Here is a 115,343-nt window from a genome sequence, read left to right on the forward strand (position 1 = left end):
TATCGGAGGTTCTCCGAACGCAGGCTGGACGAGTTACATGCCGCTGGCAAGCAACGATATGAGTCCCGGGCCTGGTGAGAACTTCTACCTGCTCGGTCTTCAGATTGCCGGTATCGGTACGCTGATGACGGGTATCAACTTTATGGTGACGATCCTGAAAATGCGTACAAAAGGCATGACGCTGATGCGTATGCCGATGTTCACATGGACGACGCTGATTACAATGGTTATTATCGTATTCGCCTTCCCTGTTTTGACAGTGGCATTGGCGCTGTTATCATTTGACCGTTTGTTCGGCGCTCACTTTTTCACGCTGGAAGCCGGCGGTATGCCGATGCTTTGGGCTAACTTGTTCTGGATTTGGGGACACCCTGAAGTATATATCGTTATCTTACCGGCATTCGGTATTTTCTCTGAAATTATTTCAGCGTTTGCAAGAAAGCAGTTATTCGGTTACAAAGCGATGGTCGGCTCAATTATCGCCATTTCCGTCCTGAGTTTCCTTGTATGGACCCACCACTTCTTCACAATGGGGAACAGTGCGTCTGTTAACTCTTTCTTCTCGATTACAACGATGGCGATTTCGGTTCCGACCGGGGTTAAAATCTTTAACTGGCTCTTTACGATGTATAAAGGCCGGATCAGTTTTACAACACCGATGCTGTGGGCGCTCGCGTTTATCCCGAACTTCGTTGTCGGCGGGGTAACAGGGGTTATGCTTGCGATGGCTGCAGCGGATTATCAATACCATAATACGTACTTCCTCGTATCTCACTTCCACTATGTGCTGATCGCGGGTACGGTATTTGCATGTTTCGCAGGATTTATTTTCTGGTATCCGAAAATGTTCGGCCACAAGCTGAACGAAAGAATCGGAAAATGGTTCTTCTGGATCTTTATGATCGGATTTAATGTATGTTTCTTCCCTCAATACTTCTTGGGGCTGCAAGGTATGCCTCGCCGTATTTACACTTACGGACCGAATGACGGATGGACTGCATTAAACTTTATTTCAACTGTCGGAGCCTTCATGATGGGTGTCGGATTCTTAATCCTTTGCTACAACATCTACTACAGCTTCCGCTACTCTACTCGCGAGATCAGCGGAGATTCATGGGGCGTGGGACGTACGCTTGAGTGGGCGACTTCATCTGCGATTCCGCCGCATTACAACTTTGCGGTGCTTCCTGAAGTGAAATCTCAAGATGCGTACCTGCAATTGAAAGAAGACAAAACGGATATTCATCCGGAAAGCAAGTTCAAGAAAATCCATATGCCGCACAACTCCGGAAGACCGCTTATTATGTCAGTGGCGTTCGGTATTGCAGGCTTCGGACTTGTGTTTGAATGGTTCTGGATGGGCATTGTCGGCTTGATCGGCATTCTGCTTTGCATGGTGCTTCGTTCATTTGAATATGACAATGGCTACTATATACCTGTTGAAGAAATAAAAGAGACGGAAAGAAAGATTTCCGAATAAAGGAGGCGTGATTTATGGAACATGCAGAACACGGCAATTCTAACGCGCCTATGGAATATCAATCTGAAACCGGCAGACTCAATATTCTCGGGTTTTGGATCTTTTTAGGGGCAGAGATTGTGTTGTTCTCAACACTATTTGCAACCTTCTTCGTTCTTCAAAGAAGAACAGCAGGAGGAGTCTTACCGGCTGAATTATTTGAAGTGAAGCTTGTCATGATCATGACATTCCTGCTTCTGATCAGCAGTTTCACCTGCGGGATCGCTGTTCATGAAATGCGTCGCGGAAGTTTAAAAGGCGTCGTCATTTGGACGATCATTACGCTTCTTCTCGGTGCGGGCTTCGTCGGATGTGAGCTTAACGAGTTCATCCACTATGTACATGAAGGAGCATCTCTCGGTACAAGTGCTTTCTGGTCTGGATTCTTCGTCCTTCTGGGAACGCACGGAACGCACGTAACGATCGGTATCTTCTGGATTGCCGGCATCTTACTGCAATTGAAGAAACGCGGATTAACGCCGCAGACGTCTTCAAAAATCTTTATCTCAAGTTTATACTGGCACTTCTTAGACGTTGTTTGGATCTTCATCTTTACAGGCGTCTATCTCATCGGATTGGGGGGACTATAATATGGCAAACAAATCTGCTGAACACAGCCACTTTCCGTGGAAGCATATCGTAGGTTTTGCGTTGTCTATTATTCTGACCCTGCTGGCCCTTTGGGTTGCGGTATATACGGATTTAAGCTCATCAGCAAAACTGTGGATCATTTTCGGATTCGCATTTATCCAAGCCGGTCTTCAGCTTCTCATGTTCATGCACATGACAGAAAGCGAAAACGGCGGAATTCAAGTCGGAAACACGCTCTTCGGATTTTTCGGAGCGATTGTTATCATCCTTGGTTCCATCTGGATCTTTGCGGCGCACTACCATCACGGGGACCATATGGATGGAAACCCTCCTGGCGGTGCGAAGCATCATTCCGAACATCAGGAATAAAAAGAAACCCTCTTCGTTCAGGCGAAGAGGGTTTTTTGTGCCTTTATTGGCTTCTTCTCCGGCGCAGGCGCGGAAGGCCGTAAATGATAAAGGCGGCGATATGGGCAACGATGACGTTGACGGCAAACAGGATGATCATGAGTGTGTGGCCGAGAGGGGACAGGCTGCTGGTTGCGTAAAAGTAGAAGAAAACCCACATGAGAATAATTGGCGGTATGGCCGAAAGAGCGACTTTTTTGTTATCCAGCCAGATAAAGAGGGGTGTTGCGCTTGCGACCAGTAAATAAGCAAAAAACATGTCCATCTTACATGTCTCCTTTCATTTTATGGGAGCGTTTCCAAAATGAAATACAGAGAATAAAATGTGTCTGTTTTGTGGTCGTTTTTTGAACATTTTGTTACAATTATTATACCATGTTTTCCAATTTTTGATACCGCTTTTTCGAGAATTGTATTGCAACTATTGCCTCATTTTTGGATAGGTACAAGAAACCGGAAAGGTCAAATACCCTGTCACATTTCCGGACAAGGGAATGGCACAGGCTGTGAACCTTTGCTATGTTCAAAGAAAACATGCACAGCAAGGGTGGTTTTGAAGTGGACATAACAAAAGACGATGTCACAGCGCCGGACGTCATTGCGCTTTTGCAGGAGCATCTGAAGAGCATGACCATGCATTCTCCCCCGGAAAGTATACACGCGCTCAATGCGGACCGGCTGCGTCAGCCTGACGTTACGTTTTGGAGTGCGAGGGAAAACGGCGTCCTGCTCGGCTGCGGCGCCTTAATGGAGCTAAACAGCCGGCACGGTGAGATCAAATCAATGAAAACGGCTCCGCATCATGTCAGAAAAGGCGCAGCCAACCGGATCCTCCGCCATATGCTTGAAGAAGCAAGGCGGCGGGGCTATCAGCGGATCAGCTTAGAAACCGGTTCTATGGAGGCTTTTCTCCCCGCCAGACGCCTGTATGAAAAAGCAGGGTTTCAATATTGTGATCCGTTTGCACATTATAAAGAGGACCCGAACAGCTTGTTTATGACGTTAAACATAGACTGAAACCCCTTTTCTGACGAGAAGGGGTTTTTTATCGGAAAAGTTTCATCATGACCGAAACATTTCCTTTTCTGACACGTCATATGTCGTGTAGTCCCCAAACCGTAAAAAATAAAAAGGAAGCAACCTCATCATGTTTTCTTGAACGGTGTTCATGTATAATAAACAATAGTGACTTCCGATGAAAATGTAAGGCGGGATAGAATGAGTCGATATAAGAAACAGCAAAATCCCTATTATCAGGGGGATTTGATTTTTATATTTGGTGTGTTTTTAATAATTAGTGTTGCGGCGATTTATGCGGCCGGACAGTTCGGGCAGTATGGAGGCAGTGCCTGGATGAAGCAGATTGTCTTCTATGTTATAGGTGCGGGATTCATCGGATTATTGCTGTACTTTGATTTAGAGCAGCTTGAGAAACTGAGTCTGTATGTATTGATTGCCGGCGTGCTGTCGCTGCTCCTTCTGCGTGTGGCGCCGGAATCCATCGCGCCGATTAAAAACGGAGCGAAGAGCTGGTTTCAAATCGGAAACTTTACCCTCCAGCCCTCTGAGTTTACGAAAATAGGAATTATGATGATGGTCGCGTCCATTATATCGAAGGCGGGCCCGAAGGATCAAAGATCACTTCGGGAAGATGTGAATCTGCTTTTGAAAATTGCGGCATGGACGGTTATTCCGATCGGGATGATCGTTTTGCAGGATGCCGGAACGGGTGCGATCTGTCTGTTTATCGTTATGGTGATGGTGTTTATGTCAGGTGTAAACTGGAAGCTGATCACCATCATCGGCGGTTCGGCCGCGCTTGTGCTTGGCCTATTCTTAGTGCTTGTAATTGAATTTCCCCATGTGGCGAATTCGATCGGTATTGCGGATTATCAAATTAACCGGATTACATCGTGGATGTCTGACTCCAGTGCGGCAACGACTCAGGCCGAGAGCGATAAAAGCTGGCAGGTGGATCAGGCCGTTATGGCGATCGGATCGGGCGGCATTACCGGAAACGGTGTTCATAATCTGAAAGTGTACGTACCTGAGGGACAGACTGACTTTATCTTTGCGATTTTGGGTGAAAGTTTTGGGTTTTTAGGCTGCGCCATTGCGGTTGTCATGTTTTTCTTTTTAATTTACAGGCTTGTGGTGCTGATTGACCGCTTGCATGCGTTTAACCGATTTGGCGCGTTTTTTTGCGTCGGATTTACTGCACTTATCGTGATTCACACCTTCCAGAACATCGGGATGAATATCGGCATTATGCCGGTTACAGGTATTCCGCTGCTGTTTGTCAGCTATGGAGGGAGCTCGGTGCTTTCTACATTAATCAGCTTCGGGATCGTATATAACGCAAGTGTGCAGCTGACGAAATATAAAAGCTACTTGTTCAATTCTTAATGTGAGACGGCTCGTTTTTCGGGCTGTCTTTTTTTGTTTAGAGCATTTCACTTTTGGCATGATACTCTTTCGGATATGATATATAGAGAAGGAGGCTTTATATATGAACAATACCATCGAAACCATACTTAATCATCGGTCGATCCGATCATTTACTGACGAGCTTCTGACAGCAGAAGAGATAGATACATTAGTGAAAAGCGCCCAGGCGGCGTCAACGTCCAGTTACGTGCAGGCTTACTCCATCATCGGCGTAACCGATAAGGAGAAAAAGCGGAAGCTGGCGGCACTGGCCGGAAACCAGCCTTACGTCGAAAATAACGGGCACTTGTTTGTGTTTTGCGCTGATTTGTACCGTCATAAAAAACTTGCTGAGGAAAAAGGCGAAAACATTACCGAGCTTCTTGAGAATACGGAAATGTTTATGGTCAGCGTTATTGATGCCGCACTTGCCGCACAAAACGTAAGTGTTGCCGCGGAATCAATGGGACTTGGCATTTGTTATATCGGAGGCATTCGAAATGAACTTGATCAGGTGACGGAAGTGCTTGGTACACCTGACCATGTGCTGCCGCTGTTCGGCTTGGTAGTCGGTCATCCCGCTCATCCGTCCGGTCAAAAGCCGCGCCTGCCGAAACAAGCCGTATATCATGAAAACACGTACGATACGAATGAAGAAAACTTCCGCAGTTATATGAAGGAATATGATGAAACCATTTCCGATTATTATGATAAACGGACAAACGGCAAGCGGGTTGAAACGTGGTCTGATCAAATCCTGCAGTTCATGAAACAAAAACCGAGAACCTATTTAAATCAATATGTAAAAGATAAAGGTTTTCAAAAGAATTAAGAAAAAACCTCTCCTGACCGGGAGAGGTTTTTTATGTTTCACGTGTAACATATTTCGACAAAATGGAACAAGGTATATAAATGTTTATCATCAGGGATGCTTATAAGCATACAGAAAGAAAAAACGGCTTAGCAGTGGTACGATGTTGATGAGGTGACAGTGATGATTTCATTAAGTATATTGGATCAATCTCCTGTATCAGAAGGGTGTTCTGCGGAAAGTGCACTGCGGAATACAGTAAGACTGGCGCAGGAGGCGGAAAAGCTCGGATATAAGAGGTTTTGGGTGTCAGAGCATCATTTTTCAGAGCTGTTGGCGGGCTCAAGCCCTGAAGTGCTGATCAGCCATATTGCGGCGAAAACGAATGACATTCGGGTAGGATCAGGCGGTGTGATGCTTCCGCATTACAGCGCATATAAAGTGGCGGAGAATTTCCGCGTGCTCGAAGGGTTGACGCCGGGCAGAATCGATCTCGGATTAGGGAGAGCGCCGGGCGGAATGCCGATCGCATCATGGGCGCTGAATGACGGAGGGAAGCGTAATGCTGATCAATATCCGCAGCAGCTTCGTGAGCTGGCGATGTATTTGCATGATGCAGCTGATGACAATCACCGTTTTCCGAATCTGACCGCATCACCCCTTATTAAGACGGCGCCGGAAGTCTGGCTTCTCGGTTCTTCGGGGGAAAGCGCGCTTCTGAGCGCAGAAATGGGAGCAGGCTATATGTTTGCCCATTTTATTAATGGAGAAGGCGGAGAAAGCACGACAGCACAATATAAGCGCAGATTTAAACCTTCTGTATTAGGAAAAGAACCAAAAACAGCCGTGGCGGTGTTTGTACTGTGCGCGGATACGGAGGAGAAAGCGGAGGAACTCGCGGCTGTCATGGATTATACGCTGCTTGCAGGTGAACAGGGGATTCCGCTTCACGGCGTACCGTCTTACGAAACCGTCCGCGGCAATGCGTATACACCGTATGAACAAAGACGAATTGCCGATAATCGGAATCGGATGATCATCGGAACGAAGCAGCAAGTGAAAGAACAGATTCTGGCTCTCAGTAAAGCATACGGAACAGAAGAAGTGATGGCTGTAACCATTACTCATCATTTTGAAGATAAACTTCAGTCATACCGTCTGCTTCGAGAAGCTTTTGCCGATTAATCAGAAAGAAACCCTGCTGATGCTCCAGCAGGGTTGTTCGGTTATTCAATGATAAAAGGTTTTTCAGTCAGCACCTGGCTTGATTTCCCTTTGTTCGCGGCATAGGCCAGCATATAATATTCTCCTGCCGGCAGAGCGGTGTCACCATTGACTTTGCCGTTCCAGTCGAAATATTGATAGCCTTTATCCTGCTTTTTGTAGATGCCGGCTTGGCCGACAAAGTCAAGATTACTGTCATATACAAGGAAGGCAAGCTCTTCGGCTCCCGCCGGAAGATAGGTTTCAATTTGGTAGGTTCCCTGCGTTGTGCCGTCCTGTACGTCGATTGACGTTACGCGCGGATAGTCCGGCTCTTTTACAATCAGCAGCGTCGGCACTTTTGCGACTGTTTTTCCGCCTTCACGCACTGTGACGGTTCCCTCATAGGTGCCCGCCTTTACTTTTTTGGCATTGACCTTTACTTTCGCATTGACCTTTCCGGTTTGATGAGCGGGGATCACGACCCGGTCTGTGCCCGAAACGGTAATGCCCGTGCCGTTGAAAGAGTACTCGAGCTGATATGATTTTCTGATGGACGATTGGTTTTCAATCGTAAAGGTTTCTTTTTTCGTTTCATTGCCTTTGTCTTTCATAAACGTTCCGTAAGTATAACTTCCCGGGGCGACAAGGGAGTCTGCTTTGATCGCCTTCATGATTCTGATGCTTCCGGCGCCTTGCGCATTATGCGGGTATACGTCACCGTCCGCGTCCGTTAAGGTTTCCGCCGTGTTCATGAGAGCGGCTTTTATTTGTTCCGGGCTCCATTTCGGTTTGGCCTGCTTGATGACGGCAGCTGCGCCGGCTACATGCGGAGAAGCCATGCTCGTTCCCTGTTTCGATCCGTAGCCGTACGGGTCGGCCGGATCATGGGTCGGAATGGTGCTGACGATGTTTACGCCGGGAGCGGAGACGTCAGGTTTAATCATCCACGTGTCCATAACCGGGCCGCGTGACGAAAAGTCTGCCATTTGTTCAGTGAGCGATTTAGCGACGGATAAATGGAATGTCGCTTTTGTGCCGCCCGCTTTTAATTGGCTGACGAGTTTTTCGCCGTCTTCTGATGAAAGCTTAACCGTCGGCACGGACATGCCCGGTACGTTGGCTTCAATTTCTCCCGGGGCATTGTTATACACAACCATACCGATCGCGCCCGCTTTTTTGGCGTTGTCTGCTTTATCCACAAAGGCGATGCTGCCCCGTTTGACGACCGCGACTTTTCCTTTCAGATCTTTGCCTTCAAAATCCTTTTGCTCTCCGATACCCGCCTCTATGAGCTCTGTTTCTTTTTTATTCAGTGCTTTTATGTCATCTTCTTTGTTGTAGCCCATTACTTTCGCTGAGGAATAGGAACCGAAGGAGACGGCGTACTCGTTCAGCGGCAGCTGGGTCGCTCCGACGGAGATGGCTTCTCTGGACGTTCCCGGAGAGCCGACGGTCCAATTGTTCGGTCCGCTGTTTCCGTTTGATGTAACGGCCGTGACGCCTTCTGACATCGCCCAGTCAAGCGCCGTGCTTGTCGCCCAGTCTGGGTTATTCACAGAATTGCCGAGAGAAAGGTTCATGACATCCGCTCCGTCCTGTACGGCGCGTTCAATGCCGGCGATGACGTTCTCCGTTGTTCCGCTTCCGCCCGGACCGAGCACACGGTAGGCAAGGAGTGTAGCATCCGGCGCTACGCCTTTAATCGTTCCGTTTGCCGCTACCGTGCCCGCGACGTGAGTTCCGTGGTCAGTCGACGCGCCTCTCGGATCACCGGACGGCGTTTCTTCAGGATCGTAATCGTTATCCACAAAATCATATCCTTTATATTGTCCGAAATTTTTCTTTAAGTCAGGGTGTTTATATTCGACACCGGTGTCAATAATGGCAACCTTGACGCCTTTCCCCGTATAGCCGAGCTTCCACGCGTCATTTGCCCCTATATAAGGCGCGCTGTCATCCATCTGCGGAGACACGGCATCCTTAGATAGGGTGATGTCTTTATCTTTCAGCTGATCGGTATGATAGGTGACGTTCGGATAAACCGCTTTGACATCCTGATCACTCAGCAGTTTCGGGATTTCATTTGCCGGGAGTTTCATGGAGAAGCCGGAAAACACTTGCTCATATTCCCTGTTGATTTTTCCGTGTTTAATGGTTTTGAGCGCTTTCTTTTTCACCTTTGAGCGTTCGCTTTTCAGCTTGCTTTTTGTCTGTGCTTTGCCGAGTTCCTTTGCTTCCGCCAGTGACTTTTCCTTCAGCTCGACGATGACTGTCGTTTGTTTGCCGGTGGTCATATCAATGTCACCGAACACCTCAGCCTTCTCAAGATCAGGAGTTTGCGGTTTTGAAGCCGGCGCAGCCTGTGAACTTGTGGATAAGGTAAAGGATAAGACAAAAGCCGGAAGCAGATAACGGATGATTCCTTTTTTCAATCGTGTTTCCCCCTTTTTCTTTATCTAAATTAGAAATCTAGTATATATTTCTTGAAAATTCAAAATAATCCTTGTGACATATGACTCATTTATGGAAATTGGTCTGTGAATAAGGAGGGAGTTATACACAGAATCCTGTGTATAACTGAATAAAATTGTGTATATATATTGTTGGGAACGAGTGTTCCTATACAAAATATAGATCGAGTTTGTGGATATGTGGATATACCCTGTGTTTAAGCTGTGCTTAACCAAGGGATAAGGTGTGTATAACTTTTTTTATCGGCTTTTCCATTTTTCAGGTCATTTCCATCAGCTTTCAACAAAACTTCTGAAAACTAGTTTGTTTTTTCACTCATATTGTGACAAACAATTCGCCCGGCCGCGTCTATCATTGAGTCATAGGGTTGCTAGACCCGCTAGTTTTTAGCGGAGAAGGATCGGCCGCCTTTTCCGTTAAAGCGGAGAGAAAAACAGGCCTGCGAACAAGCTGTCTGTCAAAAAGAAGCGGAGGGATGATTTGCAATGAAACGTTTGCTAGTATCTTTACGGGTGTGGATGGTCTTTCTGATGAACTGGATGGCGCCGGGTAACGGAAGATATCCATTAGCCGCCGTGTACGGAAACCAAGCGGCTTATCATAAGAAAGCGAAGCGGACGGCTGGGGCTTTTTCGTTTGTGAGCCGTGTCCGATCGGCGGATTTGACCGATGAAACGAAATCGGCCCGCGGCAGGCTGGATAAAAATCGATGGATGCCTGTCCGCAAAGAATTGCCGAAACGGGAGCGCGCGGGTCCGGCACCTTTACATCATATGAAAAAGAGGGTACAATCCCACTAAACATATGAACGGGAGCGAACCTCTTGAGAATAGACAAAGTATTAAATAACAATGCGGCGTTAATAAAAGAAGACGGACGGGAAAAGATCGTAATGGGTCCCGGAATCGCTTTTCAAAAGAGAAAAAATGATGTGATTCAAAAACATAAAATTGAAAAAATATTTGTCGTGCACGACGAAAATGAAAAGTTCAAACAAGTGTTAGAAACGCTTCCCGAAGAGCATATAGAGGCGGCTGAAGATATCATCAGCCATGCGGAGGGAGAACTTGCGGCACCTTTGAACGATCACATCCACATTGCGCTGGCGGACCATTTATCCTTTGCGATCGAAAGGATTCAAAACGGCCTTCAGGTGCATAACCGATTGCTTCATGAAATTAAGGCGCTTTATAAAAAAGAATATGAAATCGGCCGCTGGGCGGTTGAACACGTGAAACAAACCCTCGGTATATCATTGCCTGATGATGAGGCGGGGTATATCGCGCTTCATATCCATACTGCCAAGGCGGATGCCAAAAGCATGTATTCGGCGATGAAGCATACAACCATGATCAAAGAAATGATCGAAAAGATCGAATCCTTTTTCGAACAGAAGGTGGATGAAGACAGTATTTCCTATCAGCGCCTCGTCACGCACTTACGGTATGCGGTCAGCCGGTTGGACTCAAATGAAGCACTCAATTCCATGGACGAGGAGATGCTTTATTTCATCCAAAAAAAGTATCCGTTTGCTTATCGGTGTGCGCTTGAACTGGCGGCGTTTTTAAAAAATGAATATGATTTGGAACTGCCGGAATCCGAGGCCGGCTATATTACGCTGCATGTCCAGCGTCTGCAAAAAAACCCGGAATAACGCGTCTGTTTCGAGAAACAGACTTTTTTTTTGAAAACATATTGACGAAAGCGCTATCATGAAATAAAATGAAAGCGCATTAAAAAACTGAATCGGCGGGATTGTGACTGGTAATGCAGGCAAGACCTAAAATTTGCGTACATGAAAAAGGGATCATGCTGACCTTTTTCGTTGGCGAATTTTAGGTCTTTTTTGATTTTAGAAAGGGGGATACATCATGAATTATCAAGAAACGGCAAAACAGCTTATCAAACATATCGGAGGGAAATCAAATATCATCAGCGCGACACATTGCGCCACACGGCTCAGGCTCGTCATTCAAGATGAACAGAAGATCAGCCAGGCCGATATTGAAGAGACAGAAGGAGTAAAAGGGGCTTTCAGCAGCTCGGGGCAATATCAGATTATATTCGGCACCGGCCTTGTGAATAAAGTGTATGACGCTTTTTCAAAAGAAGCCGATTTGGGGCGGGAGGATCGTGAGACACATCAGGACGCGGCGAAAAAAAAGCTGAATCCGGCCGCAAGATTTGCGAAAACACTGTCTAACATATTCGTTCCCATCATTCCGGCTATCGTGGCAAGCGGACTTTTAATGGGGCTGCTCGGCATGATGAAGGCTTTCCACTGGGTGTCTGAACAATCATCGCTGTTTAAGCTTTTAGACATGTTTTCAAGCGCGGCGTTTATCTTCCTGCCCGTATTCATCGGGTTCAGTGCGGCGAAGGAATTTGGCGGCAATGCCTATCTCGGTGCCGTGCTCGGGGGGATTATGATCCATCCGGCGCTATTGAATCCGTGGGGGCTTGCGGATGCATCGCCTGATTTTATGCAGCTCTTCGGCTTCGACATTGCGCTGCTCGGCTACCAAGGGACGGTCATCCCCGTACTGTTAGCCGTTTACATTATGAGCAAAGTGGAAAAGGGCACGAGAAAAATTGTGCCTCACGCATTCGACTTATTGGTCACCCCGTTTGTCACGGTGATTGTCACAGGATTTATCACCTTTATCGCAATAGGTCCTCTTGGCAGGGCAATCGGATCAGGCATTACCGTCTCGCTGACATATGTGTATGATCATGCGGGCATTGTTGCCGGACTTCTTTTCGGCGGTCTTTATCCGCTTATTGTGCTTACCGGTGTGCATCACAGCTTTCATGCGATTGAGGCCGGCCTCATCGCTGATTTGGGCAGAAACTATATCCTTCCTATCTGGTCGATGGCGAATGTCGCTCAGGGCGCGGCGGGACTGGCTGTATTTTTCCTGACGAAAAAAGCGAAAATGAAAGAAATCGCCCTGCCTGCCGCATTTTCCGCTTTTCTCGGCGTAACCGAACCAGTCATTTTCGGTGTGAACCTAAGGTACCGTAAGCCGTTTATCGCGGGAATGATCGGCGGAGCGCTGGGAGGGGCCTATGTCGTGGTGACCGGTGTCGCAGCCAATGCTTACGGTCTGACCGGAATTCCGATGATTGCCATCACGGCTCCGCTCGGTTTAGGAAATCTTATAAACTATCTGATCGGAATGGGCATCGCCTCTGTTTCGGCGTTTATTGCCGCTTACATTATGGGAGCTAAAGAAAAGGAGGCCGTCAAATGAGGACACCGGATCAAGAGCTGCGCCTGCAGGCTGAGGAAGCGAAAAAGAAGCGGCAAGAAACAGCCGCGTCAGATCCATACCGCCAGAACTATCATGTTATGCCGCCGGTCGGGCTTTTAAATGATCCTAACGGCGTGATCCAATGGAACGGCGTATATCACTTGTTTTTTCAATGGCAGCCATTTCATACGGGGCACGGCGCGAAATTTTGGGCGCATGTGACGACGAAGGATTTCGTTGAGTGGAAAGAGGAAGAAATCGCGCTTGCGCCGGGTGAGTGGTATGACAAAAACGGCTGTTATTCCGGAAGCGCCATCGAAAAAGACGGGCGGCTCTGCCTGATGTACACAGGCAATGTCCGTGACGGAGAAGGAAATCGGGAAACGTATCAATGCCTCGCCGTATCCGAAGACGGGATCGTATTTGATAAAAAAGGAGTCGTCGCGCGTCTCCCGGAAGGCTATACCGCTCATTTCCGTGATCCGAAGGTGTGGGAGAAGGACGGGGCGTATTACATGGTGCTCGGCGCGCAGACAGAAAAGCTCACCGGAAGCGCTGTATTGTTCACATCAGAGAACTTGACGGATTGGACGTTTCTCGGTTCGATTGCGGGGGCGGACTCGGGCGGTCTCGGGTCATTCGGCTATATGTGGGAATGTCCCGACCTGTTTTCCCTTGACGGAACCGACGTGCTGCTCGTATGTCCGCAGGGGCTTGAAGCCGACGGGATAAAATATCATAACAGCCACCAGGCGGGCTATTTCCTCGGTAGGCTGCATACAGAGCCGCCAGAATTTAAGCATGGTGAATTTACGGAGCTTGACAGAGGATTTGATTTTTATGCGGCGCAGACGCTGGAAGATGATAAGGGACGGAGGATTCTGTTCGCGTGGATGGGCGTTCCGGATCAGCATGAGGACAAACATCCGACACATGCGTATCACTGGATTCACTGCTTAACGATGCCGAGACAGCTGTCACTGTCCAACGGCAGAATCATACAGCGCCCGCTCCCGGAAATGAAATCCCGCCGCAGGGATGAACAAAAGCGCCGTCTTCAATTGAATTGCTCGTCTGTAAGCCTCCCGGTGAAAGATGCGTCCCGGGCTGAAGTGCTGCTGGAAGACATCACTTGCGAATCCGGTTTTGAAATCTCAATTCGGGGCGCGGCCCGGTTTATATTTCATCAGGAAGAGGGGCTGGCTGTGCTGGAGCGCACTGCTTTCAGCGGAGAAGAAAAAGAAAAGAGATGCTGCGCCATCAGCGAGCTGCATTCCGTGCAGCTCTTTCTGGATGCATCCTCCATTGAATTGTTTTTGAATGATGGAGAAGAGGTATTCAGCGCCAGATATTTTCCTTTCCCGGGAAATGATGACGTAACCGTCACTTCGGTTGGAAAAACGGAAATAAATGCCTCAATTTGGACACTTTTGTAGAAAATCGTTCTTTTTTCTTATGTGAAACCTATGCCATCTGTGCTATTCTTCAAACGAAAGCCTATGATTCCAGGAATAAAAGGAGTTGTTTTCTCAGTTTTGAAAAATCAGAAGATGACGCCGAAATGTTTACTTGTCAAAGCCGCAGAGCAAGTGGAAGATAAGCGGGAAGAATATAAAGAAGTATTGCTTCAGCTGAATCGCATGCTCAAGAGGGCTGAGCCGCACAATGAATGGAGTGATCGGCTGAGGCATACATATGAACAGATGAAGGAATATGCGCTGTTTGTGCAATCGATTGAGATGTTTTTGCGGTCATCCGCGAAAAAAATGAAATAATCCCCCTCGATCATGAGGGGGAATTTTATTTTATTTTCCGCTAAGACGCATCGCCGAATGTTTAGTCGGTCCGATGTATTGGTTCAGCGGGAAAGATTCTTTGATTGCCGCAGTGATAAATTCTTTTGCCGCATAGATGGCTTCCTTCACTTCAGCGCCTTTGGCCAGTTCGGCCGTCACGGCGGCGGAGAATGTGCATCCGGCTCCGTGCGTGTAAGGTGTATCAATCATTTCGCTTTCTAATACTTCCGCGGTTTCTCCGTCATACAGCACGTCGATCGCTTTTTCATGTTTCAATTTGCCTCCGCCTGTAATCAATACATATTTCGCGCCGAGTTCGTGAATTTTCTTGGCCGCTTCTTTCATGTCTTCCACCGTTTTTAATTCATCCATACCGCTCAGCTGGCTTGCTTCAAACAGGTTTGGCGTGATGACGGTTGCCAGCGGCGCCAATTGGGTGCGAAGCGCTTCGGCATGCTCCGGATACAGCACTTCGTTCGCTCCTTTGCAGACCATGACAGGATCGATAACGACATTCTTCAGCTGTTTTTCTTTAATCGTTTTCGCCGCAAGCTCTATGATCTCCACGGTAGGGAGCATTCCCGTTTTCATGGCGTCTACGCCGATTCCGTCAACAATCGTCGCCAGCTGTGCGCGAATCGTATCGGCATCAACCGGAAATACTTGATGATCCCAGCTGTTCTCCGGGTCCATCGCTACGATCACGGTCAAAGCCGTCATTCCGTATACGTTTTTTTCTTGAAATGTTTTTAAATCGGCCTGAATTCCCGCGCCGCCGCTGGAATCAGAACCGGCAATAGTAAGTGCTTTGTGCATTGACATATCAATGGCCTCCATCAGTGTTTTATATCTCATTATAGTTAGATTTTCTCCCGATCACAATACGGAAGGCTTGGAGGAATGATTTGACAGCCCCGGGGGATGTGCGTACAATACCTACATAAGATTACTAGGTAAGGGTGAGAAAATAAATGCTCAACAGGGAGCTTGTAAAGGGAAGCACGGTCATTCTGGTGCTGACGCTGCTGAATGAACGGCCCATGTACGGGTATGAACTTGTGAAAGAAATGGAGAAAAGAAGCGGGAATGAACTGCAAATGAAGGAAGGCACGCTGTACCCATCGCTTCATAAGCTTGAACGCCAAAGCTATATTTCTTCTTACTGGGAAAAGCAGACCAAAGGGCCCGACCGAAAATATTACCGGATCACCGATGAAGGAAAAAACATTCTAGCCGAACGGACGAAGGAATGGAATCTGTTCTCCGCTCTGATGGACCGGATGCTGAAGCGGGGCGGGCAGAATGGATAAGGACCTTTATGTGCGGGAAATCAGAAAAGGGCTGGAAGGCAAGGCCGGAAGCCGTGAATTATTAAAGGAAATCGAAAGCCATATTCATCATGCCATTTGTGATCATCTGGAAAAAGGCAAAACCGAAAGCGAAGCGATGGAGCTTATTCTGCGGGAAGTGGGGACTCCGTCTGAGATTATCTCTGCTTTTCAAAAAGCTTCGGCGGTTCCCGCGCGGACTTTTATGCTCTTTTATCTGTTCTGCAACTGCGGTCTTTTTGTGATGGGGGCGATGATTACGATGATGCACGCGTGGAGGGTTCATCCCGCAGTTGACGCGCTGTGGAAAGGGGTTTCCGTTTCAGTATGGCTGATTATGATCGGTTATGTGCTGTATTGGTTCCAAATCGGCTATCAAGCTGGCAAAGAGTTCGGGGCAGGCGGCAAAAAGCTTGCTGAGCGGACGGTATGGGCTTCAATGGTGCCGAATCTATGTTTTATGTTTGTCTTTTTGTTCAATCTGGTTCCGGCTGGGCTGTTTCCTTCGGCGGTCACACCGAGTTTTGCGGCAGTATGCGCCGTTGTGACGGTATGTTTTCCGTTTTGCGGCAAAATAGGTTTTTACGCAGGCAGGCAGAGACTTGCCTGATCTTTTTTACTATATACATAGGGAATCTATATAGGGGTGTTAAAATGAGATTAGGTTCGTGGATGTACGGTGCGTGCGCCCAAATAGCCGTTACCGTATTTACCGTCTGCGGCTTGGTTCTTGCATTGCCCGTTGTGAGTCTTTTTATTATGTTTCTGAATGGGATGCAAGACGCTATTTTTGTTGTTTTCAGTATTTTGCTTCTTCTATTGTTTTATGCGCTGGGATGGATTTGGGCTGTTTCGTTTGCGCGTGAGTGGAAGGTGAAACTTTTCGAGCTGCAGATCAGCTCGCTCATTCCGCTGGCGGGTATATTATACTTGTACATTGACAGCGGGGTGAGTATACCGGAACTGATTCATGATTGGCATGAGGATGGATGTGCGCTTGTCCCGCCGGCTTTTGTCTGCTTGTGCACATGCTATGCGATGGTGCTGGTGCCTGTTTATCAATCAAAACTTTGGAATGCCATGGAGGCGGGCAGACTTAATGCCAAGGCGGTATGCACTGTTTGGGGAGACCTTCTGATCATTCTGGTTTTGCTGGCGGGGATGACGTGGATTTGTTTCTGAATGGGCCGAAATCAAAAATCCCCCCTGATCTCTCCGCCGCTTTATGTTTTAATAGAACATGAGAAAAAGCAGAAGGAGCGGGTCATGAATATATCAATTGTCATAGTCACGTATAATCGGATTCCGGCTTTGTGTGAACTGCTGGAGTCGATTTCCAGGCAGACCATTAAGCCTTATGAAGTCATCATCGTAAATGATGCCGGGGAATCGGTCGAACAAGCGAAGCAGCTGTACAGCGATCTGCCGATTCAGATTATTGATTTAGAACAGAATGCCGGACATGTGGAAGCGCGGAACGCAGGTGTGAAAAAAGCGTCGGGTGATTACATCATGCTGTGCGATGATGATGATTTCATTACGCCGGGCCATTTGAAAAGAATGGCGGCTGCACTTGCTGATGCGGATTTTGTCCATTCTGACGCGGAAATTGTGTCATTTGAAGAACGGGGCGGCACGAGATACCCGGTGTCACGAAAGCCATTCGCCTATACGGCGGATTATGCGGATATGCGGGTATTTTCCACGTACGTTCCGTCAGGCAGCATGTACAGACGTTCTCTGCATGACACGTTAGGGTATTTTGATCCGGATGTCCATAATTATTGGGATTGGGACTTTTATTTGCGCGCCGCGAAACAGCACTGTGTGAAGCGTGTTCCTTGCGCAAGCGTCATATATGCGTTTTTTGAGGGAGGCGGCAATCAGTCCGCGGATCTCGGCGGCAAACGGAAGCGGTACTTAGACCGGTTAAGCGAAAAGCACGGGCTTGGGGAGCTCCCGACGAAAAACTTCGCGGTTCTTCTTGGAGAGCCGGACATGAAGAGGCGGGAGGCGCCGACTGACATTGTGTGGGACGGAAAGCCCGTCCATTCAAGACTGCACAGTTCATAAGGGGGACGGACAGTTTGAAACAGCTTTTAAAAGACAGCTGGTGGAATCAGCTGAAAGATGAATTTGACAAACCGTATTATCAAGAGCTGAGAGAGATGCTGAAACAAGAATACAGCAGCCAAACGATTTATCCTGACAGCCATGATATTTTTAACGCCTTGCATTATACGCCCTATGAGGATGTAAAAGCGGTCATTCTCGGACAGGACCCGTATCACGGGCCAGGACAGGCGCATGGGCTTAGTTTTTCCGTTCAGCCCGGGGTCAGACAGCCGCCGTCTTTGAAAAATATTTTCATAGAGCTTCAGGACGATATCGGCTGCTCCGTACCGAACCACGGATCGCTCGTCAGCTGGGCGAAGCAGGGAGTGCTTTTGTTAAACACAGTGCTTACGGTTCGCCGCGGTCAGGCCAATTCCCACAAAGGCAAGGGGTGGGAGCGGCTCACTGACCGCATCATTGATGTGGTGAATGAAAGAGAGAAGCCGATTGTCTTTATCCTGTGGGGGCGTCACGCGCAGATGAAAAAAGAGCGCATTGACACATCGAAACACATTATTATTGAATCGACTCATCCGAGCCCGTTTTCGGCAAGGAACGGTTTTTTCGGGAGCAGACCGTTTTCCCGTACAAACGCCGCCCTTGAAAAAATGGGGGAGCAGCCGATCGATTGGTGCATCCCCGACCTGCCGCAATAAACGGTTTTTTGAGGCGCTTCCGCCCGGCGGAAGCGTCTTTTTTGACGTTCCGGGCGGTATGCCGTCAGAAAAAATAACAAACTCCATTCTGCGATTCGCTCAGAAATTTGATAAAATGCAGGAAGAAGACAAATTACTGCTGGAGGATTTACTCATGAACATACATATCTCTGCTTTAATTCAGAAGATGGAAGAAGAACTGAGGCAGGCGAAAACGGCGACCCGCACCGAGGAGGTCAAAATGCACGCGGCCGCCATCCGCTCTCTGTGTGATGTCGTGCTCGGCACTCAGACGCACACCGCTCCGGCGCCTGTGCAGAATCCGATTCCGAAAGCGGCGCCGAAACCTTCCGCGTCTCCTTCGACAGACCCGCTGCTGCTTGAAAAAATGATGGGCAGCGCCGGGCTGAACCAATATCAGAAAAAAGCGAAAGACGAACGTGAGGAAGACGGAAACGGGGATTCCATTTTCGATTTTTAACAGGAGAGGTTGATTGACTTGAAACTGATACTCGGGGGTTTGCAATGGACGGCATTTATGATTGCGGCTGCGATTGTAGTTCCTGTCGCCATCGCACAATCATTTCACTTGAACCATGCCGATTCTGCCGCATTGATTCAGAGCACATTTTTTGTGCTTGGCGTCGCTGCGGTCATCCAATGTCTCCAGGGACATCGTCTGCCGATTAATGAAAGCCCGGCAGGCTTATGGTGGGGCGTATACACGATTTACGGCGGACTGACGGGCACGGTGTTTGCGACATTCGGCGAGACGCTGCGGGCGCTGCAGGGGGCGCTGTTATTAAGCGCTGTCTTTTTCTTTTTGTTCAGCCTTTTTAAAGTGATTGAACGGCTGGCCGTGCTGTTTACGCCGGTTGTGACCGGTGTGTATCTGCTGCTGTTGGTCATGCAGCTGAGTCAGCCGATTGTGAAAGGCCTTTTGGGCATCGGCTATTTAAAAAACAGCGTCGACGGCCTTGTATTCGGGCTCGCCATGGTTGTGACGGCGGCGATGTTCATCATGTCCCGATCGAATGTTACGTTCTTAAGACAGTATGCGATTCTCCTTTCGCTTGCCGGCGGATGGATCTTATTCGCCGTCTTCGGCGCTGCCAAACCGATTCAGATACCGGATCGCGTGATTCAGCTGCCGGTTCTTTTTCCGTTTGGAAAACCCGTGTTTGACAGCGGCTTGATCATTACGTCACTCTTCATTACCGTGCTTTTGATTGTCAACATGCTCGCGAGCATCCGGGTTGTAGAAGCGGCGGTGAAAAAATTCGGCGGCACCGTTGGGAAACGGCGTGAGCGTCCGGCAGGGTTTGCGGCTTCGATCAGCCACCTTTTGAGCGGGCTGTCAGGGGGCATTGCGCCTGTGCCGATTTCAGGGGCGGCCGGTTTTATTGAGACGACGAAGCTTCCTTCGAAAAAGCCGTTTCTTTTGGGAAGTGTATTTGTCATGATCATCAGTATGATCCCGCTATTTATGAATGCGTTTGCGAGTCTGCCCTCACCGGTCGGCTTTGCGGTAAACTTCGTCGTTTTCTCCACGATGGCGGGTCTTGCCTTTACAGAGTTTGACTCTTATGAGAAAGCGGAGCAAAAACGAATCCGCTCCATTATCGGTCTGGCGCTCCTCACGGGGGTCGGCGTAATGTTTGTGCCGGAGAGCGCGTTATCAGGGATGCATCCGATCCTGATTTCGCTCTTAAGCAACGGCCTTGTGCTCGGGACGCTGCTGGCGATAGCGATTGACCGAATCCAGCTTATCAAAAAGAAAAAATCCGACAATCTCGTGTCATCGGATGACGGACGTTGAATTTTGCCGATGTTGGGTTATGATTGAATTGGAAACTTTAACGAAAAGGCGGGAGAAAAATAGATGAAAGTGTTTATTATTCTTGGTGCGATTAACGCTTTATTGGCCGTGGCGCTGGGCGCTTTCGGCGCGCATGGGCTTGAAGGGAAAATCCCCGATAAATATTTGCAGGTGTGGCACACAGGCGTGCAATATCATATGTATCACGCGCTCGGTCTTCTGGCTGTCGCGTTTTTGGCCGAAAAGCTTTCTGGCGCAGGCAGTGTTTCTGTTGCGGGCTGGCTGATGTTTGCGGGAATCGTTCTGTTTTCAGGAAGCCTGTACGTATTGAGCGTGACGCAGATTTCCATTCTCGGCGCGATTACACCGCTCGGCGGCGTGGCGTTTATCATCTCTTGGATTATGATTATCGTCGCGGCCGTCAAATATTTATAAAGAAAAAAAGCCAATCCTCTGTCAAGTGAGCGATTGGCTTTTTGATTTATCTCGGAGAATAAGAAGACATGGAGTACGGATAAGTATAAGCGATTTCCTCATCAAACGTGATGTAATCAAGGTAAATGGTCAGAAGCAGATAGCGGGTGCCCGTTTTCGGATCGCTGATGATGATATGGTCACGTCCCGCCGCCTCAATCACACCGCGGAAAATCTTTGAATTCCATTCTTTGCTGTTTTCAAATGTCATATAAATCGTCGCCGTTTTGCCCCGGTTCAACCGCAGAATATTTTCAATGTATGACTCTTCAATCGGCAGCATGCCGGGAACGTTTTGTGACGATGATGGACCTGACGGGATTTGAAAGCTGCCGCCGCCCTGCTGCTGCGGCTGGCCGGGGAACCCCCCGCCGAAGCCCTGCTGGCCTTGCTGCATCGGCATTGTCATTTGCTGCTGCATCGGCATCATTTGTGATCCTTGGCCCTGAGGCTGCGGATAAGGATTAGGCCCGAGCTGCGGCTGGAATCCTTGCATATCCATTCCCATCCCCATCCCCTGCATTTGCTGATATTGATTCTTTTTCGGTTTCATATTGTTCCTCCTTTGATGAAAACCTCTTGATGCTGAAACCTCCTGACAAGTATCAGACAGCCGACAGAGCGGCTGCTGTTTTTATCTATTCCACCATATGAGCCCAAAGAAAGATTTATGCGAAAAAAGAAAATACGATCCAATGTTTCCGGATATCAGAGCCGGCTTTTTTTGTGCGCGCAATGCTGACTTTTCACATAATAGTCTGTATTCCTAGCGCATCTTCCGCATAAGGAACATATGATAGCGGTAGTTTCAGGTGCGAAAAGGGGGTGACGAGTTGCCTAAAGTGTCAGTGATCATGACGAGCTATAACAAAAGTGACTATGTGGCCCGCTCTATTAAAAGTATTCTGTCTCAGACGTTTACAGACTTTGAACTGTTCATTATGGATGACAACTCAAATGAAGAGACATTGGCGGAAATACGTCCTTTTCTCACGGATGACCGCGTCCGGTTTTATCAAAGCGATGTATCGGGCGTCAAAGAAAGAACGGAAAAAACACGCTACGCCGCTTTGATTAATCAGGCAATAGAAATGGCGGAGGGCGAGTACGTGACGTATGCGACCGACGACAACACGTATGTGCCGGAACGGCTTGAGAAAATGGTGAAAGAGCTTGATGAAGACCCGGAAAAAGCCGTCGTGTATTCAAGTTCCAAAACCTATCATCTGAATCAGCGGAAAGAGACGGTGAAGGAGACGGCCAGGCCCGCCGAACGGATCGTGTGGAACGCGCCGTGCGCCATTGACCATTGTTCGGTCATGCACCGGTTTTCCGTGCTGGAACAGGTCAAATCGGCATTCGGTTCCTATTGGGATGAAAGCCCCGCGTTTTACCGTATCGGTGACGCCCGTTTCTTTTGGAGAGTGAATCATTTTTATCCGTTTTACCCGATTTCTGAGGAGCTTGATATCAATTATATTACCGATCAATCCATCCATTATCAGCTTTTCGCGGCGGAGAAAAACGAGTTTGTGAACAGCCTTCCGCAGCAGACCACGTGCCGGGAGCTGAGGGAATCATTAAAAAAGCTTGGAAAGGGGTGAGGGCTTGTCGGCATACTTAGCGAATTATTGGGTGCTGTACCGGCAGTATATTGACCTTTTTCAGTCACTTCGCTACAAAGACATCCCGCTCGCATTGATCAGTAATTTTTATCAATATATCAGTCCGGCGCTTCGGGAGAGCATGGAGCAGAACCCAGAGCTTTTCGGTCCGGCGGATCAGCATATTCCTGAAGCCGGTATTCAGCCTTATTATGATCAAAAAAGGCAAAACATTAAGAAAACAGATGAGAAACCGGTAAACGGAAAAGTCATTCTGCATTTCGATCATCTTCGGTTCACCGAGGGAAATTACCGGCAGTTTGATCCGGCAAAAACAGCGGTACTGGCCAGGTGGAGTCTGCCTGACCATCATGGGCTGCCCGTTATCTGCAAATTGGAGCTGACGGAAATGGGACAAAAAGGGAACCCCGTCCCTTATATTGAAAAAGCCCATTCCATTTTGAAAGAGCTTCACAGCCATCCCGCTTTCGGAAACAGAGAATTTCAGGAACGTTTGTATAAAGACATCCCGTTATTTATTGAAGCGATTGACGCCGTTGATATTTTGTTTACGGCCGAGAAGATTTCCGCCGTTGTAGTCGGCACGACGGAGGATATTTACAGCCGTGTGCTGGCGCTGATGTCCGCGAAAAAAAACGCCGTCAGCATCTGTCTGCAGCACGGAGCGCTCATGGGAGATGAAGCGTTTCTGCCCGTATTTACGGACTATCAGGCCGTATTCGGGGCTTATGAAGCGGAGTGGTATAAAGCAAAAGGCTGCAGGGAGGAACAAATCATCATCACGGGGCATCCCCGTTTCGACGAGATTTTCTCAAGAGAGCCGATAGATCGGGACATGTTTTACCGCAAACTTTCTTTTCTCCCGTCACAGCGGACGGTGCTGATCGCCACGCAGCCGTTTTCTGATGAATTTTATACGGGAGTGCTTGAAGAGCTTGCCGGCCAAAAGAACATGCAGCTCATTATTAAACCTCATCCGTGGGAAATCGGCAAAAACAAGCTGGATGCTTACAATCAGGTGCTGCGGAAATATAAAGCAGGCAAAATCATCAAAAAAGAGATGGAGCTGTATGATATTCTCCCGTATGTTGACGCTGCGGTGACACAGACATCAACGGTCGGTCTTGAAGCGATGCTGTTTCAAAAGCCCGTGCTGATCGGAAAATCAGCGGGAACCCGCCGATACCCTTATTATCATTCACTTGGAGAATTTGTCTTTGAGGACCCGCAGGCACTCGCTCAGGAATTAATCCGGATATGCGAAAGCCCCGCAGCATATCAAAAAGCGGAACAGGCGCGCCGTGCTTTTGTCGCCGCGAACTACCCGGTTCAGGATTCGCTTGCCGCTTTATGTCAAGTGCTTCAGGAAAAAACCGGAGTCAGCTTCAGACGGGTTGACCCTTCATAAAAAAGATAGGAGCGCAAAAAAAATGGTGCAAAAAAGATCAGCTTTTCTTCCCTATTCATTGCCCATGATCGGGAAGGACGAAATTCAGGAGGTTATTGATACGCTTGAATCGGGCTGGCTTTCAAAGGGACCGAAAGTAGAGGCGTTTGAAAAAGCCTTTGCCGCCTGGACGGGGGCAAAGCACGCGATCGCGCTGAACTCATGTACCGCCGCTTTGTTTTTGGCCCTGAAAGCGAAAGGGATCGGTCCCGGTGACGAGGTCATCACGTCTGCCGTGACGTTCAGTTCAACAGCCAATACAATCGTGCACACAGGCGCCGTTCCGGTGTTTGTTGACATCGATCCGCTTACGCTGAATGCAGACCCTGAAAAAATTGAGGCGGCCGTCACCCCGCGGACAAAAGCGATTGTACCCGTTCATTTCGCCGGCCAGTCGTGTGATATGGATCAGATTCTGGCCATTGCCGAAAAGCATCAGTTATTTGTCTTAGAGGATGCCGCACATGCCGTGTATACCACTTATAAACAGAAAATGATCGGATCAATCGGTGATGCGACGGCATTCAGCTTCTACGCGACAAAAAACCTGGCAACCGGTGAAGGCGGCATGCTGACGACGGACGATGACGGGCTTGCCGATCAGATCAGGGTGCTCAGCCTTCACGGCATGAGCAAAGGCGCGTGGAACCGCTATTCTTCAAACGGAAGCTGGTACTACGAGGTCGAAACGCCCGGCTATAAAATGAATATGTTTGATCTTCAGGCAGCGCTTGGGCTTCATCAGCTGAAACGGATTGACAGCATGCAGCAAAGAAGGGCTGACATTGCAAGCCGCTACCAGGACGCTTTCAGAGACATGAAAGGGCTGACCGTCCCGTATGTCAGTGATGACGGGCGGCATGCATGGCATCTGTATGTTCTTCAAATAGAGGAGCAGGAGGCCGGGATCAGCCGGAACGATCTGATTTCCGCTTTGAAAGACCAATATAATATCGGCACAAGTGTGCATTTTATTCCGGTTCCGTTCCATCCGTATTATCAAAAAACGTACGGATATAAGGAAACTGATTTTCCGGCCGCGGCCGCGTATTATCACCGCACCGTATCACTCCCTCTTTATCCGTCAATGACAGATGATGACGTTGAATACGTCATTGCAGCCGTTACGGATATCGTCAAAGGGGCTGATTAGGTGTACAGACTGAGGGAAAATCTTGCGCAGGACATGATTCATGCCTTCCTGCATCAGAAGGGCATTCATCCGGAAGCCTATGAATCGTCGCTCTGTTTATTGGAAGAAAACAGCCTTCAAGGCGTGATTTTATATGAAAACTCTTCGTGGGAAAGTCAATTGTTCCGAAAAAATATCATCAATGTGAAGCTTGCAGCCGCAAACAGCACCGGACAGCTCAAAAGGCTGTTTCAGGAATTTTACGCGGCAAGGCGGGCGGACGGCACTGATTTTATATTTATTAAAATACCGGCTGAAGATATCGGCGCGATGCAGGTCGTGCAGCAGCTTCCGAACGCTTATTTTGTAGGGAGTCTTCTCAAGCTCGTCAGTCCGGTGCGTGTATATAACAGCACGCCGCCGTTTGAGATTACAGAAGCCGGACCCGGCGACACGGAAGCGATCAGCCGGCTGGCCCGCGACGCCTTTACAAAAAGCAGGTATTATCAGGACCCCCATCTCAGCTATGAAAGTGCAAACCGCCTGTTTGAAGAGTGGGCGCGGAATAACGCGGAAGGAAGAGCTTCGTTACAATTCCTCGCCAAATATAAGGGAGAGACCGCGGGCTTTGTTCAGGGGCTGTCTAAAGGCGATGAATTCGTCCTTGATCTGATGGCGGTAAAGCCGGGCTTTGAAGGAAAAGGAGCGGGATACCATTTAGCGGCGCACGTGATTGAACAATCATTGCGTTTTCAGCATAAGACTGTATCAGCGGGAACGCAGCTCCACAATGTAAGAGCCATCCGCCTGTATGAAAGAATGGGATTTAAAGCGGATGCGTCCTATTATTACTATCATGTGTGGCCCGGGAAGGAGGCGGACTGATGGCATCATGCAAAATCGGAACGAAGTCAATCGGCGAAGGTTCGCCCGTATTCATCATCGCCGAAGCCGGAATTAATCATGACGGAAAACTGAGCCAGGCGTTTGAATTGATAGATGCGGCCAGTGAGGCCGGCGCGGACGCGGTCAAGTTCCAAATGTTTCAGGCTGACAAAATGTATCAGAAAGACCCCGGCTTATACAAAACCGCTGCGGGAAAAAACGTCTCTATTTTTTCTTTGGTGCAATCAATGGAAATGCCCGCTGAGTGGATCGAACCGCTGCTTGAATATTGTAAGAAAAAAGGCGTGCTGTTTTTAAGCACGGTATGTGACGAAGGCTCTGCCGACTTACTGTATGCGACTTCCCCTTCAGCTTTTAAAATCGCCTCCTACGAGCTGAACCATCTGCCGTTATTGAAATATGTCGCGGGGCTGAAGACCCCGATTATCTTCTCCACCGCGGGCGCTGATATTTCAGATATTCAGGAGGCTTATCAAACCATTACCGGCGAGGGGAACAAAGAAATTGCGATCATGCATTGTGTGGCGAAATATCCCGCACCGCCTGAATACAGCAATCTGAGCGTCATTCCCATGCTTGCCGCCGCATTCCCGGATGCAGTGATCGGTTTCTCCGATCACAGCGCCCATCCGTATGATGTGCCGTGCGCGGCTGTCAGGCTCGGAGCGAAACTGATTGAAAAGCATTTTACGATCGATAAAAACCTGCCCGGTGCTGATCACTCCTTCGCCCTCAATCCGGATGAATTAAAAGAAATGGTTGCGGCGATCCGCTCAGTTGAAGCGGAGCTGCGGCAGGGGCATCACGCTCCGGTGCCGGAAGTGCTGTCGGGAAGTTCCCATAAAACGACGACACCGATTGAAGGGGATATCAGAAGGTTCGCTTACAGAGGCATTTTTTCAACAGCGCCGATTCAAAAAGGCGAATGTTTTACGGCGGAAAACCTTGCCGTCCTTCGTCCCGGCCAAAAACCGCAGGGGCTTCACCCGAGATATTTTGAGCTTTTAACTGACGGCGCGCGTGCGGTCAGGGATATCCCCGCCGACACGGGCATCACTTGGGATGACCTTTTGACGAAAGGCAGCCCATATGATGACTGACATTTTGTTTATCATTCAGGCGCGGATGGGAAGCGGGCGTCTTCCCGGCAAAGTGCTGAAACCGATCGGCGGGTATACGATCCTCGATATGATTGTCAAAAGGGTTCGGCAAAGCGCGTTTTACGATCAATCACGGGATAATCTGATCGTCGCCGTGTCTGACAGCAAGACCGACGACATTCTGTCTGCGTACTGCCTCAGCAACCGCTACCGTGTGCACCGCGGCAGCGAACAGCGTGTGCTTGACCGGTTTGCACAAGTCATCGAACAAGTAAAACCGGACATCGCAGTCAGACTGACGGGGGATAACCCGTTTGTCGACCCTTCGCTGCTTGATTTTCTGATTCAATCGCATTTAGATCAGCACGCAGACTACACGTATATCTGCGGTACACCGCTCGGGATCGGCGGCGAGGCGGTGAACGCGCGCCTTTTAACGGAGATCAATGCGGACAAAACGCTGGCGGACAAATATCAGGAGCATGTCACCCTTTTGATAAGAGAATCTCCTGAGAGGTACCGGCTTCTCTTTCCTGAGCCCCCGCAGGAACTCCGGGCTCCTCACTTGCGGATGACCGTCGATACAGAAGAGGACTACAGGCTGGCCCGCGAGCTGTACGTAAAAGCGGGCTCGCGTCCTGATATTCCGGCAAAAGAATTGATCCATCTGCTGAATCGTGATCCGGAGCTCAGGGCCATTAATCAAATGATCCGGCAAAAAGAGGCTGATTAGCGTGCGGGTTTTGATTTTCGCGGACGGGGGCCGTGACATCGGCATGGGGCACGCGGTTCGGATGAAGCTGCTTGCCGGTGCCATTAAGAACAATTGCTCAATAACGTTCTACACAAATAAAGAGGCTTCTTCTTATCTGTCATCTGATCAATGGGAAGTGATCATCAAGCCTGACAAGGGACAGAAGGAATTTATTGTCCGGGAAATAAACAGGCGGGCTCCCGACCTTCTCATATTCGATCTGCTCGATATGCCGTGTGACTGGCTGGAGGAAATCAAAAAGCATTCATCGGCTCGTATCGTCTTATTTGAAGAAAAGAGGGAACATGTCATTCATTTATGCGATGCCGTTATAAACGGCATTTACGGCGGGCTGAAAAGCCGGACGGTTCAAATGGGCAGCGCCGCGGTATATGAAGGCCCGGATTATATGATTCTTCATCCGGGTTTTGAAAAAGCCAAACAGCTTTATCAGCTGAATAAAGAATGCCGGACCATATTGGTCTCTTTAGGAGGAAGCGACCCGAAGAAGCTTGTCTTTAAAGTGATGGAAGCATGCCGCCGCATCCCCGGCATTCAGCGGAAACGAGTGATCATCGTCATGGGCGGCGCCGCGCCTCATGCTGATGACGTGCGCGCGCATCTCACACAAATGCCTTATGCCGAGATGGTAAGGCAGACAAATGACATGGCCGCGCTTCTCACGAGGGCTGATATGGCCATCGTGTCCGGCGGGATCACCTTATATGAGACCATTTGTACAGGTGTGCCCTGCATCGTTCTTTCTCAAGTGGAGCATCAAACTGAGACGGCGGAAAAATTCGCCGCACGAGAGGCCGCCGTTCATCTCGGCCTGGGAGAACACACCGCGGCGGACGTGCTCGCTCGGCATATGTCTGAGCTGGCTGCTGATTATCCGAGACGGCTCGGGCTTCATCAGAACGGAAAGCCGCTGGTTGACGGCAGGGGCATTAAACGGGCGGCGGCGATTCTTTATGATTTGTGATAAAACCACACGTAAGGAAGTGTTCATGTGAAAGGTGTTATCTTAGCCGGAGGCACCGGCTCACGCCTTATGCCGCTGACAAAAGCGGTCAATAAGCATTTACTCCCTGTCGGTCCATATCCGATGATTTACTGGTCGATCATGAAGCTGGAAGAAGCGGGGATTACGGATATCTTGCTGATTACGCAAAAAGAATATATTCCGCAATTTCATAAACTTCTCGAAACCGGAGAAGAGCTCGGCGTCTCAATCACATATCAGGTTCAGCCAGCCGCATCCGGCATTTCCGACGGTTTATCATACGCAAAGCGGTTTACCGGGCGCGATCCGTTCGTTCTGCTTTTGGGAGATAATATTTTTGAAGATTCATTAAAACCTTATACGGAGCGTTTCGCAAAGCAGGGAAAAGGAGCGAAAGTGCTGCTGAAAGAAGTTGACGATCCGGAGCGCTTCGGCATCGCCGAGATTGATGAGGAAAACAAACGGATCAAGTCGATCATTGAAAAGCCGGAGCAGCCGCCGACCAGACTATGCGTCACGGGGATCTACATGTACGACGCAGAAGTGTTTTCTTATATTGAACAAATTTCTCCTTCAAAACGCGGCGAACTGGAAATTACGGATGTCAATAATTTATACATTGAACACAGTGAGCTGACGTATGATGTGTTAACGGGCTGGTGGGTGGATGCGGGCACGCATGAATCGCTCTATCTCGCCGGAAGCCTGGCGCATCAGGCATTACAGAAAGGACAGGAGCATTAATCATGCCAAAATCATATTTAATTACAGGGGGCGCCGGATTTATCGGCCTTACCTTCACAAAGATGATGCTGAAAGAAACAGATGCGCAGATTACCGTCCTGGATAATCTCACGTATGCAAGCAGGCCGCTTGAAATAGAAGCCTTAAAAAAGAACGGCCGTTTCCGTTTTATCAAAGGTGACATTTCTGAAAAAGAGGACATTGACAAAGTCTTTTCCCAAATGTATGACGCTGTCATTCATTTTGCGGCTGAATCCCATGTGGACAGAAGCATAAATCAGGCAGAGCCGTTCATCACAACAAATGTGATGGGCACATACCGACTGGCGGACGCGGTGTTACAGGGAAAAGCCGGCAGGCTGATTCACATTTCCACAGATGAGGTGTACGGAGATTTGGCACCGGATGATCCCGCTTTTACAGAGACGACGCCGCTTTCTCCGAACAATCCGTATTCCGCCAGCAAGGCAAGCTCAGACCTGATTGTCATGTCTTATGTGAAAACCCATAAGCTTCCTGCCATCATTACGAGATGCAGCAACAATTACGGGCCGTACCAGCACCACGAGAAAATGATTCCGACCATTATCAGGCATGCCGTAAACGGCACGCCGGTTCCGCTGTACGGCGACGGGATGCAGATCAGAGACTGGCTGTTTGCGGAAGATCATTGCCGCGCCATTAAGCTCGTGCTGGAAAAAGGAACACTCGGCGAAATTTACAATATCGGCGGAGGAAATGAACGGACGAATAAAGAGCTTGCGTCATTTATCATGAAGGAGCTCGGTGTCGAGGAACGGTTTGCTCATGTCGAAGACAGAAAAGGGCATGACCGCCGTTACGCCATCAATGCTTCAAAGCTGAAAAATGAGCTGGGATGGCGGCAGGACGTCACATTTGAAGAAGGAATGAGAAGAACCATTCGCTGGTATACAGACAGCCAAGACTAATCGGAAAGAAGGGGATCCGATTGACGAAGGTATTAGTAACCGGAGCGGCCGGTCAGCTGGGGCGGGAGTTATGCCGCCAGCTGAAGCGGGAAGGGTATGAAGTGATCGCCTTGACAAAAGCGATGATGAACATATCCGACCAGCGTTCGGTGCGGCACTCGTTCAGCCATTACAAGCCGGATATCGTCGTCAATACGGCGGCATACACCTCCGTTGACAAATGTGAAACGGAGCTCGACAAAGCGTATTTAATAAACGGAATCGGCGCTTATTATGCCGCGCTTGAGGCTGAAAACACCGGCGCGAAATTCATTCACATCAGCACCGATTATGTCTTCAGCGGCAAAGGAACACGGCCATACCAGACCGATGATCCCGCAGATCCGGGCACGATTTACGGAAAAAGCAAAAAACTCGGCGAAGAACTGATCCGGTTAACGGGAAAAAACCACACCATTATCAGAACGTCGTGGGTGTACGGCAGCGGCGGGCACAACTTTGTCAATACGATGCTGAAACTTGCGGATACACATGATCAGGTTCGTGTCGTTAACGATCAAGTCGGCGCACCGACGTACACAAAGGATTTAGCCGAAACGGTGATCGGTCTGTTTGACAAGCCGCCGGGCTTGTACCACGCCGCAAACAGCGGAGTGTGCAGCTGGTATGAATTTGCCAAGGCTATTTTTGAAGAAAGCGGCAGAACCGCCGCCGTGCTGCCCGTCACGACGGAGGAATACGGAAATGAGACGCCGCGCCCCGCTTACTCGGTGTTGAGCCTTGAGTCGATTGAACGGCAGGGGCTCGGCATGAGGCATTGGCGGGAAGCGCTGCAGGATTATTTACAAAGGGAGGGACAGTGCAAGTGATCGAAGGCGTAAAAATTAAAAAGCTGATCAAACACAGCGATGACCGGGGTTTTTTCTCAGAACTCGTCCGTGACGATGAACATCTCTTAGAGCGTTTCGGGCAGGCTTCCTGGTCCAAAAGCTATCCCGGCGTCATTAAAGCGTTTCACTATCATGAGAAACAGGATGACCTGTGGTTTTTCCCGACGGGCCACGCCCAGGTCGTGCTGCATGACCTTCGCGAAGAGTCGGCAACCAAGGGAGAAACGGATGTCTACTACATGGGAGAAGACAATCCGATGCTCCTTCTCATTCCCAAAGGCGTCGCACACGGGTACAGAGTGCTGGGCGAAACCCCGCTGACCATTATTTATTTCACGACAATGTCCTACAATCCGGATCAGCCTGACGAAAAAAGAATCCCGTGGAATGATGACACCATCGGATTTGACTGGCAGACGGCTCACCGGTAGCGCACAAGACGAAGACAGCGGATGTCTTCGTTTTTTTGTGCTGATTCATCTCGCGAAAAATAAATGATTGAATATTCTAAAAAATAATTTACTTCCATGGATAAAGGTGGTAGATTATTCTCAGGAAAAGAGAAACCCAATTCGCGAATGGAATCATCAGACACGCTTTTCCGGCAGAGGACGCTCTGAATCCTATATGATCTGGAGGAATTCATGATGTTAAAAAGAAAATCATTTTCTGCCTTTCTCATCAGTGCTGCGGTATTTTCAGCTGTGTTCTTGCCATCTTTTCATGCGAACGCCCAATCTGCCGTTATTGAAGCGAAAACCGTCAATAGTACGAAAGAATACGCGACGTCTGATATTGAAGTCACATACAAGCCGAATGCGCTGCTTGCCGTCGGGGCCGTTGAATTTCAATTTCCTGACGGGTTCAACGCCACTGTGAGGGACTCTGTAAACGGAAGAACACTGAAAGAAACGCAAATTCTCAACTACGGAAAAACGGTCAGACTTCCGCTTACCCTTGACTTATTGGGCGCGTCTGAATACAATCTCGTCCTGGTGCGTAAAAACCTTCCGCGCGCGGGCACGTATACAATTAAAGGCGATTACGTAAACGGTTTGGGGGCCGGCAGTCTCTATGCCGAAACAAAGCTGGTTATTGACCCGCGTTAATCCGGGATGAAAGAGGCTGACAACAGCCTCTTTTTTGATGCGCAAAATCCTGGCATGAATCTTGCATATAAAAAGGGGTGTAACGACAATGTGAAAGGGATTGATGGGTTTTGGTGTAAAAGCGCTTACATTTCGTTCTGCCGGTAATTGAAGCTTACACGTAAAATACGATGAGGTGATAAAACATGTCAGCCAACCCGCTTTCTAAAAGCAATCAGAAAGATGAAGAAAAAGAAGTTCTTAATTTGTTCTTGTCCACACAATCGATCATAAAAGAAGCCCTGCGCAAACTGGGGTATCCTGACAATATGTATGAACTGATGAAAGAGCCGATGCGGCTTTTGACCGTCCGCATCCCCGTCAAAATGGACAATGGTTCAGTACAGGTTTTCACGGGCTACCGCTCACAGCATAATGACGCAGTCGGCCCGACAAAAGGGGGCGTGCGGTTTCATCCGGAAGTCAGTGAAGAAGAGGTTAAGGCGCTTTCCATCTGGATGACTTTAAAATGCGGCATCACAAATCTTCCTTACGGGGGCGGAAAAGGCGGCATCATCTGTGATCCGCGGACGATGTCATTCGGAGAGCTGGAACGGCTGAGCCGCGGATATGTGCGCGCGATCAGCCAGATCGTCGGCCCGACAAAGGATATTCCGGCTCCCGACGTATATACCAACTCGCAGATTATGGCATGGATGATGGACGAATACAGCCGCCTGAGAGAATTTGATTCACCGGGATTCATTACGGGCAAACCGATTGTTCTCGGCGGTTCACAGGGGCGGGAGACGGCGACCGCGCAAGGCGTCACGATTTGTATTGAGGAAGCCGTTAAGAAAAAAGGGATTCCATTGGAAAATGCGCGGATCATCATTCAGGGGTTCGGAAATGCGGGGAGCTTTCTCGCTAAATTTATGCATGACGCCGGCGCCAAGGTGATCGGCATCTCAGATGCCCACGGTGCTTTGTATGACCCTGACGGCCTTGACATTGATTACCTGCTGGATAAGCGGGACAGCTTCGGCACGGTGACGAATCTCTTCTCTGATGTCATAACGAACCGGGAGCTGCTGGAAAAGGACTGTGATATTCTCGTGCCTGCCGCAATCTCCAATCAGATAACGGCTGAAAACGCCCATCACATTAAAGCCTCAATCATTGTGGAGGCGGCGAACGGCCCGACAACGATAGACGCCACGAAAATCCTGAATGAAAGAGGCGTGCTTCTCGTGCCGGATATTTTGGCAAGCGCCGGCGGCGTGACGGTGTCTTATTTTGAATGGGTGCAAAATAATCAAGGCTTTTACTGGTCTGAGGAGGAAGTCGCCGGAAAACTGCGCAGCGTCATGGTGAATTCGTTTGAATCCATTTATCAGACAGCGCATACCCACAAAGTCGATATGCGTTTGGCCGCCTATATGACAGGCATCAGAAAGTCGGCTGAAGCGGCCCGGTTCCGCGGCTGGGTCTAAGTGTTATCCGCAAAGAGATTTTGCATCAGTTATATAGCGGATTGCAAAATTTCTTTGCGTTTTCAGATTGCAGCTGACAGATTCGGACAAGCTTTCGGCAAAGATTATCTTTTTTTATCACAAATTGCTATGCTGGTATGCTTCTTGCATCTTTATTAAGCGTGAGCACACATTACAAAATACGGGGAGGAATTCTAATGACAGTTTCATACGCACACGAACCATTTACAAATTTTCAGGAAGAGACAAATAAACAATCGTTTCAGGAAGCGCTGGCTTATGTGAATTCACAGCTCGGCAAGCATTATCCGCTTATCATCAACGGTGAAGCGATTGAAACGGATAAAAAGATCATTTCCGTCAATCCGGCAGATAAAAAAGAAGTGATCGGTTCTGTATCGGCAGCCGGAAAAGAACTTGCGGAAAAGGCCATGCAGGCTGCGCTGCAGGCATTTCAAACATGGAAAAAAGTACGGCCGGAACACCGCGCGAATGTGCTGTTTAAAGCGGCGGCGATCATCCGCAGAAGAAAGCACGAATTCTCCGCGTACCTGGTGAAAGAAGCGGGAAAACCGTGGAAGGAAGCGGATGCGGATACGGCGGAAGCGATCGACTTTTTAGAGTATTACGCCCGTCAGATGCTGAAACTGAAAGACGGTTCTCCTGTAAAGAGCCGTGACGGAGAATATAATCAGTATCATTATGAGCCGCTTGGGGTGGGAATCGTCATTTCTCCATTCAACTTCCCGCTTGCGATCATGGCGGGAACGGCGGCGGCAGCCATCGTAACAGGCAACACGATACTTCTGAAACCGGCGGATGCGGCGCCTGTCGTGGCGGCGAAATTCGTTGAAGTAATGAAAGAAGCGGGCCTGCCGGACGGCGTGCTCCAATTCATACCGGGCGACGGAGGAGAAATCGGCGACTATCTGGTTGAGCATCCGAAGACGAGATTTGTGTCGTTTACAGGCTCCCGCGCGGTCGGATGCCGCATCTATGAACGCGCCGCAAAAGTACAGCCGGGCCAAAAGTGGCTGAAACGGGTCATTGCCGAAATGGGAGGGAAAGATACGGTGCTTGTAGACAGAGATGCTGATCTTGATCTTGCCGCTTCCTCAATCGTGTATTCCGCCTTCGGATTCTCAGGACAAAAATGTTCAGCCGGTTCGCGTGCGGTCATTCATCAGGACGTCTATGATGAAGTTGTTGAAAAAGCCGTCGCTTTAACAAAATCACTCACCGTCGGAAGTCCGGAAGATTTTGATACATACATGGGGCCAGTCATCCACGAAGCATCTTATAATAAAGTCATGAGTTATATCGAAATCGGCAAAACAGAAGGAAAACTCCTGACGGGAGGCGAAGGTGATGATTCAAAAGGATACTTTATTCAGCCGACCATTTTTGCGGATGTTGATGAAAACGCCCGCCTGATGCAGGAGGAAATTTTCGGGCCTGTCGTCGCGATCTCAAAAGCCCGTGATTTCGACCATATGCTTGAGATTGCCAATAATACCGATTACGGACTGACGGGCGCTCTGTTATCGAAAACCCGCGCGCACATTGAACGCGCCCGCGAAGATTTTCACGTGGGAAATCTATACTTCAACCGCGGCTGTACGGGAGCGATTGTCGGATACCAGCCGTTCGGCGGCTTCAATATGTCAGGAACCGATTCGAAAGCCGGAGGACCTGACTATCTGATTCTTCATATGCAGGCAAAAACAACGTCTGAAGCCTATTAATCTTTCGGAAATAGCGCGATGAAAAAAGAGTCGCGCTATTTTCTCTATATGAGGGTAAGGAGGATGGAATATGTATCAGCAGCTCAGCAAAATGCTTCCGGAGGAGAAAATAGAAGCCATTACGAAATCACTGGTGGCCTTAAACAGCATCAACGGCACATTGGGAGAAGGAAAAAAAGCCGACTATATCAAAGATATGATCAAGAGCTTTCCCTACTTTCAGGAGAATCCGTCACATGTGTGGGAGCAGGCGATTCCTGAGGACCCTTACGGCCGCAAAAATATTTTCGCATTTATTGAGGGAAACGGCGAAAGCCTGAATACGGTCATTTATCACGCTCATCTTGATACGGTCGGCATCGAGGATTTCGGCCCTTTAAAAGATATCGCTTTTGATTCCGACCGTCTCGCGGAATATTTCTCAAACTATGAATTTGATCGGGATGTGCAGCGGGACGCCCGCTCAGGCGAGTGGATGTTCGGAAGGGGTTCGGTTGATATGCAGAGCGGTATTGCCGTTCATCTCGCCAATCTGCTTCACTTTTCTGAACGGCGCGATCAGCTGCCGGGCCATATTTTGTTCATGGCAAACCCGGATGAAGAAAGCCAGCATTCCGGCATTTTAACCAGCATTTCTGAATTAAAACGGCTGAAACAAGAAAAGCAGCTTCGTTATTTAGCAGCGATTAACAATGACTTCATCACGCCGCTGTATGAGGGTGACACGACAAGGTACATATACACGGGTGCGGCAGGGAAGCTTTTGCCTTGCTTTGCGATTTACGGGCGGGAGGTGCATGTCGGAGATACGCTGTCCGGCATCGATCCGAATTTGATCGCGTCAGAAATCACCAGAAGAATTCACAACAATATTCATATGGCGGAAAACATTGAAGGGGAGCTTGTGCTTCCGCCGACCTGCCTCTACCAGCGTGACAATAAGGAAGCGTATAACGTGCAGACCGCCGTCAGCAGCTATGTCTATTTTAATTATTTTATTTACGAGAAAACCGCCAAAGAAGTCATGGATCAGCTGACCGCCGTGGCTGACGAAGCCTGCAAAGAGACAGAACAAAAATTATCTGATTATTATGACGAATACTGCGAGAGAACGAGCCTGCCGAAAAAAGAGATGTCATGGAACGTTCAAGTGTACAGTCTGGAAGATTACCTGAAAAGGCTGAGAAGCCGCGGGATAGACCCTGCACAGTGTATCGGGCAGGCATTTAAAACATATGAACATCTTGAACTGCGGATGAGATGTTTTAAAGCCGTCGAAGAACTGCAAAAACTCGATCCTGAGCAGGGAGCCAAAGTCATTATTTTCTATGCGCCGCCTTATCTTCCGCACAATTATCTGAAGGAAGAAAGCACACGGGACCGGCTTTTGCAGCATGTCATTCAAGAAGCGGTCGATAAAACAGCGGCATCAACCGGAGAAACATTCGTCTTTAAAAAGTTTTTCCCTTATTTAGCGGACGGAAGCTTTTTATCGCTGCATGAAACAGACGAGGAGGTCTCCGCCTTTACCGATAATTTTCCGGGCTGGGATGTCATCGGGACGATTCCTTTTAAAGAAATCAGGGAATTGAATATTCCGTCGGTCAATATAGGGGTATACGGAAAGGACGGCCATAAATGGACGGAACGCGTGTACAAACCGTACACATTCCATGTGCTGCCGGAACTCATTCAGCAGACGACAATGCACCTTTTGCACAGCTGCCGATTAGACATACGCACAAATGGCTGACATAACGGAATAAGGGGGATGTATATGCAGGGAGATACCAATCAAAATGAATTGCAGCGCACGATGAAGGGCCGGCATTTGTTTATGATCGCCCTCGGCGGCGTGATCGGGACGGGGCTTTTTCTGGGCTCCGGTTTTACGATCAGTGAAGCGGGGCCGATCGGCGCGATATTGGCTTATGTGATCGGCGGATTTTTAATGTATCTGGTGATGCTTTGTTTGGGGGAGCTCGCGGTCGCTATGCCGGTCGCAGGATCATTTCAGGCGTATGCCGCAAAGTTTCTCGGGCCGTCGACGGGATTTACGATCGGATGGATGTACGCATTCAGCTGGGCCAATACAGTGGGGCTTGAGCTGACGTCGGCGGGGATTTTAATGCAGCGATGGTTTCCGGCCGTTCCGATTTGGGTGTGGTGCCTGGTATTCGGCGTCGTCATTTTTTCCATTAACGCGCTGTCTGCACGGAGTTTTGCGGAAATGGAATTTTGGTTTTCCAGCATTAAGGTCATGGCCATTGTATTGTTTATTATTCTCGGCTGCGCTGCGGTATTCGGCTTTGTCGGTTTTAACGGCGGGCAGACGGCTCCGTATCTGTCAAACTTTACGACGGACAAAGGGCTTTTCCCGAACGGTGCCCAAGCCGTGCTGTTTACCCTTGTCATGGTGAATTTTTCATTCCAGGGTACCGAACTGGTCGGAATCGCCTCGGGAGAAAGCGAAAATCCGGAAAAGACGCTTCCCCGCTCGATCCGAAACGTCATATGGCGGACGCTGTTTTTCTTCGTGCTGGCGATGTTTGTTCTCGTGTCCATTTTGCCGTATCAAACGGCAGGCGTCATCGAAAGCCCGTTTGTGGCTGTGCTGGATAAAATCGGCGTTCCTTATGCGGCTGATATCATGAACTTTGTCATTCTGACCGCCATGCTGTCGGTGGCGAATTCCGGGCTGTACGCTTCGTCCAGAATGATGTGGTCCCTATCAAAAACTAAGATGGGCCCCGCTTCCTTAACGAAACTGACGAAAAAAGGCGTGCCTCTGAAAGCTCTTTCCATCACCATCGCCATCTCCGGTTTATCCCTGCTGACAAGTGTAGTCGCGGCTGAAACGGTGTATGTGTGGCTCATTTCCATCTCCGGTATGATTACCGTCGTCGCGTGGATGTCAATCTGCGCTTCACAATTCGTTTTCCGGAGACGCTTTCTTGCTGAAGGAGGAAATCTGAAAGACCTGGCATTTAAAACGCCTCTTTATCCGATTGTGCCGATTCTCGGATTTTCGGTTTACGGTCTTATCTTAATCAGTCTCATCTTTATCCCCGACCAGCGTATCGGTCTGTACTGCGGCGTCCCGCTGATGATCATCTGTTACGCGTATTATCACTTCGGTATCAAAAAACGCCTGAAGCGTGAGCCGGCTTCTTCGGGAAAAGGCGCTGCCGGATAAGAAAAAAAGCCCTTCGCTTAAAGCGGCGGGCTTTACTTTGTGTTTCGTTTGGCCGACAGAACATAGGATAGAACGGCACAGAACTGAAAACCGAAAATGCTGACGGCCATCGGCCAGGCATTTTCTTCTCCGGCAATACCGACAAGGGGAGCGGCTGCCGCACCGCCGATAAAGGGCAGGAGTCCGAGAAGAGCCGCAGCGCTTCCCGCGCCTTTCTCCTGTTTCTGCATAGCCAAAGAAAATCCCGTCGTCGTGACGATCCCGACAGAAGAAACAATGATGAATAAAGAAATGCAGACTGCCGCCAGGCCTAAACCAAACGCAAGTGATAAAAGCAAAGCGATGCTCCCGATGACGGCAATCATCAGACCGGAGACAAACAGCTTCCGTTCATCATGTGTTTTGGCCATCCGTCCGGTGATTTGGGTGGCGCATATGATTCCCGCACCGTTTACGGCGAACAGCAGGCTGAACATTTGGGCCGATACGCCGTAGATGTTTTGCAGTACAAACGGCGACCCGGCAATATATGCGAACATGCCGGTCATCACAAATGCCTGGCTGAGCGCAAATCCCATAAACATCCGGTCGCCAAGCAGGCCGCGAAACGTCATCAGCGTCTCCCGGAGTCCGCCGCTTGTCCGCTTTTCCGGCGGGAGTGATTCAGGCAACGCCGTAAGCACGGCGGCAGAAATGATACAGCCGATTACCGCCAGCACGATAAATACGATTTTCCAGCCGGCGAACTGAAGGATAAATCCCCCTGTAATCGGCGCTAAAATCGGCGCCGCCCCATTGACGAGCATCAGTAATGAGAAAAAAGCCGTCAATTCTTTTCCGGAATACATATCGCGTGCGGAAGCCCGTGCGATGACGATTCCGGCCGCCCCGGTGAATCCTTGAATAAACCTCATGACAATTAAAAACGAAACAGAAGGGCTGAAGGCGCATAATAAAGAAGACAGCGTATAAAGCAGCAATGACAGAATCAGCGGCTTCCGGCGCCCGATCATATCACTGAGCGGCCCGACAACGATCTGCCCGACCGCCAGCCCCAAAAGACAAAACGTCAGGCTCAGCTGCGCAAGTGACGCTGTCGTATGAAGATCGGCCGCCACTTCAGGCAAAGCGGGCAGATACATATCGAGCGAAAGCGGCCCGAATGAAGCGAGCGTCCCGAGAATCAGTACCATGCCGAGGCCTGCGCGGGCGGCCTTTGAATCAGCGTTATTCATTTCATGACCCCCACCTTAACAAATGATTCTATCACTATAGCATAACCAGACGGTGTATTTTATATCATTTATTGAATATAAACTAAATATTTTATTTAAAATCTGAATGTAAATAAAAAATCAGAATTAGTTTTCATGTGAAATGTAAAATGAAATATAAGGATGCTAAACTATAAAACAACAAAAGGTAGAAAAGTTTTACGGAAGAGGTGTTCAAAGAGCATGAACAGCAAACAAACCGATCACATCGAAACGAAACGCCGATTTCCGGTCTGTCTCGCGCTTGCTTTGACATTAGGCGTATTTGCCGCGGGTTCTGAAGAGCTGGTGATTTCTCCGCTGCTTCCGGATTTAGCGCAGGCTTTCAGTTCGGATGTCAGTGTGCTGGCGCTTTCCATCAGTATTTACGGAGTGATGATTTTTATCGGGGCGCCGCTTCTCGTTCCGCTGGGAGATAAATATTCCCGGGAACTCAGTCTGCTGGCGGGACTGCTTATATTTACGGCCGGCACGGTGATCTGCGCGCTGGCGCACAATCTCTTTTTCTTCTTTCTGGGCAGGGCGCTTTCCGGGCTTGCGGCGGGTGCGTTTGTGCCGACAGCATATGCGGTGGTCGGCGACCGTGTGCCTTACGCGTACCGCGGCAAGGTGATGGGTCTGATCGTGTCAAGCTGGTCGCTCGCTTTGATTTTCGGTGTTCCGATCGGCTCTTTTATCGGCGGCGTTTTGAATTGGCGGTGGACGTTTTGGATTTTCGCCCTGATGTCTGTCCTCGTTGCTTCGCTCATTTTCATTGAGGCGCGCCGCAGCACGGCGGATGGGAATAAAACAGAAGAGGAAAACGGACGGCAGGCAGGCACTTTCCGGGATGCGCTGAAGGTGCCCCGTGTCCCTGTATACCTCACGATCACTTTTTGCAACATGATCGGTTTTTACGGCATGTATTCCTTTCTCGGTACATATCTTCACCGCGTGATGCCGGGTGGGAATACAGCTTCAGGGCTGCTGATCATGGTGTACGGAATCGGTTTTTCCATGAGCGTGTTCACCGGAAAAATCGCAGATAAGGCGGGAAAAATGCGCTCTTTGATCGCGGCATTGGCCGTGATCAGCATATGGCTTTCCTGTCTCGCCTATGCGCCGTCATCAATGCCGTTTTTGGTCATCGGGTTATTCGTCTGGGGATTGATGCAAAGCCTGACGGTGACCTTGCTCAGCACTATTTTAAGTGATTGCTCACAGAGCCGTCGGGGCAAAATCATGGCATTTTACAGTCTGGCGTCCAATTTGGCCGTCACCTTGGGTTCTGCTGTCATGGGTCCGGTCTATGTCGGATACGGATATGCAGCTGTCGGATTTATCTGTGCGGCCGTCACCCTCATCGGCTTTGTCCTCAGCGTTTTCGCATACAGAAGGTATGGAAAATATGAGCATAAGACCGACCAATCATTGTATCGGTAAAATAAAGTTTCTATAATTTTGTAAATGTTAATTTTTAACACCTTATATCATAAGGTGTTTTCTAATATATAGGAATAATTATCAATATTTTCAAATAATATTGACAGCTTGAACGTCTATGGATAATATTTACTTAAAATTTAACAGATTGGTTGGTGCTCATGATTATATTGGATAATAGCATTCAAACAAAAAGCAAGGCTTATTCAATATCTAAACTGATTACGATCAACACGCTCGGTCCTGAAGGGACAAGCAGTGAGTACGCAGCAAAAAACTTCATCACCAATTTCACCCTTCTCCAAGGGGTGAACAGCAAATTATCACTGCATGATACATTTGAATCGTGCATTGAAAAAACGCTTCAAAGTCCGCTGGAATACACAATTGTGCCTCACGCGTATGACGGCATTAAGCACTTCTACATGAGACCGGATCTGCAGCTTCTGCAAATTTTCAGGTGCGACACCCCGATGTACGGCCTGGCTGTCCGGCCCGGTTTTGAATATACGGATGACATGCTTGATAAGACTGTCATCGTATCCCACCCGTCTCCTATCAATTTGATTAAGTATTTTACCCGTAAAGATGTCACGTTTGATCTGGTGAACTCAACGAGCGCAGCCGCGAAAAGAGTGAAGGACGGTTTGTCCGACATCGCGCTGACAAATGAGCTGGCCAGACAAAAGTACGGCCTTCACTTTGTCAAAACATTTAAAAGCATTCCCATGAGCTGGTCATTATTCGGAAAAGGAGAGATTCATGATGAAAACTGAACAAGATTTGCAGGAACTTTATTTCCCGACGCCTAAATTAATAGAATGGGATAACGGAGTAAGACAATATTCGTCCGTCAGAGGCGATACGGAAGTTCTGCTTTCTTACGTTCCGCCGCATACAAACGTGGAACCGCATCAGCATAAGGAAGTCCAAATCGGCCTTGTCGTTTCCGGCGAGCTGTCCATGACTGTCGGAGATGTCACAAGAAAGATGACAGCGCTGGAATCAGCCTATATCGCGCCTCCTAACGTGCCTCACGGCGCAAGAAACGAGACGGATCAAGAAGTGATCGCCATTGATATTAAACGCCTGAAAGCCGGTGAAACCTATACAAGCCCTGAGGATTATTTTTTGAATATTTTTAAAACAAGAGACTTATTGCCTGGGATGGAAGTCACGTTCTTCGTGGAAGACTGGGTGGAAATCATGCTTGCCAACATTCCGGGAAACGGAGGAGAAATGCCGTTCCATAAACACCGCAATGAACAGATCGGCATCTGCATCGGCGGCGGCTATGATATGACCATTGAAGGCTGCAAAGTGGATATGACATTCGGCACAACTTATTTCTGCGATCCGAGAGAAGATCACGGCGCCATCAACAGATTTGAAAAAGATTCAAAATCAGTCAATATCTTTTTCCCTCCGCGCTATAACAGAGCAAAAGCGAAAAAATTAGAGGCGAAAGAGTCATGAACCTGACGGATAAAACCGTCCTCATCACAGGGGGCGCATCAGGCATCGGTTATGCCGCGGTTCAGGCGTTTCTGAATCAAGAGGCAAATGTGGTCGTCGCGGATATTGATGAGACGCAGGGAGAAGCGATGATCCGGAAAGAAAACAATGACAGGCTGCATTTTGTCCGGACGGATATTACAGATGAACCGGCATGTCAAAATGCCATCCGGTCAGCGGTTGATAAGTTCGGCGGATTGGATGTGTTAATCAATAACGCCGGCATCGAAATTGTCGCCCCGATTCATGAGATGGAGCTGAGCGATTGGGACAAAGTGCTCAACGTCAATTTGACGGGCATGTTTCTTATGAGCAAGCACGCGCTCAAGTATATGCTCAAAAGCGGCAAGGGCAATATCATTAACACGTGCTCCGTCGGAGGAGTCGTCGCATGGCCCGACATTCCCGCGTATAACGCCTCTAAAGGCGGCGTACTGCAGCTGACGCGTTCGATGGCCGTCGATTACGCCAAACACAACATCCGCGTCAATTGCGTGTGCCCGGGAATCATTGACACACCTTTGAATGAAAAGTCGTTCCTTGAAAACAACGAAGGCACGCTTGAAGAAATCAAAAAAGAAAAAGCGAAAGTCAATCCGCTGCTGAGACTCGGCAAGCCTGAAGAAATAGCGAACGTCATGCTGTTTCTCGCTTCGGATTTATCAAGCTATATGACCGGAAGCGCGATCACCGCAGACGGTGGATACACCGCACAATAGAGAAGGAGTGTTTACATATGGAGAGAAAAACAGTATTGGTTATCGCTGACCTTGGGGGATGCCCGCCGCATATGTTTTACAAAAGCGCAGCTGAAAAATACAACCTCGTCAGCTTTATTCCGAGACCTTTTGCAATTACAGCCTCTCATGCGGCATTAATTGAAAAATACTCGATTGCGGTCATTAAAGATAAAGACTATTTTAAGAGTCTGGCTGATTTTGAGCATCCCGATTCGATTTACTGGGCTCATGAAGATCATGACAAACCTGAGGAAGAAGTCGTCGAAGAAATCGTCAAGGTGGCTGACATGTTCGCGGTTGACGCCATTACGACCAACAATGAACTGTTTATCGCTCCGATGGCAAAAGCGTGTGAACGTCTCGGCCTGCGGGGAGCGGGCGTACAGGCCGCTGAAAATGCCAGAGATAAAAACAAAATGAGAGCCGCCTTCAACCGGGCCGGCGTCAAGTCTATCAAAAACAAACGGGTGACGACGCTGGAAGATTTCCGCGCCGCGCTTCAGGAAATCGGAACGCCGCTTATTCTGAAGCCTACATATCTGGCGAGCTCCATCGGCGTGACGCTCATCAAAGAGAGGGAAACGGCAGAAGCAGAATTTAACAGAGTCAATGAATACCTGAAGTCGATTAACGTACCGAAAGCGGTCACGTTTGAAGCGCCTTTTATCGCGGAAGAATTTTTGCAGGGCGAGTATGACGACTGGTACGAAACAAGCGGTTATTCCGACTATATCAGCATAGAAGGCATCATGGCCGACGGGGAATACTTCCCTGTCGCGATTCATGATAAAACACCGCAAATCGGATTCACGGAGACATCGCATATTACGCCGTCCATCCTGGATGATGACGCGAAGCGGAAAATCGTCGAAGCTGCCAAAAAGGCGAATGAAGGACTCGGCCTCGAAAACTGCGCGACACATACAGAAATAAAATTAATGAAAAACCGGGAAGCCGGATTGATTGAATCAGCGGCACGATTTGCGGGCTGGAACATGATTCCGAATATTAAAAAGGTCTTCGGCGTCGATATGGCGCAGCTGTTATTGGATGTTCTCTGTTTCGGAAAAGAAGCCGATCTGCCGAAAGGATTATTGGAGCAGGAGCCGTGCTATGTCGCCGACTGCCACTTGTATCCTCAGCATTTCAAAGAGAACGGCCAGCTGCCTGAGACGGCTGTCGATTTCGTCATTGAAAGCATTGACATTCCCGACGGCGTCTTAAAGGGAGATACCGAAATCGTTTCTTTCTCGGCGGCCGAGGCGGGTACGTCCGTGGATCTGCGGCTGTTCGAAGCGTTCAACAGCATTGCGGCGTTCGAGCTGAAAGGAAGCAATTCGGGTGACGTGGCCGAATCAATCAAACAAATTCAGCAGCAGGCGAAGCTGACTGCAAAGTATGCGTTACCGGTATGAAACAGCTGAAACCGAACTCTAAGTATTTGCTTTTCGGGCAGGCGCTTTCGTTTATGGGAGACTATTGCGTTCTCCCGGCCCTGCTCATTTTGTCTACATACTATCACGACTACTGGGTGACGTCCGGCGTCATCGCGGTCCGCAGTATTCCGATGGTGTTTCAGCCGTTTTTAGGCGTGCTCGTGGACAGGCTCGACAGGGTGAAAATCATGCTGTGGACGGATGTGATCAGAGGTGTCATCTTTTTGGGGCTGACATTTCTCCCGAAAGGCGAATATCCGCTGCTTTTTCTGGCGCTGCTGTTTATTTCTTACGGAAGCGGCGTGTTCTTTAACCCGGCACGTCTCGCGGTCATGTCGTCTTTAGAAGCGGATATTAAAAATATCAACACTTTGTTTGCAAAAGCCACGACGATTTCGATTATTGTCGGCGCTGCAGCCGGCGGACTTTTTCTGTTAGGCGGTTCTGTGGAGCTTGCCGTCGCGTTTAACGGGGTGACCTATCTTGTCTCCGCGTTTTTCATCAGCCGCATTAAGCTTCAATACGTGCCGATTCAGTCAGAAAACGTAAGAGAAGCTTTTCAGTCGTTTAAAGAAGGCCTGAAGGAAATCAAAACAAATGCTTTTGTGTTAAACGCCATGTTCACGATGATTACGATGGCGCTTTTGTGGGGTGTCGTCTACAGCTATTTCCCGATTGTCAGCCGCTTTTTAGGCGACGGGGAAATCGGCAATTTCATCCTGACGTTCTGTATCGGCTTCGGCGGCTTTATCGGCGCCGCTCTTGTCAGCAAATGGGGCTTTAACAACAATAAAGGGCTGATGTATTTTACAGTGTTATCGATCGTCTCGCTTGCGCTGTTTTTGTTTACCCCGATTTTCGCCGTGTCAGTCATTGCCGCCATTCTTTTCTTTATCGCAATGGAATACGGTGAGGTGCTGGCGAAGGTCAAAGTTCAGGAGAACGCGGCGAACCAGATTCAGGGCCGGATCTTTTCGGTGGCGGAGGCGTCCATCGGATTGTGCATCGCCGTCGGTTCCATGCTGATCAACATTGTAGACGCGGCAGTCATCATGGCATTTATCGTCCTTTTGGTCAGCGGGCTGTTTCTGCATACAAAACTGGTCAATAAATCCTTTTCAGAACGGAATAACGAATCAGAGCAAATTCATTTATAAGGAGCCTTTCAGATGGAAATCATACCGTCCGACGTCATCAAGACACTTCCGAAACAGGAATTTTCGCTCGTTTTTCAAAAGGTAAAAGAGATGGAGAAAACGGGAGCCCAGATCATTAATCTCGGGCAGGGGAATCCCGATCTCCCCACTCCGCCGCATATCGTTGAAACATTGCGGGAGGCTGCGCTGAATCCTTCGTATCACGGATACGGCCCGTTCAGAGGCTATCCGTTTCTGAAAGAAGCCATCGCGGAATTTTATGAGAGAGAGTACGGGGTATCGGTCAATCCGGAGACAGAAATCGCGCTGTTCGGCGGAGGGAAAGCTGGTTTGTACGTTTTGACGCAATGCCTGCTGAACCCCGGCGATATCGCCTTAGTCCCGAACCCCGGCTACCCTGAGTATTTATCGGGAATCACAATGGCCAGAGCGGAGCTGCATGAGATGCCGCTTCATCCGGAAAACGGCTATCTGCCGGATTTTGAGCGGATTGATCCCGCCGTCCTGAAAAAAGCGAAGCTGATGTTTTTGAATTACCCGAATAACCCGACGGGCGCGACTGCGGATCAGGCGTTTTATGAAAAAGCGGCTGCGTTTGCAAAAAAACATGACATCCATCTTATTCACGATTTTGCATACGGCGCGTTCGAATTTGATCAGAACCCGGCCAGCTTTCTTCAGGCGAAGGAAGCAAAAACGGTCGGCGCGGAGCTATATTCATTTTCGAAAACCTTCAATATGGCAGGCTGGAGAATGGCATTTGCCGTGGGGAATGAGAAAATTATTCAGGCGGTCAATGAGTTTCAGGATCACGTCTTCGTCGGCATGTTCGGCGGCCTTCAGCAGGCGGCAGCGGCGGCGCTGTCAGGAAATCCTGAGCATACGGAGCGTCTGAAGCGCACATATAAAGAACGGATTGATTTTTTCACGGCGTTATGTGAAAAGGAATTAGGCTGGAGCATTGAAAAACCGAAAGGGACTTTTTATGTCTGGGCTGAAATTCCGAATGAATTCGAGTCTTCACACCAGTTTTCGGACTATCTGCTGGAGCATGCCCATGTTGTCGTGACGCCCGGCGAGATTTTCGGCAGCGGCGGAAAGCGTTATGTCAGAATATCAATGGTGGCAAAACAGGGCGATTTAAGGGAAGTCGTGCTGCGGATTCAAAAGCTAGGTTTGTCCTTTCCTTCATTACAAGAAACATCCCGCTGAGAGCGGGATGTTTTTATTATATGCTTTTCATGCTGCCGCCGTCGGCTGACACTTGCTGTCCGGTAATATAGGAGGCTTCTTCAGAGGCAAGAAAGGCAGCCAGCGCCGCGGTTTCTTCCGCAGTTCCGACACGCTTCATCGGGACGCCTGAGGCAATCCGTTCCTCCGCTTCCGCTTTAGAAATGCCGTTTTGCTTCATGACATTCTTCACGAATTGGTGATAACGGTCTGTGGCGATAAATCCGGGATTCAGACAGTTGACAGTAATGTGAAAAGGCGCAAGCTGAATGGCGATGTTTTTGCTGGCATTAATTAAAGCGGCGTTCATCATGCTGTTGGTAAACATATTGGCGCCGGGTTCTTTCCATAGGTTTCCGACGATATTAATGATTCTGCCGAATTCGTGCTGTTTCATGATCGCTGCGGCCGTTTTCATAGAGTCGATATAGGCGATCGTTTTATTCGTAAAGGTATTTGTCATATCCTCTATATCGCAGTTTTCAAAGGTATCCGGCGAGCCGCCCGGAATGTTGTTGATCAATACATCAAGCCGTCCGCATTGTGATCTGATTTCTTCAAAAATGCCGGCTCTCGCCTTCTGGTCCGACATATCGCCGGCCAGAACGGTGACGCCCGCATCCGGATGTTTGGCGAGGATCTCTTCATTTACCGATTCGATATTTTCGGGAACTCGTGAATTAATGACGGTATGAAAGCCATTGTCAGCCAGTTTCAGAGCGATCGCTCTGCCGATCCCCTGACTGGCTCCCATAATAAATGCGGTTCGTTTTGACAACTGTCTGCACCCCTTTACCAAAATGGAATCTCCTTTACATCGTAAAAAAAAATGATAAAAATAGCAAATTTTATTTAAATTCTGACAAAGAAAAAATAATAAGCGAACTTAACCTTAGTTGAAATAAAAGTTTCATTAATCAGCATAGCATCAATTTTGAAATAATTTATTAAATGTTAAAAAATACCCTTTTATTAAAAGAGTCCTTACGTTAGCATATAAAATATTCAAAAAACAAACCGGGAAAGAGAATAAAGAATTAAAAAGGAGGTTAGTTTTAATGAAAAAAAAGGAGCGCATAATTATTGTAATATCAATCCTCATAATATTTTGTTCATTGATAGCAGTTGCATCAAATATCTATCAAAAAAATGATAATTTATATGCTGGACAGGCTACTACAAATGAAGTGAGAAATGCAATAAAAGATCAAAATCACGTATTTGTATACTATTATCAAATAAATTGTCTTCATTGTAAAAGGGTTTCACCATATCTTATTCCGATGGGAGAGAAAATGAACGGAAAATTCCTTATATTAAACATCGAAGGTGATCAAAAATCTTGGGAAAGTTATAAGATAAATCAAACACCGACATTAGTCGTTTATAAAAATGGAAGGGAAACTAATAGAATTGAAGGGGAACAGACTAAGAATAAATATAAAAACTTTTTTAATTCGGAAAGTTGAGCATGTATCCATAGCAATCATATCAATAATAATGCTGTATTCTGGTTTTATGAAATTATTTGACGTATATAGTTTTATATTTTCACTACAATATTATCAATACATACCCGAGTCAATGTATCTAATAGTAGGGTTTGCAGTCCCCATTATTGAAATAGTGATTGCGTTTTTGATCTGGGTGAAACGATTTCGATATTTTTTCGTAATATTTTATAAACTGTTAATCACAATATTTCTTATTCTGTTAATGGCTAATTTCGGTAGATATTTTCCGTATGGTTGTGGTTGTTTTGGTAATGGAAACGCAGAAACTATTGGTTATTCAACGATTTTCAGAGAGGTTTTGTTTTTAATTCCAAGTTCTTTGTACTTAATCTTAAGGAAATATTGAATATATAAATATTTTCGGTTAACCGCAATTTTTTTATATTATGATTACAAAAAAAGGAAAGGGAGAGATCATATGATTAAAAAATTTGGGATGCAAAGCACTACCTACTGTTGACTTTATCAATTTTATTGGCAATTTCGTGTATATTACCTAATTTTGCATCAGCGGATTATGAGCCAGGAGATGAAAAATTAAGTAGAGCATCCAGATCTGAAACATTAAAAATTGATGACTGGATTAAAGATTGGGGAAAAAAAGATGAAAAACTGGCGTTGATGAAGAAGTACAGCAAAAACATAGAGTTTGATAACAACAAAAGACATATGATGAAAGTTGAGAATTATGGAACTAAAACGCTTTATTATGCTTATTATCCTTTAAAAGGAGAAAACGTCGAAAAAGATAGCAATTTTATCGTTATACTAGATGAAAATGGTAAAATTATAGAGGACTACTCTTTAGTTGGTGTAAGGGAGAAATCAGGGAAAGTTGCTTCAAAGGTGATTAAAAATAAAAAACTCATTTATAATGCTGAAATTAATAAATCTGGAGAAGTTGAATCAGGTTTTGTTATTAAAGACAATGGTGAAAAAGTTGATTTAACAAAAAGCATGTCTTCTCAGGGGTTTAAGCAATGGTGGAACTGCTTTAATTCTTGTTTATCGGGACAAGGAGTTGCTTCGTGGGCAATCGCTGCATTAGCCACACTATGTGGTGTTGCTTGTGCTAGCACTGCTGGTGCTGGTTGCTATGCTTGTCTGTTGGCAGCTGATGTTGCAACTGGTTCTGTAATAGGAGTTTGTTATGGACGATGTAAAAGTAAATTTTAAATTTATAAAATTAGCAGGGCAATCCCCTGCTAATTTTTTATAAAGATCAAGTAAATATTGGGCTCAGTCAATCGTTTTTAAATTATAAATATAAGGAGCCTAATGTATGGTAGTGTGGTTCCAAAGATTTTGTTTTAAAGGGGTTTTCAAAGGTGAACAATATAACGAAAACAGAGAGTGAAATCTTTGATCTAATAGCTAAAGAAAAATCCAATATAGAAATAGCTGAACAATTAGGTTATTCTCAAAGAGCTATTGAATATCATATAGCAAAAATACGTAAAAAGTTAAATGTACGTTCTCGAGTTGGAATAATAGTAAAAGCTTTCAAAAAAGAATTAATTTAACTAACTTTCAGTATTAATTGTTAGTATTTCTTATTTAGAATGAGGATCGATATAAATGCTGTACTTATAACTAACGAGGAAAATAAGAGTAAAATCTGTTCTTTGTCTAGGTTGATTAAATTAAAATAAAATATTGTCAAGAAAATGAAAAGATAAATTAAGGTCAGCATAAAAGTATAGGCTAAGCTCTTCTGTATTATAAACTTTCCTCGTTCATCTCTTTTTAATGGTAATGATGGGAAGGTAGCCCATAGAACAAAGCTTATTATTGAAAGAGTTAAGATGGGAAAAGTTATTGAAGGTAATTTTGTTTGCGTAAATATTGATAGTGCTATAAAAGCTCCTGAGACGATAATGAAAAAAACAAAAGATATTAAAAAAAAGTTCTTCTTCATTTTTATTCCTCCTCTAACAAAAATATATTCTCTACACTTTCCTTGAAAATCTTTGCTATTTTCAAAGCTAAGGGCAGAGAGGGATTATATTTCCCATTCTCAATTGAAATGATGGTTTGTCTGGACACTTTTAATTTCAAGGCTAGCGTTTCCTGTGAATAAGAATGCCTCTGTCTAATTTCTTTTAACCGATTTTTCACTCATATTTCACCTCATTTCGATACAACAATTGCTCGGTGAGTAAAGTGTACTTTACGTAAAGTAAACTTTACATCAAGTTCAATATTTTGTCAATAGTTTTTTGGAAAAAGCCTGATTTTTAAAATCAGGCTTTAACAACTTATTACACATGCAAAAACTTCGGAAGCGTGTCGAGAGACAAGCGGTTTCCGACAAAAAATGAACCGAATTCGCCGTAGCGCGCGCTGACTTCATCAAAGCGCATTTCATAAACAAGCTTTTTGAACTGAAGCACATCATCGCTGAAGAGCGTGACGCCCCATTCGTAATCGTCAAAACCGACAGATCCCGTGATAATCTGTTTGACTTTGCCGGCATAGCTCCGTCCGATCAAGCCGTGGCTTCTCATCAGGTTTCTGCGTTCATCCATAGAAAGCATGTACCAGTTGTCATTGCCGCTTCTTCTTTTATCCATCGGATAGAAGCAGACGTATTTCGCTTCGGGCAGCTCAGGATACAGGCGGGCGCGGACATGCGGATTTTCATACGGATCGCCTTCTCCGCTTGCCAGGTAGTTGCTCAGCTCAACCACGGACACGTAAGAATAAGCCGGGATTGTAAATTCAGCAAGCTTTGATTTGTTAAATTCAAGCTCGATTTCGTTCAGCTCTTCCATTGTCGGGCGAAGAATCATCAGCATGAAATCAGCTTTCTGTCCGACGATGCTGTAGATCGTTTGCGAGCCTTTTCCTTCTTTTTCGGCGACACCCCATTTTTCAAGCAGTCCCGTAAATTCGTGAATAATCGACAGGCGCTCATCGCTGGATAACATCTTCCATGACGTCCAGTCCATTGTGCGGAAATCGTGAAGCGCGTACCAGCCGTCAAGCGTTTGGGCGGCTTCGTTCGTTTTTTGCTGCTCACTCATGTATCTTCACTCCTATATCTTTTCATTACATTGATGCCTTCACTATATCACAGTTTAACCGTTTCGGCTGTGGAGAAACCTTGAATAATCCGAAGCCTTGTGTCAGAAACTAAGCCGTGAAACAAACCGTCAATTAAATTAGTTAGAAAAATAAGATTTCTTTTTGAAAGCGCTATAATAGAAGTTGGTTATTTGAATTTAGCTGGAAGAAGAGTATGCTGTAAAAGTAAGCGTTTTTTGTCAACATAGAGGAGGGAATATCGTGGCAGATTTATTTACAAAAGTACAAGAAAAAGTCGCAGGAAAAGATGTGAAAATCGTATTTCCTGAAGGGTTGGACGAACGTATCCTGGTTGCGGTCAACAACTTGGCGGGCAACAAGGTATTAAAGCCGATCGTGGTCGGCAATAAAGAAGACATTCAAGCAAAAGCGAAAGAATTAAATCTTACGCTTGACGGCGTGGACATTTTTGACCCGCATACATATGAAGGCATGGAAGAACTCGTTCAGGCTTTCGTAGAACGCCGCAAAGGCAAAGCGACGGAAGAACAGGCCCGCAAAGCTTTGCTGGACGAAAACTATTTCGGCACGATGCTTGTGTACAAAGGTCTCGCAGACGGACTTGTCAGCGGAGCTGCACATTCTACAGCCGATACGGTGCGCCCTGCACTGCAAATCATTAAAACAAAAGAAGGCGTGAAAAAAACATCAGGCGTCTTCATCATGGCCCGCGGTGACGAGCAGTATGTGTTCGCTGATTGTGCGATCAACATTGCTCCTGACAGCCAGGACCTTGCCGAAATCGCCATTGAAAGCGCCAATACGGCTCAAATGTTTGACATTGACCCGCGCGTTGCCATGCTCAGTTTCTCTACAAAAGGATCGGCGAAATCAGACGAGACGGACAAAGTGGCTGAAGCCGTGAAAATTGCGAAGGAAAAAGCGCCTGAGCTTACGCTTGACGGCGAATTCCAATTCGACGCTGCATTTGTGCCGTCTGTCGCGGAGAAAAAAGCGCCGGACTCCGACATTAAAGGAGACGCGAATGTATTTGTATTCCCAAGCCTTGAAGCAGGAAACATCGGCTACAAAATCGCTCAGCGCTTAGGCGGCTTTGAAGCGGTCGGACCGATTCTGCAAGGATTGAATATGCCTGTAAACGATCTTTCCAGAGGATGTAATGCGGAAGACGTCTACAATCTTGCGTTAATTACGGCTGTTCAAGCGCTGTAATCCGCAAAAGCCGGCCTTTACGAGGTCCGGCTTTTTTTATAGAAAGAACGTCACTGCGGCCCAGCCGAACAGGGACAAACAGAGAGAACCGATCAAGCCTGCTGCGAGCGCCCGCCAGCCGCTATGACGAAACGCCGATATATGGACTTTCAAACCGAGACCCGCCATCGCCATGCCGATTAAAACATAAGACACTTGAACAAGAAACGCGGAAAACGAAGCTGAAATAACGCCTGATGTATGGATGGCGCTCATTCCGAGAAATCCGAAGATAAACCAAGGGATGGGGAGCGAAGCGGCAGAAGCCGTCTTTGACTTTCCGCTGCGGCGCGCCCGCATTCCGAGCATGAATGCGGCCGGGACGAGCAGCGCGACCCGGGTCAGTTTGACGATCACCGCCATCTCGACGGCTGCTTTTCCTCCGGCGCTGCCGGCCGCCGCCGCATGCGCCACTTCGTGAAGCGTTGCCCCGCAAAAGGCCCCGTAAGCCGCAGGAGAAAACCCCAATCCATGATAAGCAAGAGAATATACAACAGTAAAAACGGTTCCTAATAACGAAACGGCGGCCGCGCTGATGGCGGCTGCATTTTCATTTGATCTGATCTGCGGCGCGATCGCGGCAATGGCTGCCGCCCCGCAGATCGCTGTGCCGCAGGCTGTCAGCGTGCTGAGTGTCTGATCTATACGGAACAGCCGGGACAGTCCGTATACAACGGCACCCGCAAACATCATACAGCAGACGGCAATTGCAAATACGTGCCAGCCCGCATGATAGATATCCGCCAGATTCAGTCTCATGCCAAGCAGGATGATGCCTGCTTTCAGCAAGTATTTGCTTGAGAACGCGATCCCCGGCTCTAATGCCTCCCGCTGTCCGAATACGGCGCGCCAGAGCATGCCGATCAGCATGGCAAGGACAAGCATTCCGAGCATATGCAAAAACGGCAGGCGGCTGACATAGAAAGCCGCAAACGCAATTCCTGCGGTAACTGAAATACCTTTTACCATCATCATCTCAGTCACTTCCCATTATCTTGATAACTCCACTTTACTGCGGTCTTAATCATTAGTAAAATATATTTATATGATATAAACGATTAGGAAAAATAATGATTAGGGGCGATGCTTTTTGTATTATGGGGAACTGAAAACATTCATTGCCGTCGTGGAAGAAAAAAACTTTACAAAGGCGGCGCAGAAGCTGATGATTTCTCAGCCGAGCGTGAGCCTTCACATTAAAAACCTGGAGAAAGAATTTCAAACTGCCTTGCTGAACCGCTCTCCGAAGCATTTTACGACGACGCCGACGGGGGACATTCTCTATCAGCGCGCCAAGCAGATGGTCTTTTTGTACGAACAGGCGAAATCCGAAATTTACGCCCACCATCATTATGTCAAAGGGAAGCTCAAAATCGCCGCGAGCTTTACCATCGGCGAATATATTCTGCCGCCGCTTCTCGCAAAGCTTCATAACGAGTATCCCGAACTGAACCTGGACGTCATGATCGGAAACACGGAGGAGGTCAGCGAAGCGGTTCGGATGCTTCAAGCCGATATCGGATTAATTGAAGGGCATACGGGGAAAAACGAGCTCGACATTCAGCCGTTTATGGAGGATGAATTGTGCATTGCCGCACCGAACGGACACCCGCTCGCCGGCAGAAAAAACATCCCGGCTGCCGAATTGCAAAATCAAGCGTGGGTGACAAGGGAGAAGGGTTCGGGAACGAGGGAATATTTAGACCATGTCCTTCAATCAAACGGACTGCGGCCGAAATCCATGATGACGATCAGCAGCAACCAGGGCGTCAAGGAAGCCGTGATCAGCGGAATGGGTCTTTCCGTTCTGTCAAAAAGCGTGCTGCAAAAGGATCTGCTTCACGGCAGCATTTCCGTGCTTGAGATAAAAGGATTCTCCTTAAAACGGAAACTGTCTATCATCCAATCTTCCATTATGGAGAACACAAAAAACAAAGAAATCTTCATCGCTCTTTTGAAAAGCCAATTTCAATCATCTCAAGCGGAGTGATATAATAAACGCATGGAAAGCCTATGACGAAAGGGATTTAATATAGATGGGAAAGCAACCGATTGATTTACTGATGCAGCCGAGCTGGAGAATCATTGACCAATCCAGCCTCGGCCCTTATTTTGATGCGAAGCAGTCATTCGCAATGGATGATACGCTGTGCGCCTCCGTAGGCAAAGGGGAATCGCCTGCGACGGCACGCTCTTGGGTGCACCACCGGACGATCGTGCTCGGTATTCAGGACACACGCCTGCCGTTTTTAGAGGACGGCGTGAAATTGCTGGAGGACGAAGGCTACCGTGTCATTGTCCGCAATTCAGGAGGCCTAGCGGTCGTTCTCGATGAAGGCGTATTGAATATCTCGCTTATTTTTGAAGATGAGAAAAAAGGCATCGACATTGACAGAGGCTACGAGGCGATGACAGAGCTGGTGCGGCGGATGCTGCGTCCGCACAATGCCGAAATTGAAGCATATGAAATTAAAGGATCGTACTGTCCGGGCAGCTATGATCTCAGCATCGGCGGCCGAAAATTCGCGGGAATCTCACAAAGACGCCTGCGGGGCGGAACCGCGGTTCAGATTTACCTCTGCGCCGATAAAAGCGGAAGCGAACGCGCCGATCTGATCAGACGTTTCTATCAAGCCGCTTTAAAAGACAAAAGCAACGATACAAAAGGCGTATATCCCGATATCCGGCCCGAAACGATGGCTTCATTAAGCGAATTGCTGCAAACGGACATTACCGTGCAGGACTTAATGCTGGCGCTTTTGACTGAACTGAAGGAACTCAGCGGACGCCTGTATGCAGCCGGATTATCGCCGGAAGAGGAAATGGTATTTGAAAAAAATCTGACCCGAATGCTGGAACGGAATGAGAAGGTGTTCGGCACGCAGGAAAGCTTGGACTGAGTCCGGGCTTTTTTTGTTTTTGGTAATTATATACTATTTAGTTATAGTGAAAAAGAATCGTTATATCAAAACTAGTTTACATTATATACCTTATTTGATTAATATATTTATGTAGGTTCCAAATAATTCTATAAACTGAAGGAGATGGAGATATGAACTTTAAAAAAATAAAAGAAGAAAAAAGAATCACGATCCCGACACATTTGTTAGCCGGAGATGCGGAACAATCAGGCAATTCTTTCGCTTGGAGCGGCTGGGTGCTTGTAGTGCCGAGCCAAGAAGACAATCAAAACCCGAATTTGAATTTCTCTGATTTAGCCGCTCAAAAGTAAGGTAATCACTGTTTGGAGCCTACGCATCTGAGACGAGGCGGTGAGAGTGTGACACAAGAGTATATAAGAGAAATTAAGCGGGGAGCACTGTCATGGATTGTTGAAAATATCCATTATTTTGATATGAATCATAAAGTAGCGAATGATTTCAGATGGCGTCTTAAAACATTTATAGAACTCATTTTTCTTACCAATTACCTGATCAGAAATCAGGCAGATGATAAGGAGGTTGCTGTTTTAACGGAGTTTATTACAGAAAGGCTCCGTAATGATCAGCTTGAAGAATTTATTCATTTTGATCCGGACGGTCTCGCCGGATTGGCTATTGCGGGTGAATTTCTTACCTTGACTGATCATCCGTCACAGGCTTCAGTGATATGGGAGCTGGAAAAATTCACGGCAGCGCGTTTTGATTGCAGCCTTGCTAAAATTCCCTTTCGGAAAATGGATCTGAAGTACAGTCTGCAAAGAGCGGGCGTAACCTCGGAAATAACGGATTTTTCTGACTTATATCACTATACAGCAGCTGGTCAGGATATCCCAAATACATATATGACGGATCATGATGCATACAGCATCACTCATACGATTTTTTATATAACAGACATGGGATGTTCTTCGCTTACGGATAAAGAATATCATCTGCCGTCCTTAAAAGAAAAGGTCCTGAAATTTCTCGGGATCTATATCTGTCTTGAGAATTTAGATATTACCAGTGAATTATTGATGTGCAGCTCTTTTTTACATATCGACATGGATAAGGACAACCATAAACCGCTCTATGAAGCAGCCTGGAATAAAATCTATCGGGGCCGAATGAAAGAGGGGAATGTCCCGAGCATCACCTATCAACATAAACCCGGTTTGAAAGGTGAACAGCGAAGAGAAGATGTGTTTAAACATTGCTATCATACAACACTTGTCGCCGCGGGTGCCGCACATGCCTGTCTTAGAACAGAAAGGAACGATTAACTTGAACAGATTAGCTGAAGAGACGGATCAATTTTTATTATCTTTTGCTGAACAATCGCTTCCGGATCAAAAGAGCATTCAGCTGTTTGCCGGCTTCTGCAAATACTACAGAAAGACGAGCCATTCTTCTACTGTAAAAGAACATACTGAAAGGATTGCCTCCGCTTTCGTTGATAAGTCATGCTGGGAAGATCTGTTTCACTGTAACACGGCCATTGTCAATGAGTTGATTCATATCTATTTAACGGCAAAAGCTTATAAAAAGAAGCAGGGAATGGAAGCGGATGATCAGATCATACGTCACGGATTGCAAAACGGCTATCTTATAAAAAAAGAATGGCCTTATTTTAAATATGCCGAATTCGTCGGTTTACTGAATGAGCTGGGAATGTCAACTGACCATGAAAAAGTGCGCTTTTACAAGAATTCGATGTTTCAGCCTTTGCTCCATGACGCATGGAAAAGAACAGCTGAAAACGAGCTGGAGTTTGTCGAGTACTGTCTTCTTCATTTAGACCAGGGAGAGCATCTGCTTCATCCCGGCTTGAAGGCCTCCATTCAAAAATGGCTTGTGTTTTGTCTCGGCAGCCGAAAAATGAAACAGCTGTGCAATATGTTATTTATCCAATCGTGTATCGATCCATTTTTTTATGGCTGTCAAGCGGCTCTTCATCATATAAATAACGAGAATCCATCCATTCATTGTGCTCCGGCTCTTCTGCCGGCGATTGAGATTCTGAATCTGGAGTGTGGAACATGCGGATAGTCAAGGAACATTTTAATATAAAAAAAACAGAAGAATGGCTGCTGGGTTTTTGGAAGAACATTCAGCTGCAGCCGGAAGAAATGGAAGCAGATGATCTCATGCACCTGTTTTGCGGTTTAGCGGCATGTCATCATTTTGAAAAAAGAAAGGATACAGAAGAAATTATTCTATTCTTAGACCGTTATTTTTGGGAAAAAACGCACGAATGCCATCCGGTCCTGTTCGCGTATGCGTATCATGTGTACCGCAGGATGGATGCCGCAAAAAGCATCTTTTTTCATAACGGACTTGAACAAATGGTCCGCGGTTTACAAGAGGAACTGAAATCAGAGCCTTCCTCTATGATCCTCATGGTGTTAGCAGCTTATTTTGGAGCGGTGACCCCGGAAGAACTGATCGTTTTCTTAGAAACCGCAATGAAACGTGAGGCCGATTTGCTCATGGCACCGGGCGGCATCCAGGAAGAACAGGCGGATGCCCTTTATGCCGTCTCTTATTTGCAAATGAAAGAATTACAGCCTTTTCTCGCAAAATGGTACAAAACATCAGATTTTGCTTTTTCAGGTTTAATGTTAGCCGAGTGCAGAAAGTATCACATTGCCGCCGTTGCAAAATACACAGCCATTATGAAATTTCTCCGATTCGATGAGGCGCTTTTTATACGGGAAGGGCGGGAATTTCTACGCTTTCAGCAGCGAAGCAGCGGGAGCTTCGGTTATTTGAATCCATTAGCGATGGACCAAGGGGCGGTCAGCGGCAAATTGCTGGACCGTCAGTATTTCCTGCCGTCCGCTCATTATGCCGCCGCCTCTCTGTCTATGCTGTAATGTCTCTCTTTTGAAAGACGGAAAAAGAAATCAATAAACAAATAAGAAAGTAGATCGCTATAACTGTCACGGAATAGGGGATGTTTAACGTTGAAATCGCATCACCCGCACTTTTATTTACATAAGCAACGAGGTTTAAATGCGGAAAGAGCGTAAATTTATACCACGTAAATTGGGCAAGCAAATCAGTTCCGCCCAATATACTGCCGGCAAACAGCAGTAAAATGGATAAGCAAAGGGAGAGCGCCTGGTTTTTGCACAATACTGACAAAGTGAACGCAATGGTGACAATACTTATAATTGATATGAAACGCAAAAGCAGAATGATTCCGGATGCTTTGATTGAACTGATGGTATACAGACTGTCATTTAAATGAGTAAAGACGAGCGGATATGAAGCATTGGAAAAACCGAATAACACGCCGCCGATCAGCAAACAGCTCACACAGTAAAATAAGTAAATCATACCGGTAAACAGAAGGGAGGCCAGAAATTTCGATGTTAAAATCCGCCATCTTCGGTTCGGGCTTGTAGCGATAAACTTAATCGTCCCAAGGGCAAACTCTTTAGAAACAACCCCGCTGACGGTTAAAATCGCGGTTAAGCTTACGAAAATCTCCAGCCCGTTTGAAGTAACGGTGCCGAAAAACCTCCAGCCGTTCCATTCATAAGGGTTGATGTTATGCTCCAAATAATAGTCTTTATTCTTAACATCAGCAGAATAATAAACGCCTGCCGTTTCAGCCGGTTTATTAATTTCTTCCTGTTTTTTTTCGGCGAGAAGCCGTTCTTTCCAATTGTTATCCGAGGAAGCATCTAACTCATGATTCATAATAAGGCCGGCCAGCAAAACGATGAGAAACAGGAATAAAAGAGATAAAAGTGTGCCTTTTTTTCGGGTTATTTTTATGAATTCGTTCTGCGCCAGATGAAATATGCTCATACCGCGTCCTCCTGATCTGTAATCATCATGTATTTCTCTTCCAATGACAAAGTCCTTGCAGAAACGCGGGAAATCAGAATCTCTTTCTCTGCCAAAGTTTTAATGATATACGGGATGGTATCTTCCTCCGCTTCCAATTCAATGATGCGGCTGTCTTTTTGCTGTACTTGAAGAATACCGTCCTGCTCTAATATTTCTTTCGCCCTTGCCGGATGATCGACCGTGACGGTAAACAGCTTTTTCTGACCAAGGTCATTTCTGCTCTTCATGTCTTCAATTCCTAAAATCCGTCCCTTTTTAATGTAGGCAACCCTGTCGCAAATCTCCTCCATTTCCGACAATAAATGGCTTGATAATAAAATGGAAACCCCTTGCTTCGCTAAATCGGAAAGAATGATGCGCAACTCTTTCATCCCTTTAGGATCGAGGCCGTTCATCGGTTCATCCAGAATTAATAACCCGGGATTGTGAAGAAGAGAATAAGCGAGCCCCAAGCGCTGTTTCATGCCTAATGAGAAATGTTTCACTTTTTTGCGGGCAGCCTGCTCCAGTCCGACTTTTGCAAGGGTATTCATAAGGTCATCCGTTCGCAGCGAGGTGCTGCGCAGTTTAGTAAAATATTTTAGGTTTTGCAAAGCGGTCATGTTCGGATACATATCCGGGCCTTCAATGATAACCCCGATATGTCTCATAAAATATTCAAAGTCGCTGTCCGGTCTGCCTCTGAATGAAATGGCTCCTTCTGTTTTTTTAATAAGCTGTACGATCATTCTGAAAATAGTGGTTTTACCTGAGCCGTTCGGCCCTAAAAGGCCGAATATCTCACCTTTTCTTACATTGAAAGAAATTGACTGTACAATAGGGGTATGATTGATGGTTTTAGAGACATCTTTTAATATCAGGGCTGGTTCACTCATGCTACTGGCACACCTTCCTTATGATTTAGGGTAAAAGCCGTCAAAACCGAAGAACATGCTTCCGATCAGGCCGGCAGCGATTAAAATGAGAGCAATGCTATACCACATTTTTCGATTCAATGGTTTCCCTCCTTACAATGCTGACATTCCATTTGAAATAGCGCAAAAAGATGCGGAATATCAGTTTCGAAAGATCAAATCCGGCCATAAACACCGCCATACCCGCTCCGAGGACCATACATCCGTTAAAAATGGCTGTTACAATCGGCACTTTTACGAGGAGAAAGAATGATCCGGTCATCAGCATCAGGCCGATTGCCATCAAACTTAACACCGCAACAGAGGCAAAAAGAAACGGTGTCAGCATAAACATGAAGTTGAACATGCCCATACCCAGCATCAGGCCGAATGCTTTGAAAAAGGAGCGCCATGTTTTCTGCTCCTCGGCATCACTGATGAAAATATCCGCTTTTAAGGCGCGCGCAAGTGTTTTGGGGTTTCCTAAATTGCCGGCGATTTGTTCATCGCTTTTTCCTTCAGCGCCGCCCATTTGGAATATTTCGCCGATATCGGCGAGTATCTCTTTTTGCTCAAGTTCCGGCAGATCTTTTATTTCCCGCCGGAGATGTTTTAAATATTGGTCTTTACACATTCATTTTCCCTCCTTAATGATGCTGTTCACTTTTTCGGACAGGTCAAGCCATTCCGATTTTAATGTGTGATGATAAAAGGCGCCTTCTTCTGTTACTTTGTAATATTTGCGTGACGGGCCTTGATCTGAAGCTGCTGTATACGTTTTTAAATAGTTATTTTTCGTAAGTCTTCGTAATATGGGGTAGATGGTGCCCTCCGATACAGGGAACGTTTCACTTATGATCTTGATTAATTCATAACCATATAAATCTTCATAAAGAAGCAAGGACAACACACAAAGTTCCAATGCTCCTTTTCGTAATTGGCTACTCATTTACTATCATTCCCATCATATCTAATAATTGTATTCTCTATACAGTGTATTGCACAGTAGCTAATCGATCAATAATTCCCAAGAACCATTTGGGATGAGGAATTGAATCTTTATGCTTATGTGCGGGCGGGGACCGAGATGCGCAGCCCTTGCGGGAAGAAGGCCTCCTGAACAATGTTTACATTAATATAGATCAGGATGCGCGTCATTGACAAATGGCAAAAACCCCTTTTTCCATGACAAGGAAAGGGGTTTTTTGCGTTATTCGGCCATTTTTTCTAAATTGCCGTTCCGGTCCATTTTAAAGGACGGAGAGGCATGCTCGTCGTCTTCAAATAAAACTAGTTTTCTGGCTCTGTTCATAATTTTCACCAAGGTTTCGTAGTCTTCCTGAATGGTTTTTTGATCTTTTTCAAGCTTTTCGACGGCCGCTTCCAGCTGCTCGGTTTTAGACTGAAGTTCTTGATTTTCCCGTTTTAAACGGTCATTTTCCATCTGCAAGGCGGAAGTTTGCTTTCCGCTGCCTTCATAGCTCTGCAGAAATTGAATGACGTCTGCCATTGTGAGCTCCGCCTTTTGGCTCGGCTGCTGAGGCGCCAGCAAATGTGATAAACTAGCTAACTCTTCCTTGAAGCTTTCATCGACATAAGGCATATGTTCGCCGGACATGACGGCTTGCCGATCCTCTTTTGGCGCTTCCGTTTGAACCGTCTCTTCGGCTGCGGTTTCTTGAATGATGTCCGCATCCGGTGCAGGCGGCTGGTATAATAGTTTCTTCTTGGCCGGCTGGCCGTTTCCGAGCGCGCGCATCCGCTGTTTCCGCTGTTTTTTTGCAAGCTGAAGCGCTTTTTCATATTGATGGCGCACGACGGCATTCCATCTGAATCCGCACGCTGCCGACGTTCTGTTTAATTTATCGCCTACCTCTTCAAAGGCGTTCAGCTGCGTGCTTCCTTCCCGGACGTGCCGGAGCACGGTTTCCGCAAGCAGCAGGTCATTTTCCTCCGACCAGGCGTCCTGTCTTTGCTTTGTCAATGTTCTCAACCCCCAATAATCTTGATGGTATTAGAATGTCCAGATTGGAAAATATTTATACAAATTGGCTGAAAGAATGAGAGATACGCAGAGCCTTGCAGGATAAGATGAATCCTTGTACAATAAAACGTGATGTGATTTTTTTCGTTTTTAAAAATTAAGATTTAACATAGAGGAACATTGAATGAAGGGAAGCGTACATCATGGCTAATGAATTCCGAGTGTGTGATGATTGCCAGGCCACCAATATTAAGACATTGCTGCCGCGTTTGAAAGAAGCTGACCCGGATGCAAAAGTGGAGGTCGGATGTCAGTCATATTGCGGGCCCGGACGCAAGAAATCGTTTGCTTTCGTAAACAACCGCCCGCTGTCGGCGCCGACTGAGGACGAGCTGATTGAGAAAGTGAAAAAGAAGATCAAAAAGTAAATGTGCATTTTTACGACAGCCTCGCCCGATGGGTCAGGCTTTTTTGCTTCAAAAAATCAATGATTGAAAACTGGAACAAAACGCCGGACAAATTCAAGGATGTTTTCAAATTACAGAGCCGATATAATAGAATCACGGCTAAAAAAAAGAGGGAATGACGATGGCGTATCCAAACGGAAAATTATCAGAAGAAAAAGTGTTTAAAGATCCCGTTCACCGCTATGTTCATGTGCGGGACAAGCTGATCTGGGATTTGATCGGCACCCGTGAATTTCAGCGGCTGCGCCGGATCAAACAGCTCGGTACGACGTATTTGACCTTTCACGGCGCGGAACACAGCCGTTTTAACCATTCTCTCGGCGTCTATGAGATTGTCAGACGAATGGTTGATGATGTTTTTAAAGGGCGTTCTGAATGGGATGACAATGAACGCGAACTCTGTCTCAGCGCCGCGCTTTTGCACGATTTGGGACATGGGCCGTTTTCGCATTCCTTTGAAAAGGTTTTTCATCTGGATCATGAAGACTATACGAGGGAAATCATTCTCGGCGACACCGAGGTGAATCAGGTTCTCAGAAAGGCGGGACCGGGATTTCCCCAGGATGTTGCCGAAGTCATTGCCAAAACATACAAAAACAAACAGGTGGTCAGCCTGATTTCGAGCCAGATTGATGCCGACAGGATGGATTACCTTCAGCGGGACGCATACTATACGGGCGTCAGCTACGGACATTTTGATATGGAACGGATTTTAAGGGTCATGCGTCCGCGAGAGGACCAGATCGTCATTAAGCAAAGCGGCATGCACGCCGTCGAAGACTATATTATGAGCCGCTATCAAATGTACTGGCAGGTGTATTTTCATCCCGTGACGAGAAGCGCAGAAGTCATTTTGACGAAAATTCTCCACCGTGCGAAGCAGCTCCATGAAGAAGGGTATATATTCACTCATGCTCCCGTTCATTTTTATTCCATTTTTGAAGGGAAGCTGACGCTTGCGGATTATCTGAAGCTTGATGAAGCCATCATTTTATATTATTTCCAGGCTTGGGAGGAAGAAGAGGACCCGATTCTGTCCGACTTGTGCCGCCGCTTCATTAACCGCCAGCTGTTTCAATACGCCGAATTTAACCCCAATGAGGAAATGTCGGCTTATTTTGAACTGACCGCTCTGTTTAAAGAGGCGGGAATTGATCCCAATTACTATTTAGTGGTCGATTCTTCATCGGATCTGCCGTATGATTTTTACCGGCCGGGTGAAGAGGAGGAGCGTCTGCCGATTCATCTGTTAACGCAGAACGGCCAGATCAAAGAGCTGTCCAGGCAGTCCGCTATTGTCGAATCCATTTCGGGCAAACGCCGGACGGATCATAAGCTGTACTATCCGATGGACCTCATTTTTGATGATTCAGAAAACCCTGAAGCAAAATTAAAAATCCGGCAGCTGCTGGGACTGACATAAAAGGATTTTGGTAAAGAAGGAAAAGGAGATGTCGGGAATTTGTTGAAAGAACATGCAAAACTGATGAAGGTGTTCTCGGATTCTGGAGAAATCATCGGGCGGAAAAAGCTGCAGAAAATCATTTATATCGCGAAGAAAATGCAGTATCCTTTCTACGAAAAATATGATTTTCATTTTTACGGCCCGTATTCCGAAGAACTGACGCTTCGAATTGAAGAGCTGTGCAATCTTGGGTTTCTGGATGAGGTGAAGGAAAAAAAGGGCGGCTACTTTCAATACCGGTACTCGCTGACGGAGACGGGAGCCGAGTTTTTACATCATGCGGAGCTTACGATGCCGGATATGAAGAAGTATATCGACAGCGTCAACAGCCGCTCATCCCGGTTTCTGGAGCTGGTGTCTACGATTTTGTATTTTGACGGCCTTGAAGCTGAGGAAAAGAAAGAGAAAGTGTTTACGATAAAAAGCAAACAGAAATATACGGATGAAGAATATGATGAGGCGCTTCACTACATAGAAGAGCTGAAACACATTTGTTAAAGGCGATGCTTTCGTCTTTTTTTATGAAAAAACCAGGCCGCAATGAAGCGGGCCTGGTTTTGTTTATTGTCTCAATTTGCTGTGCTTGTACGAATATAAAAAGTAAACGATGACGCCGATGATCAGCCAGACGGCAAAATAAAGCCACGTTTTCAGCGGCAGATTGACCATTAAAAACAAACAGCAGATAATGGCCAAAATCGGCAGTACGGGTACAAAAGGCACTTTAAATCCCCGTGGAAGATCTTTATGGGTGCGGCGCAGAATCAGCACGGACAGACTGACCATGGCAAATGTCAATAGCGCGCCGATGTTTGAGAGATCCGACAGCTCTTTCAGATCAACAAAACCCGCGATGCATGCGCTGATCAGTCCGATCAGCCACGTATTAAAGATCGGCGCTCCCGATTTCTTTCCGACAATGGTAAAGACTTTCGGCAGCATTCCGTCTCTTGCCATCGCAAAAGATATACGGGTCGCCGCATAGGTATGGGCGAGAACGACGGCCATCAGTCCGATCACCGCACCGGCAGCGATAATGCCCGCCACCGCGTTTTGTCCGACAGTCTGCAGCACATAAGACATGGCTTCCGGCACATTAAGCTGTGAATACGGAACCATACCCGTCATGACGAGACAGACGATGACGTATACCAATGTACAGATCACCAGTGAACCGATAATACCGATCGGCAGGTTGCGCTGCGGTTTTTTGACTTCTTCAGCCGAAGCCGAAATCGCGTCAAACCCGAGAAACGCAAAAAAGACGGCAGAAGCCCCCGTAATGACGCCTTTGATTCCAAAAGGCATAAAAGGGTGCCAATTGCCCGGCTTTACAAAAAAGCTTCCTGTGATGATAAACAGCAAAACAATTCCGATTTTTACGAGAACCATTATATTATTAAAGGTTTTGCTCTCTTTAGAGCCGCGTGACAGAACGACGGCAATTAATAGAGTAATGATGATGGCAGGAAGGTTGACGATGCCCCCCTGGCTCGGCACGTGCAGCAGACTGTCCGGCAAAGGCGTGCCGATTTCGGCTAACAGATTATTAAAATAACTTGACCAGCCGCTTGCCACCGCCGACGCCGTCACCATATAAACGGATAAGAGCGTCCAGCCCATTAAATGGCCGACAATTTCTCCCATGGTGGTATAAGAGTAAATATAGGCGCTTCCGTAAACCGGGAGAACAGAAGCGATTTCGGCGTAACATAATGCTGCAAGGCTGCAGACAACGGCTGCAATGATAAAAGAAAAGATTACGGAAGGCCCGGCGTTTTTCGCGGCCGTAATGCCTGTAAGAACCATGACGCCCGTCCCGATGACGGCGCCGATGCCCAGTAATGTTAAATCAAATCCACCCATCGTTTTGGCAGTCTGCCTGTTTCTGCTTTGTTCAAGCAGCTGGGTGATGTCTTTTTTTTGTAGGATATTCCGCAACACGCATCCCTCCATCCAAAAGCAAAAGCCAAGAGGGACTCTTTGGCTTTTACCCGTGTCACATCTTCTGTGTAATCGACAATCCTGTGTTCTGTTTCCCCGTCTGTTCCGTTTCTTTTCTTTTCCAATCATATTGTCTGCCGCATCCGATCAGATTATCCTTTCCGTCAAACGCAGTCACCCTTAATGATTTTACCTGAATCGTGTCTATAAAACCAGCATTGCATAAAAGGATATGGTAAAAAAGAGGGAGACAAAAGTCTGTGCAGGGCAGGATAAAAGTTGCGGGCATTCCGGCCGGAATTTTGACTTTCTCCGTAAGGTATCAGTAAAATGTAATAAAAAACAAACAAATGATGATGGATGCATCTTGAAATGGGGAGTTTCTGCATGAAGCACGATAACTTGCAAGCAAATGTACTGGATTACGCGCTCACGAAATATTTAAAGAGCACGAAAAAGCTTGATGAGGCGACAATTCCGAAGAGTATAAACAATATCAGAGGATTTATTCTGAGGATTATTTACCGGCACGGCACGTGCACGATTAAAGATATATTGCAGGAGGTCACATTATCGCCTTCCGCCACGACAACCGCTCTCAATCATTTAGAAAAAGAAGGATTCGTGGAAAGGTCGAGAAACAACGAAGACCGCCGCACGGTATGGATGACGCTTTCCGAATCGGGAAAAATGGCGGCCATGCAAATGATTGAAAACCGGCAGCTGCTCATTGACGAACTGTTCGAAGCATTGACAGAGGAAGAAAAGAAAATCTTTTTCAGCCTGGTTGAAAAGGTTGTGAAATAAGCCGGCCTGACATAGCAGCGCCGGCCATTATCAAGGATTACTCCGTATCGCTGATCCGTTTGCCGGCGACGGCGTAATGATCCTTTCTCATTTCTTCAATCATGACAATGATCTTTTCTTCGGCAGCGCCTGTCGTTTCTTTTACGGCTTCGGTCACTTTTTCAACCAGATTCCGTTTTTGTTCATCTGTGCGGCCTTCAAGCATTTTAACGGTTACGAGCGGCATGGTGCTGATCCTCCTTTATCGTTTCCTCTCTTTGGAAGAGAGATCACTTATAGTATACTGAATGAAGGACAATCTTGCATTTTTTAAAAAAGGGGATTTTGACATTTGGACAGATTTTTATATTATCCGCTGGAGCTTATGCCCTATGTCGTGATTACGCTGATCGTGGCATTTACGATGCATGAACTGGCGCACGCGTATGTCGCGTATCGTTTCGGAGACGATACCGCGGCGAGACAGGGCAGATTAACGCTCAATCCGATTAAACATCTTGATGTTTTCGGAACGATTCTAATTTTGGTCGCGGGTTTCGGCTGGGCCCGTCCGGTGCCGGTGAACCGCCGCGCCTTTAAAAGACCGCGGCTGGCGGGAGTGCTGGTTTCCGTCGCCGGGCCCGTAAGCAACCTGCTTCTTGCCTTTATCGGTTTCTTTTTGCTAGTGTTGATGCATGCTTACGGAATGGAGCTGCTTTCTGCATTCAGCATGGGGCTTGACCGCTTTTTCTCTATTTGGATTCAGCTGAATCTCGCGCTGTGTTTATTCAACCTGCTGCCGCTTCCTCCGCTTGACGGCTACCGGATTATTGAGGATCTCGTGCCGCCGCGGGTGCGCGCCAAAATGACTCAGTTTGAGAGCTACGGGATTATCGTGTTTCTCGTGCTGTTTGTGACACCGGTCGGCTCCTATGTCGTGTGGCCGCTGTTAAGCGAGGGGAGAGACTGGATTCTCAAGGTATTTGCCATTATATTTCAACCGCTTTTGTAGGAGGGTATTTTCATGGAAGAAAAAAAGAAGAAAACAATCGGATTTAATATTATTAAAAGTGATCCGACCGACGGACATGGCGGTTTCGGCGCCGGGTCGCTGAGCCTTGACAATATTTCTCCGGTATTTGTCGATGTGGAAGAGAAGGAAGCTTTCGTTGACATCGGCGCAATGCATGCCCGCAGTGTCGTTGAAAAAGGCATCAAATTCCTGCCGAACAAAGATGAAGTGCCGAACGGAAAACCGTACTGGCTCGTGTGGGTCACCATCGACAGAAAAGAAGAAGGCCCTTATTACGCGGGTGTGACGGCTTGTGAAATGACCGTGGACAGAAGTATCCGCAGAGGCTATAAGTCATTGCCGGAGCATGTGAATTTAATGGATAAATCAATGAAGCGCCGCATTATCGTGGACAAAATGGACGCCAGCTCAAAGCAGGTGCTTGCTGAATTTCTGCAGAAGCATGACCAAGGGCTCTGGGAACGTTCATCCGATGAATTGAAAACGGGTCTGCTTCCGGGCGAAAAATAATTTGTGAACTTTTTATGAACTTTATAAATATTTGCACTATTTTGCAATTGTACTGAGTAAACTGTTGATACAGAATCAGGACATGGAAAGTCCCGAGCCGAACCAAGACTCGGGGTTTTTCATGTTTACGCGGAGGTTTCATCATGTTCACCGTCTTTGACATCGGGCCTTGGGTCATTGAAGCAGATACGGCGGAAACGAGAAAACAATATGAAAAATCATGGCCTGATCCCTGCGATTGCGGGAGCTGCCGGAACTTTTCCGAGGCGGTGAATCTCCTTCCCGCCGAGAAAACAAGATTGTTTACGCAGTTTGGGATTCGTCCGGCTGTCTGTCACGACTTGGGGGAGCATGGAAAGGAAAACGGCCTGCATCATTATGCGGGCAGCTATCCGATTGTCGGCATGCTTAGGGAAGGCTGGCCGAAGTTTCATATTGAGAGAGCGGGAGATACCCGCTTTTCGTTTTCTTTGCCTAGTACAACATTTTTTATACCGAAGGGTTTTCCTGACCCTATTATCCATCTCGACTTTTCACTCTTGCTCCCATGGGTGCTTGAGGAAGACGCGGAGTAAAGCCCGGCGCGCAATGCACCGGGCTCAGTCTTTTTTGCCGAGCCACTTATCCCACCACTTTTTGCGCGGAGCTTCTTTGCGGGCGGGAGCGTGTTCCTTTTCTTTTTTAGACGGTTCCGGCCCGTAGCACACATCGGCGGGCTCTGTGCCTGCGATAAAATACGTATAATGCTTTGCGGCGCATCCGGGTCCGGAAGTGTAGCCGGATGCGGGATCGATATAGACGCCCGTGACGCCCTTCGGCGGTTTAAGCGCTATTTCCGGTTCTCCTTCGAGCGCCTTCTCCATAAAGTCCGCCCAAATCGTCTTCGCATAGCTTTTTTCTTCTACTGAATCAATCGTGCTGCTTTTGTCATAGCCTGTCCACACACCGGCGGCAAGAGCCGGATTAAAGCCGATCATCCAGCTGTCTGCGCTGGTCGTGCCTGATTTCCCGCCGTACGTCCGGGTCAGCCTGTCAGAAATGGTGCGTCCCGTGACGGAAGTATAGCCGTTTAAATCCTGATCAAACATGCCCGTCATCATGCTCGCCGTCACAAAAGCGGCTTTTTTATCAAGCGTCTGCTGATGTCCGCGCGGCTGTTCATACAAGATGTTGCCGGCGGTATCCGTCACTTTTGTGATAAAGGAAGGGGTGATTTGTTTTCCCCCGTTTGCGAGCATCGCGTAGGCATTAACCATCTCAATCGGGCGCACGGGTTCAGTTCCGAGCGCCAGAGACGGAAGGGGCTTTAAATGTTCGCTGATGCCGAATTCCTTTGCCGCCGACACGAGCTTATTCATGCCGAGAAAGAGATGGGTCTTCACGGCATAAATGTTGTCTGATAACGCAAGCGCCTGAAGCAGCGTAATCGGTTTATTGGCGTAGTAGCCGTTGTAATTGCTTGGAGAATAGGTATCTCCGTTGTCGTCAATCTGGAACTCTGTGGCTTCGCTTTTCATCAGCGTGACCGGTGTAAAGCCGCTTTGAATCGCTTTGTAGTACAAAAGCGGCTTGATCGTGGAAGCCGGCTGCCGTTTCGCCTGTGTCGCCCGGTCAAACGGGCTTTTTTCGTAGTCACGTCCGCCGAGAAGCGCAAGCACGCGCCCTGTTGCCGGATCAATCGCGGAAAAGCCGACCTGAATGTCAGAGCCGGTACGGATCGTATGTGCCACAGTGTTTTCCGCGATCCGCTGCATGCGCTTATCAAGCGTTGTATAAACACGCAATCCGCTCGTTGCGAGCTGTTCGCGCGTCATGCCGAGCTTTTTCTCGAGTTCTTTCATCGCATCATCGTAAAAATAAGGCGCAGTTTTCGCCGCGGTTCTGCTTTTCAGCGGCTGATAGGCAAGCGGCGTTTTCTTAATCCTTTCCGCCTTTTCTTTTGAGATCATTTTTTGTCCGGCCATCAGACGGAGAATGGTTTCCTGGCGCTGTTTGGCCTTCTTTTCGCTGACATATGGCGAATAGCCGGACGGGCCTTTCGGTATGCCCGCCAGAAGCACGGCTTCCGCATCGTTCAGATCTTTGGCGTGTTTGCCGAAATACAGGCGGGAGGCGGCTTCAATTCCGTATGCGCCGTGGCCGTAATATATCGTATTTACATAACCTTCTAAAATCTCGTTTTTAGAATAGTTCTGTTCAAGGCGGATCGTGTAAAATGCTTCGTTCCATTTTCGTTTCCATGTTTTATCATGCTCAAGGTAGAGATTTCTCGCGTATTGCTGGGTGATGGTGCTGGCGCCCTGAACCTTGGCCATTGCCTTTATGTCAGCCAGCGCGGCGGCGGCCATCCGCCGGTAATCAAAACCGTGGTGATTGTAAAAGTTTTGATCCTCCACCGCAATCGCGGCCTGCACCGCTGTCGGATTGATATCTTTTAACCGGACCCAGTAGCGCTTTTCCCCGAAATCGGTCTCACCTAGCTTTGAGCCGTCATTTGCATAAAGAATCGTAGACTGAGGAACCCGGACGGAGGGGGCGCCCTGCCATTTCGCTGCAAGAAGAACGGATGTGAAGCAGACGCCGGCCAGCATTCCGCCGATCAGTGTCAGAAAGATGCAGGCGCGGATGATTTTGAACGTGATTCTGAGCTGTTTTCCAGATACTTTATCCACTTTTGGGAACCCCCTTTTTCATGATTCTATTATTATGTGAAAAAAGGGGGTTTTTTAAACATATCAAACCGGACACTTCTTTACTTTTTCCCCTCCATCCTCTATACTTTTTCCTTAGGTGAAAATGAGATTTTAACCGGAATAAAAGCGATACAGACGCTTACAATAAATGAAATAAGCCTTGAAAGGGAGATGACAATTGAGCGAGCTTTGGTATACGGAGAAGCAGACGAAGAATTTCGGCATTACATTAAAGGTGAAACAAACATTACATACGGAACAGACGGAATTTCAGCATCTGGAAATGGTGGAGACAGAAGAATTCGGCAACATGCTGTTCTTAGACGGAATGGTCATGACTTCTGAAAAAGACGAATTCGTCTATCATGAAATGGTTGCGCACGTCCCGTTATTTACGCACCCGAATCCGGAAAACGTTCTCGTTGTCGGCGGCGGAGACGGCGGTGTCATCAGAGAGATTCTGAAGCACCCAAGCGTAAAAAAAGCGACGCTTGTCGACATTGACGGCAAGGTTATTGAATACTCTAAAAAATTCCTTCCGTCCATTGCGGGCAAGCTTGATGATCCGCGCGTCGACGTGAGAGTCGATGACGGTTTCATGCACATCGCGAAATCAGAAAATGAGTATGACGTTATCATGGTTGATTCAACAGAACCGGTCGGACCGGCCGTCAATCTGTTCTCAAAAGGCTTCTATGCCGGAATTTCCAAGGCGTTAAAAGAAGACGGCATCTTCGTCGCGCAGACGGACAACCCGTGGTTTACACCGGAGCTGATTACAAACGTACAGCGTGACGTGAAAGAAATCTTCCCGATCACCCGTCTGTATACGGCTAATATCCCGACGTACCCGAGCGGCCTGTGGACATTTACGATCGGTTCTAAAAAGTACGATCCGCTTGAAGTGGAGGACAGCCGTTTCTTCGACATCGACACGAAGTATTACACGAAAGAGCTTCACAAAGCGGCATTTGTTCTTCCGAAATTTGTGAGCGACTTAATCAAATAAAAACGTACGGCGCAGGAGCGAATCTTGCGCTTTTTTACAGGAAAGCGAGGGTATTATTGATGAGATTTGATGAAGCTTATTCAGGAAAAGTATTTATCGCAAGCCGCCCCGACTGGAAAGAGGCGGACGCCATCCTCTACGGCATGCCGATGGATTGGACGGTCAGCTACCGTCCGGGTTCACGGTTCGGCCCGGGGAGAATCCGCGAGGTGTCTATCGGTCTTGAAGAATACAGCCCGTACCTCGACCGTGACTTGGCTGATTTGAATTTCTTTGACGCCGGAGACATTCCGCTTCCGTTCGGCAATCCGCAAAGAAGCCTTGATATGATTGAAGAATACGTGGACGGCATCTTAGAAAAAGGCAAGTTCCCGCTCGGCATGGGAGGGGAGCACCTTGTCTCATGGCCTGTCATAAAAGCCATGTATAAGAAGTTTCCGGACCTTGCCATCATTCATTTTGACGCGCACACCGACCTGCGCACGGATTATGAAGGCGAACCGCTTTCCCACTCTACTCCGATCCGCAAAGCGGCCGAGCTCATCGGGCCGCAAAACGTATTTTCATTCGGCATCCGCTCCGGAATGAAGGAAGAATTTGAATGGGCGAAAGAAAACGGCATGCACATTTCTAAGTTTGAAGTGCTTGAGCCGTTGAAAAAAGTGCTGCCGCAGCTTGCGGGACGCCCGGTTTATGTCACCATCGATATCGACGTTCTTGACCCCGCTCATGCGCCGGGAACGGGCACGGTTGACGCGGGAGGCATCACGTCTAAAGAATTGCTCGCGTCCATCCATGAAATCGCGCGCTCAGAGGTCAGCGTAAAAGGCGCCGACCTCGTAGAAGTGGCACCGGTCTATGACCACTCAGAACAAACCGCAAACACGGCAAGCAAGATGATCCGTGAAATGCTGCTTGGGTTTGTGAAATAGAAAGAATTTCCCCCGCTTGAAACATGGCGGGGGATTTTTATATTGTATATAAACTACTTAGAAGTTAGTAAAAGCAATATGTTATTTTACTATTAATAATTGATGTTATTGATAAAAATTATATAATAGGGTATTATTTAGTAAATACATCTTTAGAAAGGAAGTTAGAATGAAAACAGCAATAGAAAATGAATTGGAATTAAAAAAGATTGAAATTTCAGTAATTAAACTGATAATTGCTGAAAAGCCTAATAAAGAGATCGCTAAGTCATTAAACTACTCGCAGCGTAATGTCGAATATATCATAGCCGGTCTTTGTAAAAAGTGGAATGTGAGTACTAGAGTCGGTATTGTTTCGGAAGCATATAAAAGGAATTGTATACAGTGAACGAAATGAAAGAAAAACCCCTATTGAGGGGGTTTATTTATATATGCTAAAAAAACATTCTATACAGGAATGCCGTAAAAATAAAAACTGAGATTGTCAGGTAGTTCAAATTTGTTCTCCATTTCAGAAGAATAAACAAAAGAAATAAATATGCAATATTGAACAAATCAAAGATAGAAAAAATCAAATGATTACTTGTGAAAAATAAACTAGTGTTTGGATGTTCTGCGAAAATATTTTTGAATGATATAAGAAAAAACTTAATTGCGACCGGGATGTTAGAAAACATAAATAGGGAATAAAAAGTTTTGATCTTAATTTGAGCGCCAAGAAAATTTATAATGAGAAATAATACGAATCCTTCAAAAATGACCCCGAACATTAAAAGAAACAGTGCGGCTATTGCAATGATGTAATCTAAATGTTTTACTTGCTCAACAACTTGTATAGGGATGTTTTTGGGAATTAAACTTTTCATAAAAGGTAAAAGGGAACTTAAATAAAAAGCTAACCCGATAATATAAAACAAAAACGAGGACAAAAAATTAATGTTTCGTTCCTTAAATGAAGATAATTCAATTTGCATAATCCTAAGAGGCTCCTTTTATAAAGATAGGTGTAATAAATGTTTCTAACATAGCTGCTATCATTAAACCGAGAAATATAATACCAATATATTTAAAAGTGAATTTCAAATTTATTTTGAGGAGTAATAAATCTAAAGTTAATTTCATTCCTACAGAGGCTGCAAGAAGCAATACCGGCACTTCAATTATTCCATGGGGTATAACAAGCAGTAAAAGGTTTAAATTGTCTTTAATGTTTCCTATCGCATTTCCTAAAATTAATCCATTAATAATTAAAACAGCAACCGTGCCAAGCGACAGCGTCAACGGGCCTAAAAAAACAAGCAGACTCGCTACTTTAATATTATTAAAGAAAATCTGAAAAAAATCCGGACGGATATTTCGATTTAGATTATTTACATTTGAAGCGGAATCTGTATAAAAATATGCTGTAAATAAAGCAATTAAAAATAAGATCAGACAGAGTATGTACAATTTGACTAAAACATTCTTTTTAAACAATGTATTTTCATCCATTCGTTAAAGGGACTGCCAGGGATATTGAATTTAATGTTTTATATTATGCTGCTGCTGTACTTGCTGCAGCCAATTGTTCTAAAACGGCCAATGGTAAGCCCGCACCAAGAGATCCTAAAACAGTAATGATAGCCAGAACTGAACCCGTTGCGGTGATAGCACTGACAATCCAACTAGGAGCGATAATTCCAGCTCTGTTTAAAATATCGATAACATCCATGCTTAAATGATTATGTTTCATACTGAAAAGAGCGAGAACAATGATTCCTGATGCTACTAATGTAAAAATCGCTTTACTATTTTGTGTTTTTAAAAGTAGATTCATTTTTTCCTCCAATTTTTTCAATATCCCCAGCAAGTTAAATAATAAAATATATTGGAATCTATTTGAATTGCGGATTTCCGAAAAAATAATAGTTAAGAGGTGAAATCCGTAAAAGTATCTGCTGGCTTATTTCGTACAAAGAAAGCCGGACCATATGTATGATCCGGCTTTCTTTGGTACTGAAACATTATACTTTTTTTTCAAAAATAATATCAAAATAGTCGGCTGCCCCATAGCCTGAAATAGCAGGAGCAAATATTTGAACCAGCTTTCACCCTTGCTGCGAATACTTTTCAATAATTTATTTATAGTCTTCTTTAGGTTTTCCTTTCCATCGGTTTACTTCTGCTTTTATGAACTTGTATTCGTACATTGCTGTATAATCCTCCGGAAGTGTATTGGAATCGTTACCTTGTTTTTCGATTTTGATAAACTTGAATCCATAAATAGAGCGCGCAGCCTATTAAAAGAATCGGAAATTGCCATCCTGTATTTCCGTTTTTAAAATAATCTATTAATGACCATATCAGTAAAGCGACAGTATAAAAACTAAATGCTATTCTGGCGGCTGTACCCGATTGGTGTTTTTGCATCTCATCCATTTTCTTCATAAGAACCGCTCCCTTAATTTTTTTTGGCGTTATAGTTGAATACTTTATCTATTCCCGTATTTAAAGCGTGAGCTATCGAAAAAGCCAGACTTAAAGTCGGGTCATATTTATTATTTTCAATTGCATTGATGGTTTGCCTGGTCACGTTGCAGAGCTTAGCCAGATCATTTTGTGAAATATCAGCTGCTGTTCTAAGTTTTTTTATATTGTTATCCACTAAAACCCTCCTTAACTTATTTTGTTTTTTATTTTAAATTTTCAAATTTATATATATTTATTTTAAATAATATATGTATAAGTGTCAAATACTTTTTACACATTTGAGTTCTAAGGTATGTTTTTTGTTTTTGTAAATTAGTTGTTTATATAAAAAACGGCTTGCAGTTTAACCTGCAAGCCTAAAAGTAATTATCATTTAAATCATTCCGCGCTGAGCAATTTCAAATTGATGTTCCGGTGCACTTGCGATGTCGGCTGAAACAAAAACAGTGCTTACTGCCAAGCAAGTAAGTGCTAATTTATACTTCAATTTCATACAACTTCACACCTCCTTGAATCTGCTGTCTTGTTTCTTCCACCTTTAAAAAATATGCAGCAGCCTTCTCGAAATTCTCTCTTTCATGATAATATTTTGCCACATCTAAGGCAAAATCTTCAAGATCAGCATACATCATTTTATCTCTGAGAAAGTCAAAACATTCCATGATTGCTTCTTCATCAGGCTCACCGACATACAAAGATTCTAAAAATTCATATTCGACTATATATAGGGAATCTTCTGCCTCCTCTGCATAAGATACCCCTTTGTCATGATATTGTCTGGCTATGGCCATATTTCCGATTTTATAATGTATTTGTGTGATTAAGAAATAGGCTTGCGGGAGAGAAGTGATGATGTTCCCATCTTCAAAAACAGCTATTGCCCGTTTTATGTAATCAATGGCTGGTTTGTAATTTCCTTGGCTGTTAAAACAAAGTCCGATATTATATAGAGTCCGGCCCATTAATTGAGGCTGCTGTTCTGCCTCTGCCATGGCATAAGCTTTTTTAAAATGCTGAATTGCTTCATCATATTGCTTTAAGTCAAGAAAGTTGGTAGCGAACAATGAATGGCACTGAAGCACCCTTATATTATATGCCTCCTGCTTATGATAAATTTTATAAGCCTGCCGGGCATAATCCATAGAAAAATAAGTCTGCTTCATATAATAGTAGGACTCTGACATCTTAAAATAAAATTCAGCTTTCTCGATACAATCTTTGACAAAATCCAGCTTATATTCAGCTTTCTTAAAAAACTGAATCGCTGAAAGATATTCACGGCATTCCAGCTCATACATCCCCCGGAAAAAATTAAAATAATAATCAAGCCGTCCGGTCAGCCGGGCCTGCTTTTTATCAATATCCGCGAGCAGATCCGATAGTCTCGGCTGTTCTTCTATCCGCTGCGATTCCAGCGGTTCGAGGTATTCGAGCATCAGATTGTGGCGGAATTCCATGAGAGAATAGTACAGATGAAGATCCTGATCTTCTTCCAGGCCTGCAAGCTCTTCTTTGATTTCTCTCCGCAAGTACTCGGCGTCCGGGATGCTGAACCTTCGAATGTACATATACCATTCGTTGATTTTTTCTCCAACCGCTGAAGACGATAAAACACTCGCCACTATTCCGAATCCCTCCCTTCCACGTTATGTATATGACATATTTTATCATTTTCATTCGGAAGGATAGCGCAAAAATACCGCAAACTTTTCCCCTTTGACAAAGCCGTCCGCCGAAGGAACCGCATTTATCCCGCAGCCTAGGATTTCCGGTTTTTTCATTTTCCTTAAAAATCATGTTTATCTTCAAAACCAATCAGCAAAGATGGTAAGATAGGAGGAAGCGGTTGAACTTTTTCCCTTGAAAACTTATACTATTCAGGTTAAGCGGGATGATGAAAAGGAAGTGTCAGCATGAGACAGGAGACACCAGTAGCCATTCATGTGCAATCATTCATTCATAACGGCTCCGAAGAAGAGTCGGTTGAATTTACATCGAGTGGATTCTATTACGTGAGAAACGGCAAAACGTATCTTTCCTATCACGAAGAGCATGATTTGGGCAAGATTAAAACGGTCGTCAAGATCACAGAAAAAGAGATTCTCGTAATGAGATCGGGCGCCATCCAAATGAAACAGCGGTTCATTCCGGGGGCATCGACACTCACTCAATATAAACTGCCGTTCGGACAAATGGAGCTCCGTACGGAAACGAAAAACATTCAATCTGATGTCGGCGGTTCGGAAGGCTCCGTCAAACTGACATATAACATGACTGTAGGCGAAAACCAAGAACATGTACATAACATGACGATCCAATATAAGGAGGAAACAAAGGCATGAATATTGCGGAACAGATGAAGGACGTGCTGAAGGAAGAGATCAAAGCGGCCGTTCTGAAAGCGGGCCTGGCGGAAGAAAGCCAGATTCCAAGCGTACTGTTAGAAACGCCGAAAGACAAAACACACGGTGATTATTCCACAAACATGGCGATGCAGCTGGCGAGAATCGCAAAAAAAGCGCCGCGCCAAATCGCTGAGGAGATCGTGGCGTCATTTGATAAAGGCAAAGCTTCCATTGAAAAGATGGATATTGCGGGGCCCGGCTTTATCAACTTTTACATGAACAACAGCTACTTAACAAAACTGATTCCGTCCGTGCTTGAAGCGGGTGAACATTACGGAGAGACAAACATCGGACAAGGCGAAAAGATTCAGGTCGAATTCGTATCGGCCAACCCGACGGGAGATCTTCACTTAGGCCATGCGCGCGGCGCGGCGGTAGGTGACGCGCTGTGCAGCGTGCTTTCTAAAGCGGGCTATGATGTGAGCCGCGAATACTATATTAATGATGCGGGCAACCAGATTAACAACCTGGCGCTTTCCGTTGAAGTCCGTTATTTTGAAGCGCTCGGCCTCGAGAAACCGATGCCGGAAGACGGTTACCGCGGCGAGGATATTATCGCCATCGGGAAAAAGCTTGCCGAAGATTTCGGCGACCGTTTCGTACATGAAGAGGAGAGCGAACGTCAGGCGTTTTTCCGTGAATACGGCTTAAAGTACGAGCTTGATAAACTTCGCTCCGACCTGGAAAACTTCCGCGTGCCGTTTGACGTATGGTATTCTGAAACGTCACTGTACGAAAACGGAAAAATTGATCAGGCGCTCGAGGCGCTTCGCGAAAAGGGCCATGTATACGAAGAGGACGGCGCGACATGGTTCCGCTCCACAACGTTCGGCGACGATAAAGACCGTGTGCTGATCAAAAAAGACGGCTCATACACTTATCTGCTGCCGGATATCGCATACCATAAAGACAAACTTGACCGCGGATTCGACAAGCTCATCAATGTATGGGGCGCGGATCACCACGGGTATATTCCGCGTATGAAAGCGGCGATTGAAGCGCTCGGTTACAAGAAAGGCACATTGGAAGTTGAGATCATTCAGCTCGTTCATTTATACAAAAACGGCGAAAAAATGAAGATGAGCAAACGTACGGGGAAAGCCGTAACGATGCGCGACTTGATTGAAGAAGTCGGCTTGGATGCCGTGCGTTATTTCTTCGCGATGCGCAGCGCTGATACGCATATGGATTTTGACTTGGATCTTGCCGTATCCACATCTAATGAAAACCCTGTGTATTATGCGCAATACGCACATGCACGTATTTGCAGCATGCTTCGCCAAGGGGAGGAGCAGGGACTTAAACCGGCGGCAGATCTTGATTTCAGCCATATTCAATCAGAAAAAGAATATGACCTGCTGAAAACAATCGGCGGCTTCCCTGAAGCAGTGGCAGAAGCGGCGGAAAAACGCATTCCTCACCGTGTCACAAACTATATTTATGATCTGGCTTCCGCTCTGCACAGCTTCTACAATGCGGAGAAAGTCATCGATCCGGAAAATAAAGAGAAGAGCCGCGCGCGTCTCGCTTTAATGAAGGCGACGCAAATTACGCTGAACAATGCGCTTCAGCTGATCGGCGTATCCGCTCCGGAAAAAATGTAATGATGATCAAAGGACAAAGTCTTCGGGCTTTGTTCTTTTTTTTGCATATAAAGCGTGTGATGTAATTCACAATCCCGTACACTGAGTTTTTGTATGATAAGACTGATATTGAATCAGTGAAAGGGGCAAGCCGAATGATCAATCGTCAACATATTCAATTATCGCTGCAGTCATTAAGCTTAGTGGCAGGGTTTATGGTGTGGGTGCTGATTTCATCGCTCATTTCTCAAATGACATCAGATATTCATTTAAGCAAAGGCGAGATTTCATTGGTGACGGCGATTCCCGTTATTCTCGGATCGCTTCTCCGTATTCCTTTAGGATATTTAACGAACAGGTATGGCGCGCGGCTGATGTTTATGATCAGCTTCATCCTGCTTTTGTTTCCCGTATTTTGGATCAGTATCGCGGATTCTTTATTTGATTTAATTGCGGGCGGCTTTTTCTTAGGGATCGGCGGAGCGGTATTCTCCATCGGAGTGACGTCCCTCCCGAAATATTATCCGAAAGAAAAGCACGGTGTCGTCAATGGGATTTACGGTGCCGGAAACATCGGGACCGCCGTTACTACCTTTGCGGCGCCGGTTATCGCTCAAGCCGCGGGATGGAAAGCAACCGTGCAGATGTATCTTGTTTTGCTGGCTGTTTTCGCATTACTGCACGTTTTGTTCGGCGACCGGCATGAGAAGAAAGTCAAAGTTTCCATAAAGACACAAATGAAAGCCGTTTACCGAAATCATGTGCTGTGGATGTTGAGCCTGTTTTATTTTATTACGTTCGGCGCCTTTGTCGCCTTTACCATCTATCTTCCGAATTTTTTGGTTGAGCATTTTGGGCTGAGCCCTGCGGACGCCGGTCTGCGGACGGCCGGCTTTATTGCGGTCTCTACGCTGCTCAGGCCTGTGGGAGGGTTTCTTGCAGATAAACTGAGCCCGCTCCGCATTCTGATGTTCGTTTTCGCAGGGCTTACGCTGTCAGGCGTCATGCTGTCATTCTCCCCGGCGATCGGCCTTTATGCGGTCGGATCGCTGACGGTGGCAGTCTGCTCAGGGATTGGAAACGGGACGGTATTTAAACTGGTGCCTTTCTATTTTTCGAAGCAAGCGGGGATTGCCAACGGTATTGTGTCTGCCATGGGCGGACTGGGCGGTTTTTTCCCTCCGCTGATTCTGGCAAGTGTATTTCAGGCAACGGGTCAATACGCGATCGGGTTTATGGCGCTTTCAGAGGTTGCGTTAGCCAGCTTTGTCCTTGTGATCTGGATGTATTGGCAGGAAAGAATGAAAACACATACGGAGAGAAACAGTCATAGCCTTGATTCATAATGATCCATTCACAAGATTGTTAGTTTTTTCTGGGTGAGTGCAAATCAAGTCACGTTACAATATACATACGCAACGTGACTTTCTTCGAGGTGAGCTCATGAATATTCTCTCTTTCCGAAAATCTGATAAAGAACTTCTTTCCCGCGAACTGCATGAATTGCTGGAATCGATCAGTACGAAAAGGAAAATGAAAAAACACACGTATTTGTTTCAAGAAGGAATGGATGCAGAAGAGCTTTATCTGATTCAATCAGGACTCATTGAAATCGGCAAGCTGACGTCTGACGGAAAAGACCTGACGCTTAGAATCTGCCAGAAACACGATATTGTCGGGGAATTGACGCTATTCACAGATGAGCCGAGATATATGCTCAGTGCGAAAGTGTTAGAGGACGGGGAGGTGCTCGTCATTAATAAAAACAAGCTGGAAAAGGAATTGATCCAAAACGGTGTTTTGACGTTTGAATTTATGAAATGGATGAGCACCCATCTGCGAAAAATCCAGTCTAAGATCAGGGATCTGCTTCTTCACGGCAAAAAAGGGGCGCTCTATTCCACCCTTATCCGCTTATCAAACAGCTACGGGGTGGAACGAAGCGACGGGATTCTGATTAACATTGTGCTGACAAATCAGGATTTGGCTAAGTTTTGCGCGGCGGCAAGGGAGAGCGTCAACCGCATGCTGGGAGACCTCCGCAAACAAGGGGTTATTTCGATAGACGAAACCGGAAAAATTATTTTGCACAAGCGGGACTATTTACGATGCGAGATCGAGTGTGAAAATTGTCCGCTTGAGATCTGCAATATTGACTGAAAAAACAAGGGCAGCCGATGTCCTTGTTTTTCAGCTTGTGATACATATACACATGACGGCGAAAAAGAAGCCGGCATTTACGATTTTCAGAATGCCGATCGTTTTCACCGGCCAGTCTCTTCCATGAAAAAACCAGGCCCGCAGACTGCTTGGGATAAAAGCGAGAAACGCCCAGCCTGCCCCGAGAAGGGCCGATAAAAAGGGGAGCAAGAGGTGATATCCCCACGACCAGTAAGCAAACCTTCTGTTTTTTCTCTCCCTTATGACCGATTTCACATAAAAAGAACTCCCGACAAAAAATAAAGCGGATTGCAAGAATAGAAACCAAGCCCAGCCGTCAAGGATTCCCGTTCCCAGCCAGCAGCTCGCAAGTCCGCCCGAACAAAAGAACAGAACACCCGCAATATCATTCGTAAGCGCCCGTTCGTTTTTTCGGCGGGCATAATGCGTATGTATGAGAAACAGCGGCAATAAAAAAACGCCGATCCAGACGAGCTGCGGCTTATGAAAGACAGAAATGATCAAAAAGCAGCAGGCCGGAAAACCGTAATACCATATCCACTTTTGATAGGGCTGAAGCTGTTTCTTTTTCAAAGCGAGCGAAACGGGATAAACCGTCAAGTAAAGGAACAGCCAGCCCAGAAAGAGCGGAATATGCCAGAAAACCGGGCCTCCCTTGACCATGCCGAGTAAAAATGGAATCAGCAGCATCGCCCATGCGCCGTGCTGCTTCGGAATCATCGCCTTCATCGAAACCCTCCTTTTTATTTCATTATAAGTGCAAACACTCTCCTGATAAGTGACCTTTATCATACAAGCTGTGAAATACATCACTGCCGCGCGGGCTCAATCGGGCTACACTAAAGCTATCAATAGCACAGGAGGCTTTCCTATGAATCAGTGTGACTATTTATTATTTCTGAAACAACTTCCTATGTTTAATGAAGTGCCTCTGTCCATTGTCGAAACCTTGCTGAAAAACGGGACGTTTATCCGCGGCTCATCTGACCAATCTCCATCCTTTCTTCATTCACAATCCGTTTATATTGTATTAAAAGGCAATATCCGTTTTACGGACAGCAGGCTCCCTGAAGGGTCGCAAACCGTTGCGCTGTGGGAAAAAGGCGATGTGTTTCCGATTGATGAAAAAGGCGGGCTCTCTTTATCGCCTTTTATCTCAGTCAATGCCTCACCGGATATTCTGGTACTCCATATTCCATATTCCGTATTTAAGCAAATGATGTCTTACCATCCGCGGCTGCAAATGAACTTTTTGGCGATGCTTCAGCAAAATGTCTTCTGTTCCTATCAGTTGTTTTTGAGGTATCTGTATACATCACGGGATGAAAACGCCGAACCCGGTTCTTAAACAGAACCGGTTTTTTTGATGACGCGGGCGTCCCTATATCGTTTGAAAATCCTTCCTGCTGCTCTGTGTGAACGTTTTGTGAAAAAAGCAGAGTGTGTGACATAGTTCACAAGGTGATGCGCCGTCTCTGTTTATAGTGTACATAGCATCACCTGACTCGGAAGGAGTGAACGATCATGAAGAAAAAGAAAATGAGTCCGTTGCTCAGGAGATTAAACTATTTTTCTCCTATCGAACATCATTCAAATCATCATAGCCAAACGACAAGCGAAGATCGTGATTGGGAGAATGTATACAGAAACAGATGGCAGTACGACAAAGTCGTTCGCTCCACCCACGGCGTCAACTGCACGGGTTCTTGCAGCTGGAATATTTATGTGAAAAACGGAATTGTCACGTGGGAAGGACAAAACTTGAATTATCCATCAACAGGCCCGGATATGCCTGATTTCGAACCGAGAGGCTGTCCGCGGGGGGCCAGTTTTTCATGGTACATCTACAGCCCGCTCCGTGTGAAATATCCATATGTGCGAGGTGTGCTGATCAATTTGTGGCGGGAAGCATTGCAGGCGCATCAAAATCCGCTGGATGCCTGGAAATCGATCGTTGAAAACCCTGAAAAAGCGAAGTCCTATAAACAGGCAAGAGGGAAAGGCGGCTTTGTCCGCGCGGAATGGCCGGAAGTGCTGAAGCTGATTTCAGCCTCTCTGCTGTATACAGTGATGAAATACGGGCCTGACCGGAATGTCGGCTTTTCTCCGATCCCGGCGATGTCCATGATCAGCCACGCATCAGGCTCGCGATTCATGTCTTTAATCGGCGGCCCGATGCTCAGTTTTTATGACTGGTATGCGGATCTCCCGCCGGCGTCCCCGCAAATTTGGGGCGACCAGACGGACGTTCCGGAAAGCAGTGATTGGTACAATTCAGGCTACATCATCACATGGGGTTCCAACGTTCCGTTAACGAGAACGCCTGACGCGCACTTTTTGGCGGAGGCCCGCTATAAAGGGGCCAAGGTGATTTCAATCAGTCCCGATTTTGCGGAGTCCTCAAAGTTTGCGGATGACTGGCTCAGTATCCGCCAAGGGACTGACGGGGCGCTTGCGATGGCGATGGGTCACGTCATTTTGCAGGAATTTTACGTGAACCAAGAAACTGAACGTTTTATTGAGTACGCGAAGCAATACACTGATTTTCCATTTCTCGTCACCTTATCAAAAGAAAATGGCGTATACACAGCGGGGCGGTTTTTGCATGCGAAAGACATCGGGCGGCAGACAAAGCATGATCAGTGGAAGCCGGCGGTCTGGAATGAACAGACAGGTGCGTTTGCCATACCGCAAGGAACAATGGGCTCCCGCTGGGACGGGCAGCAGAAATGGAATCTGCACATGATCGACGAAGACACCGGGGAACAGATCGAGCCCCGTCTCACCGTGCTCGGAATAGAGGACGAAATCGGCTCGGTGCGCATTCCGTATTTTTCAAATGACGGAAACAAAGTGCTTGAGCGGAATCTTCCTATTAAAAAATTGGATCTGAATGGTGAAGAGACGTACGTCACGACCGTGTTTGACTTGATATTGGCAAACTACGGCGTGAACCGGGGCATCGGCGGACAATCAGCCGCATCTTATGATGATCCCCGTCCGTTCACACCTGCCTGGCAGGAACAGATCACGGGAATTAAAAGAGAAGCCGTTATACAGATTGCCAGGGAGTTTGCTCAAAATGCGATCGATACAGACGGCAGATCGATGATTATCGTAGGGGCGGGAATCAACCACTGGTTCAACTCCGACACGATTTACCGTGCGGTGTTAAATCTTGTTTTACTCGTCGGCGCCCAAGGCGTAAACGGCGGAGGCTGGGCCCATTATGTCGGGCAGGAAAAGCTCCGTCCGGCTGAAGGGTGGCAGACGATCGCAACCGCAAAGGACTGGGAAGGCGTGCCTAAACTGCAAAACGGCACCTCATTTTTTTACTTTGCGACAGACCAGTGGCGTTATGAAGACCAGCCGATCAGTGACTTGGCTTCACCGATCGCCGCGTCATCCCGCTACAAGCATCACGCCGATTACAATGTGCTGGCAGTGCGATTAGGGTGGCTTCCGTCTTACCCGACATTCAATCAAAACGGCATCAATCTGTATCAAGAAGCTGAGAAGGCGGGGGCGGCGACACCTGAAGACGTAGGTGCGTACGTGGCCTCACGGCTTCAAGAGAAAAAATTGAAATTCGCGATTGAAGACCCGGACAATGAAGTGAATTTCCCAAGGAATCTCTTCGTATGGCGGGCTAATCTGATCTCAAGCTCAGGAAAAGGGCATGAATATTTTCTCAAGCATCTGCTGGGGACGACAAACGGTCTGATGAATGACGACAGCGACAGCATCCGCCCTGAAGAAATCAAATGGCGGGAACAGGCGCCGGAAGGCAAGCTTGACTTGTTAATCAATCTCGACTTTCGAATGGCCGGTACGGCGCTGTATTCCGATATCGTGCTGCCGGCGGCGACATGGTATGAAAAACACGACCTCAGCAGCACGGATATGCACCCGTTCATTCATCCATTCGCTCCGGCGATCTCGGCGCCGTGGGAATCGAGGTCAGACTGGGATATTTTCAAAGCACTGTCAAAAGCCGTTTCCGACCTGGCGGAAGAAGTCGATATGGAGCCGGTGAAAGAGGTAGTCGCGACGCCGCTCCTCCACGACACGATGCAGGAATTGGCCCAGCCGTTCGGCAAAATCAATGACTGGAGCAAGGGTGAATGTGAAGCCATTCCGGGAAAAACGATGCCGAACATCCATGTCGTTGAACGGGATTACAAACACATTTTTCATAAAATGACCGCACTCGGTCCTAACGCTGCTTTAAAGCCGAGCGGAACAAAAGGGATGAGCTGGTCGATTGCGGATGAATACGAATCACTCAAACAGAGACTGGGAGAAACCGATTCAGACGGCGTTGCCAAAGGATGCCCGAATATAAGTGAAGCAAAGCAGGCGGCGGAAGCGATTTTAACCCTGTCGTCCACCTCAAATGGAAAGGTCGCCGTGAAAGCATGGGAATCGCTTGAAAACATCACAAACCTGAGGCTGAAAGACCTGGCGGAAGAACGCGAGGAAGAATGCTTTACGTTCGAGCAAATTACAGCCCAGCCGAAAACGGTCATCACGTCTCCGGCTTTTACCGGCTCAGAAAAAGGAGGGCGCAGGTACTCGCCGTTTACGACGAATGTGGAAAAATTAATCCCGTGGCGGACGCTGACAGGCAGACAATCCTATTATGTCGATCATGAACTGATGATGGAATTCGGTGAAACGATGGCGACATTTAAACCGATCCTCCAGCACCGTCCGTTCCTAAGCAAGCGGCCTGATCAAGAGGGCAAAGAGATCGTTCTTAATTATTTGACGCCGCATAATAAATGGTCCGTCCACAGCATGTATTTTGATTCCCTGCCGATGCTGACGCTGTTCCGGGGCGGGCCGACCGTGTGGATGAATAAAGATGACGCAGAGGACACGGATATCAAAGACAACGATTGGATTGAATGCTTCAACCGAAACGGCGTTGTCGTGGCGAGAGCGGTTTTGTCTCACCGGATTCCTAAAGGAATGGCGTTTATGCACCATGCCCAGGACCGCCACATCAACGTGCCCGGCACAAAACTGACGAATAACCGCGGAGGCACCCATAACAGCCCGACAAGGATTCACGTCAAGCCGACCCAGATGATCGGGGGCTACGCACAGCTCAGCTACGGCTTTAATTATTACGGTCCGACGGGGAATCAGCGCGATCTGAATGTCGTCATCCGCAAGCTGAAGGAGGTCGATTGGCTTGAAGATTAAAGCGCAGATCGGGATGGTCATGAATTTGGATAAATGCATCGGCTGCCACACGTGCAGCGTCACCTGTAAAAACACGTGGACAAACCGTTCCGGTGCGGAATATATGTACTTCAATAATGTAGAAACAAAGCCCGGCATCGGCTACCCGAAGCAATGGGAGGACCAGGACAAATATAAAGGCGGCTGGACGTTGAAAAAAGGAAAGCTTGAACTGAAATCAGGCCCGAAAACGAATCGGCTTGCAGGCCTTTTCTATAACCCGAACCAGCCGACGATTGATGATTACTATGAACCTTGGAACTATGATTATGAAACATTAACAAACAGTCCGCAGAAAAAGCACCAGCCGGTGGCGCGGCCGAAATCGTCCTTGACGGGCGATTTTATGAATATCGAATGGGGCCCGAACTGGGAGGATGATCTCGCGGGCGGCCATATTACAGGGCTTGAAGATCCAAACGTTCAAAAAATGGAGGAATCGATCAAAACAGAATTCGATGAGGTCTTTATGATGTATCTGCCCCGTATTTGTGAGCACTGTATCAATCCGGCATGCGTGTCATCCTGCCCGTCCGGCGCCATGTACAAACGTGAGGAAGACGGCATCGTACTCGTTGATCAAAACGCGTGCCGTTCATGGAGATATTGCGTCTCATCCTGTCCTTATAAAAAAGTCTATTTTAACTGGCAGACGAACAAAGCGGAAAAATGCACACTCTGCTTTCCGCGCTTGGAGGCGGGGATGCCGACCATCTGCTCCGAAACGTGTGTGGGCAGAATCCGCTATCTCGGCGTCATGCTGTACGACGCGGACAAAGTGGAGGAAGCGGCATCCGTTGAAAATGAAAAGGATCTCTACCATTCTCAACTGGACGTTTTTCTTGATCCGAATGATCCTGAGATTGCCAAACTGGCAAAAGAACAAGGCATCCCGGTTGAATGGATAGAGGCCGCGCAGCAATCGCCGATCTATAAAATGATCATCGATTGGAAGATTGCGCTTCCGCTTCACCCTGAGTACCGTACGCTGCCGATGGTTTGGTACATTCCGCCGCTGAGCCCGATTATGAATCTCTTTGAAGGAAAAGGCAGCCGGCAAACGGCGGAAGCGATTTTTCCGGCTATCGACCAAATGAGAATTCCGATTGACTATTTGGCGCAGCTATTAACGGCCGGTGATACGGATCATATTCGGTCAACGTTAAAGAAAATGTCCGTCATGCGTCAGTATATGAGGGCGGTTCAGACGAATAAATCCATCGACCCGGCACTGATCTCCGGTGTCGGTTTAACAGAACAGCAAATTGAAGACATGTATCGGCTGCTGGCAATCGCCAAATATGATGACCGCTTTGTGATCCCGAGCAGCCATCGTGAAGAAGTGTCTGATTTATACGCTGAACAAGGAAGCTGCGGCTTGTCATTTTCAGGCGGCCCCGGCTCTTGTTTCTAACTTTTGATAAATGAGGTGGAACAAGATGAACACCACAGACCGGCAAATCACATTCTCCGCTCTTTCCATTCTTCTCTCTTATCCGGATGAAGAGTGGAGAGCCGGGCTTCCCGATTGGAAGGCTCTTATCCATGACATCACCAATCAGCAAATCCGTGGGAAACTGCTGCAATTTTTCGAGGCGGCAGCCAGGTTTTCTCGAGAAGCGCTGATTGAACACTATGTGTATACGTTCGATTTCGGAAAAAAAACGAATATGTACGTCACCTACTTTAACTCAGGCGAACAAAGGGAACGCGGAATTGAACTGCTGCATTTAAAAAACACCTACCAGCAATCCGGTTTCCTGCCGACAGAGAAAGAACTGCCTGATTACCTGCCGCTGATGCTGGAATTCGCCGCAGTTGCGGAGATTGAAGCGGTGAGAAGCGTGTTTGAGAAATACCTGTCCAATGTGAGGGAGCTGGCTTCCCGCCTCGAAAAAAATGACAGCATCTATGCTGAGCTGCTGCACGTGCTGCAGGCCGCGCTGGAAAGCATCGGTGTACGTGAAAGCACTGAAGAAGGGGCTGTTCAGGCATGAGCGGGCAGATCCTGTGGGGGATTATGCCGTACATTGTATTGACGATCTTTATCGGCGGGCATATTTACCGCTATCAGCATGACCAATTCGGCTGGACGGCGAAATCAAGCGAGCTGTTAGAAAAGAAAAAACTCGCGGCGGGCAGCACACTTTTTCATTGGGGACTGCTGTGCGTTGTCGGCGGACATGTCATGGGAATTCTGATCCCGGAAGGCGTGTATACTGCACTTGGCATTTCAGAGCATACGTATCACAAAATGGCGATCGGCGCAGGCCTGCCGGCGGGGATTGCGGCTTGTGCCGGACTAGTGATCCTGACGTACAGAAGGCTGTTTGACAAAAGAATCCGCAAAACCAGCTCGCCATCGGATATCCTGACGCTCCTCCTGCTGCTGTTCATGATGCTGTCAGGCGTTGCGGCCACGTTTCTCAACATTGATTCGAAAGGATTTGATTACAGGGCAACAGTCGGGCCGTGGTTCAGGGAAATTGTTTTGTTCCGGCCTGACGCTTCTTTGATGGAAAGTGTCCCGCTATGGTTTAAGTTTCATATCATCATAGGATACGTCGTTTTTATCCTCTGGCCGTTTACAAGATTGGTTCACGTGTTCAGCCTGCCCCTCAAGTATTTGACCCGCAGCTATGTTGTCTATCGGAAACGCACGTAAAAATCCCCCTGCAAGAGGGGGATTTTTTATGGTGAGAAAATAAAAACATAAGATATTTTCTGCCAAGGTAATGGCAGGGCGGCGGGGATTCCTGTTATGTTTTATTTGGAAATAACATCAACAAAAGGAGAGTGAAAAATGAAGCGGATTTTCCTCATTTTAGCCGCCTGTCTGATGACAAGCGCCGGCGTCCTGACACTCAGACATTCTCATGTATTAACCGGCGGCACAGCGGGACTGTCACTAAGCCTGTCATACTTGTTTCATTCCTCGTTTGCGATTATCTTCTTTCTGATCAATATCCCGTTTTATATATTTTCTCTCATCAGAATGGGAATCAAATTCACTCTATCCACCGTTTTTGCAGTCACAGTGCTGACTCTGTTTACCGGCGCGGATCACTGGCTGCCGCCGGTCTCTGTTTCACCGCTTGCCGGGGCGATTTGCGGCGGGGCGCTGATCGGATTCGGCCTGTCGCTCATGTTTTATCATCAGGCATCGCTTGGCGGCGCCAATATCCTCGCTTTATTTCTGCAAAAGCGCTGCGGATGGAATCCGGGTGCCGTTAATTTCCTCTTCGATTTTGGCGTCGTGCTGGCCGGCATTTTCTCCGTCGGATTGCTGAAAGGGCTCTTCTCCTTAGTGTCGATTGCGGTCACCGGTCTGATCATCGGCATCTTCAAAAATAAAATCAAAGGCAGCTGCTCGCTCAATCCGGCATTGCTTCAGAACATCACACCCGGCCAATCACAGGAAGTGTCATCATAAGCCTTTCCGGCTCGTGCGGAGAGGCTTTTTCATATGTTTACAGGCCGGAAGACAGAGGGTATACAGAGTTATCGGATCAGATGGGAGAGAGTCGGGATGCTGAAAAGGAGACTGGAATTTTGCTTTTTATATATGATGCTTATCGGAGCATATGTCATATGGTTTTTTCCGGTTTCCAGGCTTGAGTTTTACGGAGGATTGCTTTGCTATGCAAGCATTATTTTGTTCAGCATCTATTCGTTAATTCTTGAAAACCGCACCTCGCAGCACACGCTGTTATGGATTCATATTCTTGTGTTTTTTCCGATCGCCGGGTACTTATTTTACCTTTTTTCCGGCCAGCTTTATGAAAAAGGCAAGCTGTTCAGGTCGAAACGGACATACAACCGGGAAAAGCTGAGAACGATATTTGATATGGAACAGACTCCCGATCTGTCCGGGCTGAAAGGAAATCAGAAGCGTTTCTTTCAATATTCAATCAAGGCGTCCCATATGAATATCAATACAAAAAGCAGGCTGAAGGTGCTCAAAAACGGGGACGAAACATTTCCGGAGCTGTTTGAAGCGCTCAGGTCGGCAGCATCATTTATACATATTGAGTATTACATGTTCAAATCAGACATGCTTGGGCACAAGATGATGGACATTATGATGGAAAAAGCGCGTCAAGGCGTGGAAGTGCGGTTTTTGTTCGACGCGGCCGGCAGCCTGAAGCTGGCCGGAAAAGACATTAAAAAACTGAAACGCGCGGGCGTGAACATCGTCCCGTTTCTGCCGCTGAAATACGGTTTTTTCAACCAAAAATTCAATTTCAGAAATCACCGCAAGATCGTCATCGTTGACGGGAAAACCGGTTTTGTCGGCGGGCTGAATGTCGGCAAGGAGTATATCGGCAAAGACCAAAGTGTCGGTTTTTGGCGGGACACCCATATGAAAGTCGAAGGAGAAATCGTTCAGACGCTCCACAGCATTTTTATGCTTGATTGGGAATACGTTTCGGATGAGGTGCTGATTGATCAGAAAGCATACAGCCGCCCGGTCCCTGCAGAAAGCGGCGGCGTCTATCAAGTCGTTCCGACGGGCCCCGATATGAAGGAACGGATGAGCGATCTGTATTATGCCATGATAGCGGCAGCCGAATCATCTGTATGGATCGCGACGCCTTATTTCGTGCCGAATGAGCCGATCCGCACAGCGCTAAAGGAGGCTGCTGCCAGAGGCGTCCGGGTGCGAGTCATGGTGCCGGAAACCAATGACGGATTTTTAACCCAGTATGCGACGAGATCGTATTTCCCCGAGCTTCTTCGCGAAGGAATCGAAGTCTATTCCTATCAAAAAGGCTTTATGCATCAAAAGGTGCTCATCACTGACGGAAACCTCGCCTCTGTCGGGACGGCGAACATGGACATGAGAAGCTTTCAGCTGAACTTTGAGGTTAATGTCTTTTTTACAGATCAAAAGGCGATCAAAGATCTTGAAGCGCATTATCTGGAGGATATGAGAGAGTCTGAGAAAATCAGCCCCGTCCGTTTCTATAAGCGCACATTATGGGAAAGAACGAAGGAATCCTTCGCGCGGTTATTTTCCGGCGTTTTATAAAAAACGCTTTTAAAACTCCTTGTGTATAGTATAATTGAGAAATATTATCATTAGGAACGAGGCACAAGGAGGACGGAATCGTGCTGCGACAATTTTTTTCTTATTATAAACCGTACAAAAAGCTGTTTTTTCTCGACTTCTTTTCTGCCATCGCCGGCGGATTGATGGAGCTGAGTTTTCCTCTGATTGTTAATTACTTTATCGATACATTGCTCCCGGGGCGGGATTGGCGTCTGATTATTTTGACTTCCGCTGCTTTATTCGGAGTCTACGCCCTCAGCTCGGCGCTTCAGTATGTTGTGACGTATTGGGGCCATATGCTCGGCATTAACATTGAAACCGATATGCGGAAAAAGCTTTTTGACCATCTGCAAAAGCTTTCGTTCAAATTTTACGATAACAACAAAACGGGCAGTTTAATGTCCAAGCTCACCAATGATTTGATGTATATCGGAGAAACCGCCCACCACGGGCCTGAAGACCTGTTTATCGCGGTCATGACGATTTTGGGCGCGTTCGGTGTGATGCTGTTCATTAACTGGCAGCTCGCGCTGTTGACCTTTATTATTATGCCGGTCGTCATTTGGCTTGCTTTGTATTTTAATAAAAAAATGACCTCTGCGTTTACAAAACTGAACAAAGACGTCGGAGACTTCAGCGCGAGGGTCGAAAACAATATCGGCGGCATTCGTCTTGTTCAGGCTTTCAGCAATGAAGCGTTTGAAAAGCAGCGGTTTGACGTGAACAATCAGCGTTTCCGCAAAACAAAGCTGACGTCATATAAAATCATGGCGAAAAACGGCTCGATCAGTTACATGCTGACAAGATTCGTCACGCTGTTCGTCCTGTTGTGCGGGACATGGTTCGTGATCCGCGGATCGTTATCTTACGGAGAATTCGTCGCTTTTGTGCTGCTGACGAACGTTCTGTTCCGTCCGATTGATAAAATCAACGCGATTATTGAGCTGTATCCGAGAGGCATAGCCGGTTTTAAAAGCTTTATAGAAATAATGGAAACGGAGCCTGATATCAAGGACGCCCCGAACGCGAGACATGTGTCCGGTTTAAAAGGGAATATCCGTTATGATGGTGTGTCATTCGGTTACGAAGAAAACAGCCCGGTTCTGTCGGGAATCAATTTGTCCATTCATGCCGGGGAGACAGTCGCATTCGTCGGGCCTTCGGGAGCGGGGAAATCAACGCTGACAAGTCTGCTGCCGCGCTTTTATGAGCCGTCTGAAGGCGTGATTTCCATCGACGGAATCGATATTAAGGACATGACGCTGTCATCATTGCGCGGACAAATCGGCGTCGTCCAGCAGGATGTCTTTCTGTTTTCCGGCACATTGCGGGAAAACATTGCTTACGGGCGGCTCGATGCGTCTGAGGAAGAAATCCGGCAGGCCGTCCGCCAGGCACATTTAGAGGATTTGGTAAACGGGTATCCCGACGGTTTAAACACGGTGATCGGCGAGCGCGGCGTGAAGCTGTCAGGCGGGCAGAAGCAGCGGCTTTCCATCGCCAGAATGTTTTTGAAAAACCCGTCGATCTTAATTTTAGACGAGGCTACATCAGCCCTCGATACAGAAACGGAAGCCGCCATTCAAAAATCGCTGCAAGAGCTGTCTGAAGGACGCACAACGCTTGTGATCGCCCATCGGCTGGCTACGATTAAGGATGCGGACAGGATCGTCGTCGTCACGAAAGAAGGCATCGCTGAACAAGGTCATCATAAGGAACTGCTGGCATCCGGCGGCATGTACCAGAGACTCCATCAGGCCCAATTCGGCGAGCTGATACATGAATAATGGAAAAAGGATAGACGAGCGGGGGCCGGGCAGCCTCCTGTCTATCCTTTTTTATGTAGTCCGTATTTAATGGGCTTCTTTTTGCGCAGGTTCGATGATATGTTTGAAACGGTCAACAAGCTGCACCGCTTTCTTTCCTTCCACTACAATTAAATATTCTTGTTCTTTATGAGCCATTCTGAACGTTTCCAGCTCAATGATATCTTTGATTTTGCACATTGTTTTTTTAGAGTAGATATACAGCTCGTGGCCTCCCGTGTGGCAAAGCTGATAAAGCTGAAGCATGTTTCTTAAAGTGAACTTCTTAGCGGCTATTTTCAAAGATGTAATGTTTTTCATGTATTTTCTCCTCCGTCTGATGGTCTGTTATTTCGGAAATTCCCCATATGAACGGGTGATAAACCTGGTTATACCTTCCACCTCAGCACTCCGCCCGCCAGGCGTTTAACTCCGCGGATGGCGCTTAATTCTTCGACGAGCCGGAGCAGCGCCCGGTCTTTTTCTTTCGCCTCAATCATAAAATCGATGTCCGCATCCCATTGTCTGAACCGCTCCAGCACCGGCAGAATAAAATTCGCATCCACATAGTCCGCATGACTGCGTACGGCTGATTCTGATTTTGGCGAGGAGAGATGGACCTTCGGCTTTAAGCCGATCCGCTGCCATGTTTTGATCATCCGCGGAAGAATGTCATCTAAATCAGCGTCATCGGCCGGATTGGCGTAAAAATGGTGATAATCAAACACAAACGGAAGGCCTTCTTGCTCACATACACTGAGTGTTTCCTCGGACGTATATGTTTTATCATCGTTTTCTAAAGTCATCCGCTGTTTGATGACATCGGGAAGTTCTTTCAGATTCACGCGGAAACGGCCAAGCGCGCTTTGTTTGTCACCGTAAGCGCCTCCGACATGGATGTTGATCACGGAACGGTCCGCGATGCCCATTGCGTCCAGCATGTCATAATGATAGGCCATATCCTTGACCGCATTTGCGGTAATCTCCCGTTTCGGGCTTGTAAAAAGCGTGAATTGGTTCGGATGAAAGCTCGTTCTGAGGTCATATTTTCTGACCAGCCCGCCGATCTCACGAAACTCCTGGCGAAACGGCGTGACAAAATCCCACATTACATCCGGGTGCGTGGCGAGCGGCACAATTGAGCTTGAGAACCTGTACAAAGGGATGCCGTGGCCGACCGCATAGTGAAGGGTGCGCAGCGTATTGGTAAGATTTGCTTTCGTCACAGAAAGCAGGGCGTCTTTCCGCTCACTGCGGGAAAGCTTGGTATAGCGCGCATATGTTAAGGTTTTGGCGGGGGACGCGTCCCAAAGGCGCATGGCGTTTGCGACGAATCCGAATCTGAACAGCATATGGTTTCTCCTTTATAAAAAGTAAGATATGGCCTTTCCCAGCCATTCTGCAGGAAGCTGTCTGACGGAGCGCTGTTTCACTTTTTCTAATGTGAGAAGCTCGGATTTTTCGATGTCCTGCTTTATGGTTGAAAGCACTTCCTTTGTAAAGGCTTCATCATGAATGATGACATTCACCTCTTCATTCCAGAACAGGCTCCGTTTATCAAAATTCGGCGTGCCGATAATGCTGATGCGGTCATCTATAATGAAGGCTTTAACATGATAAAAGCCTTGATAATACCGATAGATGAGGCAGCCGGCCTTCAGAAGCTCGGGATAATAGGCAAAAGCTGTTTCCCGAACGAGCGGGTGATCTGATTTCATCGGAACGATCAAGATGACTTTGACGCCTTTTCGGCAGGCTGAAATAAGCGCTTCCTGAAGCTTTTTGCTCGGTACATAATAAGGCGTGCCGATGATGATTTTTTTCTCCGCCTTACGGATGCAGTTTTCATAATGCGATTCAAGCGAAAAACCGTCAGATGCATATGTCCTATGAGAGATATTCCCTTCGGATAATGCCGGATAAACCCCGGGTGATTCGGGTGTTTTTCCGGTATTTCGTTTCAGGTCGCTTACAAAAAGAGTCTGAAGATCCGCCGTGCCTACGCCGGTCATCCGCAGGTGATAATCCTCCCAGTTTCCGAACTTCGCTTTTTTGCCGAGGTACTCTTCAGCGATATTAAAGCCGCCGACATAGCCGATTTTGCCGTCAATGACGGTCACTTTCCGGTGATTCCGTTTTTGCAGCCTGAAAAAAAGAAACGGAAATGCCGGTTTATTTAGAAAATGAACGTGAACGCCGGCTTTTTTCATCGTTTGAATGGAAGGCTTTTTCACTTGGCGGCTGCCCGCCCAATCGAGCAGCAGATATACGGAGACGCCGGCCCGGGCCTTTTCTTTCAATAAATCAAACATCTCATGGCTGACTTGGTCGTTCTTCATAATAAAAAACATCATATGAATAGAAGAGACGGCTTGGCGGATATCAGCCGTCATCTGCTGCACAAGCTCGCTTCCGCAGTGAATGAGTGTGATATTACTCTTTTTCGGGTCAAAAACGGGCTCATACGCCTGTTTTTTGTACGCCGCCCGGCCAAGCAGCATATCAAACAGCATAAGTGCGATCAATATGATAAAAATGACAAGCAACACAAAAATGACCTTCATACCGACGCTCCTTTCCGAAGTATCCGTAGTGTGCCCTGAGAATGTGAATTTAATTATTGACTGAACACTCATTCATTATTTATGATAAAGTAAAGATATGACAATGAAGAGGGGAATCAGAACAAAGGGGGAGACAAGATGAACGCATTTCTCATGGTAAACGCGCTGCTGTTTTCAGCTGTAACCGCTTACGCCGTTTATTTATTCGTTTACCTGATCAGAACGAGGATCGCTTATATTAAGCTCGGCCAAAGGGAAGAATTTGATAAACGCCTGAAAGAACGTCTTCAGAAGATATGGGTGAATGTGTTCGGACAGAAAAAATTGCTGAAAGATAAAAAGAGCGGAATCATCCACGTTCTGTTTTTTTACGGTTTTATACTCGTTCAGTTCGGCGCAATTGATTTTATTCTGAAAGGGCTGCTTCCTGACCGGCATCTGCCGTTCGGCCCGCTTTATCCGGCATTTACCTTTTTTCAGGAAATCGTCACGTTTCTGATTTTAATCGCCGTAGTCTGGGCGTTTTACCGGCGCTACATTGAAAAGCTCGTCAGATTGAAACGCGGGTTTAAAGCGGGGCTTGTCCTGCTGTTTATCGGCGGACTGATGGTGACGGTGCTGCTCGGGAACGCCATGAACCTTTTATGGCACGATCATTCTCTGTCTTGGACGGAACCGATCGCTTCCTCCATTGCGTTTGTGCTCGGCGGTCTTTCAGCGCCGGCGGCCGCCGCCGTATTTTATGTTTCATGGTGGCTTCATCTGTTGTTTTTGCTCAGCTTTTTAGTGTACGTGCCGCAATCAAAGCATGCGCACTTAATTGCGGGTCCGGCGAATGTGTTCCTCAGCAGGCTGGATTCAAAAGGAAAGCTGGAAAAAATCGATTTTACCGATGAGACGAAAGAAAGCTACGGCGTCGGAAAGATTGAAGACTTCCGCCGCTCTCAGCTTGTCGACCTTTACGCCTGCGTCGAATGCGGCCGCTGTACAAATATGTGTCCGGCCTCCGGTACGGGCAAGATGCTCTCTCCGATGGACCTCATTTTAAAGCTCAGAGACCATTTGACGGAAAAAGGCGCTGCCGTGACATCAAAATCTCCGTGGGTGCCCGCGCCCGTTTTTCAGCACACGAAGGCGAATCAGCTCGCCGCGGCTTCCTCAGGGGGAGGATCGCGTGAAGCGGCGGCAGCCATTGATTACAACCCGAGCTTAATCGGCGAGGTCATCACGGAAGAGGAGATTTGGGCGTGCACCACTTGCCGCAACTGTGAAGATCAATGTCCGGTCATGAATGAACACGTTGATAAAATTATCGATCTGCGCCGCTATCTTGTGCTTACGGAAGGGAAGATGGACAGCGACGCGCAGCGGGCCATGACAAGCATTGAAAGACAGGGAAACCCGTGGGGCTTAAACCGGAAAGAGCGGGAGAACTGGCGGGAGCAGGCTGATACAGAGATTCCGACAGTGAAAGAAATGAAAAAACAAGACAAAGAGTTCGACTATTTGTTTTGGGTCGGCTCAATGGGTTCCTACGACAACAGGAGCCAAAAGATTGCCGTCTCATTTGCAAAGCTGCTCAATGAAGCGGGCGTATCCTTTGCGATTCTCGGCAATAAGGAAAAAAACTCAGGCGATACGCCGCGCCGTTTGGGCAACGAGTTTCTGTTCCAAGAGCTGGCGGAACACAACATCGGCGAATTTGAAAAACACGGAATCAAAAAAATCGTCACAATTGATCCGCACGCCTATAATATGTTCAAAAATGAATACCCTGATTTCGGATTCCGGGCCGAAGTCTATCATCATACTGAATTATTAGCCGAGCTTGTGTCACAGGGGAAACTAAAACCGCTTCACCCGGTCAATGAAACGATTACCTTCCATGACTCGTGCTATTTAGGAAGATACAACGAAGTGTATGAGCCGCCAAGAGCGATCTTAAAAGCCATTCCGGGCGTTCAATTGAAGGAAATGGAGCGCAGCCGCGAAAACGGGATGTGCTGCGGCGCCGGAGGAGGGCTCATGTGGATGGAAGAAGAAACGGGAGCGAGGATCAACACGGCCCGGACTGAGCAGGCGCTTTCTGTCAGTCCGACGGTCATCAGCTCCGGATGTCCTTACTGTCTGACCATGCTCGGTGACGGGACGAAAGCGAAAGAAGCCGAAGACGCGATCGGCACTTATGATGTCAGTGAATTGCTCGCCATGTCTGTATTCGGCGCCGGAAAACAAGAGTCTTTATAGAAAGAAGCGGGCCGCCGGCGCATATGCCGGCGGCTTTGTTTTCGCACATCAGCCGATTTATGAAGGGAAGGCTCTAAAATTTCTTAAATTACGCTGTTTAGGGTAGCATATTCTGTTTTAATTTGTTTATAATGAGAGGTATGGTTTATGAACAAAACAATACAAATTCGTTCTTATTATAGGATAGAAACAGATACATATAAGTAATAGAAAGGGAGTGTCCGACCTTGGGTATCAAACAATATTCTCAGGAACAGCTGAAGCAGATGGCTTTAGTTGAAATCGCTCACGAAATTTTCTCAGAACATAAAAAACCGGTTCCGTTCCAGGAGCTGCTGAATGAAATGATCTCCTTGCTCGGTGTTACGAAAGAGGAACTGGGCGACCGTATCGCCCAATTTTATACAGACCTCAACATTGACGGCCGCTTTATTGCTCTGTCAGATCAGACATGGGGGCTCCGCAGCTGGTATCCGTACGATCAGCTGGACGAAGAAACACAGCCGACTGTAAAAGCGAAAAAGAAAAAAGCGAAAAAAGCCGTTGAGGAAGATCTCGACCTTGATGAATTCGAGGAAGTTGATGAAGATGACATCGATCTCGATGAAATGGAAGAAGATATTGACCTTGACGCAGACAGCTTTGACGACGAAGATATCGATGAAGAAGATGACGACGAGCTTGAGATTGAAGATGAGATGATTGAAGAAGATGAGGAAGATTATGATGATGAGGAAGAGGATCGCAAAGACTGATTTTATATCAGCAAAACGATCTTGACTTTCATTGTCGAACTATGTAGTATGTATTTTGGGCTCTTCAAAAAGAAGAGAATTCATAAGAGTGCTACGCTCCCTTTCAAGAAATTGAAAGGGAGCTTTCTTATTTTCATCTCCCAAATTCTTTTACACATCATTTGTTTTTAGTGAAATGATTTTCTATAAAACGGCACATTTTAAGGAATGTAGCGCAGACCGAAGAGAGGAGCAAACGAAATGACGAAATATATTTTTGTAACCGGGGGAGTTGTATCATCACTCGGAAAAGGAATTGTGGCAGCATCACTTGGCCGCCTTTTGAAAAACAGAGGCATGAGCGTCACCATCCAAAAATTTGACCCTTATATCAACGTTGACCCGGGAACGATGAGCCCGTACCAGCACGGTGAGGTATTCGTTACCGATGACGGCGCTGAGACTGACCTTGACTTAGGGCATTATGAGCGGTTCATTGACATTAATCTGAACAGATTCAGCAACGTGACGACCGGTAAAATCTATTCTGCCGTATTGAAAAAAGAGCGCCGCGGGGACTACCTCGGCGGAACGGTTCAGGTCATTCCGCACATCACAAATGAACTGAAAGACCGTGTGTACCGTGCAGGCAAAGAAACAAACGCAGATGTAGTCATTACTGAGATCGGCGGAACAGTGGGAGACATCGAATCCCTTCCGTTCCTTGAAGCCATCCGTCAAATGAAAAGCGACATCGGCCATGAAAACGTGATGTACATTCACTGTACGCTTGTTCCGTACATCAAAGCGGCGGGCGAGCTGAAAACAAAACCGACGCAGCACAGCGTAAAAGAGCTGAGAAGCCTCGGTATTCAGCCTAATATCATCGTCGTGCGCACGGAAATGCCGATTTCTCAAGATATGAAAGATAAAATCGCGCTCTTCTGCGATATTGACACGAAAGCGGTCATCGAGTGCGAAGATGCGGACAACCTTTACTCCATCCCGCTTAACCTTCAGGAGCAGGGACTCGATAAGCTTGTCTGCGATCATATGAAATTAGAATGCAAAGACCCGGATATGACGGAATGGAAAGACCTTGTCACGAAAGTGAAAAACTTGTCTAAAACCATTACAATCAGCCTTGTCGGTAAATACGTCGAGCTTCAGGACGCTTACATTTCAGTCGTTGAATCACTGCGCCACGCGGGCTATGCGTTTGACGCTGATGTGAAGATCAAATGGATTAACGCCGAAGAAGTGACAGAAAGCAATATTCAAGAGCTGACTGGCGGCACAGACGGAATCATCGTGCCCGGCGGTTTCGGGGACCGCGGCGTAGAAGGGAAAATCATTGCCGCCAAGTATGCGCGTGAGAATAAAATTCCGTTCTTCGGCATCTGCCTCGGTATGCAGATTGCATCCATTGAATATGCGCGAAACGTATTAGGTCTGGAAGGGGCTCACTCTGCGGAGATCGATCCGTCCACTCCTTATCCGATCATCGACCTTCTGCCAGAACAAAAAGATGTCGAGGATCTTGGAGGAACGCTTCGTCTCGGACTGTACCCTTGTAAGCTTCAGGAAGACACGAAAGCCTTCGAAGCGTATGCGGATGAAGTGGTATACGAACGCCACCGCCACCGTTATGAATTCAACAACGAATACAGACAGCAAATGGAAGAGAACGGTTTTGTGTTCTCAGGAACAAGCCCTGACGGCCGCCTTGTGGAAATCATCGAGCTGAAAGATCATCCTTGGTATGTCGCTTGCCAGTTCCACCCTGAGTTCAAATCAAGACCGACAAGACCTCAGCCTTTATTCAAAGACTTTATCGGCGCTTCCGTACAAGCTGCAGAACAGAAGTAATAAAAAAAGACTTGCCTCCTTTAAAAGCGGCAAGTCTTTTTTCTGCATCAGGCATATTCCTGCATCATTTCCTTTAACGTAAAGGATAGCGCGTGATAGACATACAGGCCTGTCATTAATGAAGGAAAGCCGTATCTTGTCCCGTCTTCATCGGGCAGAAGCGGCATTTTTAATTTGCTGTCAATATGAACATCACAAAATTCCTCAATCCCGGTTTGATCTTTGATGACAGGAGATACGCAAACGAGGCCGACCCCTTTTTCATAAAGCTTTTGAGCCAGCGCCTGTTCTTCAGCTGTGCCCGGACCTGAACAAAACATCAGCACCCTGTCGCTTTCTGTAACCGAATCAGCTGTATCCGGAAACGCTTTGACGGAAGGCATCGGTTCTGAGCCGAGCTCCGCCTCGCACAAAATGCCCTGCATCTCATTTGCGCCGTATAAATAAATGGTATGACCGCTGACGGCTGCCTGCGCCAGCAGGCGCGCGCCGTCTTCTATTGCTTCGGATTCCTTATCCTGAATGCGGGAAAAAATGCCTGCAAGCTGTGTCGTAAATATCTTTAACATGAGTGAAACCTCCTTTACACATACAAGAACAGTATACAACAAAAGAGAAAATGCTCAGAAAATGTCGGAAAGTAGACTATTATAATTAAAGGAAATGTGAAAATCAAACAGAATACATAAACAACTGCTTCCTTTTGACGAAAATGATAATATTGGGGTGTAAAATGATGAATGAAAAGATTTTAATCGTAGATGACCAATACGGTATACGCATATTGCTCAATGAAGTGTTTCATAAAGAAGGGTACCAGACGTTTCAGGCCGCCAACGGCATACAGGCGCTGGACATCGTAACGAAAGAACGGCCCGATCTCGTGCTTTTAGATATGAAAATCCCCGGCATGGACGGTATCGAAATTCTCAAGCGCATGAAGATGATCGACGAATCCATCCGCGTCATTATCATGACCGCTTACGGAGAACTCGATATGATTAAGGAATCAAAAGAGCTCGGAGCGCTGACCCATTTTGCGAAACCTTTTGACATTGATGAGATCAGAGACGCGGTGAAAAAATATTTACCTCTAAAATCGAATTAATAAAATTAGAAACAATTATGTCATTGTGTTGCCGATTTGTCGAAAAGTTGGTATCCTAGAGATGGAGAAAAAGCGATCTGTTGTTTTACATATGACAGGTTTTTATGGTCATGCTATAGGTGGAAAGCTTTTTTCGAGAAGAAGCAAATCAGGCTACATAAGGAGGACTTTCGACATGCCTTTAGTTTCAATGACGGAAATGTTGAATACAGCTAAAGAAAAAGGATATGCTGTTGGACAATTTAACTTAAATAACCTTGAGTTCACTCAAGCTATTTTACAAGCAGCAGAAGAGGAAAAATCCCCGGTTATTCTTGGTGTTTCAGAAGGCGCGGGACGCTACATGGGCGGCTTCAAAACAGTGGTTGCCATGGTTAAAGCTCTTATGGAAGAATACAAAGTGACAGTTCCTGTCGCGATTCACTTAGACCACGGTTCAAGCTTTGAATCTTGTGCGAAAGCGATTCATGCAGGTTTCACTTCTGTAATGATCGACGCATCTCACCATCCGTTTGAGGAAAACGTAGCAACTACAGCTAAAGTGGTTGAGCTTGCTCATTTCCACGGCGTTTCAGTTGAAGCTGAGCTTGGAACTGTAGGCGGACAGGAAGATGACGTGATCGCTGAAGGCGTAATCTATGCTGACCCTAAAGAGTGTCAAGAACTTGTAGAGCGCACTGGCATCGACTGCCTTGCACCTGCACTGGGTTCTGTTCACGGTCCTTACAAAGGCGAACCGAACCTCGGTTTCAAAGAAATGGAAGATATCGGAAAATCAACCGGCCTTCCGTTAGTACTTCACGGCGGTACAGGAATTCCGACTGCCGACATTAAAAAATCAATCTCACTTGGTACGGCTAAAATCAACGTAAACACTGAAAACCAAATTTCTTCTGCAAAAGCTGTCCGCGAAACATTGGCAGCTAAGCCGAACGAATACGATCCTCGTAAATATCTTGGACCTGCTCGTGAAGCAATCAAAGAAACGGTTATCGGCAAAATGCGTGAGTTCGGTTCTTCAAACCAAGCTTAATTCAATGTAACATCCATAAACCGCCTGACAGCATTGACAGGCGGTTTTATGTCTTACTTTTAGAAAGCGCAATCATGTTTTACAGTTCTGAAAATTTATTACTGGGGAGGCTTTCCTTATGTTATTTTTCATTGATACAGCAAACATTGACGAGATTAAAGAAGCTTATGAACTTGGCGTTCTTGCCGGAGTTACGACAAACCCTAGTTTAGTGGCGAAAGAAGCTGACGTGTCTTTCCATGACAGACTTCGTGAGATTACGGAAGTCGTGAGCGGATCAGTAAGCGCGGAAGTCATTTCCCTGAATGCTGAAGAAATGATTGAAGAAGGTAAAGAACTTGCGAAAATCGCGCCGAATATTACGGTGAAAATCCCGATGACGTCTGAAGGGTTAAAAGCCGTAAAAGCGCTGAGCGACCTGAACATTAAAACAAACGTAACGCTCATTTTCAGCGCCAACCAGGCGCTTTTGGCGGCAAGAGCCGGGGCGACTTATGTATCTCCGTTCTTAGGCCGTCTGGATGACATCGGCCATAACGGTCTTGAACTGATTTCAGAAATAAGACAGATTTTTGACATTCATGACATTGATACACAAATCATCGCAGCTTCCATCCGTCATGCACAGCACGTGACTGAAGCCGCTTTACGCGGTGCGCATATCGGTACGATGCCGCTGAAAGTCATTCACCAGCTGACGAAACATCCGTTAACGGATAAAGGCATCGAGCAATTCTTGGCTGACTGGAATAAATAAGGGGGAAAAGGGCGGCAAACCGGTTGCATCCGTTTGCCGCACCCTTATGTTTTCCTGTTTGGCAGCGGGCCTTCAGTATCAAAGTGAAGAGTGTGTTTCCCCGGAATATGAACCCGGCGGGCCTCTGTGCATCCTGTGTTAAAAATGCCCCGCAAAGCTTCGCTATTTTCTTCCTGTTATTTTATAATGTCCTTGTATTCTTTCTCTTCGAATTGGCTACATTTTGGACAAGAGCTTTATTTGCAGAGACAGAATAAAATGCCATTTTATTTACGCTCCGCAGCTATCTTCTTATGGAAGGAGACTATCATGGAAAAGTTGAATATTGCCGGCGGCGATCCGTTAAACGGAACCGTACATATCAGCGGCGCGAAAAACAGCGCCGTCGCATTGATACCCGCAACCATTCTGGCAAATTCCGAAGTAACGATCGAAGGGCTTCCGGAGATCTCAGATATTGAAACGCTGCGTGACCTGCTGAAAGAAATCGGCGGAAACGTCCATTTTGAAAAAGGAGAAATGGTCGTCGACCCTTCCCCGATGATCAGCATGCCGCTTCCCAACGGCAAAGTGAAAAAACTCCGCGCTTCCTATTACTTAATGGGCGCGATGCTCGGCCGCTTCAAACAGGCGGTCATCGGACTGCCGGGCGGATGCCATCTCGGGCCGCGGCCGATTGACCAGCATATCAAAGGGTTTGAGGCGCTTGGGGCGGAAGTCACCAATGAACAAGGCGCGATTTATCTGCGCGCCGAAAGGCTGAGAGGCGCACGGATTTATTTAGATGTCGTCAGCGTCGGAGCGACGATCAATATCATGCTTGCCGCTGTACTGGCTGAAGGTAAAACCGTGATAGAAAACGCCGCCAAGGAACCTGAGATTATTGATGTTGCCACATTGCTCACCAGCATGGGCGCAAAGATCAAAGGCGCGGGAACCAATGTAATCAGAATCGACGGCGTAAAAGAGCTGCACGGATGCAGGCATACGATCATTCCGGACAGAATTGAGGCGGGCACCTTTATGATCGCCGGCGCCGCGATGGGGAAAGAAGTCATTATTGATAATGTCATACCGACTCACCTGGAGTCTTTAACGGCGAAGCTCAGGGAAATGGGTTTTTACATCGAGACGAGTGACGATCAGCTTCTTATGCTCGGCGGGCAGAAGCAGATAAAACCGGTCGACGTAAAAACGCTTGTTTACCCGGGATTCCCGACTGATCTTCAGCAGCCGATGACATCTCTGTTAACGAGAGCCAGCGGCACGAGCGTCGTAACCGATACCATCTACTCGGCCCGATTTAAACATATAGATGAGCTGAGACGGATGGGGGCCAATATGAAAGTGGAAGGCAGGTCGGCCATTATCACCGGTCCGGCCGAGCTTCAGGGCGCAAAAGTAAAGGCGAGCGATCTGCGTGCAGGCGCTTGTCTGGTCGTCGCCGGACTCATGGCTGACGGCGTAACCGAAATTACCGGTCTCGAGCATTTAGACCGCGGCTACAGCAATCTTGAGAAAAAACTCGAAGGTCTGGGCGCCACAATCTGGCGGCAAAGGCTGACGGACGAAGAGATAGAACAGCTCCAAAATTCATAGAAATGCGGACTTTTGAGAGGAGATCGTGTTGAAATGGAAAGAAGCTTATCGATGGAATTGGTTCGAGTCACTGAAGCGGCGGCTTTAGCATCTGCCAGATGGATGGGCCGCGGGAAAAAAGATGAAGCTGATGATGCGGCGACAAGCGCAATGCGTGACGTGTTTGACACGGTGCCGATGAAAGGCACGGTCGTGATCGGGGAAGGCGAGATGGATGAAGCGCCGATGCTTTACATCGGCGAAAAGCTCGGAAACGGATACGGCCCGCGCGTCGATGTCGCCGTCGATCCTCTTGAAGGCACAAACATCGTAGCGAGCGGCGGCTGGAATGCGCTGACGGTGATCGCGGTCGCCGACCATGGAACATTGCTGAACGCCCCGGATATGTATATGGAAAAAATCGCGGTCGGTCCCGAAGCGGTAGGCTGCATCGATATCGAAGCGCCTGTCATTGATAACTTAAAAGCCGTTGCGAAAGCGAAAAATAAAGACATTGAAGATGTCGTGGCAACCATTTTAAATCGTGACAGACACGAAAAAATCATCTCTGAATTGCGTGAGGCGGGCGCCAGAATCAAACTGATCAACGACGGTGATGTCGCGGGCGCCATCAATACGGCCTTTGACCATACGGGAGTAGACATTCTCTTCGGTTCAGGCGGGGCTCCTGAAGGCGTGCTGTCTGCCGTTGCGTTAAAAGCGCTAGGCGGCGAAATCATCGGCAGGCTTCTGCCGCAAAGTGCGGAAGAGCAGGCGCGCTGTGAGCGAATGGGCCTTGATGTATCCAAAGTGCTCCGGATGGAGGATCTTGTGAGAGGGGATGACGCCATTTTTGCCGCAACGGGCGTCACGGACGGAGAGCTGCTGAAAGGCGTTCAGTTCAAAGGCTCCGTCGGCACGACTGAAAGCCTGGTCATCCGGGCGAAATCAGGAACGGTCCGATTCGTTGACGGAAGACACAGCCTGAAGAAAAAACCAAATCTTGTGATCCGGCCATAAATAGAGAAAAGCGGGACGGAAAGTCCCGCTTTTCTTTTGCAAAAAAGAGTCAACCCTATCATTTATATGTCAAAGCATTATTTAAGTTGAATAATTTTTTGAAATGAGGTAAAAATAAAGAGTGCTGCGATTTTTCTGTGTCATTCCTTCTTTTGAGTACTGGGAAATTTTCAAATTCTACCGCATACAGACGATATAAATATTGATCTTCTCAAGTTTTTGTCCTCGCTTCCTTCAAAACTCATTAAGACATTCCTTTTTTAAAAAAGCGCCGATCATGGGTGGAAGTGTTACCGATAGAAGTTCCTGAACGTTTTATAAAAGAATGTGCTTTGGCGGAATCATGCGAAGCAGCCGATTTGAATGAAAACAGCAATACATTGACTATGAAAAGCGTGGTGTTTTTATGAAAGACGTATCTATTTCCTCTTTGGAAAATATGAAATTAAAAGAACTATATGAACTGGCCAGACATTATAAAATCTCCTACTACAGCAAACTGACTAAAAAAGAATTAATCTTTGCCATCCTGAAAGCCAACGCCGAGCAGGAGGATCTTCTGTTTATGGAAGGCGTGCTCGAAATCATCCAATCGGAAGGATTCGGCTTTCTCAGACCGATTAATTACTCGCCAAGCTCAGAAGACATCTATATTTCTGCTTCCCAGATCCGCCGCTTTGATTTAAGAAACGGTGACAAAGTATCCGGCAAGGTGCGTCCGCCGAAAGAAAACGAACGCTATTACGGACTTTTGCACGTTGAAGCGGTAAATGGAGACGATCCGGAATCTGCGAAAGAGCGCGTTCATTTTCCCGCGCTGACTCCGCTTTATCCGGACCGCCAAATGGTGCTTGAGACGAAACCGAATTATCTCTCAACAAGAATTCTCGATATGATGGCTCCCGTCGGTTTCGGCCAGCGCGGTCTGATCGTGGCACCGCCGAAAGCCGGTAAAACCATGCTGTTAAAAGAAATCGCTAACAGCATTACGACAAATCAGCCTGACGCTGAATTGATCGTGCTCTTAATTGATGAAAGACCGGAAGAAGTAACGGATATTGAACGTTCCGTAGCGGGCGATGTCGTCAGCTCGACGTTCGATGAAGTGCCGGAAAATCACATTAAGGTGGCGGAGCTTGTGCTTGAACGGGCGATGCGTCTCGTTGAACACAAAAAAGACGTTATCATTCTGATGGACAGCATTACCCGCCTGGCACGGGCCTACAACCTCGTTATCCCGCCAAGCGGACGTACGCTTTCCGGCGGGATTGACCCGGCTGCGTTCCATCGTCCGAAGCGCTTTTTCGGTGCCGCGAGAAACATTGAAGAGGGCGGCAGCCTGACCATTTTGGCGACGGCGCTCGTAGACACGGGCTCCCGGATGGATGACGTCATCTATGAAGAGTTTAAAGGAACGGGCAACATGGAGCTTCACCTTGACCGTTCTCTTGCGGAAAGACGGATTTTCCCGGCGATCGATATCCGCCGCTCCGGCACGCGGAAGGAAGAGCTGCTCGTGCCGAAAGAGCATCTTGACCGTCTATGGGCGATCCGCAAATCGATGTCTGATTCTCCGGACTTCGCAGAGAAGTTTATGAGAAAAATGAAAAAAACAAAAACGAATCAGGAATTCTTCGATCTGATCAACCAAGAATGGAAGCAGGCAAACCTTTCATCATCAGCCCGCCGCTGATAAAAAATGTATTTGCAAATGCAGTAAATGACTGATATAATTCTCTCATATGCGTTCCGGATTCGCTCCGGAATAATAACTCTGTTTCCACACGGGATTCAGGGCGGAAGGAGATGGATACAATGAAAGCAGGAATTCATCCTAATTTCAAAAAAGCAACAGTTAAATGCGCTTGCGGAAATGAATTTGAAACAGGCTCAGTAAAAGAAGAGGTACGCGTTGAGATTTGCTCTGAATGCCACCCATTCTACACTGGACGTCAAAAATTCGCTTCTGCTGATGGTCGTGTTGATCGCTTTAACAAAAAATACGGTCTTAAGTAATAATAGATTTTACAGGCAGGCAAGAATTGCTTCTTGCCTGTTTTTTATGTCCATAAACAGGAAAAAAAGGGGAGCGGATAGCCTATGTACATAATGAAGCAAAGCGGATGGCTTGAGCTGATATGCGGCAGCATGTTCTCTGGGAAATCAGAAGAGCTGATCCGCAGAGTGAAAAGAGCGACTTATGCGAAGCAGGAGGTCAAGGTGTTTAAACCTGCCATTGATAATCGCTACAGTGAGGAGGCTGTCGTTTCTCACAACGGCACCTCCATGACAAGCCACGTCATCTCGTCTTCGGCTGAAATATGGGATCATATCAGTGAAAGCACGGACGTCATTGCGGTAGATGAAGTGCAGTTTTTCGGCGAATCGATCATCGGCGACTTATCCTCGCTTGCGGATAAAGGCTATCGTGTCATCGCGGCCGGACTTGATATGGATTTCCGGGGAGAGCCGTTCGGCGTGGTGCCGAATCTGATGGCGGTTGCCGAATCAGTAACGAAGCTGCAGGCGGTCTGCTCCGTTTGCGGGTCGCCGGCAAGCCGTACGCAGCGTTTGATTGACGGGAAGCCCGCTTCCTATGATGATCCGGTCATTTTAGTCGGCGCGTCGGAGTCATACGAAGCGAGATGCAGACATCACCACGAAGTGCCGAAAAAACAGACTGATAAATAACCCTTTTCATGAAAACATCGGTAAAAAATCCGGTGTTTTTTTGACGGTTTTTCAAAAATTGTAGTTAATTAACTTAAAAAAGAGTATGAAAAAATTAAGTAATTTTCATCTCTTGAATTTTCATTTTTACAGGCATAAAATGACTAAGTAATGTAAATAGTTATGAGACATTGTTCGAATAATTGTCAAAAAAAGATATAGCAGATCGCGATCACACTAGCCAAAATGGGTAATTACTTAACTTTGTTAACTATTTGAAGAAAGAAGGAGATTTTCTTGAATAATATTAAAGTAACGAAGGAAGGCAACTTAGAAACTACTTTAAGAGGAAAAGAAGTTCTATCTATCCCTACTTTAAATAAAGGTGTTGCGTTTTCAGCAGAAGAAAGAAAAAGCCTTGGATTAGACGGGCTGCTTCCTCCGACCATTCTGTCTCTTGATGAGCAGGCAAAACGCGCATACGAGCAGTTTCAAGCTCAGCCGGACCGCCTTCGCCAAAACGTGTATTTGAATGATTTGCAAAACCGTAACGAAGTTCTTTTCTTTAAATTGCTTCAAAACCATCTTCGTGAAATGCTGCCGGTTGTTTACACACCGACTGTCGGTGAAGCGATTCAAGAATACAGCCATGAGTACAGAAGACCTCAAGGGATTTACCTTTCTATCGACAACGTGGAAGGAATTGAAGAGGCATTTGAAAACCTTCATGCCACTGCCGGAGATATTGATCTGATCGTTGCGACAGACTCAGAAAGCATCCTCGGAATCGGTGACTGGGGTGTAGGCGGTATCAACATCGCCATCGGTAAATTAGCCGTATACACAGCGGCTGCCGGTATTGACCCAAGCCGTGTTATTCCTGTCGTTCTTGACGTCGGTACGAACAATGAAAAACTTCTGAACGATCCTTTATACATCGGTAACCGCCATGAACGTATCCAAGGCGAACGTTATGAAGCTTTCATTGACGCTTATGTAAAAGCTGCGCTTAAATATTTCCCTAAAGCTCTTCTTCACTGGGAAGACCTTGGAAACAAAAACGCGCGCAATATCATGAAGAAATACAACCATGAAATTCTTACCTTCAACGATGACATTCAAGGAACAGGCGCGATTACGCTTGCAGGTGTGCTTGCGGCTATGAAGAAAACAGGCGCGTCTATTAAAGACCAGCGTGTGGTTGTCTTCGGTGCGGGATCTGCCGGAATCGGAATCGCTGACCAAATCCGCGACACTATGGTGCTTGCCGGTCTTTCTGAAGAAGAAGCCAACAAAGCGTTCTACACAATGGACTACAGAGGCTTGTTAATTGAAGGTATGGAAAACATTCTTGATTTCCAAGAGCCGTACCTGCGCACAGCTGAAGAAATTAAAGATTGGAAACGCGATGAAAACGGACAAATTCCTTTCATTGAAGTGATCCGTCAAGCGAAACCGACAATCTTAATCGGTACATCAGGCCAAAGCGGCGCATTCAGTGAAGAAATCGTCAAAGAAATGGCAAAACACGTTGAGCGTCCGGTCATCATGCCGATGTCTAACCCGACACCGCTTGCTGAAGCCGTTCCTAGCGATCTTTTCAAATGGACTGACGGCAAAGTGCTTGTGGCGACAGGAAGCCCGTTTGACAATGTGGAGTACAATGGCGTTTCTCATGAAATCGGACAATCTAACAACGCGTTCGCGTTCCCTGGACTTGGTCTCGGTTCAATCGTTGTAGAAGCGAAAGTGATTACTCCTGCAATGTTTGCGGCAACTGCTGACGCAATCGCAGAAAGCGTTGATTTTGAAACACCGGGTGCAGGCCTTCTGCCGAGCATGAGCGACTTACAAGAAGTTTCAATTAAAGTTGCGATCGCCGTAGCGGAAACTGCCATTAAAGAAGGCGTGGCAAACCGCATTCCTGAGAATGTAGAACAAGCCGTTCTTGATGCAATGTGGAAACCGCAATATAAACAAGTTATCGCTAAATAATTTTACGATTAATTTTACAGTCCGAGGGAAAGCTTTTATGTAAAGGCTAAAGTATACGGACATTAAGGATTTGGAGGAGAATATTTTGAGCTTCTTAGATATTTTAATCCTCCTGGCGCCGATCTTTTTCGTGATCGTGCTGGGATGGTTCGCAGGTCGCTTCGGAAGTTATGACGCGAAGTCAGCAAAAGGGGTAAGCACCTTAGTTACGAAGTACGCGCTTCCGGCGCATTTTATCGCAAGTATTTTAACCACTTCAAGAAGTGCGTTTTTATCACAGGTTCCTTTGATGATCGCTTTGATCATTGGGATTGTCGGATTCTTTATCGTCATTCTGTTGGTTTGCAAATTTATCTTCAAGTATGATTTAACGAATTCATCTGTATTTTCTTTAAACTCTGCACAGCCGACATTTGCATTTATGGGTATTCCGGTACTTGGAAGCTTATTCGGAGCAAACGAAGTAGCGATTCCTATCGCCGTTACGGGTATCGTGGTTAACGCCATCCTTGACCCGCTTGCGATCATTATCGCTACTGTCGGAGAGTCATCTAAGAAACAAGACAGCGAAAACGAGAACTTCTGGAAAATGACTGGTAAGTCTATTCTTCACGGTCTTTCCGAACCGCTTGCGGCTGCACCGCTTATCAGTATCATCCTGGTACTCTGCGGTGTAACACTCCCTGGCTTGGGTGAAAAAATGCTTGATCAGCTCGGAAGCACAACATCAGGTGTTGCACTCTTTGCCGTCGGTGTAACTGTCGGTATCCGCAACATCAAGCTCAGTCTGCCGGCTTTCGGTATCGCTTTGTTAAAAGTTGCCGTTCAGCCTGCGCTGATGTACTTGATCGCTCTTGCAGTCGGACTTCCGGCTGACCAGATCACGAAAGCGGTATTGCTCGTTGCATTCCCTGGATCTGCGGTAGCGGCGATGATTGCCACACGTTTCGAAAAACAAGAGGAAGAAACTGCGTCCGCGTTCGTGATCAGTGCGATTTTATCTCTGATCTCACTGCCGATCATCATTGCGCTGACTGCATAATGAAAAGCTCCCTGTTTCAGGGAGCTTTTTTGATTAGAATTGAAATTTAAAAGGCGAAAATCTCGTTTTTTTTCTGGGTTTCTTATGTTCTGAAGAAGCGGCTGTTTCTGAGAGGGGAGCTGTCTGGGCAAGTTCCTGGATGCGGGAGGCCAATGTCTGCAATTCGGTATTGAGGTCGTCAATTTCCCGTCTGTGCTGAAGAAGCTGATAAGACACCCCTTCATCCGCCTTTTGTTTCAGCTGGCGTTCCAGCTCCTCTATCCTTGAAAGCAGATGGTTCTCACCTTGTTTCTCTTTCGTGAGAATGTCCAGTTTGCGCTCCAGCTCTGCCAACCTTTGTTCAGCGCCGCCAGTGATTTTCGGACGCTGCAAAATGAAGCCCGTCCGTTTTTTCGGCTGCCGGGGCACTTGAACGTCCAGAAGGGCAGTGCCTTCAGAAATTTGCCGTTTGACCGATTTCAGCACATCAAGATCCTCAGGTGTAAAGGAATAATGTCCGAGCTCATTCCGTTCAGCCGGAAGATTCAGCTGCTTGACCCACCTTTGCACCGTTTTTGCGGAGACACCGAGCTCTTTCGCGGCCATGTTTGTATTCATGATCACATACCTCCTTTTTGCTAGGTATTCGACCATGAGGCGGCGTTCCCTTCATGTTAGACAAAACAAGAAGGAATTCGCCAAAGAAAGCGGCATTTCTTCAAAAAACGTTACGCTTCATACAATTCAAGCGGAAGCTTGTCGGGATCGAAGAAAAAGGTAAACCGTTTCCCCGTCAGCGGATCGGTTCTGATCGGTTCTGTGCCGACGCCCTTTTCTTTTAACTCCCTGACGGCTGCTTCAAGATCGTTTACGGTGAAGGCGAGATGCCGGAGACCCGCGGCTTCCGGTCTGGTCGGCCGTTCGGGCGGATCGGGAAAGGAAAACAATTCAATCGCATACGCGCCGTCCAGCGCCAGATCAAGTTTATAAGATTCCCGTTCCTTTCGGTATGTTTCTTTTATAATGCCGAAACCGAGTATCTCGGTGTAAAAAGCTTTCGACTTTTCATAATCAGAGCATATGATTGCTATATGGTGGATGGATTTCAGCATATCCGCCCCTCCTTTTTTGCTTCAGTATAACAGAGGCGAATTGCTTTTGACTGGCGATAAGCCCTATACTATAATGAGAATGTTACGCACAGGAAAACAGAGGTGAAGACCGTGTTAGACCGTTTACAGTCAATTGAACAACGATACGAAAAATTAAATGAGCTTTTAAGTGATCCGGAAGTGGTCAACGATCCGAAAAAGCTTAGAGAATATTCGAAAGAGCAATCTGATATACAAGAAACCGTTGAAGTCTATAGACAATACAGAGACGCATCAGAACAGCTTGCCGATGCGAAAGCGATGCTTGAGGAAAAGCTTGATGCCGATATGAGAGAAATGGTGAAGGAAGAAATCTCCGAACTGCAGGGAGAGACGGAAACCTTATCAGAGCGTTTGAAAGTGCTCCTCATCCCGAAAGACCCGAACGATGACAAAAACGTAATTATGGAGATCCGGGGAGCAGCGGGAGGAGAAGAAGCCGCGCTGTTTGCGGGAAATCTCTACAGAATGTACTCCCGTTACGCCGAGATCCAAGGCTGGAAGACTGAAGTCATGGAAGCAAACGTGACTGGAACGGGCGGTTACAAAGAAATCATCTTTATGATTACGGGAAAAGGCGCATACTCCAAGCTGAAGTATGAAAATGGCGCGCACCGCGTACAGCGTGTTCCGGAAACGGAATCAGGCGGCCGTATTCATACATCCACGGCGACGGTGGCGTGTCTTCCTGAAGCGGAAGAAGTAGAAGTGGACATCCACGAAAAAGACATCCGCGTCGATACATTCGCATCAAGCGGACCGGGCGGACAAAGCGTAAACACGACGATGTCGGCCGTACGCCTGACGCATTTA

General features: G+C 47.0%; 120 protein-coding genes and 1 pseudogene (2 of these 121 running past the window's edge). 91 read left to right on the top strand and 30 right to left on the bottom strand.

Translation table 11 applies throughout. The features are described 5' to 3' along the window. The 3 genes in view from qoxB to qoxD are tightly spaced (at most 14 nt apart) and all read left to right on the top strand, a layout consistent with a single transcriptional unit that may run on beyond the window. On the top strand, positions 1–1,480 hold the 3' portion of the coding sequence (qoxB, locus tag ACWJJX_RS06360; RefSeq protein ID WP_012118743.1) for a cytochrome aa3 quinol oxidase subunit I. Its footprint begins 470 nt before the window's first position; only the last 1,480 of its 1,950 coding nucleotides appear in the window; its start codon lies beyond the left edge, outside the window; it ends in the stop codon at positions 1,478–1,480. A gap of 14 nt (positions 1,481–1,494) precedes the next feature. Beyond that, positions 1,495–2,109, top strand: a complete 615-nt coding sequence (gene qoxC, locus ACWJJX_RS06365) for a cytochrome aa3 quinol oxidase subunit III (RefSeq protein WP_003150930.1) — start codon at positions 1,495–1,497, stop codon at positions 2,107–2,109. Between the two features lies 1 nt (position 2,110). Further along, positions 2,111–2,479: a cytochrome aa3 quinol oxidase subunit IV gene (qoxD, locus tag ACWJJX_RS06370; RefSeq protein ID WP_007614576.1), complete on the top strand. Its 369-nt coding sequence runs from the start codon at positions 2,111–2,113 to the stop codon at positions 2,477–2,479. Between the two features lie 43 nt (positions 2,480–2,522). On the opposite strand, the gene ywcE is transcribed toward qoxD, so the two are convergent. Beyond that, complete coding sequence (gene ywcE, locus ACWJJX_RS06375) at positions 2,523–2,783, bottom strand: spore morphogenesis/germination protein YwcE (RefSeq protein ID WP_003150937.1); 261 nt, start codon at positions 2,781–2,783, stop codon at positions 2,523–2,525. Between the two features lie 293 nt (positions 2,784–3,076). On the opposite strand from ywcE, the gene ACWJJX_RS06380 reads away from it, so the two are divergent. The 4 genes from ACWJJX_RS06380 (at position 3,077) to ACWJJX_RS06395 (ending at position 6,941) form a co-directional block, all read left to right on the top strand. Next, entirely contained in the window at positions 3,077–3,535 is a 459-nt protein-coding gene (locus ACWJJX_RS06380) for a GNAT family N-acetyltransferase (protein ID WP_024085944.1), read from the top strand. 201 nt (positions 3,536–3,736) lie between these two features. Beyond that, entirely contained in the window at positions 3,737–4,924 is a 1,188-nt protein-coding gene (locus tag ACWJJX_RS06385) for an FtsW/RodA/SpoVE family cell cycle protein (protein WP_007407709.1), read from the top strand. Between the two features lie 103 nt (positions 4,925–5,027). Next, positions 5,028–5,777, top strand: coding sequence for an oxygen-insensitive NADPH nitroreductase (gene nfsA, locus ACWJJX_RS06390; protein ID WP_021494748.1), 750 nt, complete (start codon positions 5,028–5,030; stop codon positions 5,775–5,777). A gap of 162 nt (positions 5,778–5,939) precedes the next feature. Further along, a complete protein-coding gene (locus tag ACWJJX_RS06395) occupies positions 5,940–6,941 on the top strand; it encodes an LLM class flavin-dependent oxidoreductase (RefSeq protein WP_454022836.1) in 1,002 nt (333 codons plus the stop codon). A 41-nt stretch (positions 6,942–6,982) separates the two neighbouring features. On the opposite strand, the gene ACWJJX_RS06400 is transcribed toward ACWJJX_RS06395, so the two are convergent. Next, positions 6,983–9,394 carry a S8 family peptidase gene (locus ACWJJX_RS06400; protein WP_454022837.1) on the bottom strand — a complete coding sequence of 804 codons (2,412 nt, stop codon included), beginning with the start codon at positions 9,392–9,394 and terminating at the stop codon, positions 6,983–6,985. 525 nt (positions 9,395–9,919) lie between these two features. Here ACWJJX_RS06400 and ACWJJX_RS06405 point away from each other — a divergent pair. From ACWJJX_RS06405 to ACWJJX_RS06425, 5 genes are all read left to right on the top strand, one after another. Continuing rightward, a complete protein-coding gene (locus ACWJJX_RS06405) occupies positions 9,920–10,234 on the top strand; it encodes a hypothetical protein (protein WP_003150952.1) in 315 nt (104 codons plus the stop codon). 23 nt (positions 10,235–10,257) lie between these two features. Next, a complete protein-coding gene (locus ACWJJX_RS06410) occupies positions 10,258–11,088 on the top strand; it encodes a PRD domain-containing protein (protein WP_454022838.1) in 831 nt (276 codons plus the stop codon). Positions 11,089–11,305: 217 nt separating this feature from the next. Then, positions 11,306–12,688, top strand: coding sequence for a sucrose-specific PTS transporter subunit IIBC (locus ACWJJX_RS06415; RefSeq protein ID WP_046560135.1), 1,383 nt, complete (start codon positions 11,306–11,308; stop codon positions 12,686–12,688). Next, entirely contained in the window at positions 12,685–14,124 is a 1,440-nt protein-coding gene (locus ACWJJX_RS06420; RefSeq protein ID WP_326998271.1) for a sucrose-6-phosphate hydrolase, read from the top strand. The genes ACWJJX_RS06415 and ACWJJX_RS06420 overlap by 4 nt, the downstream gene beginning before the upstream one ends. A 63-nt stretch (positions 14,125–14,187) precedes the next feature. Then, a complete protein-coding gene (locus ACWJJX_RS06425; RefSeq protein WP_046341456.1) occupies positions 14,188–14,463 on the top strand; it encodes an LOG family protein in 276 nt (91 codons plus the stop codon). 30 nt (positions 14,464–14,493) lie between these two features. Here ACWJJX_RS06425 and ACWJJX_RS06430 read toward each other — a convergent pair whose 3' ends face one another. After that, on the bottom strand, positions 14,494–15,306 hold the full coding sequence (locus ACWJJX_RS06430; protein WP_326361928.1) for a bifunctional hydroxymethylpyrimidine kinase/phosphomethylpyrimidine kinase: 813 nt from the start codon (positions 15,304–15,306) through the stop codon (positions 14,494–14,496). Positions 15,307–15,455: 149 nt separating this feature from the next. On the opposite strand from ACWJJX_RS06430, the gene ACWJJX_RS06435 reads away from it, so the two are divergent. From ACWJJX_RS06435 to ACWJJX_RS06470, 8 genes are all read left to right on the top strand, one after another. After that, positions 15,456–15,794, top strand: a complete 339-nt coding sequence (locus ACWJJX_RS06435) for a PadR family transcriptional regulator (protein WP_003150960.1) — start codon at positions 15,456–15,458, stop codon at positions 15,792–15,794. Continuing rightward, a complete protein-coding gene (locus tag ACWJJX_RS06440; protein ID WP_326998272.1) occupies positions 15,787–16,422 on the top strand; it encodes a permease prefix domain 1-containing protein in 636 nt (211 codons plus the stop codon). The genes ACWJJX_RS06435 and ACWJJX_RS06440 overlap by 8 nt, the downstream gene beginning before the upstream one ends. Positions 16,423–16,466: 44 nt before the next feature. Then, entirely contained in the window at positions 16,467–16,994 is a 528-nt protein-coding gene (locus ACWJJX_RS06445) for a hypothetical protein (RefSeq protein WP_094247402.1), read from the top strand. A gap of 84 nt (positions 16,995–17,078) precedes the next feature. After that, the gene (locus tag ACWJJX_RS06450; RefSeq protein ID WP_094247918.1) at positions 17,079–17,885 is read left to right on the top strand and encodes a glycosyltransferase family 2 protein; all 807 of its coding nucleotides are present in this window, start codon (positions 17,079–17,081) and stop codon (positions 17,883–17,885) included. Between the two features lie 14 nt (positions 17,886–17,899). Then, on the top strand, positions 17,900–18,583 hold the full coding sequence (locus tag ACWJJX_RS06455) for a uracil-DNA glycosylase (RefSeq protein WP_012118732.1): 684 nt from the start codon (positions 17,900–17,902) through the stop codon (positions 18,581–18,583). Between the two features lie 58 nt (positions 18,584–18,641). Beyond that, the gene (locus ACWJJX_RS06460; RefSeq protein WP_015387535.1) at positions 18,642–19,064 is read left to right on the top strand and encodes a YwdI family protein; all 423 of its coding nucleotides are present in this window, start codon (positions 18,642–18,644) and stop codon (positions 19,062–19,064) included. A gap of 18 nt (positions 19,065–19,082) precedes the next feature. Beyond that, positions 19,083–20,402, top strand: a complete 1,320-nt coding sequence (locus tag ACWJJX_RS06465) for a purine/pyrimidine permease (protein ID WP_003150968.1) — start codon at positions 19,083–19,085, stop codon at positions 20,400–20,402. A gap of 63 nt (positions 20,403–20,465) precedes the next feature. Next, positions 20,466–20,837, top strand: a complete 372-nt coding sequence (locus tag ACWJJX_RS06470) for a DUF423 domain-containing protein (RefSeq protein ID WP_003150969.1) — start codon at positions 20,466–20,468, stop codon at positions 20,835–20,837. A 46-nt stretch (positions 20,838–20,883) separates the two neighbouring features. Here ACWJJX_RS06470 and gerQ read toward each other — a convergent pair whose 3' ends face one another. Next, on the bottom strand, positions 20,884–21,429 hold the full coding sequence (gene gerQ, locus ACWJJX_RS06475; protein WP_003150971.1) for a spore coat protein GerQ: 546 nt from the start codon (positions 21,427–21,429) through the stop codon (positions 20,884–20,886). A gap of 280 nt (positions 21,430–21,709) precedes the next feature. Between gerQ and ACWJJX_RS06480 the strand changes: the two genes are divergently transcribed. The 16 genes from ACWJJX_RS06480 to ACWJJX_RS06555 all read left to right on the top strand — a co-directional run bounded on the left by ACWJJX_RS06480 (position 21,710) and on the right by ACWJJX_RS06555 (position 38,952). Next, the gene (locus tag ACWJJX_RS06480; protein WP_024085938.1) at positions 21,710–22,480 is read left to right on the top strand and encodes a glycosyltransferase family 2 protein; all 771 of its coding nucleotides are present in this window, start codon (positions 21,710–21,712) and stop codon (positions 22,478–22,480) included. A gap of 4 nt (positions 22,481–22,484) precedes the next feature. Next, on the top strand, positions 22,485–23,909 hold the full coding sequence (locus ACWJJX_RS06485) for a capsular polysaccharide export protein, LipB/KpsS family (protein ID WP_326998273.1): 1,425 nt from the start codon (positions 22,485–22,487) through the stop codon (positions 23,907–23,909). A gap of 22 nt (positions 23,910–23,931) precedes the next feature. Then, on the top strand, positions 23,932–25,101 hold the full coding sequence (locus ACWJJX_RS06490) for a DegT/DnrJ/EryC1/StrS family aminotransferase (RefSeq protein ID WP_166705909.1): 1,170 nt from the start codon (positions 23,932–23,934) through the stop codon (positions 25,099–25,101). Further along, on the top strand, positions 25,102–25,965 hold the full coding sequence (locus ACWJJX_RS06495) for a GNAT family N-acetyltransferase (protein ID WP_173612939.1): 864 nt from the start codon (positions 25,102–25,104) through the stop codon (positions 25,963–25,965). Then, entirely contained in the window at positions 25,965–27,086 is a 1,122-nt protein-coding gene (locus ACWJJX_RS06500) for an N-acetylneuraminate synthase family protein (protein ID WP_024085936.1), read from the top strand. The genes ACWJJX_RS06495 and ACWJJX_RS06500 overlap by 1 nt, the downstream gene beginning before the upstream one ends. Then, complete coding sequence (locus ACWJJX_RS06505; RefSeq protein ID WP_182069091.1) at positions 27,079–27,819, top strand: cytidylyltransferase domain-containing protein; 741 nt, start codon at positions 27,079–27,081, stop codon at positions 27,817–27,819. The genes ACWJJX_RS06500 and ACWJJX_RS06505 overlap by 8 nt, the downstream gene beginning before the upstream one ends. 1 nt (position 27,820) lies before the next feature. Next, on the top strand, positions 27,821–28,825 hold the full coding sequence (locus ACWJJX_RS06510; RefSeq protein WP_182069089.1) for a glycosyltransferase: 1,005 nt from the start codon (positions 27,821–27,823) through the stop codon (positions 28,823–28,825). A gap of 27 nt (positions 28,826–28,852) precedes the next feature. Beyond that, positions 28,853–29,590 (top strand): sugar phosphate nucleotidyltransferase, encoded by a 738-nt coding sequence (locus tag ACWJJX_RS06515; protein ID WP_003150981.1) that lies wholly within the window; start codon positions 28,853–28,855, stop codon positions 29,588–29,590. A gap of 2 nt (positions 29,591–29,592) precedes the next feature. After that, a complete protein-coding gene (gene rfbB / locus ACWJJX_RS06520) occupies positions 29,593–30,540 on the top strand; it encodes a dTDP-glucose 4,6-dehydratase (protein WP_094247409.1) in 948 nt (315 codons plus the stop codon). A gap of 20 nt (positions 30,541–30,560) precedes the next feature. Then, positions 30,561–31,409, top strand: coding sequence for a dTDP-4-dehydrorhamnose reductase (gene rfbD / locus ACWJJX_RS06525; protein ID WP_077723005.1), 849 nt, complete (start codon positions 30,561–30,563; stop codon positions 31,407–31,409). Further along, complete coding sequence (locus ACWJJX_RS06530) at positions 31,406–31,861, top strand: dTDP-4-dehydrorhamnose 3,5-epimerase family protein (RefSeq protein WP_003150986.1); 456 nt, start codon at positions 31,406–31,408, stop codon at positions 31,859–31,861. The genes rfbD and ACWJJX_RS06530 overlap by 4 nt, the downstream gene beginning before the upstream one ends. A gap of 216 nt (positions 31,862–32,077) precedes the next feature. After that, on the top strand, positions 32,078–32,539 hold the full coding sequence (bslB, locus tag ACWJJX_RS06535) for a biofilm surface layer hydrophobin BslB (protein ID WP_003150988.1): 462 nt from the start codon (positions 32,078–32,080) through the stop codon (positions 32,537–32,539). A gap of 185 nt (positions 32,540–32,724) precedes the next feature. Next, the gene (locus ACWJJX_RS06540; RefSeq protein WP_003150991.1) at positions 32,725–34,011 is read left to right on the top strand and encodes a Glu/Leu/Phe/Val family dehydrogenase; all 1,287 of its coding nucleotides are present in this window, start codon (positions 32,725–32,727) and stop codon (positions 34,009–34,011) included. Between the two features lie 197 nt (positions 34,012–34,208). After that, a complete protein-coding gene (gene pruA, locus ACWJJX_RS06545) occupies positions 34,209–35,756 on the top strand; it encodes an L-glutamate gamma-semialdehyde dehydrogenase (protein WP_003150992.1) in 1,548 nt (515 codons plus the stop codon). A gap of 70 nt (positions 35,757–35,826) precedes the next feature. Then, positions 35,827–37,509, top strand: a complete 1,683-nt coding sequence (locus ACWJJX_RS06550) for a M20 family metallopeptidase (RefSeq protein ID WP_146283964.1) — start codon at positions 35,827–35,829, stop codon at positions 37,507–37,509. A gap of 24 nt (positions 37,510–37,533) precedes the next feature. Next, positions 37,534–38,952, top strand: a complete 1,419-nt coding sequence (locus ACWJJX_RS06555) for an amino acid permease (RefSeq protein ID WP_172615065.1) — start codon at positions 37,534–37,536, stop codon at positions 38,950–38,952. A 32-nt stretch (positions 38,953–38,984) separates the two neighbouring features. Here the strand turns inward: ACWJJX_RS06555 and ACWJJX_RS06560 are convergent, their stop codons facing one another. Next, the gene (locus ACWJJX_RS06560) at positions 38,985–40,187 is read right to left on the bottom strand and encodes a multidrug effflux MFS transporter (RefSeq protein ID WP_014306037.1); all 1,203 of its coding nucleotides are present in this window, start codon (positions 40,185–40,187) and stop codon (positions 38,985–38,987) included. A gap of 222 nt (positions 40,188–40,409) precedes the next feature. Here ACWJJX_RS06560 and ACWJJX_RS06565 point away from each other — a divergent pair, with 222 nt between their 5' ends. The 7 genes from ACWJJX_RS06565 (at position 40,410) to ACWJJX_RS06595 (ending at position 47,708) form a co-directional block, all read left to right on the top strand. Next, on the top strand, positions 40,410–41,648 hold the full coding sequence (locus tag ACWJJX_RS06565; RefSeq protein WP_070082539.1) for an MFS transporter: 1,239 nt from the start codon (positions 40,410–40,412) through the stop codon (positions 41,646–41,648). A gap of 161 nt (positions 41,649–41,809) precedes the next feature. After that, positions 41,810–42,424, top strand: coding sequence for a bacilysin biosynthesis protein BacA (locus ACWJJX_RS06570; RefSeq protein WP_003150997.1), 615 nt, complete (start codon positions 41,810–41,812; stop codon positions 42,422–42,424). Then, the gene (locus ACWJJX_RS06575) at positions 42,414–43,124 is read left to right on the top strand and encodes a cupin domain-containing protein (RefSeq protein WP_326374894.1); all 711 of its coding nucleotides are present in this window, start codon (positions 42,414–42,416) and stop codon (positions 43,122–43,124) included. Before ACWJJX_RS06570 ends, ACWJJX_RS06575 begins: the two co-directional genes overlap by 11 nt. Beyond that, positions 43,121–43,882, top strand: a complete 762-nt coding sequence (bacC, locus tag ACWJJX_RS06580) for a dihydroanticapsin 7-dehydrogenase (RefSeq protein WP_128974137.1) — start codon at positions 43,121–43,123, stop codon at positions 43,880–43,882. The genes ACWJJX_RS06575 and bacC overlap by 4 nt, the downstream gene beginning before the upstream one ends. 17 nt (positions 43,883–43,899) lie before the next feature. Continuing rightward, entirely contained in the window at positions 43,900–45,318 is a 1,419-nt protein-coding gene (locus ACWJJX_RS06585) for an ATP-grasp domain-containing protein (protein WP_025649395.1), read from the top strand. Then, a complete protein-coding gene (locus ACWJJX_RS06590; protein ID WP_017418686.1) occupies positions 45,315–46,496 on the top strand; it encodes an MFS transporter in 1,182 nt (393 codons plus the stop codon). Before ACWJJX_RS06585 ends, ACWJJX_RS06590 begins: the two co-directional genes overlap by 4 nt. A 12-nt stretch (positions 46,497–46,508) precedes the next feature. Continuing rightward, entirely contained in the window at positions 46,509–47,708 is a 1,200-nt protein-coding gene (locus ACWJJX_RS06595) for a pyridoxal phosphate-dependent aminotransferase (protein ID WP_173612945.1), read from the top strand. Between the two features lie 16 nt (positions 47,709–47,724). Here ACWJJX_RS06595 and ACWJJX_RS06600 read toward each other — a convergent pair whose 3' ends face one another. Continuing rightward, positions 47,725–48,504, bottom strand: a complete 780-nt coding sequence (locus ACWJJX_RS06600; RefSeq protein WP_173612946.1) for an SDR family oxidoreductase — start codon at positions 48,502–48,504, stop codon at positions 47,725–47,727. A 280-nt stretch (positions 48,505–48,784) separates the two neighbouring features. On the opposite strand from ACWJJX_RS06600, the gene ACWJJX_RS06605 reads away from it, so the two are divergent. The 4 genes from ACWJJX_RS06605 to ACWJJX_RS06620 all read left to right on the top strand — a co-directional run bounded on the left by ACWJJX_RS06605 (position 48,785) and on the right by ACWJJX_RS06620 (position 50,763). After that, complete coding sequence (locus ACWJJX_RS06605; RefSeq protein ID WP_326374893.1) at positions 48,785–49,195, top strand: thioredoxin family protein; 411 nt, start codon at positions 48,785–48,787, stop codon at positions 49,193–49,195. Then, entirely contained in the window at positions 49,119–49,586 is a 468-nt protein-coding gene (locus ACWJJX_RS06610) for a MauE/DoxX family redox-associated membrane protein (protein ID WP_142385906.1), read from the top strand. Before ACWJJX_RS06605 ends, ACWJJX_RS06610 begins: the two co-directional genes overlap by 77 nt. Before the next feature lie 110 nt (positions 49,587–49,696). Further along, positions 49,697–50,416, top strand: a complete 720-nt coding sequence (locus ACWJJX_RS06615; RefSeq protein WP_326374892.1) for a hypothetical protein — start codon at positions 49,697–49,699, stop codon at positions 50,414–50,416. A 152-nt stretch (positions 50,417–50,568) separates the two neighbouring features. Beyond that, the gene (locus ACWJJX_RS06620) at positions 50,569–50,763 is read left to right on the top strand and encodes a response regulator transcription factor (RefSeq protein WP_326374891.1); all 195 of its coding nucleotides are present in this window, start codon (positions 50,569–50,571) and stop codon (positions 50,761–50,763) included. Positions 50,764–51,160: 397 nt separating this feature from the next. On the opposite strand, the gene ACWJJX_RS06625 is transcribed toward ACWJJX_RS06620, so the two are convergent. Together ACWJJX_RS06625 and hemQ are read right to left on the bottom strand one after the other, a co-directional pair. Then, a complete protein-coding gene (locus ACWJJX_RS06625; protein WP_017418693.1) occupies positions 51,161–51,358 on the bottom strand; it encodes a helix-turn-helix transcriptional regulator in 198 nt (65 codons plus the stop codon). A 143-nt stretch (positions 51,359–51,501) separates the two neighbouring features. After that, positions 51,502–52,266 (bottom strand): hydrogen peroxide-dependent heme synthase, encoded by a 765-nt coding sequence (gene hemQ, locus ACWJJX_RS06630; RefSeq protein WP_017418694.1) that lies wholly within the window; start codon positions 52,264–52,266, stop codon positions 51,502–51,504. Positions 52,267–52,528: 262 nt separating this feature from the next. On the opposite strand from hemQ, the gene pta reads away from it, so the two are divergent. Then, the gene (gene pta / locus ACWJJX_RS06635) at positions 52,529–53,500 is read left to right on the top strand and encodes a phosphate acetyltransferase (RefSeq protein ID WP_094247414.1); all 972 of its coding nucleotides are present in this window, start codon (positions 52,529–52,531) and stop codon (positions 53,498–53,500) included. Between the two features lie 36 nt (positions 53,501–53,536). Here pta and ACWJJX_RS06640 read toward each other — a convergent pair whose 3' ends face one another. Then, a complete protein-coding gene (locus ACWJJX_RS06640) occupies positions 53,537–54,514 on the bottom strand; it encodes a YeiH family protein (RefSeq protein ID WP_094247415.1) in 978 nt (325 codons plus the stop codon). 115 nt (positions 54,515–54,629) lie between these two features. Between ACWJJX_RS06640 and ACWJJX_RS06645 the strand changes: the two genes are divergently transcribed. The 6 genes from ACWJJX_RS06645 (at position 54,630) to ACWJJX_RS06670 (ending at position 59,336) form a co-directional block, all read left to right on the top strand. Next, positions 54,630–55,529: a LysR family transcriptional regulator gene (locus ACWJJX_RS06645; RefSeq protein WP_007407666.1), complete on the top strand. Its 900-nt coding sequence runs from the start codon at positions 54,630–54,632 to the stop codon at positions 55,527–55,529. 46 nt (positions 55,530–55,575) lie between these two features. Further along, positions 55,576–56,439 carry a lipoate--protein ligase family protein gene (locus ACWJJX_RS06650; protein WP_025853620.1) on the top strand — a complete coding sequence of 288 codons (864 nt, stop codon included), beginning with the start codon at positions 55,576–55,578 and terminating at the stop codon, positions 56,437–56,439. A gap of 152 nt (positions 56,440–56,591) precedes the next feature. After that, positions 56,592–56,771: a hypothetical protein gene (locus ACWJJX_RS06655; protein WP_003151018.1), complete on the top strand. Its 180-nt coding sequence runs from the start codon at positions 56,592–56,594 to the stop codon at positions 56,769–56,771. A 48-nt stretch (positions 56,772–56,819) separates the two neighbouring features. After that, a complete protein-coding gene (locus tag ACWJJX_RS06660) occupies positions 56,820–57,743 on the top strand; it encodes a DUF6895 family protein (RefSeq protein WP_025853619.1) in 924 nt (307 codons plus the stop codon). After that, complete coding sequence (locus ACWJJX_RS06665; protein WP_094247416.1) at positions 57,712–58,509, top strand: hypothetical protein; 798 nt, start codon at positions 57,712–57,714, stop codon at positions 58,507–58,509. Before ACWJJX_RS06660 ends, ACWJJX_RS06665 begins: the two co-directional genes overlap by 32 nt. Continuing rightward, the gene (locus tag ACWJJX_RS06670; protein WP_070082531.1) at positions 58,500–59,336 is read left to right on the top strand and encodes a hypothetical protein; all 837 of its coding nucleotides are present in this window, start codon (positions 58,500–58,502) and stop codon (positions 59,334–59,336) included. Before ACWJJX_RS06665 ends, ACWJJX_RS06670 begins: the two co-directional genes overlap by 10 nt. Here the strand turns inward: ACWJJX_RS06670 and ACWJJX_RS06675 are convergent. The 5 genes from ACWJJX_RS06675 to ACWJJX_RS06695 all read right to left on the bottom strand — a co-directional run bounded on the left by ACWJJX_RS06675 (position 59,326) and on the right by ACWJJX_RS06695 (position 63,198). Beyond that, a complete protein-coding gene (locus ACWJJX_RS06675; RefSeq protein ID WP_454022839.1) occupies positions 59,326–60,279 on the bottom strand; it encodes an ABC transporter permease subunit in 954 nt (317 codons plus the stop codon). The genes ACWJJX_RS06670 and ACWJJX_RS06675 overlap by 11 nt on opposite strands. Then, positions 60,276–61,196, bottom strand: coding sequence for an ATP-binding cassette domain-containing protein (locus tag ACWJJX_RS06680; protein ID WP_077722997.1), 921 nt, complete (start codon positions 61,194–61,196; stop codon positions 60,276–60,278). The genes ACWJJX_RS06675 and ACWJJX_RS06680 overlap by 4 nt, the downstream gene beginning before the upstream one ends. Positions 61,197–61,293: 97 nt before the next feature. After that, positions 61,294–61,848, bottom strand: a complete 555-nt coding sequence (locus tag ACWJJX_RS06685) for an HAAS signaling domain-containing protein (protein WP_003151028.1) — start codon at positions 61,846–61,848, stop codon at positions 61,294–61,296. Then, positions 61,849–62,163: a PadR family transcriptional regulator gene (locus ACWJJX_RS06690; protein WP_012118696.1), complete on the bottom strand. Its 315-nt coding sequence runs from the start codon at positions 62,161–62,163 to the stop codon at positions 61,849–61,851. It abuts the gene before it with no gap. Between the two features lie 261 nt (positions 62,164–62,424). Further along, positions 62,425–63,198: an RsfA family transcriptional regulator gene (locus tag ACWJJX_RS06695; protein ID WP_003151032.1), complete on the bottom strand. Its 774-nt coding sequence runs from the start codon at positions 63,196–63,198 to the stop codon at positions 62,425–62,427. Between the two features lie 203 nt (positions 63,199–63,401). Between ACWJJX_RS06695 and ACWJJX_RS06700 the strand changes: the two genes are divergently transcribed. From ACWJJX_RS06700 to ACWJJX_RS06710, 3 genes are all read left to right on the top strand, one after another. Next, the gene (locus ACWJJX_RS06700; protein WP_003151034.1) at positions 63,402–63,626 is read left to right on the top strand and encodes a DUF1450 domain-containing protein; all 225 of its coding nucleotides are present in this window, start codon (positions 63,402–63,404) and stop codon (positions 63,624–63,626) included. 160 nt (positions 63,627–63,786) lie between these two features. Next, positions 63,787–65,088 carry an HD domain-containing protein gene (locus ACWJJX_RS06705; protein ID WP_146275737.1) on the top strand — a complete coding sequence of 434 codons (1,302 nt, stop codon included), beginning with the start codon at positions 63,787–63,789 and terminating at the stop codon, positions 65,086–65,088. 39 nt (positions 65,089–65,127) lie between these two features. Continuing rightward, entirely contained in the window at positions 65,128–65,628 is a 501-nt protein-coding gene (locus ACWJJX_RS06710; protein ID WP_007407653.1) for a YwgA family protein, read from the top strand. A gap of 63 nt (positions 65,629–65,691) precedes the next feature. On the opposite strand, the gene ACWJJX_RS06715 is transcribed toward ACWJJX_RS06710, so the two are convergent. After that, positions 65,692–67,071, bottom strand: a complete 1,380-nt coding sequence (locus ACWJJX_RS06715) for an amino acid permease (RefSeq protein ID WP_032862558.1) — start codon at positions 67,069–67,071, stop codon at positions 65,692–65,694. Between the two features lie 390 nt (positions 67,072–67,461). Here ACWJJX_RS06715 and ACWJJX_RS06720 point away from each other — a divergent pair, with 390 nt between their 5' ends. Further along, positions 67,462–67,881 carry a MarR family transcriptional regulator gene (locus tag ACWJJX_RS06720; RefSeq protein WP_003151040.1) on the top strand — a complete coding sequence of 140 codons (420 nt, stop codon included), beginning with the start codon at positions 67,462–67,464 and terminating at the stop codon, positions 67,879–67,881. Between the two features lie 37 nt (positions 67,882–67,918). Here the strand turns inward: ACWJJX_RS06720 and ACWJJX_RS06725 are convergent, their stop codons facing one another. Beyond that, entirely contained in the window at positions 67,919–68,107 is a 189-nt protein-coding gene (locus tag ACWJJX_RS06725) for a 2-hydroxymuconate tautomerase (RefSeq protein ID WP_003151042.1), read from the bottom strand. Positions 68,108–68,212: 105 nt separating this feature from the next. Here ACWJJX_RS06725 and ACWJJX_RS06730 point away from each other — a divergent pair, with 105 nt between their 5' ends. From ACWJJX_RS06730 to ACWJJX_RS06740, 3 genes are all read left to right on the top strand, one after another. Beyond that, a complete protein-coding gene (locus ACWJJX_RS06730; RefSeq protein ID WP_003151043.1) occupies positions 68,213–68,872 on the top strand; it encodes a site-2 protease family protein in 660 nt (219 codons plus the stop codon). Positions 68,873–68,884: 12 nt separating this feature from the next. Continuing rightward, positions 68,885–69,403, top strand: a complete 519-nt coding sequence (locus tag ACWJJX_RS06735; RefSeq protein ID WP_015387555.1) for a YwhD family protein — start codon at positions 68,885–68,887, stop codon at positions 69,401–69,403. A 143-nt stretch (positions 69,404–69,546) separates the two neighbouring features. Beyond that, on the top strand, positions 69,547–69,978 hold the full coding sequence (locus tag ACWJJX_RS06740) for a hypothetical protein (RefSeq protein WP_156735431.1): 432 nt from the start codon (positions 69,547–69,549) through the stop codon (positions 69,976–69,978). Between the two features lie 24 nt (positions 69,979–70,002). On the opposite strand, the gene ACWJJX_RS06745 is transcribed toward ACWJJX_RS06740, so the two are convergent. Beyond that, positions 70,003–72,075: a transglycosylase domain-containing protein gene (locus ACWJJX_RS06745; protein WP_146275733.1), complete on the bottom strand. Its 2,073-nt coding sequence runs from the start codon at positions 72,073–72,075 to the stop codon at positions 70,003–70,005. Positions 72,076–72,274: 199 nt separating this feature from the next. On the opposite strand from ACWJJX_RS06745, the gene speE reads away from it, so the two are divergent. From speE to ACWJJX_RS06760, 3 genes are all read left to right on the top strand, one after another. Continuing rightward, entirely contained in the window at positions 72,275–73,105 is an 831-nt protein-coding gene (gene speE / locus ACWJJX_RS06750; protein WP_003151052.1) for a spermidine synthase, read from the top strand. Positions 73,106–73,164: 59 nt separating this feature from the next. After that, a complete protein-coding gene (speB, locus tag ACWJJX_RS06755) occupies positions 73,165–74,037 on the top strand; it encodes an agmatinase (protein WP_003151054.1) in 873 nt (290 codons plus the stop codon). 169 nt (positions 74,038–74,206) lie between these two features. Further along, complete coding sequence (locus ACWJJX_RS06760; protein ID WP_071182043.1) at positions 74,207–74,425, top strand: helix-turn-helix transcriptional regulator; 219 nt, start codon at positions 74,207–74,209, stop codon at positions 74,423–74,425. Positions 74,426–75,015: 590 nt separating this feature from the next. Here the strand turns inward: ACWJJX_RS06760 and ACWJJX_RS06765 are convergent. The 6 genes from ACWJJX_RS06765 to ACWJJX_RS06790 all read right to left on the bottom strand — a co-directional run bounded on the left by ACWJJX_RS06765 (position 75,016) and on the right by ACWJJX_RS06790 (position 78,128). Next, positions 75,016–75,528: a stage II sporulation protein M gene (locus ACWJJX_RS06765; RefSeq protein WP_032859656.1), complete on the bottom strand. Its 513-nt coding sequence runs from the start codon at positions 75,526–75,528 to the stop codon at positions 75,016–75,018. Between the two features lie 43 nt (positions 75,529–75,571). Continuing rightward, entirely contained in the window at positions 75,572–75,853 is a 282-nt protein-coding gene (locus tag ACWJJX_RS06770) for a hypothetical protein (protein ID WP_014306021.1), read from the bottom strand. A gap of 407 nt (positions 75,854–76,260) precedes the next feature. Beyond that, entirely contained in the window at positions 76,261–76,464 is a 204-nt protein-coding gene (locus ACWJJX_RS06775; RefSeq protein ID WP_069473623.1) for a hypothetical protein, read from the bottom strand. 13 nt (positions 76,465–76,477) lie between these two features. Next, a complete protein-coding gene (locus ACWJJX_RS06780) occupies positions 76,478–76,681 on the bottom strand; it encodes a helix-turn-helix transcriptional regulator (protein ID WP_003151064.1) in 204 nt (67 codons plus the stop codon). Between the two features lie 198 nt (positions 76,682–76,879). Then, a complete protein-coding gene (locus ACWJJX_RS06785; protein WP_069473622.1) occupies positions 76,880–76,999 on the bottom strand; it encodes a PhrC/PhrF family phosphatase-inhibitory pheromone in 120 nt (39 codons plus the stop codon). Continuing rightward, on the bottom strand, positions 76,983–78,128 hold the full coding sequence (locus ACWJJX_RS06790) for a response regulator aspartate phosphatase (RefSeq protein ID WP_015387560.1): 1,146 nt from the start codon (positions 78,126–78,128) through the stop codon (positions 76,983–76,985). The genes ACWJJX_RS06785 and ACWJJX_RS06790 overlap by 17 nt, the downstream gene beginning before the upstream one ends. A 291-nt stretch (positions 78,129–78,419) precedes the next feature. Between ACWJJX_RS06790 and ACWJJX_RS06795 the strand changes: the two genes are divergently transcribed. The 4 genes from ACWJJX_RS06795 (at position 78,420) to ACWJJX_RS06810 (ending at position 82,654) form a co-directional block, all read left to right on the top strand. Continuing rightward, the gene (locus ACWJJX_RS06795) at positions 78,420–78,848 is read left to right on the top strand and encodes a DUF1934 domain-containing protein (RefSeq protein ID WP_003151069.1); all 429 of its coding nucleotides are present in this window, start codon (positions 78,420–78,422) and stop codon (positions 78,846–78,848) included. Further along, a complete protein-coding gene (argS, locus tag ACWJJX_RS06800; protein WP_003151071.1) occupies positions 78,845–80,515 on the top strand; it encodes an arginine--tRNA ligase in 1,671 nt (556 codons plus the stop codon). Before ACWJJX_RS06795 ends, argS begins: the two co-directional genes overlap by 4 nt. Before the next feature lie 134 nt (positions 80,516–80,649). Further along, entirely contained in the window at positions 80,650–81,840 is a 1,191-nt protein-coding gene (gene narK, locus ACWJJX_RS06805; protein ID WP_454022840.1) for a nitrate transporter NarK, read from the top strand. A 97-nt stretch (positions 81,841–81,937) separates the two neighbouring features. Beyond that, the gene (locus ACWJJX_RS06810) at positions 81,938–82,654 is read left to right on the top strand and encodes a Crp/Fnr family transcriptional regulator (protein ID WP_454022841.1); all 717 of its coding nucleotides are present in this window, start codon (positions 81,938–81,940) and stop codon (positions 82,652–82,654) included. Between the two features lie 30 nt (positions 82,655–82,684). Here the strand turns inward: ACWJJX_RS06810 and ACWJJX_RS06815 are convergent, their stop codons facing one another. Continuing rightward, positions 82,685–83,404: a YwiC-like family protein gene (locus ACWJJX_RS06815; protein ID WP_317461577.1), complete on the bottom strand. Its 720-nt coding sequence runs from the start codon at positions 83,402–83,404 to the stop codon at positions 82,685–82,687. Between the two features lie 142 nt (positions 83,405–83,546). Between ACWJJX_RS06815 and ACWJJX_RS06820 the strand changes: the two genes are divergently transcribed. From ACWJJX_RS06820 to ACWJJX_RS06855, 8 genes are all read left to right on the top strand, one after another. Beyond that, the gene (locus ACWJJX_RS06820; RefSeq protein ID WP_077722986.1) at positions 83,547–84,023 is read left to right on the top strand and encodes a cyclic nucleotide-binding domain-containing protein; all 477 of its coding nucleotides are present in this window, start codon (positions 83,547–83,549) and stop codon (positions 84,021–84,023) included. Between the two features lie 176 nt (positions 84,024–84,199). Then, positions 84,200–87,886 carry a nitrate reductase subunit alpha gene (locus ACWJJX_RS06825; protein ID WP_454022842.1) on the top strand — a complete coding sequence of 1,229 codons (3,687 nt, stop codon included), beginning with the start codon at positions 84,200–84,202 and terminating at the stop codon, positions 87,884–87,886. Beyond that, entirely contained in the window at positions 87,876–89,339 is a 1,464-nt protein-coding gene (gene narH / locus ACWJJX_RS06830) for a nitrate reductase subunit beta (protein WP_454022843.1), read from the top strand. The genes ACWJJX_RS06825 and narH overlap by 11 nt, the downstream gene beginning before the upstream one ends. Positions 89,340–89,364: 25 nt before the next feature. After that, entirely contained in the window at positions 89,365–89,922 is a 558-nt protein-coding gene (narJ, locus tag ACWJJX_RS06835; RefSeq protein ID WP_229154562.1) for a nitrate reductase molybdenum cofactor assembly chaperone, read from the top strand. Continuing rightward, positions 89,919–90,590, top strand: a complete 672-nt coding sequence (gene narI / locus ACWJJX_RS06840; RefSeq protein WP_077722982.1) for a respiratory nitrate reductase subunit gamma — start codon at positions 89,919–89,921, stop codon at positions 90,588–90,590. The genes narJ and narI overlap by 4 nt, the downstream gene beginning before the upstream one ends. Positions 90,591–90,728: 138 nt before the next feature. Continuing rightward, a complete protein-coding gene (locus ACWJJX_RS06845) occupies positions 90,729–91,358 on the top strand; it encodes a YitT family protein (RefSeq protein WP_077722981.1) in 630 nt (209 codons plus the stop codon). Between the two features lie 96 nt (positions 91,359–91,454). After that, entirely contained in the window at positions 91,455–92,957 is a 1,503-nt protein-coding gene (gene cls / locus ACWJJX_RS06850; protein ID WP_043867509.1) for a cardiolipin synthase, read from the top strand. A gap of 80 nt (positions 92,958–93,037) precedes the next feature. Further along, positions 93,038–94,765 carry an ABC transporter ATP-binding protein gene (locus ACWJJX_RS06855; RefSeq protein WP_025853595.1) on the top strand — a complete coding sequence of 576 codons (1,728 nt, stop codon included), beginning with the start codon at positions 93,038–93,040 and terminating at the stop codon, positions 94,763–94,765. Positions 94,766–94,831: 66 nt separating this feature from the next. Here ACWJJX_RS06855 and ACWJJX_RS06860 read toward each other — a convergent pair whose 3' ends face one another. The 3 genes from ACWJJX_RS06860 to cls (ACWJJX_RS06870) all read right to left on the bottom strand — a co-directional run bounded on the left by ACWJJX_RS06860 (position 94,832) and on the right by cls (ACWJJX_RS06870) (position 97,347). Further along, the gene (locus ACWJJX_RS06860; protein ID WP_003151087.1) at positions 94,832–95,104 is read right to left on the bottom strand and encodes a hypothetical protein; all 273 of its coding nucleotides are present in this window, start codon (positions 95,102–95,104) and stop codon (positions 94,832–94,834) included. Positions 95,105–95,172: 68 nt separating this feature from the next. Next, entirely contained in the window at positions 95,173–96,135 is a 963-nt protein-coding gene (gene uvsE, locus ACWJJX_RS06865) for a UV DNA damage repair endonuclease UvsE (RefSeq protein WP_454022844.1), read from the bottom strand. Between the two features lie 12 nt (positions 96,136–96,147). Beyond that, complete coding sequence (gene cls / locus ACWJJX_RS06870; protein ID WP_454022845.1) at positions 96,148–97,347, bottom strand: cardiolipin synthase; 1,200 nt, start codon at positions 97,345–97,347, stop codon at positions 96,148–96,150. A 138-nt stretch (positions 97,348–97,485) separates the two neighbouring features. Between cls (ACWJJX_RS06870) and ACWJJX_RS06875 the strand changes: the two genes are divergently transcribed. From ACWJJX_RS06875 to pyrG, 3 genes are all read left to right on the top strand, one after another. Continuing rightward, on the top strand, positions 97,486–99,594 hold the full coding sequence (locus ACWJJX_RS06875; protein ID WP_025853592.1) for a heterodisulfide reductase-related iron-sulfur binding cluster: 2,109 nt from the start codon (positions 97,486–97,488) through the stop codon (positions 99,592–99,594). Positions 99,595–99,821: 227 nt separating this feature from the next. Further along, the gene (gene rpoE / locus ACWJJX_RS06880; protein WP_103526566.1) at positions 99,822–100,349 is read left to right on the top strand and encodes a DNA-directed RNA polymerase subunit delta; all 528 of its coding nucleotides are present in this window, start codon (positions 99,822–99,824) and stop codon (positions 100,347–100,349) included. Positions 100,350–100,589: 240 nt separating this feature from the next. Beyond that, entirely contained in the window at positions 100,590–102,197 is a 1,608-nt protein-coding gene (pyrG, locus tag ACWJJX_RS06885; protein ID WP_003151098.1) for a glutamine hydrolyzing CTP synthase, read from the top strand. Positions 102,198–102,244: 47 nt separating this feature from the next. Here the strand turns inward: pyrG and ACWJJX_RS06890 are convergent, their stop codons facing one another. After that, positions 102,245–102,766 (bottom strand): DUF2529 domain-containing protein, encoded by a 522-nt coding sequence (locus ACWJJX_RS06890; protein ID WP_077722977.1) that lies wholly within the window; start codon positions 102,764–102,766, stop codon positions 102,245–102,247. Positions 102,767–102,930: 164 nt separating this feature from the next. Between ACWJJX_RS06890 and spo0F the strand changes: the two genes are divergently transcribed. The 11 genes and pseudogenes from spo0F (at position 102,931) to ACWJJX_RS06945 (ending at position 113,400) form a co-directional block, all read left to right on the top strand. Further along, the gene (gene spo0F / locus ACWJJX_RS06895; RefSeq protein ID WP_012118670.1) at positions 102,931–103,305 is read left to right on the top strand and encodes a sporulation initiation phosphotransferase Spo0F; all 375 of its coding nucleotides are present in this window, start codon (positions 102,931–102,933) and stop codon (positions 103,303–103,305) included. Positions 103,306–103,480: 175 nt separating this feature from the next. Then, positions 103,481–104,338 carry a class II fructose-bisphosphate aldolase gene (locus tag ACWJJX_RS06900; RefSeq protein WP_003151102.1) on the top strand — a complete coding sequence of 286 codons (858 nt, stop codon included), beginning with the start codon at positions 103,481–103,483 and terminating at the stop codon, positions 104,336–104,338. 118 nt (positions 104,339–104,456) lie between these two features. Next, positions 104,457–105,095, top strand: coding sequence for a fructose-6-phosphate aldolase (fsa, locus tag ACWJJX_RS06905; protein ID WP_003151103.1), 639 nt, complete (start codon positions 104,457–104,459; stop codon positions 105,093–105,095). Positions 105,096–105,404: 309 nt separating this feature from the next. Continuing rightward, a complete protein-coding gene (locus tag ACWJJX_RS06910) occupies positions 105,405–106,694 on the top strand; it encodes a UDP-N-acetylglucosamine 1-carboxyvinyltransferase (RefSeq protein WP_014306008.1) in 1,290 nt (429 codons plus the stop codon). Positions 106,695–106,727: 33 nt separating this feature from the next. Then, the gene (glpX, locus tag ACWJJX_RS06915; protein ID WP_003151105.1) at positions 106,728–107,693 is read left to right on the top strand and encodes a class II fructose-bisphosphatase; all 966 of its coding nucleotides are present in this window, start codon (positions 106,728–106,730) and stop codon (positions 107,691–107,693) included. 201 nt (positions 107,694–107,894) lie between these two features. Continuing rightward, positions 107,895–108,103, top strand: a pseudogene (locus ACWJJX_RS06920) (hypothetical protein). Then, on the top strand, positions 108,100–109,386 hold the full coding sequence (gene rho / locus ACWJJX_RS06925; protein ID WP_003151107.1) for a transcription termination factor Rho: 1,287 nt from the start codon (positions 108,100–108,102) through the stop codon (positions 109,384–109,386). Before ACWJJX_RS06920 ends, rho begins: the two are co-directional and overlap by 4 nt. Before the next feature lie 122 nt (positions 109,387–109,508). Beyond that, positions 109,509–109,709 (top strand): 50S ribosomal protein L31, encoded by a 201-nt coding sequence (rpmE, locus tag ACWJJX_RS06930; RefSeq protein ID WP_003151132.1) that lies wholly within the window; start codon positions 109,509–109,511, stop codon positions 109,707–109,709. An 84-nt stretch (positions 109,710–109,793) separates the two neighbouring features. Beyond that, positions 109,794–110,384 carry a thymidine kinase gene (locus tag ACWJJX_RS06935; RefSeq protein ID WP_038464350.1) on the top strand — a complete coding sequence of 197 codons (591 nt, stop codon included), beginning with the start codon at positions 109,794–109,796 and terminating at the stop codon, positions 110,382–110,384. A 276-nt stretch (positions 110,385–110,660) separates the two neighbouring features. After that, positions 110,661–112,358: an oxaloacetate-decarboxylating malate dehydrogenase gene (malS, locus tag ACWJJX_RS06940; RefSeq protein ID WP_003151135.1), complete on the top strand. Its 1,698-nt coding sequence runs from the start codon at positions 110,661–110,663 to the stop codon at positions 112,356–112,358. A gap of 85 nt (positions 112,359–112,443) precedes the next feature. After that, positions 112,444–113,400 carry an AEC family transporter gene (locus tag ACWJJX_RS06945; RefSeq protein ID WP_003151136.1) on the top strand — a complete coding sequence of 319 codons (957 nt, stop codon included), beginning with the start codon at positions 112,444–112,446 and terminating at the stop codon, positions 113,398–113,400. 33 nt (positions 113,401–113,433) lie between these two features. On the opposite strand, the gene racA is transcribed toward ACWJJX_RS06945, so the two are convergent. Next, positions 113,434–113,997: a chromosome-anchoring protein RacA gene (gene racA, locus ACWJJX_RS06950; protein WP_017418731.1), complete on the bottom strand. Its 564-nt coding sequence runs from the start codon at positions 113,995–113,997 to the stop codon at positions 113,434–113,436. 110 nt (positions 113,998–114,107) lie between these two features. Further along, complete coding sequence (gloA2, locus tag ACWJJX_RS06955) at positions 114,108–114,491, bottom strand: SMU1112c/YaeR family gloxylase I-like metalloprotein (RefSeq protein WP_003151138.1); 384 nt, start codon at positions 114,489–114,491, stop codon at positions 114,108–114,110. Positions 114,492–114,602: 111 nt separating this feature from the next. On the opposite strand from gloA2, the gene prfA reads away from it, so the two are divergent. Then, positions 114,603–115,343, top strand: the 5' portion of a protein-coding gene (gene prfA, locus ACWJJX_RS06960) for a peptide chain release factor 1 (RefSeq protein WP_003151139.1). The gene runs 330 nt beyond the window's last position; 741 of the gene's 1,071 nt are visible here — the first part of the coding sequence; it begins with the start codon at positions 114,603–114,605; the stop codon falls past the right edge of the window.

The sequence above is a fragment of the Bacillus sp. YH3-2-B2 genome (assembly GCF_053663335.1).

Bases quoted from the DNA above. Each gene is read 5' to 3' on its own strand.
- qoxC (WP_003150930.1), top strand. From the start codon at position 1,495: ATGGAACATGCAGAACACGGCAATTCTAACGCGCCTATGGAATATCAA.
- qoxD (WP_007614576.1), top strand. From the start codon at position 2,111: ATGGCAAACAAATCTGCTGAACACAGCCACTTTCCGTGGAAGCATATC.
- ywcE (WP_003150937.1), bottom strand. From the start codon at position 2,783: ATGGACATGTTTTTTGCTTATTTACTGGTCGCAAGCGCAACACCCCTC.
- ACWJJX_RS06385 (WP_007407709.1), top strand. From the start codon at position 3,737: ATGAGTCGATATAAGAAACAGCAAAATCCCTATTATCAGGGGGATTTG.
- nfsA (WP_021494748.1), top strand. From the start codon at position 5,028: ATGAACAATACCATCGAAACCATACTTAATCATCGGTCGATCCGATCA.
- ACWJJX_RS06395 (WP_454022836.1), top strand. From the start codon at position 5,940: ATGATTTCATTAAGTATATTGGATCAATCTCCTGTATCAGAAGGGTGT.
- ACWJJX_RS06405 (WP_003150952.1), top strand. From the start codon at position 9,920: ATGAAACGTTTGCTAGTATCTTTACGGGTGTGGATGGTCTTTCTGATG.
- ACWJJX_RS06415 (WP_046560135.1), top strand. From the start codon at position 11,306: ATGAATTATCAAGAAACGGCAAAACAGCTTATCAAACATATCGGAGGG.
- ACWJJX_RS06420 (WP_326998271.1), top strand. From the start codon at position 12,685: ATGAGGACACCGGATCAAGAGCTGCGCCTGCAGGCTGAGGAAGCGAAA.
- ACWJJX_RS06425 (WP_046341456.1), top strand. From the start codon at position 14,188: ATGATTCCAGGAATAAAAGGAGTTGTTTTCTCAGTTTTGAAAAATCAG.
- ACWJJX_RS06430 (WP_326361928.1), bottom strand. From the start codon at position 15,306: ATGTCAATGCACAAAGCACTTACTATTGCCGGTTCTGATTCCAGCGGC.
- ACWJJX_RS06435 (WP_003150960.1), top strand. From the start codon at position 15,456: ATGCTCAACAGGGAGCTTGTAAAGGGAAGCACGGTCATTCTGGTGCTG.
- ACWJJX_RS06440 (WP_326998272.1), top strand. From the start codon at position 15,787: ATGGATAAGGACCTTTATGTGCGGGAAATCAGAAAAGGGCTGGAAGGC.
- ACWJJX_RS06445 (WP_094247402.1), top strand. From the start codon at position 16,467: ATGAGATTAGGTTCGTGGATGTACGGTGCGTGCGCCCAAATAGCCGTT.
- ACWJJX_RS06450 (WP_094247918.1), top strand. From the start codon at position 17,079: ATGAATATATCAATTGTCATAGTCACGTATAATCGGATTCCGGCTTTG.
- ACWJJX_RS06460 (WP_015387535.1), top strand. From the start codon at position 18,642: ATGCCGTCAGAAAAAATAACAAACTCCATTCTGCGATTCGCTCAGAAA.
- ACWJJX_RS06470 (WP_003150969.1), top strand. From the start codon at position 20,466: ATGAAAGTGTTTATTATTCTTGGTGCGATTAACGCTTTATTGGCCGTG.
- gerQ (WP_003150971.1), bottom strand. From the start codon at position 21,429: ATGAAACCGAAAAAGAATCAATATCAGCAAATGCAGGGGATGGGGATG.
- ACWJJX_RS06490 (WP_166705909.1), top strand. From the start codon at position 23,932: ATGGTGCAAAAAAGATCAGCTTTTCTTCCCTATTCATTGCCCATGATC.
- ACWJJX_RS06500 (WP_024085936.1), top strand. From the start codon at position 25,965: ATGGCATCATGCAAAATCGGAACGAAGTCAATCGGCGAAGGTTCGCCC.
- ACWJJX_RS06505 (WP_182069091.1), top strand. From the start codon at position 27,079: ATGACTGACATTTTGTTTATCATTCAGGCGCGGATGGGAAGCGGGCGT.
- rfbB (WP_094247409.1), top strand. From the start codon at position 29,593: ATGCCAAAATCATATTTAATTACAGGGGGCGCCGGATTTATCGGCCTT.
- bslB (WP_003150988.1), top strand. From the start codon at position 32,078: ATGTTAAAAAGAAAATCATTTTCTGCCTTTCTCATCAGTGCTGCGGTA.
- ACWJJX_RS06540 (WP_003150991.1), top strand. From the start codon at position 32,725: ATGTCAGCCAACCCGCTTTCTAAAAGCAATCAGAAAGATGAAGAAAAA.
- pruA (WP_003150992.1), top strand. From the start codon at position 34,209: ATGACAGTTTCATACGCACACGAACCATTTACAAATTTTCAGGAAGAG.
- ACWJJX_RS06550 (WP_146283964.1), top strand. From the start codon at position 35,827: ATGTATCAGCAGCTCAGCAAAATGCTTCCGGAGGAGAAAATAGAAGCC.
- ACWJJX_RS06555 (WP_172615065.1), top strand. From the start codon at position 37,534: ATGCAGGGAGATACCAATCAAAATGAATTGCAGCGCACGATGAAGGGC.
- ACWJJX_RS06560 (WP_014306037.1), bottom strand. From the start codon at position 40,187: ATGAATAACGCTGATTCAAAGGCCGCCCGCGCAGGCCTCGGCATGGTA.
- ACWJJX_RS06565 (WP_070082539.1), top strand. From the start codon at position 40,410: ATGAACAGCAAACAAACCGATCACATCGAAACGAAACGCCGATTTCCG.
- ACWJJX_RS06570 (WP_003150997.1), top strand. From the start codon at position 41,810: ATGATTATATTGGATAATAGCATTCAAACAAAAAGCAAGGCTTATTCA.
- ACWJJX_RS06575 (WP_326374894.1), top strand. From the start codon at position 42,414: ATGAAAACTGAACAAGATTTGCAGGAACTTTATTTCCCGACGCCTAAA.
- bacC (WP_128974137.1), top strand. From the start codon at position 43,121: ATGAACCTGACGGATAAAACCGTCCTCATCACAGGGGGCGCATCAGGC.
- ACWJJX_RS06585 (WP_025649395.1), top strand. From the start codon at position 43,900: ATGGAGAGAAAAACAGTATTGGTTATCGCTGACCTTGGGGGATGCCCG.
- ACWJJX_RS06590 (WP_017418686.1), top strand. From the start codon at position 45,315: ATGAAACAGCTGAAACCGAACTCTAAGTATTTGCTTTTCGGGCAGGCG.
- ACWJJX_RS06595 (WP_173612945.1), top strand. From the start codon at position 46,509: ATGGAAATCATACCGTCCGACGTCATCAAGACACTTCCGAAACAGGAA.
- ACWJJX_RS06605 (WP_326374893.1), top strand. From the start codon at position 48,785: ATGAAAAAAAAGGAGCGCATAATTATTGTAATATCAATCCTCATAATA.
- ACWJJX_RS06610 (WP_142385906.1), top strand. From the start codon at position 49,119: ATGGAAGGGAAACTAATAGAATTGAAGGGGAACAGACTAAGAATAAAT.
- hemQ (WP_017418694.1), bottom strand. From the start codon at position 52,266: ATGAGTGAGCAGCAAAAAACGAACGAAGCCGCCCAAACGCTTGACGGC.
- ACWJJX_RS06640 (WP_094247415.1), bottom strand. From the start codon at position 54,514: ATGATGATGGTAAAAGGTATTTCAGTTACCGCAGGAATTGCGTTTGCG.
- ACWJJX_RS06650 (WP_025853620.1), top strand. From the start codon at position 55,576: ATGGGAAAGCAACCGATTGATTTACTGATGCAGCCGAGCTGGAGAATC.
- ACWJJX_RS06655 (WP_003151018.1), top strand. From the start codon at position 56,592: ATGAACTTTAAAAAAATAAAAGAAGAAAAAAGAATCACGATCCCGACA.
- ACWJJX_RS06665 (WP_094247416.1), top strand. From the start codon at position 57,712: ATGCCTGTCTTAGAACAGAAAGGAACGATTAACTTGAACAGATTAGCT.
- ACWJJX_RS06670 (WP_070082531.1), top strand. From the start codon at position 58,500: ATGCGGATAGTCAAGGAACATTTTAATATAAAAAAAACAGAAGAATGG.
- ACWJJX_RS06675 (WP_454022839.1), bottom strand. From the start codon at position 60,279: ATGAGCATATTTCATCTGGCGCAGAACGAATTCATAAAAATAACCCGA.
- ACWJJX_RS06680 (WP_077722997.1), bottom strand. From the start codon at position 61,196: ATGAGTGAACCAGCCCTGATATTAAAAGATGTCTCTAAAACCATCAAT.
- ACWJJX_RS06685 (WP_003151028.1), bottom strand. From the start codon at position 61,848: ATGTGTAAAGACCAATATTTAAAACATCTCCGGCGGGAAATAAAAGAT.
- ACWJJX_RS06690 (WP_012118696.1), bottom strand. From the start codon at position 62,163: ATGAGTAGCCAATTACGAAAAGGAGCATTGGAACTTTGTGTGTTGTCC.
- ACWJJX_RS06700 (WP_003151034.1), top strand. From the start codon at position 63,402: ATGGCTAATGAATTCCGAGTGTGTGATGATTGCCAGGCCACCAATATT.
- ACWJJX_RS06705 (WP_146275737.1), top strand. From the start codon at position 63,787: ATGGCGTATCCAAACGGAAAATTATCAGAAGAAAAAGTGTTTAAAGAT.
- ACWJJX_RS06720 (WP_003151040.1), top strand. From the start codon at position 67,462: ATGAAGCACGATAACTTGCAAGCAAATGTACTGGATTACGCGCTCACG.
- ACWJJX_RS06725 (WP_003151042.1), bottom strand. From the start codon at position 68,107: ATGCCGCTCGTAACCGTTAAAATGCTTGAAGGCCGCACAGATGAACAA.
- ACWJJX_RS06735 (WP_015387555.1), top strand. From the start codon at position 68,885: ATGGAAGAAAAAAAGAAGAAAACAATCGGATTTAATATTATTAAAAGT.
- ACWJJX_RS06740 (WP_156735431.1), top strand. From the start codon at position 69,547: ATGTTCACCGTCTTTGACATCGGGCCTTGGGTCATTGAAGCAGATACG.
- speB (WP_003151054.1), top strand. From the start codon at position 73,165: ATGAGATTTGATGAAGCTTATTCAGGAAAAGTATTTATCGCAAGCCGC.
- ACWJJX_RS06760 (WP_071182043.1), top strand. From the start codon at position 74,207: ATGAAAACAGCAATAGAAAATGAATTGGAATTAAAAAAGATTGAAATT.
- ACWJJX_RS06765 (WP_032859656.1), bottom strand. From the start codon at position 75,528: ATGGATGAAAATACATTGTTTAAAAAGAATGTTTTAGTCAAATTGTAC.
- ACWJJX_RS06770 (WP_014306021.1), bottom strand. From the start codon at position 75,853: ATGAATCTACTTTTAAAAACACAAAATAGTAAAGCGATTTTTACATTA.
- ACWJJX_RS06775 (WP_069473623.1), bottom strand. From the start codon at position 76,464: ATGAAGAAAATGGATGAGATGCAAAAACACCAATCGGGTACAGCCGCC.
- ACWJJX_RS06785 (WP_069473622.1), bottom strand. From the start codon at position 76,999: ATGAAATTGAAGTATAAATTAGCACTTACTTGCTTGGCAGTAAGCACT.
- ACWJJX_RS06795 (WP_003151069.1), top strand. From the start codon at position 78,420: ATGAGACAGGAGACACCAGTAGCCATTCATGTGCAATCATTCATTCAT.
- argS (WP_003151071.1), top strand. From the start codon at position 78,845: ATGAATATTGCGGAACAGATGAAGGACGTGCTGAAGGAAGAGATCAAA.
- narK (WP_454022840.1), top strand. From the start codon at position 80,650: ATGATCAATCGTCAACATATTCAATTATCGCTGCAGTCATTAAGCTTA.
- ACWJJX_RS06810 (WP_454022841.1), top strand. From the start codon at position 81,938: ATGAATATTCTCTCTTTCCGAAAATCTGATAAAGAACTTCTTTCCCGC.
- ACWJJX_RS06815 (WP_317461577.1), bottom strand. From the start codon at position 83,404: ATGAAGGCGATGATTCCGAAGCAGCACGGCGCATGGGCGATGCTGCTG.
- ACWJJX_RS06820 (WP_077722986.1), top strand. From the start codon at position 83,547: ATGAATCAGTGTGACTATTTATTATTTCTGAAACAACTTCCTATGTTT.
- ACWJJX_RS06825 (WP_454022842.1), top strand. From the start codon at position 84,200: ATGAAGAAAAAGAAAATGAGTCCGTTGCTCAGGAGATTAAACTATTTT.
- narJ (WP_229154562.1), top strand. From the start codon at position 89,365: ATGAACACCACAGACCGGCAAATCACATTCTCCGCTCTTTCCATTCTT.
- narI (WP_077722982.1), top strand. From the start codon at position 89,919: ATGAGCGGGCAGATCCTGTGGGGGATTATGCCGTACATTGTATTGACG.
- ACWJJX_RS06845 (WP_077722981.1), top strand. From the start codon at position 90,729: ATGAAGCGGATTTTCCTCATTTTAGCCGCCTGTCTGATGACAAGCGCC.
- cls (WP_043867509.1), top strand. From the start codon at position 91,455: ATGCTGAAAAGGAGACTGGAATTTTGCTTTTTATATATGATGCTTATC.
- ACWJJX_RS06860 (WP_003151087.1), bottom strand. From the start codon at position 95,104: ATGAAAAACATTACATCTTTGAAAATAGCCGCTAAGAAGTTCACTTTA.
- uvsE (WP_454022844.1), bottom strand. From the start codon at position 96,135: ATGCTGTTCAGATTCGGATTCGTCGCAAACGCCATGCGCCTTTGGGAC.
- cls (WP_454022845.1), bottom strand. From the start codon at position 97,347: ATGAAGGTCATTTTTGTGTTGCTTGTCATTTTTATCATATTGATCGCA.
- ACWJJX_RS06875 (WP_025853592.1), top strand. From the start codon at position 97,486: ATGAACGCATTTCTCATGGTAAACGCGCTGCTGTTTTCAGCTGTAACC.
- pyrG (WP_003151098.1), top strand. From the start codon at position 100,590: ATGACGAAATATATTTTTGTAACCGGGGGAGTTGTATCATCACTCGGA.
- ACWJJX_RS06890 (WP_077722977.1), bottom strand. From the start codon at position 102,766: ATGTTAAAGATATTTACGACACAGCTTGCAGGCATTTTTTCCCGCATT.
- spo0F (WP_012118670.1), top strand. From the start codon at position 102,931: ATGATGAATGAAAAGATTTTAATCGTAGATGACCAATACGGTATACGC.
- ACWJJX_RS06900 (WP_003151102.1), top strand. From the start codon at position 103,481: ATGCCTTTAGTTTCAATGACGGAAATGTTGAATACAGCTAAAGAAAAA.
- fsa (WP_003151103.1), top strand. From the start codon at position 104,457: ATGTTATTTTTCATTGATACAGCAAACATTGACGAGATTAAAGAAGCT.
- ACWJJX_RS06910 (WP_014306008.1), top strand. From the start codon at position 105,405: ATGGAAAAGTTGAATATTGCCGGCGGCGATCCGTTAAACGGAACCGTA.
- glpX (WP_003151105.1), top strand. From the start codon at position 106,728: ATGGAAAGAAGCTTATCGATGGAATTGGTTCGAGTCACTGAAGCGGCG.
- rho (WP_003151107.1), top strand. From the start codon at position 108,100: ATGAAAGACGTATCTATTTCCTCTTTGGAAAATATGAAATTAAAAGAA.
- rpmE (WP_003151132.1), top strand. From the start codon at position 109,509: ATGAAAGCAGGAATTCATCCTAATTTCAAAAAAGCAACAGTTAAATGC.
- ACWJJX_RS06935 (WP_038464350.1), top strand. From the start codon at position 109,794: ATGTACATAATGAAGCAAAGCGGATGGCTTGAGCTGATATGCGGCAGC.
- racA (WP_017418731.1), bottom strand. From the start codon at position 113,997: ATGAATACAAACATGGCCGCGAAAGAGCTCGGTGTCTCCGCAAAAACG.
- gloA2 (WP_003151138.1), bottom strand. From the start codon at position 114,491: ATGCTGAAATCCATCCACCATATAGCAATCATATGCTCTGATTATGAA.